Origin of the sequence: Streptomyces sp. NPDC013455 (assembly GCF_040632975.1) — a bacterium.
In the GTDB taxonomy this organism is placed as follows: Bacteria; Actinomycetota; Actinomycetes; order Streptomycetales; family Streptomycetaceae; genus Streptomyces.
This window is the reverse complement of sequence record NZ_JBEYCX010000023.1, coordinates 13,068-115,145: the sequence shown is the minus strand read 5'-3', so window position 1 is coordinate 115,145 and position 102,078 is coordinate 13,068. Positions and strand designations below refer to the sequence as shown.

At 73.3% G+C, this 102,078-nt stretch carries 84 protein-coding genes, 13 tRNA genes, 1 other RNA gene, 3 pseudogenes and 1 riboswitch; of the genes and pseudogenes, 52 read left to right on the top strand and 49 right to left on the bottom strand.

What is annotated here, in order from left to right; genetic code table 11:
* Positions 1 to 450 precede the first annotated feature (450 nt).
* Positions 451 to 1,044: a SigE family RNA polymerase sigma factor gene (locus tag ABZ576_RS29690; RefSeq protein ID WP_360747430.1), complete on the top strand. Its 594-nt coding sequence runs from the start codon at positions 451 to 453 to the stop codon at positions 1,042 to 1,044.
* A 172-nt stretch (positions 1,045 to 1,216) separates the two neighbouring features.
* On the top strand, positions 1,217 to 2,872 hold the full coding sequence (locus ABZ576_RS29685; RefSeq protein ID WP_360747427.1) for a long-chain fatty acid--CoA ligase: 1,656 nt from the start codon (positions 1,217 to 1,219) through the stop codon (positions 2,870 to 2,872).
* 227 nt (positions 2,873 to 3,099) lie between these two features.
* Here ABZ576_RS29685 and ABZ576_RS29680 read toward each other — a convergent pair whose 3' ends face one another.
* The gene (locus ABZ576_RS29680; protein ID WP_360747424.1) at positions 3,100 to 4,314 is read right to left on the bottom strand and encodes an MFS transporter; all 1,215 of its coding nucleotides are present in this window, start codon (positions 4,312 to 4,314) and stop codon (positions 3,100 to 3,102) included.
* Between the two features lie 133 nt (positions 4,315 to 4,447).
* Here ABZ576_RS29680 and ABZ576_RS29675 point away from each other — a divergent pair, with 133 nt between their 5' ends.
* Entirely contained in the window at positions 4,448 to 5,029 is a 582-nt protein-coding gene (locus ABZ576_RS29675) for a TetR family transcriptional regulator (protein WP_360747421.1), read from the top strand.
* Between the two features lie 104 nt (positions 5,030 to 5,133).
* On the opposite strand, the gene ABZ576_RS29670 is transcribed toward ABZ576_RS29675, so the two are convergent.
* Both ABZ576_RS29670 and ABZ576_RS29665 read right to left on the bottom strand, forming a co-directional pair.
* Positions 5,134 to 10,611: a PAS domain-containing protein gene (locus tag ABZ576_RS29670; protein ID WP_360747418.1), complete on the bottom strand. Its 5,478-nt coding sequence runs from the start codon at positions 10,609 to 10,611 to the stop codon at positions 5,134 to 5,136.
* Positions 10,612 to 10,849: 238 nt separating this feature from the next.
* The gene (locus tag ABZ576_RS29665) at positions 10,850 to 11,341 is read right to left on the bottom strand and encodes an SSI family serine proteinase inhibitor (RefSeq protein ID WP_360747415.1); all 492 of its coding nucleotides are present in this window, start codon (positions 11,339 to 11,341) and stop codon (positions 10,850 to 10,852) included.
* Positions 11,342 to 11,507: 166 nt separating this feature from the next.
* Between ABZ576_RS29665 and ABZ576_RS29660 the strand changes: the two genes are divergently transcribed.
* The 4 genes and pseudogenes from ABZ576_RS29660 to ABZ576_RS29645 form a co-directional block, all read left to right on the top strand.
* Positions 11,508 to 11,598: transfer RNA gene (locus tag ABZ576_RS29660), tRNA-Ser, on the top strand.
* 203 nt (positions 11,599 to 11,801) lie between these two features.
* Positions 11,802 to 11,874: transfer RNA gene (locus tag ABZ576_RS29655), tRNA-Arg, on the top strand.
* A 312-nt stretch (positions 11,875 to 12,186) separates the two neighbouring features.
* Positions 12,187 to 12,306: pseudogene (locus ABZ576_RS29650) on the top strand (XRE family transcriptional regulator); the annotation flags it as partial.
* 2 nt (positions 12,307 to 12,308) lie between these two features.
* Positions 12,309 to 12,515: pseudogene (locus tag ABZ576_RS29645) on the top strand (NUDIX domain-containing protein); the annotation flags it as partial.
* 403 nt (positions 12,516 to 12,918) lie between these two features.
* Here ABZ576_RS29645 and ABZ576_RS29640 read toward each other — a convergent pair.
* Positions 12,919 to 13,410, bottom strand: a complete 492-nt coding sequence (locus ABZ576_RS29640; protein WP_360747412.1) for a helix-turn-helix domain-containing protein — start codon at positions 13,408 to 13,410, stop codon at positions 12,919 to 12,921.
* 83 nt (positions 13,411 to 13,493) lie between these two features.
* Between ABZ576_RS29640 and ABZ576_RS29635 the strand changes: the two genes are divergently transcribed.
* The 9 genes from ABZ576_RS29635 to ABZ576_RS29595 all read left to right on the top strand — a co-directional run bounded on the left by ABZ576_RS29635 (position 13,494) and on the right by ABZ576_RS29595 (position 23,564).
* Entirely contained in the window at positions 13,494 to 13,865 is a 372-nt protein-coding gene (locus tag ABZ576_RS29635; protein WP_360747409.1) for an HGxxPAAW family protein, read from the top strand.
* 86 nt (positions 13,866 to 13,951) lie between these two features.
* A complete protein-coding gene (locus ABZ576_RS29630) occupies positions 13,952 to 14,824 on the top strand; it encodes a DUF2797 domain-containing protein (protein WP_360747406.1) in 873 nt (290 codons plus the stop codon).
* Between the two features lie 64 nt (positions 14,825 to 14,888).
* Entirely contained in the window at positions 14,889 to 15,116 is a 228-nt protein-coding gene (locus tag ABZ576_RS29625) for a hypothetical protein (RefSeq protein ID WP_360747403.1), read from the top strand.
* Between the two features lie 235 nt (positions 15,117 to 15,351).
* Positions 15,352 to 16,092 carry a response regulator transcription factor gene (locus ABZ576_RS29620; RefSeq protein WP_360747399.1) on the top strand — a complete coding sequence of 247 codons (741 nt, stop codon included), beginning with the start codon at positions 15,352 to 15,354 and terminating at the stop codon, positions 16,090 to 16,092.
* A complete protein-coding gene (locus ABZ576_RS29615; RefSeq protein WP_360747396.1) occupies positions 16,089 to 17,678 on the top strand; it encodes a HAMP domain-containing sensor histidine kinase in 1,590 nt (529 codons plus the stop codon). Before ABZ576_RS29620 ends, ABZ576_RS29615 begins: the two co-directional genes overlap by 4 nt.
* A gap of 14 nt (positions 17,679 to 17,692) precedes the next feature.
* Positions 17,693 to 19,174 carry a bifunctional glycosyltransferase family 2/GtrA family protein gene (locus tag ABZ576_RS29610; protein ID WP_360747393.1) on the top strand — a complete coding sequence of 494 codons (1,482 nt, stop codon included), beginning with the start codon at positions 17,693 to 17,695 and terminating at the stop codon, positions 19,172 to 19,174.
* On the top strand, positions 19,171 to 21,324 hold the full coding sequence (locus ABZ576_RS29605; RefSeq protein WP_360747390.1) for a glycosyltransferase family 39 protein: 2,154 nt from the start codon (positions 19,171 to 19,173) through the stop codon (positions 21,322 to 21,324). The genes ABZ576_RS29610 and ABZ576_RS29605 overlap by 4 nt, the downstream gene beginning before the upstream one ends.
* Positions 21,325 to 21,372: 48 nt before the next feature.
* A complete protein-coding gene (locus tag ABZ576_RS29600) occupies positions 21,373 to 22,809 on the top strand; it encodes an MFS transporter (protein ID WP_360747387.1) in 1,437 nt (478 codons plus the stop codon).
* Complete coding sequence (locus tag ABZ576_RS29595; protein ID WP_360747384.1) at positions 22,806 to 23,564, top strand: TetR/AcrR family transcriptional regulator; 759 nt, start codon at positions 22,806 to 22,808, stop codon at positions 23,562 to 23,564. Before ABZ576_RS29600 ends, ABZ576_RS29595 begins: the two co-directional genes overlap by 4 nt.
* Before the next feature lie 24 nt (positions 23,565 to 23,588).
* Here the strand turns inward: ABZ576_RS29595 and ABZ576_RS29590 are convergent, their stop codons facing one another.
* From ABZ576_RS29590 to ABZ576_RS29575, 4 genes are all read right to left on the bottom strand, one after another.
* Positions 23,589 to 24,059 (bottom strand): PPOX class F420-dependent oxidoreductase, encoded by a 471-nt coding sequence (locus ABZ576_RS29590; RefSeq protein WP_360747381.1) that lies wholly within the window; start codon positions 24,057 to 24,059, stop codon positions 23,589 to 23,591.
* A 49-nt stretch (positions 24,060 to 24,108) separates the two neighbouring features.
* Positions 24,109 to 24,930 carry a YceI family protein gene (locus tag ABZ576_RS29585; protein ID WP_360747378.1) on the bottom strand — a complete coding sequence of 274 codons (822 nt, stop codon included), beginning with the start codon at positions 24,928 to 24,930 and terminating at the stop codon, positions 24,109 to 24,111.
* Positions 24,931 to 25,035: 105 nt separating this feature from the next.
* Positions 25,036 to 27,564 carry an MFS transporter gene (locus ABZ576_RS29580; protein ID WP_360747375.1) on the bottom strand — a complete coding sequence of 843 codons (2,529 nt, stop codon included), beginning with the start codon at positions 27,562 to 27,564 and terminating at the stop codon, positions 25,036 to 25,038.
* Positions 27,565 to 27,577: 13 nt separating this feature from the next.
* The gene (locus tag ABZ576_RS29575; RefSeq protein WP_360747372.1) at positions 27,578 to 28,081 is read right to left on the bottom strand and encodes a MarR family transcriptional regulator; all 504 of its coding nucleotides are present in this window, start codon (positions 28,079 to 28,081) and stop codon (positions 27,578 to 27,580) included.
* Between the two features lie 205 nt (positions 28,082 to 28,286).
* Here ABZ576_RS29575 and ABZ576_RS29570 point away from each other — a divergent pair, with 205 nt between their 5' ends.
* Positions 28,287 to 28,481 carry a hypothetical protein gene (locus ABZ576_RS29570; RefSeq protein ID WP_360747369.1) on the top strand — a complete coding sequence of 65 codons (195 nt, stop codon included), beginning with the start codon at positions 28,287 to 28,289 and terminating at the stop codon, positions 28,479 to 28,481.
* A 171-nt stretch (positions 28,482 to 28,652) separates the two neighbouring features.
* Here the strand turns inward: ABZ576_RS29570 and ABZ576_RS29565 are convergent, their stop codons facing one another.
* From ABZ576_RS29565 to ABZ576_RS29530, 8 genes are all read right to left on the bottom strand, one after another.
* Entirely contained in the window at positions 28,653 to 29,594 is a 942-nt protein-coding gene (locus ABZ576_RS29565) for an RNA polymerase sigma factor SigF (RefSeq protein WP_360747366.1), read from the bottom strand.
* 345 nt (positions 29,595 to 29,939) lie between these two features.
* Entirely contained in the window at positions 29,940 to 30,776 is an 837-nt protein-coding gene (locus ABZ576_RS29560; protein ID WP_360747451.1) for an RNA polymerase sigma factor SigF, read from the bottom strand.
* 176 nt (positions 30,777 to 30,952) lie between these two features.
* Positions 30,953 to 31,246, bottom strand: a complete 294-nt coding sequence (locus tag ABZ576_RS29555; RefSeq protein ID WP_360747363.1) for a Dabb family protein — start codon at positions 31,244 to 31,246, stop codon at positions 30,953 to 30,955.
* A gap of 10 nt (positions 31,247 to 31,256) precedes the next feature.
* Entirely contained in the window at positions 31,257 to 31,436 is a 180-nt protein-coding gene (locus ABZ576_RS29550) for a hypothetical protein (protein ID WP_360747360.1), read from the bottom strand.
* A gap of 168 nt (positions 31,437 to 31,604) precedes the next feature.
* Positions 31,605 to 31,689: transfer RNA gene (locus tag ABZ576_RS29545), tRNA-Ser, on the bottom strand.
* 56 nt (positions 31,690 to 31,745) lie between these two features.
* Complete coding sequence (tadA, locus tag ABZ576_RS29540; protein WP_360747357.1) at positions 31,746 to 32,177, bottom strand: tRNA adenosine(34) deaminase TadA; 432 nt, start codon at positions 32,175 to 32,177, stop codon at positions 31,746 to 31,748.
* A 59-nt stretch (positions 32,178 to 32,236) separates the two neighbouring features.
* Positions 32,237 to 32,767 (bottom strand): hypothetical protein, encoded by a 531-nt coding sequence (locus ABZ576_RS29535; RefSeq protein ID WP_360747448.1) that lies wholly within the window; start codon positions 32,765 to 32,767, stop codon positions 32,237 to 32,239.
* A 301-nt stretch (positions 32,768 to 33,068) separates the two neighbouring features.
* Positions 33,069 to 33,314 (bottom strand): hypothetical protein, encoded by a 246-nt coding sequence (locus ABZ576_RS29530; protein ID WP_360747354.1) that lies wholly within the window; start codon positions 33,312 to 33,314, stop codon positions 33,069 to 33,071.
* A gap of 94 nt (positions 33,315 to 33,408) precedes the next feature.
* On the opposite strand from ABZ576_RS29530, the gene upp reads away from it, so the two are divergent.
* On the top strand, positions 33,409 to 34,044 hold the full coding sequence (upp, locus tag ABZ576_RS29525) for a uracil phosphoribosyltransferase (RefSeq protein WP_208033093.1): 636 nt from the start codon (positions 33,409 to 33,411) through the stop codon (positions 34,042 to 34,044).
* A 6-nt stretch (positions 34,045 to 34,050) separates the two neighbouring features.
* Here the strand turns inward: upp and ABZ576_RS29520 are convergent, their stop codons facing one another.
* From ABZ576_RS29520 to ABZ576_RS29490, 7 genes are all read right to left on the bottom strand, one after another.
* Positions 34,051 to 34,662 carry a LytR C-terminal domain-containing protein gene (locus ABZ576_RS29520; protein WP_360747445.1) on the bottom strand — a complete coding sequence of 204 codons (612 nt, stop codon included), beginning with the start codon at positions 34,660 to 34,662 and terminating at the stop codon, positions 34,051 to 34,053.
* Positions 34,663 to 34,784: 122 nt separating this feature from the next.
* On the bottom strand, positions 34,785 to 35,081 hold the full coding sequence (locus ABZ576_RS29515) for a type II toxin-antitoxin system VapB family antitoxin (RefSeq protein WP_004943146.1): 297 nt from the start codon (positions 35,079 to 35,081) through the stop codon (positions 34,785 to 34,787).
* A gap of 352 nt (positions 35,082 to 35,433) precedes the next feature.
* A complete protein-coding gene (locus tag ABZ576_RS29510; protein ID WP_360747351.1) occupies positions 35,434 to 35,559 on the bottom strand; it encodes a hypothetical protein in 126 nt (41 codons plus the stop codon).
* Between the two features lie 53 nt (positions 35,560 to 35,612).
* Positions 35,613 to 35,933: a hypothetical protein gene (locus ABZ576_RS29505; protein WP_360747348.1), complete on the bottom strand. Its 321-nt coding sequence runs from the start codon at positions 35,931 to 35,933 to the stop codon at positions 35,613 to 35,615.
* 95 nt (positions 35,934 to 36,028) lie between these two features.
* Positions 36,029 to 36,727, bottom strand: a complete 699-nt coding sequence (locus ABZ576_RS29500) for an HdeD family acid-resistance protein (RefSeq protein WP_360747345.1) — start codon at positions 36,725 to 36,727, stop codon at positions 36,029 to 36,031.
* A 146-nt stretch (positions 36,728 to 36,873) separates the two neighbouring features.
* Complete coding sequence (locus ABZ576_RS29495; RefSeq protein ID WP_360747342.1) at positions 36,874 to 37,467, bottom strand: HhH-GPD-type base excision DNA repair protein; 594 nt, start codon at positions 37,465 to 37,467, stop codon at positions 36,874 to 36,876.
* A 249-nt stretch (positions 37,468 to 37,716) separates the two neighbouring features.
* Complete coding sequence (locus tag ABZ576_RS29490; RefSeq protein WP_360747339.1) at positions 37,717 to 38,439, bottom strand: siderophore-interacting protein; 723 nt, start codon at positions 38,437 to 38,439, stop codon at positions 37,717 to 37,719.
* Between the two features lie 83 nt (positions 38,440 to 38,522).
* Between ABZ576_RS29490 and ABZ576_RS29485 the strand changes: the two genes are divergently transcribed.
* From ABZ576_RS29485 to ABZ576_RS29455, 7 genes and pseudogenes are all read left to right on the top strand, one after another.
* On the top strand, positions 38,523 to 40,847 hold the full coding sequence (locus ABZ576_RS29485; RefSeq protein ID WP_360747336.1) for a penicillin acylase family protein: 2,325 nt from the start codon (positions 38,523 to 38,525) through the stop codon (positions 40,845 to 40,847).
* Positions 40,840 to 41,427 carry a GNAT family N-acetyltransferase gene (locus tag ABZ576_RS29480; protein ID WP_360747333.1) on the top strand — a complete coding sequence of 196 codons (588 nt, stop codon included), beginning with the start codon at positions 40,840 to 40,842 and terminating at the stop codon, positions 41,425 to 41,427. The genes ABZ576_RS29485 and ABZ576_RS29480 overlap by 8 nt, the downstream gene beginning before the upstream one ends.
* Positions 41,424 to 41,900: a cupin domain-containing protein gene (locus ABZ576_RS29475; RefSeq protein WP_360747330.1), complete on the top strand. Its 477-nt coding sequence runs from the start codon at positions 41,424 to 41,426 to the stop codon at positions 41,898 to 41,900. The genes ABZ576_RS29480 and ABZ576_RS29475 overlap by 4 nt, the downstream gene beginning before the upstream one ends.
* On the top strand, positions 41,897 to 42,658 hold the full coding sequence (locus ABZ576_RS29470) for an SDR family oxidoreductase (protein ID WP_360747327.1): 762 nt from the start codon (positions 41,897 to 41,899) through the stop codon (positions 42,656 to 42,658). Before ABZ576_RS29475 ends, ABZ576_RS29470 begins: the two co-directional genes overlap by 4 nt.
* Positions 42,659 to 43,145: 487 nt before the next feature.
* Positions 43,146 to 45,038 carry a copper resistance protein CopC gene (locus ABZ576_RS29465; protein ID WP_360747442.1) on the top strand — a complete coding sequence of 631 codons (1,893 nt, stop codon included), beginning with the start codon at positions 43,146 to 43,148 and terminating at the stop codon, positions 45,036 to 45,038.
* Between the two features lie 301 nt (positions 45,039 to 45,339).
* Positions 45,340 to 46,008 carry a hypothetical protein gene (locus tag ABZ576_RS29460; RefSeq protein ID WP_360747325.1) on the top strand — a complete coding sequence of 223 codons (669 nt, stop codon included), beginning with the start codon at positions 45,340 to 45,342 and terminating at the stop codon, positions 46,006 to 46,008.
* Between the two features lie 59 nt (positions 46,009 to 46,067).
* Positions 46,068 to 46,379: pseudogene (locus ABZ576_RS29455) on the top strand (site-specific integrase); the annotation flags it as partial.
* Between the two features lie 67 nt (positions 46,380 to 46,446).
* Here the strand turns inward: ABZ576_RS29455 and ABZ576_RS29450 are convergent.
* Positions 46,447 to 46,534: transfer RNA gene (locus tag ABZ576_RS29450), tRNA-Ser, on the bottom strand.
* A 119-nt stretch (positions 46,535 to 46,653) separates the two neighbouring features.
* On the opposite strand from ABZ576_RS29450, the gene ffs reads away from it, so the two are divergent.
* The 6 genes from ffs to ABZ576_RS29420 all read left to right on the top strand — a co-directional run bounded on the left by ffs (position 46,654) and on the right by ABZ576_RS29420 (position 55,767).
* Positions 46,654 to 46,752: signal recognition particle sRNA small type (gene ffs / locus ABZ576_RS29445), an RNA gene on the top strand.
* Positions 46,753 to 46,806: 54 nt separating this feature from the next.
* Positions 46,807 to 49,254 (top strand): DNA polymerase III subunit gamma and tau, encoded by a 2,448-nt coding sequence (locus ABZ576_RS29440; RefSeq protein WP_360747322.1) that lies wholly within the window; start codon positions 46,807 to 46,809, stop codon positions 49,252 to 49,254.
* 110 nt (positions 49,255 to 49,364) lie between these two features.
* The gene (purD, locus tag ABZ576_RS29435) at positions 49,365 to 50,624 is read left to right on the top strand and encodes a phosphoribosylamine--glycine ligase (protein WP_360747319.1); all 1,260 of its coding nucleotides are present in this window, start codon (positions 49,365 to 49,367) and stop codon (positions 50,622 to 50,624) included.
* Positions 50,625 to 50,988: 364 nt separating this feature from the next.
* Positions 50,989 to 53,001 carry a hypothetical protein gene (locus tag ABZ576_RS29430; protein WP_360747316.1) on the top strand — a complete coding sequence of 671 codons (2,013 nt, stop codon included), beginning with the start codon at positions 50,989 to 50,991 and terminating at the stop codon, positions 52,999 to 53,001.
* A 294-nt stretch (positions 53,002 to 53,295) separates the two neighbouring features.
* Positions 53,296 to 54,795: a N,N-dimethylformamidase beta subunit family domain-containing protein gene (locus ABZ576_RS29425; RefSeq protein ID WP_360747313.1), complete on the top strand. Its 1,500-nt coding sequence runs from the start codon at positions 53,296 to 53,298 to the stop codon at positions 54,793 to 54,795.
* 72 nt (positions 54,796 to 54,867) lie between these two features.
* Positions 54,868 to 55,767: a phosphoribosylaminoimidazolesuccinocarboxamide synthase gene (locus tag ABZ576_RS29420; protein WP_360747310.1), complete on the top strand. Its 900-nt coding sequence runs from the start codon at positions 54,868 to 54,870 to the stop codon at positions 55,765 to 55,767.
* A 70-nt stretch (positions 55,768 to 55,837) separates the two neighbouring features.
* Here ABZ576_RS29420 and ABZ576_RS29415 read toward each other — a convergent pair.
* The 8 genes from ABZ576_RS29415 to ABZ576_RS29380 form a co-directional block, all read right to left on the bottom strand.
* Positions 55,838 to 55,913, bottom strand: a tRNA-Gly gene (locus tag ABZ576_RS29415).
* Positions 55,914 to 55,936: 23 nt separating this feature from the next.
* Entirely contained in the window at positions 55,937 to 56,551 is a 615-nt protein-coding gene (locus ABZ576_RS29410) for a response regulator transcription factor (protein WP_360747308.1), read from the bottom strand.
* A 183-nt stretch (positions 56,552 to 56,734) separates the two neighbouring features.
* On the bottom strand, positions 56,735 to 57,970 hold the full coding sequence (locus ABZ576_RS29405; protein ID WP_360747305.1) for a histidine kinase: 1,236 nt from the start codon (positions 57,968 to 57,970) through the stop codon (positions 56,735 to 56,737).
* 16 nt (positions 57,971 to 57,986) lie between these two features.
* The gene (locus ABZ576_RS29400) at positions 57,987 to 58,775 is read right to left on the bottom strand and encodes an ABC transporter permease (RefSeq protein ID WP_360747301.1); all 789 of its coding nucleotides are present in this window, start codon (positions 58,773 to 58,775) and stop codon (positions 57,987 to 57,989) included.
* The gene (locus ABZ576_RS29395) at positions 58,772 to 59,746 is read right to left on the bottom strand and encodes an ABC transporter ATP-binding protein (protein WP_360747298.1); all 975 of its coding nucleotides are present in this window, start codon (positions 59,744 to 59,746) and stop codon (positions 58,772 to 58,774) included. The genes ABZ576_RS29400 and ABZ576_RS29395 overlap by 4 nt, the downstream gene beginning before the upstream one ends.
* A 211-nt stretch (positions 59,747 to 59,957) precedes the next feature.
* Positions 59,958 to 60,030, bottom strand: a tRNA-Gly gene (locus ABZ576_RS29390).
* Positions 60,031 to 60,110: 80 nt separating this feature from the next.
* Positions 60,111 to 60,182: transfer RNA gene (locus ABZ576_RS29385), tRNA-Gly, on the bottom strand.
* A gap of 178 nt (positions 60,183 to 60,360) precedes the next feature.
* The gene (locus tag ABZ576_RS29380; RefSeq protein WP_351549740.1) at positions 60,361 to 60,678 is read right to left on the bottom strand and encodes an Lsr2 family protein; all 318 of its coding nucleotides are present in this window, start codon (positions 60,676 to 60,678) and stop codon (positions 60,361 to 60,363) included.
* 312 nt (positions 60,679 to 60,990) lie between these two features.
* On the opposite strand from ABZ576_RS29380, the gene purS reads away from it, so the two are divergent.
* The 7 genes from purS to purM all read left to right on the top strand — a co-directional run bounded on the left by purS (position 60,991) and on the right by purM (position 68,590).
* Complete coding sequence (gene purS, locus ABZ576_RS29375) at positions 60,991 to 61,254, top strand: phosphoribosylformylglycinamidine synthase subunit PurS (protein WP_014673609.1); 264 nt, start codon at positions 60,991 to 60,993, stop codon at positions 61,252 to 61,254.
* Entirely contained in the window at positions 61,251 to 61,931 is a 681-nt protein-coding gene (gene purQ / locus ABZ576_RS29370) for a phosphoribosylformylglycinamidine synthase subunit PurQ (RefSeq protein WP_360747295.1), read from the top strand. The genes purS and purQ overlap by 4 nt, the downstream gene beginning before the upstream one ends.
* Positions 61,928 to 64,186 (top strand): phosphoribosylformylglycinamidine synthase subunit PurL, encoded by a 2,259-nt coding sequence (purL, locus tag ABZ576_RS29365; RefSeq protein WP_360747292.1) that lies wholly within the window; start codon positions 61,928 to 61,930, stop codon positions 64,184 to 64,186. The genes purQ and purL overlap by 4 nt, the downstream gene beginning before the upstream one ends.
* A gap of 273 nt (positions 64,187 to 64,459) precedes the next feature.
* Entirely contained in the window at positions 64,460 to 65,257 is a 798-nt protein-coding gene (locus ABZ576_RS29360) for a sterol carrier family protein (protein ID WP_360747289.1), read from the top strand.
* 56 nt (positions 65,258 to 65,313) lie between these two features.
* Positions 65,314 to 65,748 carry an META domain-containing protein gene (locus tag ABZ576_RS29355; RefSeq protein ID WP_360747286.1) on the top strand — a complete coding sequence of 145 codons (435 nt, stop codon included), beginning with the start codon at positions 65,314 to 65,316 and terminating at the stop codon, positions 65,746 to 65,748.
* A gap of 201 nt (positions 65,749 to 65,949) precedes the next feature.
* On the top strand, positions 65,950 to 67,479 hold the full coding sequence (purF, locus tag ABZ576_RS29350; protein WP_360747283.1) for an amidophosphoribosyltransferase: 1,530 nt from the start codon (positions 65,950 to 65,952) through the stop codon (positions 67,477 to 67,479).
* 43 nt (positions 67,480 to 67,522) lie between these two features.
* Complete coding sequence (gene purM / locus ABZ576_RS29345; RefSeq protein WP_360747280.1) at positions 67,523 to 68,590, top strand: phosphoribosylformylglycinamidine cyclo-ligase; 1,068 nt, start codon at positions 67,523 to 67,525, stop codon at positions 68,588 to 68,590.
* A 75-nt stretch (positions 68,591 to 68,665) separates the two neighbouring features.
* On the opposite strand, the gene ABZ576_RS29340 is transcribed toward purM, so the two are convergent.
* Together ABZ576_RS29340 and ABZ576_RS29335 are read right to left on the bottom strand one after the other, a co-directional pair.
* The gene (locus ABZ576_RS29340) at positions 68,666 to 68,917 is read right to left on the bottom strand and encodes a DUF3073 domain-containing protein (RefSeq protein WP_360747277.1); all 252 of its coding nucleotides are present in this window, start codon (positions 68,915 to 68,917) and stop codon (positions 68,666 to 68,668) included.
* Between the two features lie 290 nt (positions 68,918 to 69,207).
* Positions 69,208 to 70,311: a Glu/Leu/Phe/Val dehydrogenase dimerization domain-containing protein gene (locus tag ABZ576_RS29335; protein WP_360747274.1), complete on the bottom strand. Its 1,104-nt coding sequence runs from the start codon at positions 70,309 to 70,311 to the stop codon at positions 69,208 to 69,210.
* A gap of 200 nt (positions 70,312 to 70,511) precedes the next feature.
* Here ABZ576_RS29335 and ABZ576_RS29330 point away from each other — a divergent pair, with 200 nt between their 5' ends.
* On the top strand, positions 70,512 to 71,354 hold the full coding sequence (locus ABZ576_RS29330; protein ID WP_360747271.1) for a hypothetical protein: 843 nt from the start codon (positions 70,512 to 70,514) through the stop codon (positions 71,352 to 71,354).
* A 539-nt stretch (positions 71,355 to 71,893) separates the two neighbouring features.
* A complete protein-coding gene (gene bldC, locus ABZ576_RS29325) occupies positions 71,894 to 72,100 on the top strand; it encodes a developmental transcriptional regulator BldC (protein ID WP_003949541.1) in 207 nt (68 codons plus the stop codon).
* Between the two features lie 529 nt (positions 72,101 to 72,629).
* Here the strand turns inward: bldC and ABZ576_RS29320 are convergent.
* The 3 genes from ABZ576_RS29320 to hrpA form a co-directional block, all read right to left on the bottom strand.
* Positions 72,630 to 72,821 carry a DUF6274 family protein gene (locus ABZ576_RS29320; protein ID WP_360747268.1) on the bottom strand — a complete coding sequence of 64 codons (192 nt, stop codon included), beginning with the start codon at positions 72,819 to 72,821 and terminating at the stop codon, positions 72,630 to 72,632.
* A gap of 442 nt (positions 72,822 to 73,263) precedes the next feature.
* Positions 73,264 to 73,338 (bottom strand) — tRNA-Asp (locus tag ABZ576_RS29315).
* A gap of 96 nt (positions 73,339 to 73,434) precedes the next feature.
* Positions 73,435 to 77,388 carry an ATP-dependent RNA helicase HrpA gene (hrpA, locus tag ABZ576_RS29310; protein WP_360747265.1) on the bottom strand — a complete coding sequence of 1,318 codons (3,954 nt, stop codon included), beginning with the start codon at positions 77,386 to 77,388 and terminating at the stop codon, positions 73,435 to 73,437.
* Positions 77,389 to 77,521: 133 nt separating this feature from the next.
* Between hrpA and ABZ576_RS29305 the strand changes: the two genes are divergently transcribed.
* Positions 77,522 to 78,556, top strand: a complete 1,035-nt coding sequence (locus ABZ576_RS29305) for an ABC transporter permease (protein WP_360747262.1) — start codon at positions 77,522 to 77,524, stop codon at positions 78,554 to 78,556.
* On the opposite strand, the gene ABZ576_RS29300 is transcribed toward ABZ576_RS29305, so the two are convergent.
* The 5 genes from ABZ576_RS29300 to ABZ576_RS29280 all read right to left on the bottom strand — a co-directional run bounded on the left by ABZ576_RS29300 (position 78,553) and on the right by ABZ576_RS29280 (position 80,966).
* On the bottom strand, positions 78,553 to 78,873 hold the full coding sequence (locus ABZ576_RS29300; RefSeq protein ID WP_360747260.1) for a hypothetical protein: 321 nt from the start codon (positions 78,871 to 78,873) through the stop codon (positions 78,553 to 78,555). The genes ABZ576_RS29305 and ABZ576_RS29300 overlap by 4 nt on opposite strands.
* A 219-nt stretch (positions 78,874 to 79,092) precedes the next feature.
* A tRNA-Phe gene (locus ABZ576_RS29295) sits at positions 79,093 to 79,166 on the bottom strand.
* 24 nt (positions 79,167 to 79,190) lie between these two features.
* Positions 79,191 to 79,265: transfer RNA gene (locus ABZ576_RS29290), tRNA-Asp, on the bottom strand.
* 36 nt (positions 79,266 to 79,301) lie between these two features.
* Positions 79,302 to 79,374, bottom strand: a tRNA-Glu gene (locus ABZ576_RS29285).
* Positions 79,375 to 79,454: 80 nt separating this feature from the next.
* Positions 79,455 to 80,966, bottom strand: coding sequence for a metallophosphoesterase (locus ABZ576_RS29280; protein WP_360747440.1), 1,512 nt, complete (start codon positions 80,964 to 80,966; stop codon positions 79,455 to 79,457).
* A gap of 157 nt (positions 80,967 to 81,123) precedes the next feature.
* Between ABZ576_RS29280 and ABZ576_RS29275 the strand changes: the two genes are divergently transcribed.
* The 5 genes from ABZ576_RS29275 (at position 81,124) to ABZ576_RS29255 (ending at position 86,474) form a co-directional block, all read left to right on the top strand.
* Positions 81,124 to 81,474: a metallopeptidase family protein gene (locus tag ABZ576_RS29275; RefSeq protein ID WP_189219145.1), complete on the top strand. Its 351-nt coding sequence runs from the start codon at positions 81,124 to 81,126 to the stop codon at positions 81,472 to 81,474.
* Between the two features lie 144 nt (positions 81,475 to 81,618).
* Positions 81,619 to 82,140: a hypothetical protein gene (locus ABZ576_RS29270; RefSeq protein ID WP_360747257.1), complete on the top strand. Its 522-nt coding sequence runs from the start codon at positions 81,619 to 81,621 to the stop codon at positions 82,138 to 82,140.
* Between the two features lie 305 nt (positions 82,141 to 82,445).
* Complete coding sequence (locus tag ABZ576_RS29265) at positions 82,446 to 84,626, top strand: DEAD/DEAH box helicase (RefSeq protein ID WP_360747254.1); 2,181 nt, start codon at positions 82,446 to 82,448, stop codon at positions 84,624 to 84,626.
* Between the two features lie 155 nt (positions 84,627 to 84,781).
* A complete protein-coding gene (locus ABZ576_RS29260; protein WP_360747251.1) occupies positions 84,782 to 86,302 on the top strand; it encodes an amino acid permease in 1,521 nt (506 codons plus the stop codon).
* A 99-nt stretch (positions 86,303 to 86,401) separates the two neighbouring features.
* Positions 86,402 to 86,474, top strand: a tRNA-Lys gene (locus tag ABZ576_RS29255).
* 205 nt (positions 86,475 to 86,679) lie between these two features.
* On the opposite strand, the gene ABZ576_RS29250 is transcribed toward ABZ576_RS29255, so the two are convergent.
* The gene (locus ABZ576_RS29250; RefSeq protein ID WP_360747248.1) at positions 86,680 to 87,363 is read right to left on the bottom strand and encodes a TetR/AcrR family transcriptional regulator C-terminal domain-containing protein; all 684 of its coding nucleotides are present in this window, start codon (positions 87,361 to 87,363) and stop codon (positions 86,680 to 86,682) included.
* A 161-nt stretch (positions 87,364 to 87,524) separates the two neighbouring features.
* Between ABZ576_RS29250 and ABZ576_RS29245 the strand changes: the two genes are divergently transcribed.
* Together ABZ576_RS29245 and ABZ576_RS29240 are read left to right on the top strand one after the other, a co-directional pair.
* Positions 87,525 to 88,142, top strand: coding sequence for an NAD(P)H-dependent oxidoreductase (locus ABZ576_RS29245; RefSeq protein ID WP_360747437.1), 618 nt, complete (start codon positions 87,525 to 87,527; stop codon positions 88,140 to 88,142).
* Positions 88,143 to 88,154: 12 nt separating this feature from the next.
* The gene (locus ABZ576_RS29240) at positions 88,155 to 89,606 is read left to right on the top strand and encodes a DHA2 family efflux MFS transporter permease subunit (protein WP_360747245.1); all 1,452 of its coding nucleotides are present in this window, start codon (positions 88,155 to 88,157) and stop codon (positions 89,604 to 89,606) included.
* Here the strand turns inward: ABZ576_RS29240 and ABZ576_RS29235 are convergent.
* Complete coding sequence (locus tag ABZ576_RS29235; protein ID WP_360747242.1) at positions 89,595 to 90,128, bottom strand: MarR family transcriptional regulator; 534 nt, start codon at positions 90,126 to 90,128, stop codon at positions 89,595 to 89,597. The genes ABZ576_RS29240 and ABZ576_RS29235 overlap by 12 nt on opposite strands.
* A 93-nt stretch (positions 90,129 to 90,221) precedes the next feature.
* Between ABZ576_RS29235 and ABZ576_RS29230 the strand changes: the two genes are divergently transcribed.
* Entirely contained in the window at positions 90,222 to 91,355 is a 1,134-nt protein-coding gene (locus ABZ576_RS29230) for a dihydrofolate reductase family protein (protein ID WP_360747239.1), read from the top strand.
* 48 nt (positions 91,356 to 91,403) lie between these two features.
* Here the strand turns inward: ABZ576_RS29230 and ABZ576_RS29225 are convergent.
* A tRNA-Met gene (locus ABZ576_RS29225) sits at positions 91,404 to 91,477 on the bottom strand.
* Between the two features lie 299 nt (positions 91,478 to 91,776).
* Positions 91,777 to 91,945, top strand: a riboswitch (cyclic di-AMP (ydaO/yuaA leader).
* Between the two features lie 7 nt (positions 91,946 to 91,952).
* Between ABZ576_RS29225 and ABZ576_RS29220 the strand changes: the two genes are divergently transcribed.
* Together ABZ576_RS29220 and ABZ576_RS29215 are read left to right on the top strand one after the other, a co-directional pair.
* Complete coding sequence (locus tag ABZ576_RS29220) at positions 91,953 to 93,023, top strand: M23 family metallopeptidase (protein WP_360747236.1); 1,071 nt, start codon at positions 91,953 to 91,955, stop codon at positions 93,021 to 93,023.
* Between the two features lie 66 nt (positions 93,024 to 93,089).
* Positions 93,090 to 94,034, top strand: a complete 945-nt coding sequence (locus ABZ576_RS29215) for an aldo/keto reductase (RefSeq protein WP_360747233.1) — start codon at positions 93,090 to 93,092, stop codon at positions 94,032 to 94,034.
* 49 nt (positions 94,035 to 94,083) lie between these two features.
* Here ABZ576_RS29215 and ABZ576_RS29210 read toward each other — a convergent pair whose 3' ends face one another.
* The 4 genes from ABZ576_RS29210 to ABZ576_RS29195 form a co-directional block, all read right to left on the bottom strand.
* Positions 94,084 to 95,400, bottom strand: a complete 1,317-nt coding sequence (locus ABZ576_RS29210; protein WP_360747230.1) for a PrsW family intramembrane metalloprotease — start codon at positions 95,398 to 95,400, stop codon at positions 94,084 to 94,086.
* Between the two features lie 42 nt (positions 95,401 to 95,442).
* Positions 95,443 to 96,279: a tRNA (guanosine(46)-N7)-methyltransferase TrmB gene (gene trmB, locus ABZ576_RS29205; protein ID WP_360747227.1), complete on the bottom strand. Its 837-nt coding sequence runs from the start codon at positions 96,277 to 96,279 to the stop codon at positions 95,443 to 95,445.
* A gap of 85 nt (positions 96,280 to 96,364) precedes the next feature.
* Complete coding sequence (gene lhgO / locus ABZ576_RS29200) at positions 96,365 to 97,582, bottom strand: L-2-hydroxyglutarate oxidase (protein ID WP_360747224.1); 1,218 nt, start codon at positions 97,580 to 97,582, stop codon at positions 96,365 to 96,367.
* Positions 97,583 to 97,664: 82 nt separating this feature from the next.
* The gene (locus tag ABZ576_RS29195) at positions 97,665 to 99,089 is read right to left on the bottom strand and encodes an MFS transporter (protein ID WP_360747221.1); all 1,425 of its coding nucleotides are present in this window, start codon (positions 99,087 to 99,089) and stop codon (positions 97,665 to 97,667) included.
* Positions 99,090 to 99,817: 728 nt separating this feature from the next.
* Between ABZ576_RS29195 and ABZ576_RS29190 the strand changes: the two genes are divergently transcribed.
* A complete protein-coding gene (locus tag ABZ576_RS29190) occupies positions 99,818 to 101,893 on the top strand; it encodes an asparagine synthase-related protein (protein WP_360747218.1) in 2,076 nt (691 codons plus the stop codon).
* The last annotated feature ends 185 nt before the right edge of the window (positions 101,894 to 102,078 follow it).

The window sequence follows — 102,078 nt, the reverse complement described above, 5'->3', positions numbered from 1 at the left end:
AAAAATTGGTAAACATATTTTTTGTAAATAGGTAGGTGATATAAAAATGTTTCGTTGGATACTTATTGTTGTATTATCCCTAGGAATTATTGGAAAGGTGCCGCCGCGCCGGCGTTCCGCCGCCAGGGGGCGGACGGGTCTGTGAGTAGGCCGGCCACGACGCCTCACCGCATCCCCTGGACACCGCGCCGCATCTGATTAACCGTCAGGCAACTTCGGCGGGCACCCGCGGGTCCTTGGAAGTGCGCTGCCGGGGCCGTACCCTCGGGGTCGCACGCGCGTCACGACCCGCTCGGACCCGCACCCGGACCAGGGTCGCCCCCCAGTCGGGACCGGGTCGCACTCCACCTTCAGGAGGTGGAGCCAGCCCCACCCCTACAACCTGAGGGGGACTCCGCTTCGGGACCTGCGGCCGATCCGCGCGGGGGGCCCCGCTCCTAGCGTGGAGCCATGACCACACCCGTCTGCACCAGCGCCTCGGCCTCCGCCGCACCCGGGCGGCAGACCCGCCCGCACCCCCGGCACCGCCCGAACGGGGCGACCCCCGCCTATCCGTCGTTCGCGTCCTACGTGCGGGCCCGCCAGCCGGTCCTGCTGCGCACCGCCCGCTCGCTGACCGCGAACCCGTGCGACGCCGAGGACCTGCTCCAGACCGCGCTCGCCAAGACCTACATGGCGTGGGAGCGGATCGAGGACCAGCGGGCGCTCGACGGTTATGTGCGCAGGGCGCTGCTGAACACGCGGACCTCGCAGTGGCGCAAGCGCAGAGTGGACGAGTTCGCCTGCGACGAGCTGCCCGAGCCGGAGCCCGTGCCGGGCGTCGACGACCCGGCCGAGCGGCAGGCGCTGCGTGACGCCATGTGGCGGGCCGTCCTGCGGCTGCCGGCGCGGCAGCGGGCGATGGTCGTCCTGCGCTACTACGAGGACCTCAGCGAGGCCCAGACCGCCGAGGTGCTCGGGGTTTCGGTGGGCACGGTGAAGTCGGCGGTGTCGCGGGCCCTCGGCAAGCTGCGCGAGGACCCCGAGCTCGAGCTGGCGCGCTAGGGGGTGTCTCACCGATCATCCGGGGCTCCCGGCGTCTGGCACCGCGCCGCGCCGCGTTGTCGGCACCCCCTGGGACACAATTTCTCTCCCCCTAGTGACATACCACGCGGTATGTGCGCAGAATCTGCGCAGCCCTTACTACCGCGTAGGCAATGTCGCCCGGGAGGACGCCGTGCTGAGCACGATGCAGGACGTACCGCTGCTGATCTCCAGGATCCTGACTCACGGGTCGACGGTCCACGGCTCGTCGCGGGTGACCACCTGGACAGGGGAGGCCGAGCCGCACCGGCGTACCTTCGCCGAGATCGGTACCCGCAGCGCCCAGCTGGCGCACGCGCTGCGGGACGAGCTGGGGGTGGCCGCCGACGACCGGGTGGCCACGCTGATGTGGAACAACGCCGAGCACGTCGAGGCGTACTTCGCGATCCCCTCCATGGGCGCGGTGCTGCACACGCTCAACCTGCGGCTGCCCGCCGAGCAGCTGGTGTGGATCGTCAACCACGCGGCCGACAAGGTCGTCCTCGTCAACGGCTCCCTCGTCCCCCTGCTCGCACCGCTGCTGCCCCAGCTGCCGACGGTGGAGCACGTCGTCGTCACCGGTCCCGGCGACCGCACGCCGCTCGCCGCCGCGGGCGTACGGGTGCACGAGTACGAGGAGCTGCTCGCGGGCCGCCCCACCGCCTACGACTGGCCCGAGCTGGACGAACGCCAGGCCGCCGCCATGTGCTACACCTCCGGCACCACCGGCGACCCCAAGGGCGTGGTCTACAGCCACCGCTCCATCTACCTGCACTCGATGCAGGTGAACATGACCCAGTCGATGGGTCTGACCGACGAGGACACCTCGCTGGTCGTGGTGCCGCAGTTCCACGTCAACGCCTGGGGCCTGCCGCACGCCACCTTCATGACCGGCGTCAACATGCTGATGCCGGACCGCTTCCTCCAGCCCGCGCCGCTCGCCGAGATGATCGAGCGCGAACGGCCCTCCCACGCGGCGGCCGTCCCCACCATCTGGCAGGGCCTGCTCGGCGAACTGACCGCCCGCCCCCGGGACGTGTCCTTCCTCGGCCAGGTCACGATCGGCGGCGCGGCCTGTCCGCCGTCGCTGATGGCGGCCTTCGACCGGCTCGGCATGCGCGTCAGGCACGCCTGGGGAATGACGGAGACGTCCCCGCTGGGCACGGTGTCCCGCCCGCCGGCCCATGCGATCGGCACCGACGAGGAGTTCGCCTACCGCATCACCCAGGGCCGCTTCCCGACGAGCGTCGAGGGCCGGCTGACCGGCCCGGGCGGGGAACGGCTGCCCTGGGACGGCGAATCGGCGGGTGAGCTGGAGGTGCGCGGCCCCTGGATCGCGGGCGCCTACTACAACGGCCCGAACGCCGAGCCGCTGCGCCCCGCCGACAAGTTCAGCGAGGACGGCTGGCTGAAGACGGGCGACGTCGGCACCATCTCCCCGGACGGCTTCCTCACCCTCACCGACCGCGCCAAGGACGTCATCAAGTCCGGCGGCGAGTGGATCTCCTCGGTGGAGCTGGAGAACGCGCTGATGGCCCACCCGGACGTCGCCGAGGCCGCCGTGGTCGCCGTCCCCGACGACAAGTGGGGCGAGCGCCCGCTGGCCACGGTCGTCCTCCGGCCGGGCGCGACCGCCGACTTCGAGACCCTGCGCACCTTCCTCGCCGAGGAGGGCAGCATCGCCAAGTGGCAGCTGCCCGAGCGCTGGACGGTGGTCGAGTCGGTGCCGAAGACCAGCGTGGGCAAGTTCGACAAGAAGGTACTGCGCCGGCAGTACGCCGACGGGGAACTGAAGGTCACCAGCCTCTGACCCGGACGGCCTGCCCGGCCGCCCCTGCGCACCGCCGTACGGGTCCCGGCCGGGCGGCCGTACTCACCGTTGGTCCGCCCCGGCCGGGCGGCCGTCCCCGCCGTCGAGCGGGGCCGGTCGTGCGGTCGTCTCACCGTCGGGCCTGGGCCGGCCGTGCCGTCATCGTCACCGTCGGTCCGAGGACCGGTCGGGTGGCCGTACTCGCCGTCGGCCGGGGCCGGCCGTACTCACCGCCGTCCGGCCCGCGCCGCCGTCGCGCCCCAGCCGAGTGCCAGCCACGCGCCCGCCACCGCGCACACCCCGCCCCAGCCCCAGTGGCCGAAGGCGGGGCCCGCGGCCAGCGAGGCGAGGGCACCGCCGGCGAAGCCGGAGACGACGTAGGCCGTGTTGGCGGTGGCCGGCGTGGAGGTCGTGGTCAGGGCCAGCGTCTGGTTGGCGACATGGGAGGCGACCAGGGCCGCGTGGATCGCGACGGCGGCGGCGAACAGGGCCGGCAGCCGCTGCCCGCCGAGCCAGAACAGCGGTACGGCGACGGCGGCCAGCACATAGGCGGTGCCGACGACCCGGGCGGCCCCGAACCGGTCCACCAGACCGCCGGCCAGCGGCGCCACCGCGCTGGCGGTCAGGCCGAAGAGACCGAAGAGCCCGGCGGTCGCGGTGGACAGGCCGTACGCGGGCCCGGTCAGCAGCAGCGCCAGCGAGGTCCACAGGGCACTCCAGGCGCCGAACATCCCCGCCTGCCGCAGGCACGCCCGCCGCAGCTCGGGCGAGCGGCGCAGTACCCCCGGCAGCTCGGCCAGGCCCGAGAACAGCCCGCCCTGCCGTACGCGCCGCTCGGCCGGCAGGGCCGCGGCGGTGGCCAGCCCCAGGGCGAGGGTCAGGACGGCGGAGCCGCCGAACACCCAGCGCCAGCCGAGGGCCTGCCCGGTCAGACCACCGAGGACGCGGGCCGCGACGATGCCGGTGAACAGCCCGGCGATGACGGCCGCGACGTGCCGCGCGCGCCGGTCGGCCGGAGCGCGCGCGGCCACCAGCGGCACGAGCAGCTGCGGTATGACGGTCGCCGCGGCGGCGACGAACACGGCGGCGGCCAGCGCCGCGGAGCCCGGGGCCACGGCCGCGACGAGCAGCGCGAGCGTGGTGGCCACGGAGAGGCCGGCGACGAGCCGGCGGCGGTCGACGCGGTCGCCGAGCGGCGCGAAGAAGAGCAGGCCGGCGGCGTAGCCGAGCTGGGCGACCGAGGCGATCCAGGCGACGGCCGACGGGACGGTGCCGAAGTCGTCGGCGATCAGCGGGAGCAGCGGGGCCGCGAGGTAGATGTTGGCCGCCGTGACGGCGGTGCAGACGGCGATGAGCAGCAGGAAGAGGGAGCCGGAGGCGGAGCGCTCGCGGGCGGGGAGCCGGGTCACGCGTGCCTGGCGGGTGGTGGTGGCTGACGGCATGAGCGGGAGTACTCCTTAGAGCCGACTCACACAACCAACTGGTTGGTTGGATTACTCCAACAGCGTGCCCGGCCCTCTCATTCCCGTCAACCAAACAGTTGGTTACCTGATGGTCGCGTCCTACCCTGTCCGCATGGCAGCAGTGAGGGACCCCGAGGCCACCAAGGCCCGCATCTTCGAGGCGGCGGTCGGCGAGTTCGCCCGGCACGGCATCGCCGGCGCCCGCATCGACCGCATCGCCTCCGACGCCAAGGCCAACAAGCAGCTGATCTACGCCTACTTCGGCAACAAGGCGGAGCTCTTCACCCAGGTCCTCGGCACCTGCATGGTCGACCTCGCGGCGGCGGTCCCCGTCGACCCCGACGACATCGACGGCTGGGTCGACCGCCTCCTCGACTACCACGCCACCCACCCCGAGCTGCTGCGCCTGCTCTTCTGGGAGGGCATCGAGTACGGCAGCGCCGAACTGCCCGACGAGGCGGCCCGCCAGGACCACTACGCCCGCAAGGTCACCGCGATCGAGGACGGCCAGGCCCGGGGCGTCATCACGGACGCCATCCCGGCCGGTGACCTGCTGATCCTGCTCACCGCACTGACCAACTGGATGACCGTGGTCCCGCAGATGCGGCGCATCCTCGCCGGCCCCGAGGACAGCGACCGCGACCGCCTGCGGGCCTCCATCAAGGAGGCGGCCCGCAGACTGTTCGCCCGCTGACCAGGGCCGGGCCTGGTTGCTGACCGGGGCCGGGCCCAGCTGCTGACCAGGGCCGGGCCCAGCTGCTGACCAGGGCCGGGCCCAGCTGCTGACCAGGGCCGGGCCTAGTTGGTCCCGATCCGGGCCAGCAGATCCACGATCCTGCTCTGCACCTCGGTGCTCGTCGACCGCTCGGCGAGGAACAGCACCGTCTCGCCCGAGGCCAGCCGGGGCAGGTCGGCCTGGTCGACGGCGGCGGTGTAGACGACCAGCGGGGTCCGGTTGAGCTGCCCGTTCGCGCGCAGCCAGTCCACGATCCCGGCCCGCCGGCGGTGCACCTGCATCAGGTCCATCACCACGAGGTTCGGCCGGAACTGTCCCGCCAGCGTCACCGCGTCGGTGTCGTTCGCGGCCCGCGCCACCTGCATCCCGCGCCGCTCCAGTGTCGCGGTCAGCGCCAGCGCTATCTCCGCGTGCTCCTCGATCAGCAGCACGCGCGGCGGATGCTGCTCGCTGTCCCGGGGGGCCAGCGCCTTCAGCAGGACGGCGGGGTCGGCGCCGTACGCCGCCTCCCGCGTCGCCTGCCCGAGCCCGGCCGTGACCAGCACCGGGACCTCGGCCGCGACCGCCGCCTGGCGCAGCGACTGGAGCGCCGTGCGGGTGATGGGCCCGGTCAGCGGGTCCACGAACAGCGCGGCGGGGAAGGCCGCGATCTGCGCGTCGACCTCCTCGCGCGAGTGCACGATGACCGGCCGGTAACCGCGGTCGCTGAGCGCCTGCTGCGTCGTCACGTCCGGCGCGGGCCACACCAGCAGCCGGCGCGGGTTGTCCAGCGGCTCCGGGGGCAGCTCGTCGTCCAGCGGCTGGGGACGCGGGGTGTCGGACACCTCCACGGCTCCGCCGGGACCGTCCAGCGGCTCCGGCCCCTCGGCGGCGTCGGGCTCCGGCGCGCCTATGGCGTACGACCGCCCGGCCCCCTCGGTGCCCGGGGCGAGCCGGGACTGCCCGGCGAGCGAGGGCTGCGGCACGGGTGCCGGTCCGCCCGGGGCGGACTGCGCCGCGGGCGGCTGCCCGGCGGGCGACGGCTGCGCGGGCGCCGCTTCGGCCGACGGGTGCGGCCGGGCCGCCTGATCCGGGCGCGCCGCCGGGTCGGGCGGCGTGCCGAGCTTGCGGCGCCTGCCCGAACCGCCCGGCGCGTGCGGCGGCGGAGTCGTCATCGGCTGCTGCACCTGGGCGGCCTGCCGGGCGAACGGCACACCCTGCCCGAGCGTGCGCACGCTGATCGCCCGCCCCTGAGTCGAGTCCGGGTCGACCGGCGCACCGCCCGCCGCCTCGGCGGGCAACGGCTGCGCGAGCCGCGCCGAACGCCCCGGCTGCCCCGGCTGCACCGGCTGCGTGCCGACGGGAGCGGCGGCGAGCGGGGTGCCGCCCGCCGGGGTGCCGGCGCCGCCCGCAGGGTTGCCGCCCGCAGGGTTGCCGGCCGCCGGAGCGGGCGTTCCCGTGCCCGTGGTGCCAGCGGCACCCGGCCATTGCTGGGGAACGCCGGCCGGGGGCGTCTGCCCGTTCTCCGCGGGCAACGGCAGCCCGCCCGGGGGCACCGGAGTGCCGGCGGGCGGAGTGCCCGGCTGGGCGCCCGGCACCGGTACGGCCTGTCCGGGGGTTCCGTGGGCGGGGGTGTGCTGTCCGGCGGCGCCCTGCGCGGGTACGGCCGGGGACTGCGGGACCTGTGCGCCCGGCACGGGCTGCGCCGGGGCCCCCGGGGCGGGAGCGGACGGGGCGGCGGGATCCGCCGGTACGGCAACCGGAGGCATGCCGGCCGACTGTCCCGCGGGCGGCACGGGACCGGCCTGTGCGGGGATCCCCTGCCCGTGGGTGCCGTGGGTGCCGTGGGTGCCGGGGGTGCCGGGGGTGCCGGGGGTGCCGGGGGTTCCGTGGGCGGGGGTGTGCTGCCCGGCGGTGCCCTGCGCCGGGATGCCGTGCGCCGGGGTTGTCTGGCCGGGAACCGGCGGTACGGCCGCGGTCTGCGGGTGTTGGCCCGGAGCGGCCGGCACCGTACCGGGCGGGGTCTGCCCGGGTACGGCCCCCGGCACCACGCCCGCCTGGGCGCCCTCGGCCGGCTGGGCCACGGCCCGGCGGCGCCGGCCGGTCGGGGCGCTGGTGGGGTGCGGCTGCGGCGGGGTGTGGTCCTCGGCCTGGTCGAGCGGTACGGCGTCGTGGCGGCCGTCGTCACCGGCGGGGCCGGCGACGCCGGGGCCGCCGACGACACCGGGGGCCACCGCGACGCCCGGGGTGTTCGCGACACCGGAGGCCGCCGCGGCCTGCGGGGTCCCCGCGACACCCGGGGTGCCCGCGGCCTGCGTGCCTACCGGGACCGCCGGGCCGATCGGGCCGCCCGGAACCGCCCCGACCCCTGGCACGGACATCGGCATCTGGGCGGGTACCTGCACCTGCCCGGGCAGCGGAAGGGCACCGGCCTGCGGACCACTCGGCTGCGGACCACTCGCCTGCGGACCACCGGCCTGCACACCGCCGCCGGCGTGCGGACCGCCCTCGGCGGGGCCGGCCGCGCTCGGAGCGGGCGGGGCAGAGGCGCCGGGAGCGACGGGGTGGGCGGGGGCGGGGGTGCCGCCCGGCGGGACGGGTGCGGCGGAGTTCGGGCCCACGGCATGCGGCGGCACCGCGACACCGGCGTCCGCACCCGTGGGCACACCCGTGCCCGGGGCCACGGGCATGCCGGTGCCGGTGCCGGTGCCGGGGGCTGCGGGCATCGCCGTACCCGGAGGGGAGACCGCGGGCACGGCCGTGCCGGCGCCCGGAACCCCGGGGACGGCGGTACCGGCGCCGGGAGGCACCGGCACCCCGGCGGCGGAGCCCGGAGACACGGGCGCTCCGGCCGTACCGGCGTTCGGCGGTGCGGGTACGGCGCTACCGGCGCCCGGAGTCACCGGGATGGCCCCACCGGCGCTCGGGTCCGTGGCCTGAGCCGGAGCGGCCCCACCGGTGCTCGGATCCGTGGGCTGGGCCGGGGTGCCGCCCAGCGGGACTCCGGCCGCCGGGTCGGCGGTCTGCGGGGACCGGTCGGCCTCGGCCGGCGGCAGGGCGAAGACCGTGCGGGCACCGCCCGCCTCCTGCGCCGCGGCCCGCTCCGCCGCGGCGGCCAGCGCCCGTCGGCGCCGCCCGGACGGCTGCGCGCCCTCGGCCGGGACCGCCTCGCCACCTTGGGCCGGCACCACCGGGGCTCCCGGAGCCCCTGGACCCGCCTGAGCGGCCTCGGCGCCCGGAAGCGGAACGGCCTGCGGGGCCGGCCCCGGCGTGCTGCCGGCCGCCGGAAGCGCCGGCGGCAGGGCGGCCTGAGGAGTGCCGGGGTCACGGCGGGCGCGCCGCCCCATGGGCGCGGGGACGCCCTGCGGCGGCACGGTGCCACCCAGCCCCGTACCCGAGGCGGCTGCCCCCGTGCCCTGCTCGGCCGCGGTCACCACGGCGCCCTCGGCCACGTCCTCGCCCGTGCCCGCACCGGAGCCCGTGCCCTGGGCGGCGCCGCTCTCGGCGGGGCGCCCGCGGCGCCTCCCGGTGCCGCCGGACGCGGACTCCGCGCCCTCGGCCGGAACCGCGGCAGGCTGCTCGGCGGGCGCTGCGGCCCGCCGCCGGCGCCGCCCGGTCGGCACGGGCGCCTCCGCCTCACCGGCGTCGGCCGCGCCGGCCACGTCACTGTCCAGGAAGGCGTCCGTGGAGGCCCGCCGGGCCCGCCGCCGACCGCCGGCACCCTGTTCGGCCGTACCGGTGTCGTCCACGGGGACCTCACCGGGGGCCGGGAGCCGACCGGCGAGCGGGGCGTCCGAACCCTCGCCGGCACCCACGGCACCCACCGCGCCCACGGCACCCACCGCGCCCGCGGCACCCGCGGCACCCACGGCACCCACGGCACCCGCGGTGACCGCTCCCGCACCGCCGCCGAGCGGTACCTCGAGGACGTACGCGCTGCCGCTCATGCCCGGCACCTCGTGCGTCTGGAGCACGCCTCCGTGGGCGCGCACGATGCCGCGCACGATCGGCTCGTGCACCGGGTCCCCGCCGGCGTACGGCCCGCGTACCTCGATCCGGGCGACCTCACCGCGCTGGGCGGCGGCGACCACGACGGTGTTGTCCAGGTAACCGCCCGCGGAGACGGGCGTGTTGCCGGTGGCGTCGACCCCGGCGACGTCCGCCACGAGGTGCGCGAGCGCGGTGGCGAGCCGCTGCGGGTCGACCTCGGCCTCGATGGGCGGCGCGTGGACGGCGAACTGCACCCGCCCCGGCCCGATCAGCTCGACGGCCCCGTCCACCCCGGCGGCGACGACGGCGTCGAGCATCACCTTCGTCCGGGTGATGTCGTCGGTGCCGGTGTCCAGCCGCTGGTAGCCGAGGACGTTGTCGATGAGGGTGGTGATCCGCGAGTACCCGGCGGACAGGTGGTGCAGAACCTGGTTGGCCTCGGGCCACAGCTGTCCGGCGTCGTCGGCGGCCAGCGTGGACAGCTCGCGCCGCAGCTCGTCCAGCGGACCGCGCAGCGACTGCCCGAGCAGGGTGAGCAGCTGCTCGTGCCGTCCGGCGAGGGCCTCGTACCGGTCCTTCTCCCGCTCGGCCAGCGCCGCGTACCGCTCCTCGCCGGCCGCCAGCTCCTCCGCCTGTTTCTCGCGCAGCTCCTCCAGCTCGGTGACGTGCTGCTGGCGCAGTGCGGTCAGATCGGAGGCGTGTTCCTCGGAGAGCCGCTCCAGCTCCTCGGCGTGCGCCTTCTCCAGCGCCTCCTTCTCCTCCACCAGGGCGTCGAACGGCCGGCGGTCGGTGAAGGTCATCACGGCGCCGACGAGCTGGTCCCCGTCCCGCACCGGAGCGGTGGTCAGATCGACCGGAACCTTCCGGTCGCCCTTGGACCACAGCACCTGCCCGCGCACCCGGTGCTTGCGCCCGGAGCGGAGGGTGTCGGCGAGCGGCGACTCCTCGTACGGGAACGGCGAACCGTCGGCTCGCGAGTGCAGCACCAGGGTGTGCAGCTCCTTGCCGCCCAGTTCACCGGCGCGGTAGCCCAGTATCTGGGCGGCGGCCGGGTTGACGAGCACGATCCGCCCGTCGGTGTCGGTGCCCACGACACCTTCCGCCGCGGCCCGCAGGATCATCTCGGTCTGCCGCTGCGACCGGGCCAGCTCCGCCTCGGTGTCGACGGTCCCGGACAGGTCCCGGACCACGATCATCAGCAGCTCGTCGCCGGTGTAGCCGTAACCGTCGTACGCCTGCTGCCCGTTCTCCAGGTTCGCGCTGGTGACCTCGACCGGGAACTCGCTGCCGTCGGTCCGCCGCGCGACCATCCGGGTCGGTTTGGTCCGCCCGGTGGGATCCATGTGATCGGGGCGCCGCATGGACCCGGGGATCAGCCGGGAGTCGAATTCGGGCAGCAGGTCGAGCAGGCCACGGCCCACGAGCGCGGTACCGGGCGCCTCGAAGGCCTCGAGCGCGATGGTGTTGGCGTTGACGACGGTTCCGTTGGCGTTGACCAGGACCAACGCGTCAGGCAGCGCGTCGAGTATGGCTGCGAGGCGAGCAGCGCCTCGGGATGGCCTGCTGCTCACGAGACGCCTTCCTCCCTGTTACCGCACCTTGCCGACCGCTCGGGCCATCTTGCCAACCGGCCCGCGACGTGTCACGCGAGGGAGTCTAAGGGCACGGCTCGCGCTCGCGGCGCCGGATGAGGGGGAGGTCCCACGAGGAAGTGACGGCGAGCGCATCACCATATGGTCCGGCTACCCGATACCTTCTCCGGACCTTTACGGAACCGCTGCTTCCGCCCAGCACCCCGATCACCCCGCCCTACGGGCCGGCCACCCCGTCCCGAGCGGACGCGCCCATGTCCGGCAGAAGGGGCACCATCCGGTCCCACCGCCCGGTCTCGCACCCGTCGCCGCGGCTGTACGAGGCGTCGACCGGGCGTCCGGCCCAGGTGCCGGTGACATGGGCGGTGGCCGGGCCGCCGTAGAGCATGGTGCAGGTGGTGCCGGATGCCACGGGCGCGAAGGGGTCACGCCCCCACCGCGTGCCGCGGTCCAGCACCCGGCAGGCCCCGGCGAGGTCCGGGTGACGGCCGGCGGCGGGGTGGCATGACACCTCGTACGTGCCGTCCCGCCCGGCTCCGGCGTGCCGGACCACGACGGTGAGGTGATCACCCCGGTCCTCGGGCCGGACGGGCGGCGGCATGGCGCCGGCCGCGGCGGCGGGTACGGCGGTGAGCGGGACGAGGGAAGCGGCGGTGGCGAGGGACGCCATGAGGAGGCGCCACCCGGTGACCGGCAGGAGAGAGTCCATGCCCTGTCCAACGCGGAAGCCCCCGAGACGTTGCGCGCCCCGCCGGGCGAAGCCCTTTGCTCTGCGGGGCGAGTGCCTAGTACCGTGGGGGGCGATTGGTGACGCGGGTCTCCACTGTGTCATCATCTGCACGCACCGATCGCGCGCTCGCGTGAGCGGTTGTGCTGGAGGCGTCGCCTAGTCCGGTCTATGGCGCCGCACTGCTAATGCGGTTTGGGCCTTAAAGCCCATCGAGGGTTCAAATCCCTCCGCCTCCGCCCGATCCCGAAGCCCCGGTTCCCAGGACCGGGGCTTCGGCGTTCCCCGGCTCATGGCGCCATCCCCCCGCCCCGCGACGTTTTCGCAGGTCACAAGGGGTGTGCGGATCGGATTTCACATGACGGCGGCAGTCATGTAATGTTCTTCCTGTCGCCGCGAGCGGGCCGAAAGGACCGGGAGCGGGGGCAAAACAAAAGAACAAGCACTCGTAGCTTAACGGATAGAGCATCTGACTACGGATCAGAAGGTTGCAGGTTCGAATCCTGCCGAGTGCACACAGACGAGAGGCCCCGGAGAGATCCGGGGCCTCTTGCGTTTCACGGGCGTACCGCAGCGAAGTACAGCAGCGGGAACGGGCCGAGCACCGCCGCGGTGAGGTGCGCGGGCGGACCGCCCCGCAGAGCCGGATCCGTTTTGGTCTCCGGGCGGAGGATCTGCCGGCCCGCACGCCGGACCCGGTGATCCACGTACAGCTCACCGCTCTCGGAGTCGTTCGGCCTCCAGGTCGGGCCCAGGACCTCACCGCGCCGCAGGCCGAGGCAGAGGACCGGCACCCAGACGAGGAAGAACGGATCTTCGCGAGCGAGGACGTCTACGGTGCTCCCGTGTGGCATCTCCGGCGCAGCGGCAAGGGCGGCATGTTCGACACCTACGCCGGCAGCTTCGACGCGGTCTGGGAAACCGCGACGCCGGTTCGAGAAGGGTGACCATGGCACGGACCGAGTACTACGACGACCCAGCGGCACCGGAGCCGAACAGCCTGGTGGTCGCCGCGTCCGCCGTGGTCACCGACGGCGAAGGGCGCGTACTCCTTCAGCGTCGACGGGACAACGATCTCTGGGCGCTACCCGGCGGCGGCATGGAGATGACCGACTCACTCCCGGGAACAGCCGTCCGCGAAGTAAAGGAAGAAACTGCTGCCGGTCCGCATCGACGTCGGCGGCGCCAAGGGAGCGACCGGCGGGATCGCTTGGCAGACTGACGCCCGGTGAGCTGAGCGAACGGCACCCGACCCGCAGCATCGGCTGGTGGCTGATCCGTACGGCAGCCAAGTACGGCAGCCGAGTGCGGCAGCCGAGTGCGGCAGCCGAGTGCGGCAGCCGAGTGCGGCAGCCATTACGGCGACCGCAGCGGCCGTCTCGTCAGCGTCCCCGCTTACAGGCCAGGACGATGCCGATCGCGGCCAGTACGGCGACTACGACCGCGAACCACGTGGGCATCAACTCGAGCCCCTTGTAGGCGAGGGGGATGGCGGTGGGCATCGGACCTCCTTCGTGGGAGCGTCCTCCGGATGCCCACCAGGGGGGGCGTGGATGCGTTCAGCATTCCTCCGCCGGGTCGTTCCGGTTCAGTTTCTCCAGGTATTCGTGGGCCAGGTCCGTGGCCCGGGTGAACCAGTCGGTGATGATCGCCAGTTCCTCCGGGGAGTAGTCGGAGAACAGGGCCGTCAGCCGCTTGTAGTGGCCCGCGTACACCGCCTCGACCTGGGCGACGGCGGCCGGTACGGCGGCCACGCGCACCCGGCGGCGGTCCGTGGGGTCCGGGCGGCGGGTGACGTAGCCGGCGCGTTCGAGGCGGTTGAGGATGCCGGTCACCGCGCCCGTCGTGACGTGGGCGCGGGCCGCGAGGTCGCCCGCCGTCAGCAGGTCGTCCCCCGCCTCCAGGACGAAGGCGAAGCAGGTCAGGTCGGTGACGTTCAGGCCCAGCCGCCGGGCCAGCTCCTGCTGTCCGATGAGGTGGGCGGCGATGAGGTGATCCATCGCCGACAACGCCTGGGCCGGAGTGGCGGGCGGGCGCGGCGTGCCGTGCATCTGTCGTAATCCCTTAGGTCGTGAGATATTCGGGTGGTAAATCTCTTAGCTCGTGAGAGAAACTGGTTCCCGGAGGGGGCTCCATGAGTCTGTACGACGAGGGTCACACGGTCGCCGGCTGGACCGGCGTCGGCATCGCGACGGTGGGCGGTTCGGTGGCGGGGCTGGGGGTGTGCACGGCCTCGCTCCCGGTCGTCGCCGCCGGTCTGGCCGTCGTGGCGGCGAGCGTCCTGGTGACCTGGGTTCTGCACCTCTCCGGCTGGGGCAAGCCTCCGGGTGTGCGGCCGCGCGACCAGTGGGGGATGCGGGTCCGGGACTCGGGGGCGCGGGAGGGCCACGACGGGTGCGTCGGCTGCCGGCTCGCCGGGCGGGGGCGGCGGACCGAGGGGCCCGGGCCCGCCTCGGTGCCGGATGCGGTCGCGGCCGAACCGGTACCGGTGGCACCTGCCGAGTGAGCGAGCGGCCCCGGAGCCGGTACCCCACCGCGGCCCTCCGCTCAGCCCGAGCCGGGTGTCGTACCCACCCCGTACCCTCGCGAGGGATGGCACACGTGTGGACGTGCTCGGGCCTGCGCTGGTCGGCGCATGGGCCGGCGCTGGAGTGGGACGGCGGGTCGCGCAGTGCGCTGCCCCGGGGGAAACGGGTCGCCTTCGCGGTGCCGGACGGGGGCCGGCGGACGTGCGTGGGCGCGCGGGGGCACGCCTGCCCGGTGCGGGCCGCCGTGCCGGGGCGGAGCACGGGGGCCCGGTGCGAGGAGTGCGCGCGGCTGGACCGGGCGCACTCCGTGGCCGCCGACGCCCTCGCGGACGACCCTCGGCCGTACCGGGTGTACCTGGCGTGGTTCGGGCCGGGGATGGTGAAGGTCGGCATCACCGCGCTGGAGCGCGGCCCGGCCCGCCTGCTGGAGCAGGGCGCCGTCTGCTTCAGCTGGCTCGGCACCGGCCCGCTGATGGCCGCGCGGCGCACCGAGGAACTGCTGCGGGCCGCACTGCGGGTGCCGGACCGGATCCCGTACGCGGAGAAGCGGGCGGTGCGGTCGGCGCTGCCGGGGACGGAGGCGGAGCGCGCCGCCGAGGTGCGGGATCTGCACGCGCGGGCCGTGGCCCTCGCCGGGTGGCCGGAGTCCCTGCGGCCGGAGCCCTGCCGGGTCGTCGACCAGCTGACGGCTTTCGGCCTCGACGGCGCGCCCGCGGCGCGCGGTGAGGTCGTGGAGCTGGTGCCGGGCGGGGCCGTGGGCGGGGAGCTGGTCGCGGCCGCCGGGCCCGATCTGCACCTGGCGGTCGGCGGACGCGGGGTGGTCGTGCTCGACACCCGGCTGATGGCCGGCTGGGAACTGCTGCCCGCCGGATCTGCGGCGCCCGGATGCTCTTTTCCCGTGCGGGAGTTCAGGCGGGAGCCGGACGGGCTGTTCTGAGGCCCGGGGAGGGCGGAAGGACGCCGGCGGATACCGGCGGGCCGCCGAGCACCTCTCCCGGTTCGTGCGGGACGTCCCCGGCTTCCTCGGTGAGGACTTCGCCCACACCCCGGGCGGACTCTCCATCAGCGTCGCCTACTTCAGGGACCTCGACGGGATCGAGCGGTGGCGGCGGCATCCCGAACACGTCGCGGCCAAGCGGCGCGGGCGGGAGCGGTGGTACGAGCGGTACGCGATCCACATCGCCCGCGTGGAGCACGCTCACTCCTTCCAGCGCCCCCGAAGGCCCTGAAGCGCCCCTGGCCCTCCGAGCCCGCCCGGCCCTCCGAGCCCCGCACAACCCTCCAAGCCCCGCCCAACTCCCCGAGTCCGTCCGGCCCTTCAAGCCTTGCGGTCTCCCGAACCCCCGACGCCCAGGCTTCCTGAAGCGCTTCCCAGGTGTTCCCTGAGAGCCGCCTGTGTGTTTCTCAGGAAAATCACAGATTCGTGAAAGCGTGTTCTCAGAGGACGCGGACAAGGTGTCCACCATGACCACGACCTCGCCCCAGGGGCGCACCGAACTGCTGAGGCCGGACGGGAGCCCCGTCCGAGTGCTTGTGGTGGACGACGAGCTGTCGATCACCGAACTGCTGAGCATGGCCCTCCGCTACGAGGGCTGGCAGATCAGGAGTGCGGGGGACGGGCAGGGGGCCATCCGGACGGCCCGTGAGTTCCGGCCCGACGCCGTCGTACTCGACATGATGCTGCCGGACATGGACGGGCTGACCGTCCTCGGGCGGCTGCGGCGCGAGCTGCCGGACGTGCCCGTCCTCTTCCTCACCGCCAAGGACGCGGTCGAGGACCGCATCGCCGGGCTCACCGCGGGCGGGGACGACTACGTCACCAAGCCGTTCAGCCTGGAGGAGGTGGTCGCGCGGCTGCGGGGACTCATCCGGCGCTCCGGCGCCGCCGACCGGCGGTCCGACTCCGTGCTCGTCGTCGGGGACCTGACCCTCGACGAGGACAGCCACGAGGTCGCGCGGGCCGGGGAGTCCATCCACCTCACCGCCACCGAGTTCGAGCTGCTGCGCTTCCTCATGCGCAACCCCCGGCGGGTGCTCAGCAAGGCGCAGATCCTGGACCGCGTGTGGTCGTACGACTTCGGCGGGCAGGCCAACGTGGTGGAGCTGTACATCTCCTACCTGCGGCGGAAGATAGACGCCGGACGCGAGCCGATGATCCACACCCGGCGTGGTGCCGGTTACCTGATCAAGCCCGCCGTGTCGTGAGCGGACGACGGCGGCCGCGCAGGCAGCGGCGGCGGGTGGGTCGGCCGCGCACCCTGCGGACGCGGCTCGTCGTCGCGTCCGTGGTGCTGATCGCGGTGGTGTGCGCGGTGATCGGCACGGTGACGACGCTGGCGCTGCGCTCGCACCTGTACGACCAGTTGGACGGGCAGGTCGAGGAGGCCGGCAAGCGTCTGTCGGGGCCCATGAAGCCCGGCGGCATGAACGACTCCGGGCTGACGGACAGGCTCACCGGCTTCGTCAAGGGGCCGACGCAGCCGAAGACCATCGCCGCCGAGGTCGGCACCGACGGCACGGTCACCCGCGCGGTCATCGCCCAGCACGCCTCCGCCGACAACGGGCCCTTCCAGCGCAACGACGCCGTCGCCCTCAGCGCCGAGCAGAAGGCCGCGCTGGCCAAGGCGGCGCCCGCCCCGGGCACGCACACCGTCGATGTCCCCGGCCTGGGCGAGTACCTCGTGCGGTACGTCGTCGGAGCCGAGGGCACCTACTACGTGGCCCTGCCCACCAAGGACGTCGACGACAACATCGACACCCTCATCGTCGTGGAGGTCTGTGTCACGGCGGCGGGACTGCTCGCCGCCTGTCTCGCCGGCTTCGTCATCGTCGGCGTCGCCACCCGCCCCCTGCGCAAGGTCGCCGCCACCGCCACCCGCGTCTCCGAACTCCCCCTGCACACCGGCGAGGTCGAGCTCAGCGAACGCGTCCCCGAGTCCGAGACCGACCCGCACACCGAGGTCGGCCAGGTCGGCGCCGCGCTGAACCGGATGCTGGACCACGTCCACGCCGCCCTGCACTCCCGCCAGCAGAGCGAGACGCGGGTACGGCAGTTCGTCGCGGACGCCAGCCATGAGCTGCGCACCCCCCTCGCCTCCATCCGGGGGTACGCCGAGCTGACCCGGCGCGGCAGGGAACAGGTCGGCCCGGACACCAGGCACGCCCTGGGGCGCATCGAGTCCGAGGCCGGGCGGATGACGCTGCTCGTGGAGGACCTGCTGCTGCTCGCGCGTCTGGACGCCGGCCGACCCCTCCGGTTCGAGCAGACCGATCTCGTACCCCTCGTCGTGGACACCGTCAGCGACGCCCGCGCGGCCGGCATGGACCACAACTGGCGCCTCGACCTGCCCGACGAGCCGGCGCTGGTGTCGGCGGACGCGGCACGCCTGCAGCAGGTGCTGGTCAACCTCCTCGCCAACGCCCGCAACCACACCCCACCCGGTACGACGGTCACCGCCCGGGTGCAGCGGCGCGGTCCGTGGCTGTGCGTGGACGTCGAGGACAACGGTCCCGGCATCCCGCCCGACCTGCTTCCGCACGTCTTCGAACGGTTCGCGCGCGGCGACTCGGCACGCTCCCGGGCGACCGGCTCGACGGGCCTGGGGCTCGCGATCGTGCAGGCCGTCGCCACCGCGCACGGCGGTGCCGTGACCGTCGACAGCGCGCCCGGGCGCACCCTCTTCACGGTGCACCTGCCCGCGCCCGCCCCGCCGCACGGCGGCGCGACGAACCGGCGACAGCACTCACAGGCACAGCACAGTGCCGCCACATGGGCGCGACAGGGCGGCTGACGAAAGTCAGTGCCATGCGAACCGACTCTTCTCCCGGCACCCTGCCGGCGCGGGAGCACCTCCCGGCCACAGACGCCGGAACGCCTGTCCTGGACGTAGTGATCCCCGTCTACAACGAGGAGAAGGACCTCCAGCCGTGCGTCCGCAGACTGCACGAGCACCTCACGCGAACCTTCCCGTACGCGTTCCGCATCACGATCGCGGACAACGCGTCCACGGACACCACCCCGCTGGTGGCGGCGCGGCTGGAGGCGGAGATCCCCGAGGTCGCCGGCGTCCGCCTGGAGCAGAAGGGGCGCGGCCGGGCGCTGCGGACCGTGTGGTCGGCGTCCGAGGCGCCGATCCTCGCCTACATGGACGTCGACCTGTCCACCGACCTCAACGCCCTGCTTCCGCTGGTGGCGCCGCTGATCTCCGGCCACTCCGACCTGGCGATCGGGTCCCGGCTCGCCCGCACCTCCCGGGTCGTGCGCGGCCCCAAGCGGGAGTTCGTCAGCCGGGCCTACAACCTGATCCTGCGCGGTTCGCTCCAGGCCCGCTTCTCCGACGCCCAGTGCGGCTTCAAGGCGATCCGGCGGGACGTGGCCCGGGTGCTGCTGCCGCTGGTGGAGGACACCGGCTGGTTCTTCGACACCGAGATGCTGGTGCTCGCCGAGCGGGCGGGCCTCAGGATCCACGAGGTGCCGGTCGACTGGGTCGACGACCCCGACTCCACCGTGCACATCGTGCGGACGGCCACCGACGACCTCAGGGGCGTGTGGCGGGTCGGCAGGGCGCTGGCCACCGGCTCGCTGCCGCTGGACCGGCTGGCCCGGCCCTTCGGTGACGATCCGCGCGACCGCGAGCTGACCGACGTGCCCGGGGGGCTGGCCCGCCAGCTGGTCGGGTTCTGCGTGGTCGGCGTGCTGTCCACCCTCTTCTACCTGCTGCTGTACAGCGCCTTCCGGCAGTTCACCGGCTCGCAGGTCGCCAACGGGCTCGCGCTGCTGGTCTCCGCCGTGGCCAACACGGCCGCCAACCGCCGGCTCACCTTCGGGGTGCGCGGGCGGGGCGGAGCGGTCCGGCACCAGGCCCAGGGCCTGGTCGTGTTCGGTATCGGCCTGGCCCTGACCAGCGGCTCGCTGGCCGCCCTGAACGCGGCCAGCGCCAGTCCGGCGCACTCCACCGAGCTGGCGGTGCTCGTCGCCGCCAACCTCGCGGCGACCGTGCTGCGGTTCCTGCTGTTCCGCGCCTGGGTCTTCCCGGACCACCGGGAGGCCGGTCCGGCCGCCTCCTTCCCGGCCGCCGCCGCGCCCGCCCCGTCCACGCCGGCGTACCGCGCGCCGGTCCCGCACGCACCGCTGCCGCAGCGCCCGGTGCCGGACCAGCGGGCGCACGAGCGGCAGGCGTACCAGCGGCCGCACGAGCAGACCCACGCCACCCACCTCACCGACGCCACCGTGCGGCTGCAGCCGGTGCGCCCTCGGCACACCACCGACCCGGAGGACGCCCGATGACCCCGATGACCGACACGACCGTCGGGGGACCGCCGCCCGCCGCACCCCCGCGGGCGCCCGGAGCCGGCGCCCCGAAGCAGCCGTTCGTCCGTGTGCTGTGGCGCGGCCGCCCCGAGGACCCGCGCTGGGTGCGCCCGGCCTTCCTCGGCCTGCTCACCGCCACCCTCCTGCTCTACCTCTGCAACCTCACCGCCTCCGGTTACGCCAACTCCTTCTACTCGGCGGCCGTCCAGGCGGGCAGCACCTCCTGGAAGGCGTTCTTCTTCGGTTCGCTGGACGCGGGCAACGCCATCACCGTCGACAAGCCGCCGGCCTCGCTGTGGCCGATGGAGCTGTCGGTGCGCCTCTTCGGCCTCCACTCCTGGGCGATCCTCGCCCCCGAGGTGCTGATGGGCGTGGCGAGCGTCGGTGTCGTGTACGCGGCCGTGCGCCGCCGGTTCAGCCCCGGGGCCGGCCTGATCGCGGGTGCGGTGCTCGCGCTCACGCCCGTGGCCGCGCTGATGTTCCGGTTCAACAACCCGGACGCCATGCTGGCCCTGCTGATGGCGGTGGCCTGCCACCTCGTCGTCCGGGCGCTGGAGGACGGGCGCACGAAGTGGCTGCTGTGGGCCGGGGCCGCGGTCGGTTTCGCGTTCCTCGCCAAGACCCTCCAGGCGTTCCTGATCCTGCCGCCGCTCGCGGTCGTGTACGCGGTGTGCGCGCCGGTGCCGGTGCGCAAGCGGTTCGCGCAGCTGGCCGCGGCGACGCTCGCGCTGGTCGTCTCCGGCGGCTGGTGGGTCGCGATCGTCGAGCTGTGGCCGGCCTCGTCCCGCCCGTACATCGGCGGCTCGCAGAGCAACAGCTTCCTGGAGCTGACCTTCGGCTACAACGGCCTCGGCCGGCTCAACGGCGACGAGACCGGCAGCGTCGGCGGTGGCGGTGGCGGTGGCGGTGGCGGCGGCCAGTGGGGCGAGACCGGCTGGGACCGGATGTTCAACTCCGAGGTGGGCGGCCAGATCTCCTGGCTGCTGCCGGCCGCGCTGATCCTGCTGGCCGCCGGGCTCGTGGCCACCCGGAAGCTGGAGCGGACGTCCGTCACCCGGGCCTCGTTCCTGGTCTGGGGCGGCTCACTGCTGACGACCATGGTGGTCTTCAGCTACATGGCGGGCATCTTCCACCAGTACTACACCGTGGCCCTCGCCCCCTATCTCGCCGCCGTGACCGGCATGGGCGCCGGGCTGCTGTGGGAGCGGCGGCGGGAGCCGTGGGCGGCGGTCACGCTCGCCGCGTCCGTGGTCGCGGCGGCGGCCTGGGGGTACGTCCTGCTCGACCGCACGCCCGACTATCTGCCGTGGCTGAGGTGGCTGGTCCTGGTCGGCGGGCTGGCGGCCGCGTTCGGCCTGGTCTTCGCGGGCCGGATCCCCCGGCGGCTCGCGCTCGGTGCGGCGGCGGCGGGCCTGGTGGCCGCGCTGGCCGGTCCGGCGGCGTACACCCTGAGCACCCTCCAGGAGGGCCACACCGGCTCGATCGTCACGGCCGGCCCGGCGGGTGCGAGCGTGATGGGCGGCCGGGGCGGCGGTCCCGGCCGCGCGCCGGACGGCTTCGGCGGCGCTGCACCCGGCCGGAACCAGCAGGGGCAGCAGGGGCAGCAGGGCAACGGCTTCCCGGGCGGTGGCGGCGCCGGCGGCGGACTGCCGGGCGGCGGCGGCACCGCTGCGGCGCCGCCGGGCGGCCGGCAGGGCAACGGCTTCCCCGGTGGCGGCCGGACGGGCGAGGGCGGCACGGGCGGCGGCGCCGGCGGCCTGCTCAACGGCGCGAGCGTCTCCGCCGAGGCGAGGAAGCTGCTGGAGGAGGACGCCTCCGACTACACCTGGGCCGCCGCCTCGATCGGTTCCCAGAACGCGGCCGGCTACCAGCTCGCCACGGGCAAGGCGGTGATGGCGATCGGCGGCTTCAACGGCACCGACCCGTCCCCGACCCTCGCCCAGTTCAAGAAGTACGTCGAGCAAGGGAGGATCCACTACTTCATCGCCGGTGGCGGCATGGGCGGTGGCATGGGCGGCGACAGCGGAACCGCCTCCCGGATCAGCTCGTGGGTGCAGAGCACCTTCAAGAAGGTGACGGCCGGCTCCGCCACGTTCTACGACCTCACGCAGAGGAAGGCCGGCTGACGGAAACCGCGTTGTACACCGTATAGCGATCGCTATACGGTGTATGGCATGTCCCCCACCCAAGGCCACCCCCAGCGCTGGTTGATCCTCGGCGTCATATGTCTCGCGCAGCTCACCGTGCTGCTCGACAACACCGTCCTGAACGTGGCCATCCCCTCGCTCACCCGCGAGCTGCACGCGGCCACCTCCGACATCCAGTGGATGATCAACGCCTACTCGCTGGTGCAGTCCGGCCTGCTGCTGACCGCCGGCAGCGCCGCCGACCGCTACGGCCGCAAGAAGATGCTGGTCACCGGCCTCGCCCTGTTCGGCGTCGGCTCGCTCACCGCCGGACTCGCCGGCACCACCGGCCAGCTGATCGCCGCGCGGGCCGGGATGGGTGTGGGCGGCGCACTGCTGCTCACCACCACGCTGGCCGTGGCGATGCAGATCTTCGCCCCCGAGGAACAGCCCCGGGCGATCGGCATCTGGAGCGCGGTCAACGCGCTCGGCTTCGCCGGCGGCCCGCTGATCGGCGGTTTCGTGCTCGACCACTTCTGGTGGGGCGCGATCTTCCTGATCAACCTGCCGGTCGTGGCGCTGGCGCTGCTCGCGGTCGTGGTCCTCGTGCCCGAGTCCCGCAACCCCCGCGGCGACCGCCCGGACCTGCTGGGCGCGGTGCTGTCCACGATCGGCATGGCCGCGCTCGTCTACGCCATCATCTCCGGGCCGGGACACGGCTGGACGTCGGCGCGCGTGCTCGGCACGGGGGCCGTGGCGGTGCTGGCCCTCGGGGCCTTCGCCCGGTGGGAGAGCAGGGTCGCCGAGCCGATGCTCGACATCCACTTCTTCCGGGACCGCCGGTTCACCGGGGCGGTCGCCGGGGCCGTGCTCATCGTCTTCGGCATGGGCGGCGCGCTCTTCCTGCTGACCCAGCACCTCCAGCTGGTGCTCGGGTACGAGCCGGTGGAGGCCGGACTGCGGACCGCTCCGCTGGCACTGACGGTGGTGGTGCTCAACTTCAGCGGGGTGTCGGCGAAGTGGTCCGCGCGGCTCGGCACGCCGGCGTCGATCGCGCTGGGCATGGTGTGCATGGCCGGGGGCTTGGTCTCCATCGCGGAACTGGACTCCGGCGGGTACGCGGGCACCCTGCTCGGGCTGCTGCTGATCGGTGCGGGGTGCGCGGTGGCGAATCCGGCGATGGCACACGCGATCATGAGCGCCATCCCCCTGGAGAAGGCCGGCGTGGGCGCCGGGATCAACGGCACCCTCGCCGAGTTCGGCAACGGCCTCGGTGTGGCCGTCCTGGGCGCCGTGCTCAGCTCTTCGGTCGCCTCCGGGCAATCGTTGGCCCAGGGCCTGGGTACCGGACAGCTGGTGGGTGCCGTCGCCGTGCTGGCCGGCGGGTTCGTCGCGGCGGGGCTCTTGCGGCGGGCGGAGCGGGCGCCCGCGGGCATCGCGCCCCGTAAGTTGGGACATCCGGAATCGAGAGAGGGCCGCCGGTGACGAAGCAGGCAGGTCGGTCGGCACGGGACAGCGTCTGGCGGGCGGACGGCGCCCGGCGGGGCGGGCGCGGCGGGCAGCCCTCCGGGCTCGACCGGGAGCGCATCACGAAGGCGTCCGTACGGCTGCTGGACGCCGAGGGACTCGCCAAGTTCTCCATGCGCCGGCTGGCCGCCGAGCTGAACGTCACCGCGATGTCCCTGTACTGGTACGTCGACACCAAGGACGACCTGCTCGAACTCGCCCTGGACGCCACCTACGCCGAGGTGCGGCTGCCCGACCCGGAGAACGCGGACGAGGACTGGCGCGAGCAACTGCGGGCGCTGGCCGGCGAGTACCGGGCGCTGCTGGTCCGCCACCCCTGGCTGTCCCCGCTGGCCGGCCGCTTCCTCAACATCGGCCCCCGGTCCCTCGCCTTCTCCCGGAGCGTGCAGCGGGTCGTCGGCCGCGCCGGGCTGCCGAGGAACCGGGTGACGAGCGCGATCGCGGCCGTCTTCCAGTTCGTGTACGGCTACGGCACGATCGAGGCCCACTTCCACGCCCGGATCGAGGACACCGGGCTGAGCGCGGACGAGTACTTGGAGCAGGCCATGAGCATGGTGGCCGAGGTGCCGGGGACCGCCGAGGTGATCACGGAGTCCAGGGACCTGATGGCGGCCCGCGGCGGCGACACGGTGGCCGAGATGCTGGACCGCGACTTCGCCTTCGCCCTGGACCTGCTGATCGCCGGTATCGAGGCGATGGTCGCCCGCGGCTGAGGCGCGGCCGCCCCCGGACGGGTGTCAGTCCTCGGCGACGAGCCGCGCCGGGAACCCGCCGGTCGCCACCGGGCCCCACCGCTCGGGGGTCACCCGGATGAGGGACTTCCCCTGCTTGACCATGGCCGCCCGGTACTCGTCCCAGTCGGGGTGCTCGCCCGCGATGTTGCGGTAGTACTCGACCAGGGGTTCCACCGAGTCCGGCGCGTCGACGACCTCGGCCGTGCCGTCGATCTGGACCCAGGGGCCGTTCCAGTCGTCGCTGAGGACGACCAGGGAGACCCGCGGGTCCCGCTTGGCGTTGCGGGTCTTGGCCCGCTCGGGGTAGGTGGAGACGACGATCCGGCCCGCGTCGTCGACCCCGCAGGTCAGCGGGGAGGCCTGCGGTCCGCCGTCGGCCCGGCGGGTGATCAGCAGGGCGCGGTGACGGGGGCGTACGAAGTCCAGCAGCTCGTCCAGCGATACACGGGTGTTGGTAGCGATGTTCGGTGCCATGGAGGCAGCCTAGGGGGAAGCGGTGCCCCCGTGGCTGATCCCGCTGTTCCTACGCCTGGGGGAGTGCCTCGCCCTGCACCGCCTGGATGTCCAGCTCCACCCTGAGCGTGGTGCCGATGGCCGCGATGCCCGCCTGGAGGACCTGGTTGTAGTTCATCGCGAAGTCCTCCCGGTGCAGTTCGGCGGTGGCCCGGAACGCGGCCCGCGTGCCGCCCCACGGGTCGGCGCCGGTGCCGAGGTAGGCCAGGTCGAGGTCCACCGGTCGTACGACCCCGTGCAGGGACAGCTCGCCGTGGACCGTCCAGCGGTCCGGGCCGGCCTGCGTCAGTCCCGTCGAGCGGTAGGTGATCTCGGGGTGGCGCTCGACGTCGAGGAAGTCCGCGGACCTCAGGTGGGTGTCGCGCATGCCGTTGCCGGTGTCGATGGAGGCCGCCCGGATCACCGCCTCCACCCGGGACTTGGCGATGTCGTCGGGCGCGATCTCGATCAGGCCGCCGAACTCCGTGAACCGGCCGTGCACGCTGGAGATCCCCAGGTGCTGGGCGACCGCGGCGACGGTGGAGTGCGCGGGGTCGACGGTCCACGGGCCGGGCGGCGGCAGCTCGGTGCCGCCCTGCCGGGCCAGCGTCACCGTGCCGACCTCGGCCCGGCCGCTCGCGGTGACGATCGCGCTGGACGCGGCGGGCGCGTACCCGACGGCCGTCACGATCACCGTGTACGCCCCCGGTGCCAGCTCGGTGGCGTCCCGTACGGTGCCCTCGGCGTCCGCCTCGGCCCGCAGCACCTGCGTACCGGTCGTGTCGGTCACCGTGACGACCGCGTGCGACACGGCCCACCCGTCCCGCGTGCGGATCTTCGCGGTCAGTCCCATCCCGTTTCTCCCTGGAAAAAGCTCAGAAAATGGTCGTATGAGACCGGCCCGTGGCGGGCGCGCCTGCCGCTCAAGGCGCGCGCCGCCACGGGCCGGGGTCGTGGACTACTCGCCGGGGTGGGCGAGCGTGATGTCGTGGCCGTCGACTCCGGGGCCGGCGACGGTCAGCGCGGTGGCCACCGGCGGGTAGCCGGTCGCGATCACGGTGTACTCGCCGCCGTCCAGGTCGGCGAAGGCGTAGGCCCCGTCCGTCCCGGTGGTGGCGGTGCCGACCACGTTCCCGGCCTGGTCGACCAGGGTGACCCGGGCGTCGGCCAGCGGACCGTGCGGGGCGCGGACCACGCCCTGGAGCCGGGCGCCGGCGTCCAGGTCGACCTCGATCCGGGTGACACCGGTGGCGCCGACATCGACCGGCAGGGCGCGCGGCCGGAACCCGGTCGCGTTGACCGCGACGGTCACCGTGCCCGGCACCAGGTCGGTGAGGGCGAAGTCGCCCTGCTCGCCGGTGGCGGCGGTGGCCAGCAGGTCACCGCGCACATCGGTGACGATCACCATGGCGTCCGCGACCGGCAGCGCGCTCCCGGCCGCCCGCACCACACCGGTCAGCCCGCTGGTGCCGCTGAGCAGGATGTCGTACGACAGCGGTTCCTCGCCCACCACGACGGTGGAGGCCTGCGGCTGGTAGCCGTCGGCGGAGGCGATCAGCACGTACGACCCGGTGCCGGGCGCGGCCAGCGCGTAGGAGCCGTCGGCCTGGGCGACCGAGCGGCCCAGCTGGCGGCCGGACAGCGAGATCAGCGTGACGGCGGCCTGCGGCACCGGGGCGCTCTCGGCGCCGCGGACGAAGCCGTGCACCGGGGTGCCCGCGCCGGTGCCGGGCTCGGCGACGGTGGCGACGGCGGTGGGCCGCGTGCCCGCGGTCGCCGCGGCGCCGTCCTCGCCGGCCACCGGGGCGGCCCAGCTCGGCATCTGCTCCCCGGCCGGCACGGGGGCCTCGGCGGCGGCCCGCACCTCGGCCGGGGCCTCGGCGGGGGTCTCCCCGTCGGCGGCCTGGGCCAGCGCGCCCCTGGTCTTCAGCGGGACCTCCTTGATGAACAGGGTGATCAGGAAGGCGACGGCGGCGAGGCAGCCGGCGATGAAGAAGACGTCGGCGATGCCGTGGCCGTAGGCGCTCTCCAGCAGCGTCCGGATGGGCGCCGGGAGCTTGTCCATGTCCGGGATGCTGTCGGTCGAGCCCGAGCTGCCGGCCAGGGCGGCCTGGTACTTGGGGCTCAGCGCGGAGACGCCGTCCTCGACGTAGTGCGTGATCCGGCGGGACATCACCGCGCCCAGCGCGGAGACGCCGACCGCACCGCCGAGGGAGCGGAAGAAGGTGACCGTGGAGCTGGCGGCGCCGAGGTCGGAGGGGGCCACCTGGTTCTGCGTGGCGAGCACCAGGTTCTGCATCATCATGCCGATGCCGAGACCCAGCAGCGCCATGAAGATCGCCATCTTCCAGTACTCGGTGTCGTACCGGATGCCGCCCAGCAGAACCAAACCGGCGGTGACCAGGACGCCGCCGCTGACCAGCCACGCCTTCCAGCGGCCGGTGCGGGTGATGAGCTGGCCGGAGACGGTCGAGGAGACGAACAGACCACCGATCATCGGGATGGTCATGACGCCCGACATGGTCGGGGACTTGTCACGGGCCAGCTGGAAGTACTGGCTGAAGAACACCGTGCCGGTGAACATCGCGACGCCGACGAAGAGCGAGGCCAGCGAGGCCAGCGTGATCGTGCGGTTGCGGAACAGGCGCAGCGGGATGATCGGCTCGCTCGCCTTCGACTCGATGAGCACGAAGAGCGCGCCGAGGACGACCGAACCGCCGACCATCGCACCGGTCTGCCAGGACAGCCAGTCGTACTTGTCACCGGCGAAGGTGACCCAGACCAGCAGCAGGGAGACGGCGGCGGAGATGAAGAACGCGCCGCTCCAGTCGACCTTGACCTCGCGCTTGACCACGGGCAGGTGCAGGGTCTTCTGCAGCACGATCAGCGCGATGACCGCGAACGGGACACCGACGTAGAAGCACCAGCGCCAGCCCAGCCAGGAGGTGTCGGTGATGACACCGCCGAGCAGCGGGCCGCCGACGGTGGCGACGGCGAAGGTGGCACCCAGGTAGCCGGAGTAACGGCCGCGCTCACGCGGGGAGATCATCGCCGCCATGACGATCTGCGCCAGCGCGGACAGACCGCCGACGCCGATGCCCTGGAACACCCGGAAGGTGATCAGCATGCCCGGGTTCTGCGACAGGCCGGCCGCCATCGAGGCGACCACGTAGATGACCAGGGCTATCTGGACGAGCGCCTTCTTGCTGTACAGGTCGGCGAGCTTGCCCCACAGGGGAGTGGCCGCGGTCATCGACAGCAGGGCCGCGGTGACGACCCAGGTGTAGGCGGACTGACCGCCACCGAGGTCACCGATGATCTCCGGCAGGGCGTTGGAGACGATCGTGGACGACAGGATCGCCACGAACATGCCGAGCAGCAGCCCGGACAGGGCCTCCATGATCTGCCGGTGCGTCATCGGGGCGTGGCCTGTGCCTCCCCCGTGCTTGGCGTGAGCCCGCACACCGGCTGGTGTGGTCGTTGCCATGGGCTTCCTTTTCTTACGTGCTTGCGGGTGTACGGGTGGTCTCTTCGCATACGGGTACGGCTGCCGAGGGGTGCCGGACCGGGGCGGACCGGCAGTCGCCGAAGGACGAGCGCAGGCGCGTCATCAGCCGGATCAGCTGGCCGACCTCGTCGTCGGTCCAGTCCGCGAGCCGCTCGGCGAGCAGGTGTGTGGTCCGCCGGGACAGCTCGTCCAGCTGCTCCAGGCCGGCGGGCGTCAGGTGCAGGATGCGCGAGCGCTTGTCCGCCGGGTCGGGGTGCCGCTCGATCCAGCCGCGGGCGGCGACGTGCGCGACGTGCCGGCTGGTGACCGACATGTCCACGGCGAGCAGCTCCGCGAGCTTGCTCATGCGCATGTCGCCGTGGCGGCCGAGCAGGGTCAGCACGGCGGCCGACCCGGTCGGGCAGTCGGGCGGCAGGATGCGCCCCATGTCCCGTTTGACGGCTCCGACGGCACTGAGCTGACGCGCCAGCTCCTCAAACTGGGCCCGCTCGGCCATCACACCTCCCGTATTCGTTGCTTGGGGCAACCATAGATCTGTTTGGTTGCTGAAGGCAAACAAATCCGGGTCGGGTGGCGCAAAAACTTGGCAAAGGCAAGTATTGCGAACGTAAATATGCAGGTGAGTGCGGGTGACGTGCCCCCGTCTGTCCCGGTGGCCCCGCACTTGGGCCGGTCGACGGGATTCGCTAGGGTCTCGGGGCATGGCTAACACCCAGGGCCCCCAGGGCAATTACGACCCCGCAGGCAGCACCCAGATGTTCCGCGCGTTCGTCGACGAGGCCCCTCGGGGGCGGCAGCCGCAGGCGGCCCCCTCCGGCCCCCGCGTCGGCCTGATCGTCGGTGTGGTCGTGGTGCTCGCCGTGCTCGCCGGCGTCGCCTGGCTGGCCCTGAGCTGACGCGCGGACGTCACCGGGCCGAACCCCCGCCCGCTCCCGGCGGGTTGCACAGACGACGGCCGCCGACGCTGCCGTTACGGCGCCTCGGCGGCCACGAGTCCGTGTCGCGCGTGTCGTTCCCGCGGCCTGCCCGGCACCTTCCGTGCGTGGCGGCGGTCCGCGTACGGCGTCTCAGTCGGAGATGAGCCCGTCGCGCAGCTGGGCCAGTGTCCGGGTCAGCAGCCGGGAGACGTGCATCTGGGAGATGCCGACCTCCTCGCCGATCTGCGACTGGGTCATGTTGGCGAAGAACCGCAGCATGATGATCCGCCGCTCCCGGGGCGGGAGCTTGGCCAGCAGCGGCTTGAGGGACTCCCGGTACTCCACGCCCTCCAGGGCCGTGTCCTCGTAGCCGAGCCGGTCGGCCAGCGAGCCCTCGCCCCCGTCGTCCTCGGGGGCCGGGGAGTCGAGGGAGGAGGCGGTGTAGGCGTTGCCCACCGCGAGGCCGTCGACCACGTCCTCCTCGGAGACGCCGAGCACCGCGGCCAGCTCCGTCACCGTGGGGGAGCGGTCCAGCTTCTGGGAGAGCTCGTCGCTGGCCTTGGTGAGGGCCAGGCGCAGCTCCTGCAGCCGGCGCGGGACGCGCACGGACCAGGAGGTGTCGCGGAAGAACCGCTTGATCTCGCCCACGACCGTGGGCATCGCGAACGTCGGGAACTCCACGCCCCGTTCGCAGTCGAACCGGTCGATCGCCTTGATCAGGCCGATGGTGCCGACCTGGACGATGTCCTCCATCGGCTCGTTGCGGGAGCGGAAACGGGCCGCCGCGTACCGCACGAGCGGGAGGTTCAGTTCGATCAGGGTGTCCCGCACGTAGGCCCGCTCGGGGCTGTGCTCGTCCAGCGCGGCCAGGCGCAGGAACAGCGACCGGGACAGGGTGCGGGTGTCGATGTTCGCCGTGGCCTGCTCGGCCGGGACCGCCTCGGCGGCCGGGCCGGCGGGCGGGGTCGGCACGGCTTCGAGGGCCGTGACGCCCTCGAAGGCGTCGAGGACGTCGAGAGCGTCGAGCTCCTTGGGCGCTGCCTCGCTGGTCGTGGGCGTCAGCACCTTCGAGCTGCCCTGGTCTGCGGACATGCCACCCCCTTTGGGTCGCGGGACGGTCGCGGCGGCGCCGCTTCCGCGCAACGCAGCCTTCACCTGAATACCGGAGCCGGAGCTCCGGCAAACGCGCTTCCCGCAGAATGTCACATGTCGGCAACGCGCTGTACCGACATGTCGACACGCCTGAGCCGAATCGCCCCTGGAAACACGGGGTCTGACGGCTGTTCGGGGCGTAACTGCCCGCATCCCCCCAGGTGAGCGAATCGCCCGTGCCGGTTACCTCTCGATCGAGTTTGCGATGCAGTGCCGTTCGGCCTGTGCTTCCGTGCGCCCGCTGTGCATCGGCCGAACGCCCCCCGTGCTGCGGCCCGGCTGCTGCTAGGCGTCGATCCGGTTCGCCGAGCGCAGCCGCTGGAAGCTGCGGGCGAGCAGGCGTGAGACGTGCATCTGGGAGACGCCGAGTTCCGCGCTGATCTGTGACTGGGTCAGGTTGCTGTAGTAGCGCAGGAGGAGGATGCGCTGCTCCCGTTCGGGGAGTTGGACCAGGAGGTGGCGGACCAGGTCGCGGTGTTCCACGCCGTCCAGGGCCGGGTCCTCGTAGCCGATGCGGTCCAGCAGCCCGGGCAGTCCGTCGCCCTCCTGGGCGGCCTCCAGCGAGGTGGCGTGGTACGAGCGTCCCGCCTCGATGCAGCTGAGCACCTCCTCCTCGCTGATCCGCAGCCGGTCGGCGATCTCCGCGGTGGTCGGCGAGCGGCCGTAGAGCGTGGTCAGGTCCTCGGTGGCGCTGTTGACCTGCACCCACAGCTCGTGCAGCCGGCGCGGGACGTGGACGGTGCGGACGTTGTCCCGGAAGTACCGCTTGATCTCGCCGACCACGGTGGGCATCGCGAAGGTCGGGAACTGTACGCCCCGGTCCGGGTCGAAGCGGTCGATGGCGTTGATCAGGCCGATGGTGCCGACCTGGATGACGTCCTCCATCGGCTCGTTGCGGGAGCGGAAGCGGGCGGCGGCGTAGCGTACGAGCGGGAGGTTCGCCTCGATCAGCGCCCCGCGCACCCGGTTGTGCTCCGGCGTACCCGGGGTGAGCTGCTTCAGCTCGGCGAACAGGACCTGGGTGAGGGCCCGGGTGTCCGCGCCGCGGCGCTTCTCGGGGGCCGGTGGATTCTCGGCGGGTGCCTCTTCCTGGGGCGGCGCAGTACTGGCCGACACGGTCAACGCCACCTCTTCATCGGTCAATCATCCGTCAAAAGCGGTCATAGCATCACAAGACATGTGCACTGTGTGCAAGCACCGCATAACGCCGTGTTGTCGTCAAACATCGACAAGTTGGGGTATGGGAACGCACGAAAGCCCCCCGCCCGAATGGCGGGGGGCTCCGGCGGGCGGAGGCCCTAGATCTCGTAGTCGGCGATCACCCAGGTGGCGAACTCGCGCCAGAGCGCGACACCCGCCTGGTGCGCGGGGTGCTCCAGGTAGCGCTTGAGGGCGTCGGTGTCCTCGACGGCCGAGTTGATCGCGAAGTCGTAGGCGATCGGGCGGTCGCTGACGTTCCAGCCGAACTCCCAGACGCGCAGTTCCTCGATCTGGCCGCCGAGGGCCCGGAAGGCCTCCACACCGGCCACGACCCGCGGATCGTCGCGCTCGACGCCCTCGTTGAGCTTGAAGAGGACCAGATGGCGGATCATGGGGTGTACCTCAGCTCTTTCCTCCGTTGGCGACCCAGGTCATGAAGTCGCCTATGGCCTTGGCCGCGTCCGATACGCCCTCGAACCCTATCTGGACGTAGTCGGCCGCCTTGGCCGGGTCCGTGATGATCACGTACAGCGCGAAGACCACGAGCACGTACACGGCGATCTTCTTGGCGTTCACCGCCACCGCGGCCTCCCCTGTACCAGTGCCCCGAGGGCCTCCCCTGCTGCCGGCCGCGAGTGTAACCTCCGGATCTTCCGGTCCGGTCAACAGCCCGCCGGCGCGGACCGGTTGTGCCGGGTCGCGCCCGGAGCACGCGAAAGGCCCCGCCGGTCGGCGGGGCCTTTCCACAAGCGGTAGCGGAGGGATTTGAACCCTCGGTGACTTGCGCCACACTCGCTTTCGAGGCGAGCTCCTTCGGCCGCTCGGACACGCTACCGAGGGAGACCTTACAGCACAGTGCGGCGTGGTTCGAAATCGATGGCAGGCAGCGGCTCAGCGATCCCGGAAGAAGTCGGTGAGGAGCCGGGCGCACTCCGCCGCGAGGACGCCCTCGATGACCTCCGGGCGGTGGTTGAGCCGCCGGTCGCGCACCACGTCCCAGAGGGAGCCGGCCGCGCCGGCCTTGTCGTCCCGGGCGCCGTAGACCACGCGGTCCACCCGGGACTGGACCAGCGCGCCCGCGCACATCGTGCACGGCTCCAGCGTGACCACCAGCGTGCAGCCGGCCAGCCGCCACTCACCGATCCGGGCCGCCGCCCGCCGCAGGGCGAGGACCTCCGCGTGGGCGGTGGGATCACCGGTGGCCTCGCGCTCGTTGTGCCCGGTTCCGAGCACCGTCGTACCGTCCGGCGACAGCACGACGGCGCCGACGGGTACGTCCCCGCCCCGGACGGCCAGCTCGGCCTCGGCCAGGGCGAGCCGCATCGCGGCCCGCCAGGGGTCGCGTACCGGGTCGGGCGTGCCGTGCGGGTCCCGTACCGCGGTCAGCGGACGGTCTCCAGCACCTCCGAGGCGCCCAGGGCCTCGGCGATCGTACTCAGGGCGTCGTCGGCGTCCAGCGCGCGCAGCTCCTTCTCGGTGATGCCGAGGTCGTCCAGGATCGCGCTGTCGCCCACCGGGCTGTGCGGCACCGCGTCGGCGGCACCGCCTTCCTCCTCGTCGTCCTCGGACTCACCGTCCTCCGTGCCGTCGAGGTCCAGGGAGTCCAGGTCCGGGCCGTCGTCCGAGCCCGGCTCCCGGCCGAGCAGCTCGTCGGTGAGCAGCAGCTCCCCGTACGCGCTGCGCCGGGCGGCGGCGGCGTCCGAGACGTAGATGCGAGGATCGTCCTCGCCGTCCACGCGGACGACGCCGAACCAGGCGTCCTCCTGCTCGATCAGGACGAGCACCGTGTCCTCGTCGGGAGAGGCTTCCCGGGCCAGGTCGGCCAGATCCGACAGGGTCTCCACATCGTCGAGCTCTGTGTCGCTCGCTTCCCACCCGTCTTCGGTGCGCGCGAGCAGTGCGGCGAAGTACACCGTGACTCTCCCACTGGTCATAGGCGTGCCGGTTGGGGGTCCCCCCGGCGGAGGTACTGGGCGGAGAGAGCTGGGCTCCGAGCCCCACCCACTCGGAATCGTGGCAGAAACAAGGCGTTCAGGGGACGTCTTCGGCTCCCTGTGTCTGGCTGTTTCGACCGTGGATCCCTGATCGGCTCACCAGCGCACTCATTGCCGCCACCTGCGGATCGTACGCGGCTTTTCCCCTCGCTCACGCACGCCCGCCTCCCCAACACCGGTGCGGAGGTGGATCTTCCACACCGGTGGTGGGTCCTGCGGGCTACCAGCGGAACGTCCGCATGCGCATCGCGTGGCGCAGCCGGGCCGCCTTGGCGCGCCGGGGCTGGACCCGGGCGCGCAGCTCCCGGGCCTCGGCGAGATCGCGCAGGAACTGCGCGCGCCGCCGCCGGCGCTCGGCCTCGCTCTCGGGCTTGTCGGGATCGGGCCTCGCGGACCCCGCTCCGGGACCGGCGGCGTCGCCGGTGCGCCGGGAGGTGTCCGCGGGCAGGTCAGGCAGGTCGGACACGTCACACCACCCCATCCGTCCCTCCCACTTTCCCCCGGACGGCCGGTTTGACGCCAGCGCGAGGGTGACGCGTGGCGCAGGTACCGTTAGGGGCATGCGTCTCCACGTCGTCGACCACCCCCTGGTCGCCCACAAGCTCACCACGCTGCGCGACCAGCGCACCGACTCCGCGACCTTCCGGCGGCTCGCCGACGAACTGGTCACCCTGCTCGCCTACGAGGCGACGCGGGACGTGCGCACGGAGGCCGTCGACATCCGGACACCGGTCGCGCAGACCACGGGCGTCAAGCTCGCCCGACCCCGTCCGCTGGTGGTGCCGATCCTGCGCGCCGGCCTCGGCATGCTGGACGGCATGGTCCGGCTGCTGCCGACCGCCGAGGTGGGCTTCCTGGGCATGATCCGCAACGAGGAGACGCTCCAGGCGTCGACGTACGCCTCGCGCATGCCGGAGGACCTCTCGGGCCGCCAGGTCTACGTCCTGGACCCGATGCTGGCCACGGGCGGCACGCTGGTCGCGGCGATCCAGGAGCTGATCAAGCGCGGTGCGGACGACGTGACCGCCGTGGTCCTGCTGGCGGCCCCCGAGGGCGTCGAGGTCATGGAGCGCGAGCTGGCGGGCACGCCGGTGACCGTCGTCACGGCGGCCGTGGACGACCACCTCAACGAGCTCGGCTACATCGTGCCGGGGCTCGGGGACGCCGGGGACCGCCTCTACGGGGCGGCCGAGTAGCGCTCGTCAGCAGCTCTTCTTCGGGGAAGCCGTCGGCTGCGGTGCGGTCAGGGCCGTCATCGCCCGGTCGGCGGCTTCCTGCTTGGCCAGCCCGGTGAACCGGTCGCCCAGGACGAGGTCGAGGTCGGCTCCCTTGCGGCCGTCGGTGCGCAGCTCGGCGCCGCCGAGCTGGGTGCCGAGCACGCGCAGCGAGGTGTTCCGCGCGGCGGCCGGGCCGAGGAGCATCCCGGTGCCCTTCACCTTCTTGTCGAACTCCGGGCTCGCGTTGCCCACGTCGCCGATCCTGAAGCCGCGCTTCTTCAGCTCGTCGGCGGTCGCCTTGGCGAGTCCGGTGCGCTTGGTGGCGTTGTAGACGTTCACGGTGATCCGGCCGGGCCCGGGCAGGGACTCCACCCGGGCGGCGGGCGCCGCCGCGGTCCTGGTCCGGCATTTTTTCCCGGATCCGGCGACCGTGGGCGTGTCGCCGCCGGTGAAGACGTCGATGAGCTGCACGGTGCCCCAGCCCACCAGGCCGAGCACGGCGGTGGACGCCGCGACGACGGCCACGGCTCTGCCGTGCCGCCGGGGCGGACGCATCCGAGGGTATTTGCCCCCCGTGATCCGGTACTGGCCGCCCATGCCGGGGGGTGTCAGCATGCTCATGGGCGCAGCGTAGTGCGCCCGAGCGGCGATGCCTATCAGATGATCAGTCTCTGCCGCTCAGCGGAACCCGAAAGGGCCAACGGCCGTGTCGCGCCGGGTCAGTCGAGTTCGAGCACGCGCGCGTGCAGCACCTGGCGCTGCTGGAGTGCGGCGCGGACCGCGCGGTGCAGGCCGTCCTCCAGGTACAGGTCGCCCTGCCACTTCACGACGTGCGCGAAGAGGTCGCCGTAGAACGTCGAGTCCTCCGCGAGCAGGGTCTCCAGGTCGAGCTGCTGCTTGGTGGTCACGAGCTGATCGAGGCGGACCGGGCGCGGCGCGACGTCCGCCCACTGCCGGGTGCTTTCCCGGCCGTGGTCGGGGTACGGCCGGCCGTTTCCGATGCGCTTGAAGATCACACGGAAAGCCTACCGGTCAAGACGTTCCGGGCGCAGCCATGGCGGCCGAGTGCCACGCCGGAAAAATGGATCAAAAGGCACATACGGGCTGCTACGGGAACACGAGCGGGCGCACTGCGGGACCGGGGGCCGCGGCGGGTGCGGCTGCGGTGCCGTGGCGGGCGCGGGCGCGGGAGCGCGGCCGTGGCGGGTACGGGAACGGGGGCGTGGCGGGTACGGGAACGGGGGCGTGGCGGGTACGGGAACGGGGGCGTGGCGGGTACGGGGGCGTGGCGGGTACGGGGCCTGGAGCCGGGGCGAGCGGGCCGGTGCCGCCCGGCGGAGGCGGTGGGCCGCCCCCGCCGGGGCACGCTCAGCGGTTCTGGTCCCGCGCTGACCGCCGGGGCTCGGGTGCCGGGCGGTCCGGCCTGGGGGCCGCGGCGCGCCGGGCCTCCGCGCGCAGCAGGGCGCGCAGGACGGCGTAGGGGTCTGTGGGCATGGCTGCACTGCTCCTTGCGTCGAGCCGACTGACCTTGCTCAGGCACGGGTCCGTCAGCAGCGCAGGACGACCGTGCGCAGCCGGGACACCGCGTACGGCGGCCGGGGCGCGGCGGGGAGCGGGCGGGCGGCCGGCCCGGCGGGTGCCGGGGCGGCCGGCGGTGCGGGGTGCTCGGGCACGTCGGCCCGGGGGACGGCGCGGGCGGGCGGCCGCAGCACCGTGTCGAGGCAGTCGTGCTCGGCGGTGTCCGCGGCCACGGCCACCGCCGGGGCCGCCTGGGCCTGCGCGTGGGCGCCGGGCACCCACAGGGCCAGGAGCAGCACGAGCATCCGCAGCCAGGTACGGCTGCGGGGCGTGCTCCTGCTGCTGCTCACGGCTCCTGTTTCCCCGGGGCGCGCGAGGAGGGCAGCACGCCGGGCGCGAGATCCGCCCGCTCGGCGTACTCGCGACACGCCGGGTTGACGGCGGGTCACAGCGTCCGCGGCACCAGACGCGCCCGGCTGCGGATGCGGAGCGCGGTGACGATCTCCACGATCCCGACCGCGACCAGCCAGATGCCGCTGACGAGGGTGAGCACGGCGAGCGACTCGAACGGCGAGGTGATGAGCACGATCCCGGCCACGAAGGTGAGCACGCCGAGGAAGACCTGCCAGCCCCGGGCGGGCATCCGGGGATCGGAGGCGGCCGCCAGGGTCTGGGTGATCCCGCGGAACAGCCAGCCGATGCCGATCCACAGCGCGATCAGCAGGATCGACTGCATGGGCCCGCGGAAGCAGAGCAGGCCGAGCAGGATCGACAGGGCGCCGCTGATGAAGGCCAGCACGCGCAGCGAGGTCGCCTGGTGCGTGCCGAAGGCGGACACCAGCTGGAAGACGCCGCTGATGACCAGGTACAGGCCGAACAGCACCCCGGCGACGCGCAGCGAGGGGCCCGGCCAGACGAGTATCAGGACGCCGAGTACCAGGGAGCCGATCCCGGTGGCCAGGACGATCTGCCAGGCGGCCCGGGACAGGGCGTGCAGGGGGCCCTCGAGCGGCGGCTCGGGTTCATGGCCCGCGCGGAGCGGCTCCGTCCGTGCCGCGTGGCCACCGGGGGGCGTCGTCCCGTGGACGCGCCGGTCGTCGTACGCGCGGTCCCGCTCCGGACCGCTGCTCGGTATGTCGCTCATGCCCCATGCTTGGGCCGCCCGGGCGGCGGGGGCCAGCGGTGTGGGCCGAGCGGGTGGCATCCGCCGGCGCGTCCCGGTGAACCGCCGTGCGGCGCCCCCGGCCGCGGCGCTCTCCGCTCACCTCCCCCTTGCTGCTCCCCCCGCTGCTACTTCTTCGCCGCTTTGGCCGCCTTGGCCGCCGCCTTCATCTCCTGCTTGTGGGCGCGCACCCTGGCCAGCGACTCGGGGCCGGTGATGTCCGCGACGGATCGGAAGGACTCCGGCTCCCCGTAGGCTCCGGCGGCCTCCCGCCACCCCTCGGGGGCGACCCCCAGCTGCTTGCCGAGCAGGGCCAGGAAGATCTGCGCCTTCTGCTTCCCGAAACCGGGCAGGTCCTCCAGCCGCCGCAGCAGCTCCGGCCCGCTGCGGACGCCCCGCCAGACCGCCTCGGCGTCCCCGTCGTAGTGCTCGACGAGGTACTGGCACAGCTGCTGGATCCGCTTGGCCATCGAGCCCGGGTAGCGGTGCACCGCGGGCTTGTCGGAGAGCAGGGCGGCGAACGCCTCCGGATCCATCGCCGCGATGTCGTGCGCGTCCAGATCCTCGGTGCCGAGCCGGTCGGCGATGGTCCGGGGCCCCTTGAACGCCCACTCCATCGGGATCTGCTGGTCCAGCAGCATCCCGGTCAGCGCGGCGAGCGGCGACCGCCCGAGCAAGGCGTCGGCCGCGGGGTCCTGGGCGAGGTGCAGGGTGACGTCCATGGGGCGATGATCCCGCGCGCCGGCCCGCTGCGCGCGCGCAGGGGCGGGGCGCCGCGTGTGGGGTGTCGCGGGTGGGGGCGGTCGTGTGTGTGGGGCGCCGTGGGTGGGGGCGGTCGTGTGTGTGGGGCGCCGTGGGTGGGGGCGGTCGTGTGTGTGGGGCGCCGTGGGTGGGGGCGGTCGTGTGTGTGGGCGCCGCGCGTGAGGGGGCCGCGTGTCAGCGAGCCGTGGGCCACGCCGCCCCCGGTCCGCTCAGTCCGCCCGCCAGTACCCCAGCGCGTGCACCCGGTGCTTGGGCACGGACAGTTCCTTGCGGGCGTAGGCCGCGAGGGTGCGGGTGGTCGCCGTGTCGCAGGCGATCCAGACGTACGGGTCCGGGGTGCCGGCCAGGACGGCGGGCAGCTCGGCGCGGACCCGTTCCACCAGGTGGGCGCCCGCGTCCCGGCGGGGCACCGGCCGTATCTCGTGCCGGCCCTCCTCGGCCCGGTGGGGCAGCCCCGCCGCGTCCCCCTCGAACCAGACGGTCGCGGGAACGGAACCCAGGGCGCCGAGCAGCGAGTTGATCGCGGGCAGCGAGGCCGGATCACCGATCACGGCGAGGTGCGAGGGCTCCGGGTCGGGGTGCCGGAAGCCGGTGCCCTGCACGGTGGCCTCGATGGTGTCGCCGGCCCGCGCGCCACGCGCCCAGTCGGAGGCCCGCCCCTCGTGCAGGGCGAACTCCAGGCCGAAGGTGCCGGCCGCCGGGTCGGGGTCGACAAGGGTGTAGGCGCGCTGGTGCGGCCGGCCGTCGTCGGAGAACCACAGCCGCACCCACATCGTGGGGTGGACGCCGGTCGCGGCGAGCAGTCCGCCGTCGCTCATCCGGAGCCGCCGGTAGTGCGGGGTCACGTCCTCCGCGTCCAGGACGGTCAGCATGAAGTCCTTGGCGCGCAGCAGTTTGAGGACCGCGCCTTCCCAACCCCGCCCCTGCCCCATGACCCCTCCATCGTTCGCGTACGATTCCGCCACAGAAACCAAAACTTAGGCAAGGCTAACCTAAAGCACGGAGGGGATTCCCGGTGACCACCGAGATCTACCGCGACACCTGGGGCATCCCCCACCTGCGCGCCGCCGGCGCCGGGGAACTCGCCCACGCCCAGGGCCGGGTCACCGCCCACGACCGGGCCTGGCAGCTGGAGGTCGAGCGCCACCGCGCCCAGGGCACCTCCGCCTCCTTCCTCGGCGCCGGGGCCCTCTCCTGGGACGTCTTCGCCCGCCGGGCCCGCCTGGCGGACACCGCCCGCCGCTGCTTCGCCGCGCTGGAGCGCCGGGACCCGGAGACGGCCGACTGGGTCCGCGCGTACGTCGACGGCGTCAACGAGGGCCTGCCCGCCGGCGCCCGCCGCGCCCCCGAGTTCGCCCGCACCGGCCTGACCCCCGGCCGCTGGGAGCCCTGGACCCCGCTCGGCGTCTGGCTCGCCACGCACATCCTCTTCGCCGGTTTTCCCGCCAAGCTCTGGCGCGAGCAGGCGATACGGCACCTCGGTCCGGACGCGGTCGGGCTGTTCGCCATGGACGGGCCCGGCACCGCCGGAAGCAACGGCTGGCTCGTCACCGGCGACCGCACCGCCACCGGGCAGGCGCTGATCGCCGGCGACCCGCACCGCTTCATCGAAGACCCCGGGGTGTACCAGCAGATCCGTCTCGCCTGCCCCGAGTTCGACGTCGTCGGCCTGGCCGTACCCGGCGTCCCCGGCATCGCCCACTTCGGCCACACCGGTACGGCCGCCTGGGCCATCACCAACGCCATGGCCGACTACCAGGACCTCTACCGGGAGCGCCTGCGCCGCACCGGCGCGGGCATCGAGGCCCTGTCCCCCGACGGCAGCTGGCGCCGAGCCGTCCGCCACACGGAAACCGTGGAGGTCGCGGGCGAGGCACCGCTCCAGATCGAGGTCGTCGAAACGGAACGGGGGCCGGTGATCGCCGGGGGACCGGAGGGCCTCGACGCCACGGCCGCCGCCCCCGAGCCCGCGGCCCCCGCCGGCCGCGGTGGCGGCCCGCGGGCGGAGGCGGGGGCCGGCGGCGCGGCCGAGGCGCTCACGCTCCGCTACCCGCCCCGGGTGACGGAGGACCTCGGCTTCAGCGCCCTCCTCCCCCTGCTCCGCTCCCGCACCGTCGGCGACATCGACAGGGCCCTGGACGCCTGGGCCGAGCCGGTCAACGTCGTACAGGCCGCCGACACCGCCGGAGGCACCCTGCACCGCGTCGCCGGCAAGGTCCCCGTCCGCGCCGAGGCCAACCGCCTCCACCCGGTGCCCGCCTGGGAGCCCGGCCACGACTGGCACGGCACGCACGAGACGCCGTACGCCGAACCGGCCGACGGCATCGCGGTGATGGCCAACGCCCGCGGCCTGGCCGGCCCGCTCGGCGTCGAGTTCGCCCCGCCGCACCGCGCCGACCGCATCCGCGCCCTGCTCGACGCCGGCCACGCCTGGACCGCCGACGGCATGCCCGCGATCCACACCGACACCCACCTCGCCTCGGCCGGCCCCCTCCTGGACCACCTCGCCGCCCTCACCGGCCTCACCCCCGCCGCGTCCGCCCTCCGCGACCGCCTCCTCGCCTGGGACCGCCGGATGGAGGCCGACAGCACCGACGCGGCGGCGTACGCGGCGGTGCGCGGCGCGGTCGTGCGCCGGCTCGCCGCGCACCCGGTCTTCGCCCCGCTCACCGCACCTCCGGCCTACCCGGAGGTGCTGCTGCCCTGGCTGGCACTGGTCCCCCGCGTCGGCTTCGCCCTCGAACACCTCCTGCGGGCCGAGGAGTTGTACGGCATCGACCGCGCGGCGGCCGTCCGTGCCGCCGTGGAGGAGGTGGCCGCCGCACCCCCCGCCGGCCCCTGGTCCGCCACCCACCGCCTGGCCCCCTGGAAGGCGCTGCCGGACGATTCGGGCGACCCGGACAGCCCGGGGGGCGTGGGCGACCGGGTGGCCGGGACCGCCGAACCGGGTCTCGCCGGCGACCACGACTGCGTGCTGTGCACCTCCGCCGTCCCCGGCCTCACCGACCGCGCCGCCCGCGGCCCGGCCGCCCGCTACGTCTGGGACCTGGCCGACCGCGACAACAGCCGCTGGATCGTCCCCTTCGGCGCCGACGGCGTACCCGGCGCCGGCCACCACCGCGACCAGCTCCCCCTGTGGCTCGCCGGCGAACTGGCCCCGGTCGTCACCGACTGGACCCTGCTCACCCCGGAGCACCCGGCCGAGCACGGGGCCGAGCACCCGGCCGAGCACGCGGCCGAGCACCCGGCCGAGCACGGGGCCGAGCACGGGGCCGAGCACCCGGCCGAGCACGCGGCCGAGCACCCCATCACCGCATCCACCGAGGAATCCGATGACTGACCTGCACGTCCAGCACATCGACGGTTACGGCACCGTCCGCATACGCCCTCTCGACCCGGAGGGCGACGCGGACGTGGTCCACTCCTGGGTGAGCGACGAACGCGCCTCCTTCTGGGGCATGAACGGCCTCACCCGGGACCAAGTCGCCGAGGTCTACGCCCACATGGCCACCCTCGACACCCATCACGCCCACCTGGTCACCCTGGACGACCGCCCGGTCGCCCTCTTCCAGACCTACGAGCCGTCCGCCGACCGGGTCGGCGAGTGCTACGACGTACGCCCCGGCGACCTCGGCTGCCACCTGCTGCTCGCCCCCGCCGGCCCCGGCGGCAGCCGGCCCGGCTGGACGTCCGCGCTGCTCACGGCGATGACGACGTACGCGCTGCTGGTGCTGGACCGGCAGCGGATCGTGGTCGACCCGGACGTCCGCAACACCAAGGCGATCACCCGCTTCGAACGCCAGGGCTTCAGCCGCGGCCCCGCCGTCGTCCTCCCCGAGGTCGACCTCCCCGACGTCTACCTGCCGGAGAAGCGGGCGCAACTCGCCTTCCTCGACCGGGCGGTAGCCTTCCCCGCGTGACGACGCCCGAAGAGCTGATCGCGCACTACGGCCTCGAACCCATCCCCCGCGAGGGCGGCCTGTTCCGGCGCACCTGGGCCGGGCCCGAGCGGCCCGACGGCCGCCCCGCGGGATCGGCCATCGTCGTGCTGCTCACCGCGGACGACTTCTCCGCCCTGCACCGCCTGCCCTTCGACGAGGTCTGGCACTTCCACCTCGGCGACCCGCTCCAGCTCCTGCTCCTCGCGCCCGACGGCACCACCCGCACCCCCGTCCTCGGCCCGGACCTCCGCTCCGGACAGCACCTCCAGCTGACCGTGCCGGCCCGCACCTGGATGGGCGCGCGGGTGGTCGCGGGCGGGTCGTGGACCTTCTTCGGCTGCACCATGGCGCCCGGGTTCACCTACGCGGACTACGAACACGGGAACGCGGCCGACCTCACGGCGCGTTACCCGGCCGAGGCCGCCCGGATCAGGGAACTCTGCCGCCCATGAGCCTGCTCGACGGACAGACCGCCCTGGTGACCGGCGCGGGCGGCGGCATCGGCCGCGCCATCGCGCTGCGCTTCGCACAGGAGGGTGCGGCGGTGGCCGTGCACTGCCGCACGGCCGTCGCCGCGGCCACCGAGGTCGCCGCCCGCATCCGGGAGGCGGGCGGCGAGGCGGTCGTACTCCAGGCGGACCTGGCGGACGAGGCGGCCTGCCACCGGCTGATCGAGGAGACGACCGCGTGGTCGGCCGGGCGCCTCACCGCGCTCGTGAACAACGCCGCCGTACAGCCGGTCCAGCCGCTCGCGGGCATGACGGCGGGGGACTGGCGCACGGTGGTCGACACCGACCTCACCAGCGTCTTCGCCTGCACCCAGGCGGCCGCCGCCCACATGCGCGCCCACGGTGGCGGCACCATCACCCACATCGCCTCCATCGAGGCCGGGCACCCCGCCCCCGGCCACGCCCACTACAGCGCGGCCAAGGCGGCGGTGGTCACGCACGCCCGCGCGGCCGCCGTGGAATACGGCTCCGCCGGCATCCGCGTCAACACGGTCTCGCCCGGCCTCGTCGACCGGCCCGGGCTCGCCGGGTCCTGGCCGGAGGGCGTGGACCGCTGGCTCGCCGCCGCCCCCACCGGGCGCCTCGGCCGCCCCGAGGACGTCGCCGACGCCTGCGTGTTCCTGGCCTCCCCGCTCGCCTCCTTCGTCAGCGGCCACGACCTGGTGGTGGACGGCGGCGTGTCGGCCCGGCCGACCTGGTGACGCACCTGCCGAACCGGTGAGCACGCGGGCCGTTCCGCCCGTACCCATACGGAGGCACGGGTGCGGGACGGGACGGAGGCCGAGGGTGCTGCGGAACGGACACCGGGGACGAGGACGAGTACGGCCCGACGCCCGGGACGTACTCGGGCACCTCCGACCCCGCCGGCTTCCCCACGGCCTCCTCCGCGCGCTCCCGCACCGCGGGACGCCCGGCTTCCCCCGTGAGCAGGGTCGCGCGCTCCCTCACCCCACGGCCCCCGGCCCCCTCGCCGCGATCGTGGATCCCCGGCTGCTCGGCCCTTCCCGCGGCCTCCTCCGCGCGCTCCCGCACCCCACGGCCCCCGGTCCCCTCCGCGCACTCGGGGATCCCCGGCTGCTCGGCCCTTCCCACGGCCTCCTCCGCGCGCTCCCGCACCGCGGGACGCCCGGCTTCCCCCATCCGCACGGCCGCGCGCTCCCGCACCCCCGGACGCTCGTCCTCCTCGCGCTGCTCCCCGCCCTCCTGCTCGGCCTGGTCCTCGGCGCGGCGGCCCCCGCCTCGGCCCACGCCGTGCTGCGCGCGACGGACCCCGGCGACGGAACCGTCCTGCGCACGGCCCCCCGCCAGATGACCCTCACCTTCACCGAGTCGGTCGGCCTGCTGACCGACTCCTTCCGGGTCTACGACCCCGCCAACCGGCGCGTCCGCACCGGCCCCGCCGACCACGCCCCCGGCCGCTCCGACACCGCCCGCGTCTCTCTGCCCGCCCGGCTCGCCACCGGCACCTACACGGTGGCCTGGCGGGTGGTGTCGGCCGACAGCCACCCGGTGTCCGGCGCCCTCACCTTCTCGGTGGGCGAGCGCACGGCGGCCCCGGCCGGCCCGCCCCCCGGGCGCACGGAGAACCCGGTCACCACGGCCCTGCACACCATCGCGCGCTACCTCGCCTACCTCTCCCTGGCACTGCTGCTCGGCACGGCCGCGTTCGTGGCGTACTGCCGCCCGCCGACCACGGCCCACCTGCGTGTCCCCGCCCGGGCCGCCGCGGCCGTACTGCTGGTGTCCACGGCCGCCCTGTACCTCCTGCGGGCCCCCTACGAGGAGGGCACCGCACCGGTCACCGCCCTCACGCCCTCCTCCCTCACCCACACCGCGACGACCCGCCCCGGGCTGCTCCTGCTGACCCGCCTGGCGCTGCTGCTGCTCGCCGCGGCCGGCGCGTTCCTGCTGAGCGCCCGCCGCATCCGGCTGCCGCGGCGCGCCACCCTCGCGGCGGGCGCGGCCCTCGCCCTCGCGCTCTCCCTGACCTGGTCGGCGTCCGATCACGCCTCGGCGGGCATCCAGGTGCCGGCGGCGATCGTCTCCGCCACCCTGCACCTGCTGGCGACGGCGGCCTGGCTGGGCGGCCTCGCCGCCCTCCTGTGGACCCTGCGCCGCGCCCCGGCGGCGGACGACCTGCCGGCCTCGGTACCGGCCCGCTTCTCCCGCCTGGCCTCCGCCTCGGTCACGGTCCTGGTGGTCACGGGCGTCTACCAGTCCTGGCGCGGCCTCGGCTCCTGGCAGGCGCTCACGGACACGACGTACGGCCGTACCCTGCTCGCCAAGCTGGCGGTCGTGGCCGCGCTCCTGCTGGCGGCGGCCTGCTCCCGCACCTGGACCGCCCGCCTGGCGCAAGCGGCCGACCCCACCGCCAGCCCGGCCCGAGCGGCCGACCCCGCCGCCCGCCCGGCCCGAGCGGCCGACCCCGCCTCCAGCCCGGCCCGAGCGGCCGACCCCGCCTCCCGCCCGGCCCGAGCGGCCGACCCCGTCGCCCTCCGCGTCCCCGGACCCGCCCTCGAACGCGTCCCGGAACCGGTGGCCGGCCCCCCGCTCCCCCCGGAACGTCCCCCCGCCCTCCCCGCCGCGGTCCCGCGCCGCCTGCTGCGCCGCTCGGTCCTGGCGGAGGCGACGGCGGCCGTGGTGGTGCTGGCCGTCACCACGCTCCTCACCAGTACGGTGCCGGGCCGCGCGGCCGGAGAGCCGGCCCGGCCCGCCGCCGGCGCGGCGGCGGGCATCCCCACGGCCTTCGTCACCACGGTCCCCTTCGACGTCGGCACCCCCGGCGGGCACGGCAGGGTCCAGATCACCCTGGACCCCGGCCGGGTCGGCACCAACTCGGTCCAGGCGGTGGTCTACGGCCCCGACGGCGGCCTCTCCACGGTTCCCGAACTCCGGATCACCCTCACCCTCCCCGCCAAGCGCCTGGGCCCGCTGGACACGAAGGTCACCGACCGCGGCGGCTACTGGTCCACCGACACCTTCACCCTGCCCGTCCCCGGCACCTGGACCCTGAAGGCGACCGTCCGCGTCTCGGAGGTGGACCAGGTGACGGTGTCCGCGCCGGTACGGGTGACGCGGTAGACCCCGGGCAACGACCCGCACGACGCCGGGCACGCCAAGTACCCCTCCCTCGACGAGGAGCAGCCGCCCCGCGCCGAGGAACTCGCCGCGCCGGGCGGTGACGCCGACGCGAACAACGCGTCGCGCCGAGCTGAAACGCCTGTGGGGGTCGCTGAGCCCACCACTATGATCTCGGCTCCTCGCAGCCCAACGGCTCTTCGCTGCCGGGCCCCGACGCAAGCAGGGACGGACGCACGGACCCGGGCCGGGAGCAACAGCAGGGCCGCGCGACGCACAGGTCACCCGGGAGAGCAGCCGTCCGATGAACGACGCCCACGACAACAACGACAACACAGGCGGCCACCGCCGGACGCGGGGCGCCGGGGCGGCCCTCGGCACGCTGGCCCTCCTGGGCGCCCTGACGGCGACAGGCTGCTCCGCACCCGACTCCGGTACCGGCCCGGCCGGTGACCGCGCCGCCGGGCAGTCCGCGGACGACAGGTGGGTCGAGGGCGTCACGCCGGGGTGGATGAGCGGGCACATGGGCGTCGACATCCCGGCGGGGGCCCAGGACGCGCGGGCCGGCTATCAGGTGACCTCCCGCTTCGACACCGGTGTGCTCACCTTCACACTGACCAGGTCCCAGACACGGGCCTTCCTGGCCGCCTATCCGCCGGCCGGCGAGCTGCTGGAGCCCACGGCCGCCGTGACCGACGTGCGGACCCACGACTTCGGACGCCTGGGCGTGCCGGAACCGGAGTCGTTGCAGAAGGGCATGCGCTACGGCTCCGTCTGCCCCGGCGCCGACCCCGAGCGCACGGTGAGCCCGGACCCGCTCGCCGACCCGTACGGCACCTCGGACACCGGCTGCGTCAGCCTCTACGCCCACGACTACGCCCCGGACCGCACCCGCATCTACCTCCGCGACCACTACGAGCCGGGCATCAGCCCCCTCCCGACAACCCCGCCCACTTCCTCCCCGACCCGCTGACCGGCCCACACAGGCCCGCTGACCGCTCCCCACCGGTCGCGGGGGGGGAGAGAGAGAGCCACGTCTTCGCCTCGCCGACCGGTGGGCCCCTCAGCCCCGACACCGACTACCACGTCTGGAAGCGGCTCCTACGGGACGCCGCCGTACGGGACGGGCGTCTCCACGATGCTCGCCACACCGCCGCGACCGTTCTCCTGATTCCCGGCATCCCGGACGTGGTGATCGACGCGATCACGGGTCGGGAGCCCGGGGGAGCGGCACGGATGCGCGCCCGGTACATGCATGTGACGGGAGTCATGCCCCGGAAAGTCGCTCAGCAGGGCGGGGCCGCGCTCTGGGCGCCGCCCGACGCCCCGAAAAAAGCCGACTGAGATGGACAACGTCGAAGGGCCCCACCGCGAACGGTGGGGCCCTTCGACAACGTGCCCGGTGAGGCACTGGCGGAGGATACGAGATTCGAACTCGTGAGGGGTTGCCCCCAACACGCTTTCCAAGCGTGCGCCCTAGGCCTCTAGGCGAATCCTCCGCCGGAAACATTACATGACCGAGGGGAGTGCTCGCGAACTCGTTCCCGCAGGCCCGCACCGGGTGCCGATCTCCGCCCGCACCGGGTACTGACCGGGGCCGCCATCGGGTACTGTGGGGCACAGCCCCTCACGCGGCGCTATCTGACTGAACTCCCCCAGGGCCGGAAGGCAGCAAGGGTAGGTCGGCTCTGGCGGGTGCGTGGGGGGCGCTTGCGTTCCCGGGGTCCGCGGGCGGAGTCCGTTGTCGGTGGGCGCCATTAACCTCGTATGCGTGTCGTCTCTCGCGCTGTACCGCCGCTATCGCCCGGAGACCTTTGCCGAGGTCATCGGGCAGGAGCATGTCACCGACCCGCTGCAGCAGGCCCTGCGGAACAACCGGGTCAATCACGCGTACCTGTTCAGCGGGCCGCGCGGATGTGGCAAGACGACCAGCGCGCGCATCCTGGCCCGCTGCCTGAACTGCGAGCAGGGTCCCACCCCGACCCCCTGCGGGGTATGCCAGTCCTGCCGTGACCTGGCGCGGAACGGACCGGGGTCGATCGACGTCATCGAGATCGACGCGGCCTCCCACGGTGGTGTGGACGACGCCCGTGAGCTGCGCGAGAAGGCGTTCTTCGGCCCCGCGAGCAGCCGGTACAAGATCTACATCATCGACGAGGCCCACATGGTCACGTCGGCCGGCTTCAACGCGCTGCTCAAGGTCGTCGAGGAGCCGCCCGAGCACCTCAAGTTCATCTTCGCGACCACCGAGCCGGAGAAGGTCATCGGGACGATCCGGTCGCGGACCCACCACTACCCCTTCCGGCTGGTGCCCCCGGGGACCCTGCGGGACTACCTCGGCGAGGTGTGCCGGCAGGAGGACATCCCGGTCGAGGACGGCGTGCTCCCGCTCGTCGTGCGCGCCGGCGCCGGCTCCGTGCGCGACTCCATGTCCGTCATGGACCAGCTCCTCGCCGGCGCGCGGGAGGAGGGTGTGACGTATGCCATGGCGACCTCCCTCCTCGGGTACACCGACGGCTCCCTGCTCGACTCCGTCGTGGAGGCCTTCGCCACCGGTGACGGAGGCGCCGCCTTCGAGGTGGTCGACCGCGTCATCGAGGGCGGGAACGACCCGCGCCGCTTCGTCGCCGACCTGCTGGAGCGGCTGCGGGACCTGGTGATCCTCGCCGCCGTGCCGGACGCCGTGGAGAAGGGGCTCATCGACGCCCCCGCCGACGTCCTGGAGCGGATGCAGGCCCAGGCCACGATCTTCGGCGCCGCCGAGCTGAGCCGCGCCGCGGACCTGGTCAACCAGGGCCTGACCGAGATGCGCGGCGCCACCTCGCCCCGTCTCCAGCTGGAGCTGATCTGCGCCCGCGTCCTGCTCCCCGCTGCCTACGGCGACGAGCGGGCCGTGATGGCCCGACTCGACCGGCTGGAGCGCGGCGTCACCTTCTCGGCCGGTGCCGGCGCGCCCGCCATGGGGTACGTGCCCGGGCCCGGGGCCCACGGCGGCGCCCCGGCGGCCGGTGCGGTCGCCGTCCCGCCCGGCGGGGGCCCAGCGGCGGCCCGCGCGGCCGTACGAGCCACGGGCGCCCCCGGACCCACCGGTGCGCCCGCGCCCACCGGTGCCCCCGCCGCCACGGGTGCCGCGGCTTCCGCCGGCGTACCCGGTCCCGCCGGTGACCCCGGGCACCCCGGTACCCCGGGTCCCGCCGGCGATCCGGGCGGCGCGGCTCCGGCCGCTCCGGCGCCCACGGCTCCCGCCGCGGGTCCGGCCCCGGCCACGGCCGCGACTCCCGCCTTCGCTCCCACACCCGCTCCGGCCGCCGCGGCGGCACCGGCGGCCCCCGCCCCTGCCGCTCCCGCCCCCGCCGCCGCCCAGGCTCCGGCGCCGCCCCCCGCCGCACCGGCCGCGCCCGGCGCCTGGCCCACCGCCGCCCCGGCCGGCGGCGGCCGGCGCCCCGGTGGCTGGCCCACGGCCGCCGCTCCGGCGGGCGGCCGCCCGGGCCAGAGCCCCGGCGGGGCGTCCGCCGGCCGGCCGCCGCAGCAGCCCCAGCCGCAGCACCAGCAGCACCCTCAGACGCAGTCGGCGCACCCGCAGGGACAGCCCGCCGCTGCGGCGCCCGCTCCGGCCGCCGGCGGCCTCGACCCCCGTGCCCTCTGGCCGAACATCCTGGAGGCCGTCAAGAACCGCCGCCGCTTCACCTGGATCCTGCTCAGCCAGAACGCCCAGGTGACCGGCTTCGACGGCACCACCCTCCAGCTCGGCTTCGTCAACGCGGGCGCCCGCGACAACTTCGCCGGCAGCGGCAGCGAGGACGTGCTGCGGCAGGCGCTGGCCGAGCAGTTCAGCGTGCAGTGGAAGATCGAGGCGGTCGTCGACCCGTCCGGCGGCGGCCCGGCACCCGCGGGCGGCTCCGGCCACGGCGGTGGCGGCGGTTACGGCGGCTCCTCCGCCGGCGGTCACGGCGGCACGCCCGGCGGTGGCTACGGCGCCCCGGCCGCTCCCCGCGCCCCGGCTCCCCAGCCGGCCCCGCCGGCGGCCGCGGGCGGTGCCCCGGCCGCGCCCGCCCCGGCGCCCCGGCCGGCCGCCGCTCCCGAGCCGCCGCCCGTCGCCCCCGAGGACGACTTCCCCGAGGACGACGACCCGGACCTGGACGAATCCGCCCTGTCCGGGCACGAGCTGATCGTGCGCGAACTGGGGGCGACCGTGGTGGAGGAGTTCTCCAACGAGTAGCCGACGGCGGCCGGACAGCCGGCGGTCCCGCCGGTACCGGCCACGCTTGGTAGGAACGCACAACTTCCCCGGGCCCCGGCTTTCGGCGACCTTGCCATTAGGCTGACCCCGTGAAGGTCCTCGTCATCGGCAGCGGCGCCCGCGAACACGCCCTGTGCCGCTCCCTGTCCCTCGACCCCGACGTCACCGCGCTGCACTGCGCCCCCGGCAACGCCGGCATCTCGGAGGTCGCCGAGCTGCACCAGGTCGACGCGCTCGACGGTGCCGCGGTGGCCGGCCTGGCCACCCGCCTCGGTGCCGAACTGGTCGTCGTCGGCCCGGAGGCCCCGCTGGTCGCCGGCGTGGCCGACGCCGTCCGCGCGGCGGGCATCCCGGTCTTCGGCCCCTCCGCGGAGGCCGCGCGGCTCGAGGGCTCCAAGGCGTTCGCCAAGGACGTCATGGCGGCGGCCGCCGTGCCGACCGCCCGCTCCTACGTCTGCACCACCGAGGCGGAGGTCGCCGAGGCCCTCGACGCCTTCGGGGCCCCCTACGTCGTCAAGGACGACGGTCTCGCGGCCGGCAAGGGTGTCGTCGTCACCTCCGACGTCGAGGCCGCCAAGGCACACGCCGCCGGGTGCGAGCGGGTGGTGATCGAGGAGTTCCTCGACGGTCCCGAGGTGTCCCTGTTCGCCGTGACCGACGGCGAGACCGTCGTCCCGCTCCAGCCCGCCCAGGACTTCAAGCGCGCCCTGGACGGCGACGAGGGCCCCAACACCGGAGGCATGGGCGCGTACTCGCCGCTGCCGTGGGCCGACCCCAAGCTGGTGGACGAGGTGCTGGAGACCGTGCTCCAGCCCACGGTGGACGAGATGCGGCGCCGGGGCACGCCCTTCTCCGGGCTGCTCTACGCCGGCCTCGCGATCACCTCGCGCGGCGTCCGGGTGATCGAGTTCAACGCCCGCTTCGGCGACCCGGAGACGCAGGTCGTGCTGGCCCGGCTGCAGACCCCGCTGGCCGGCCTCCTGATGGCCGCCGCCACCGGCAACCTCGCCGATCTGGCGCCGCTGCGCTGGAGCGAGGACGCGGCCGTCACCGTCGTCGTCGCCTCGCACAACTACCCGGACACCCCCCGTACCGGCGATCCGATCACCGGTCTGGACGAGGTGGCCGCCGAGGACGCCCCGCAGGCGTACGTGCTGCACGCCGGGACCCGGCGGGACGGCGACGCGGTCGTCAGCGCCGGCGGTCGGGTGCTGTCCGTCACGGCCACCGGCAAGGACCTGACCGAGGCGCGCGAGCGGGCCTACCGGGCGGTGGGCCGGATCCGGCTCGACGGCTCGCAGCACCGCACCGACATCGCGGCGAAGGCGGCGGAGTCCGCGGGCGCCTGACCCGCCCGGCCCGCGCACACCCCCGTCGGGCCGCCCGCGTCCGGCCGGCACGCACCTCCGTCCCACGCACCTCCGTGCCGGGCCGCCCGCGCCCGGCCCGCCCGACCTGCACGCACGCTCCCCAGGCCCCGGATCACGATCCGGGGCCTGATCTTTGCTTTCTGTCACCCACCTCTGACCAAAGCCATTCCATCGAGTGAGCAATGGCCCATCCGGCTGACGGGGGCCGGGGCCCCAACTAGGGTGCCGCGCAAGCGTTCCGGCACTTGGCTCACCGGCATTGCGATGTCAGTGGCGGGTGCCACAGTGGGGGAGTGAGCAAGACCAGGACTGCACGCGATCGGGGAGGGGGCGAGGTCGGCACGTGAGCGGAATCGGTGTGGAGGTGGGCGCGCAGGCCGCGCGCTCCCGGGCCCTCGCCGTGCTGCGGGTCCGGGGCCGGGCGCTGGCCGTGGCCCTGCTGCCGGCGGGCGCCGCGGTGATCCTGCTGGCCGGCGTGTCCTCGGGACACCTGGTCGGCTCCGGCTGGGACGCCGCCCGCTGGACCGTGGGCGCGCTGGCCGTGCTGGTGCTGCTGGCCGCCGCCGGCATCGCCCTGGTCGTCGCCCGGGCCCGCCCCGCCACGAGCCCCACGGTGCCGATCCCGGAGGAGTCCGCCCCGGACCTCTACCGGATGGTGCGCGACCTCGCCGACCGGCTCGACGTGCCGGCACCCTCGGCCATAGCGCTCACCCCAGACTGCGACAGCTGGCTGGAGGACCGCACCCACTCGGCGCACGGTCCGCCCCCGCGCCCGACGTCCGACGAGGTGGCGGACCCGGTCCGGCGCCGCACCCCGGTCGCGCCGGTCCTCGTCATCGGCTCCCCGTTCCTGTGGTGGATGCGCGTCGGCGAGCTGCGCGCGGTCCTCGCCCCGGTCATCGCGGGTACGGGCCCCGCGGCGCACCCCGACATAGCCGCCGCCCGCCGCTTCGTGCGGGGGCTGGACGCGGCCGTGGCGGTCGCCGCGACACCGGGCCGCTGCGGGCCGGTCCGCGCGGTCTGCGCCGCCCTCGGCTGGGTGGCCCGGCTGCTGCTGCGGGGCTGCCGGGAGCACGCGGCGCAGATGGAGCGCGGGGTAGCGGCGGCCGCGGCCGAGCGCGCGCAGGCGGTGGACTACGGCCTGCGGATCGTGGCCCAGGAGCAGGTCGGACTCGCCTATGCCGGCTGGGACCGGCTGCTGACCCGGGTCGCGCTGCCCGCCTGGCGCATGGGCCGGTGGCCGTCCCGGCTGGACGCGGGCGTGGTGGCGGCGCTCACCGAGCTGTCCCGCCGGGACCGCCTCGCCGAGGGCTTCGCCTCCCGGCTCGGCGAGCGGCCCGCGTGCGACCTGCTGGAGGAGCCGGGGGTGGTGGACGAGGCCGCCTCGCTGCTCGCCGCCCGCCTCTTCCACGGCGGGCCCGCCGAGTCCGGCCCCGACTGGGCCCCGGTGGACTGGCAGGCGTATCCGGAGGAGGTCGTGGACCGCACCTGGCGCGCCGACGCGGCCCGCCTGCACCGCGTGCTGGACGCGCTGGGCGTCCGCCCCTCCCTCGACCCCGCCGCGCCCGACCCCGGCGGCCCCACCCTGGCCCGCGTCCTGGACCACCTCGCGGAGCCGGCCACCGCCATCCGCGAGCACGGCCCCGGCCTCCCGCCGGCCGGCGCCCCCGTGCAGCCCCCCGGGGCGGCCCCGGAGCCGGTCCCGGGGGCCACCCCTCCCCTCACCACCGAGCCGCCCGCCGGCCCACCCCAGGCCGCCCTCGGGGACGTCCCTGGAACCGCCCGGGGAGCCGCCCCGGGAGCCGCCTCCGGCAGGACCCCCACAGCCCCGCCGGACCCCGCCGGCCACACGCCCCACGCCGGCACCCCTGACACCGCGCACGTCCCCGAGCCCACCGTCCCCACCGCTGGCACCCCGCCCGCCGCCTACGACGACGAGGAAGACCCCGATCCCGCCACCGAGCGCAGTGCCGCCCTGGCCGCCGGGCTGAGCGCGGCGCTGGCCCGGGAGGAGGCCGCCGTGCCGGGCGGTGACGGCGGGGCCCGGCCGACTCCGGAGAGCGCGCTGTGGGACGACTGCGGGCTGCCGCTGTTCCCGCTCCAGCCGGCGCGGACGGCCCGCGAGCTGCTCACCGACCACGTCACGGCGATGGTGTGCTGCGCGGCCGTCGACACCGCCGGCGCGGTCCCCGCCCTGGACTGGCTGGACGGCCCCTCCCTGCTGCTGGGCGGCGAGCGGGCGGCCGACCTGGCGCCCCGGGTCCTCACCCTGATCGAGGAGGGAGACCCAGGCCCGCTGCGCGAGTGGCTGGCCGCGTCGGGGATACGCCCCGAGAAGCCCGTGCGGCTCGTCTGACCCCTTCTCGCCCGATCGTCACCGCCGTAACGGAAACGCGACTTCCACTTCAGGTCAATTCGCAACGACTAGTGACCGGGCCCGTGCGTTATGTGATGTGCTGGGACCGACCACGCCCTTGGCAAAGGCAGGCGACATACGACAGCGCGGCCGTGCGCCCCGAGCACAGCGCGCGCACGCCGCGCACGCCGAGCACGCCGCGCACGCCGAGCACAGTGAGCACGCCCCACGCAGACCGCCAGGCAAGGCCCGAGCACACCGAGACAGACGGGGGCACGAGGGAGGGGAGCGACCATGGCCTCGGACCACATCCGCCGCTGGGAGTCCGGAGCACTCGCGCACGCCGTCACGGACCCCTTCGGTCAGGGCCCGGTGCCCTGGCTGCGCGGCAGCGAGACGTACTTCGGCGACACCGGTCAGGTCGTGCCCTGGTACGTCGACCCCGGCCCGCGGCAGCTCACCGGCGGTGCCGGCACGCGAGTCCCGGCCCCCCGCGCGGCCGCCGCCGGCCCCCGCGCCGCCGACGACGTGCACCGCCAGATCAAGGGCTTCACCTCCACCGGCGCGGTCGCGCCCGGCGAGGCGATCGACTTCCGGATCACGGTCGACCCGCCGCAGGAGTTCAGCGTCGACATCTACCGCATCGGCCACTACGGCGGCGACGGCGCCGCCAAGATCACCACGAGCCCCCGGCTCTCCGGCATCGTCCAGCCCCCGCCGCTGACCGCCGACCGCACGGTCTCCTGCCACCACTGGTGGCTGTCCTGGCGCCTCCAGGTGCCCTCCTACTGGAGCATCGGCGCCTACGTGGCCGTCCTCACCACCGCCGACGGCTACCGCTCCCACGTACCGTTCACGGTCCGCGACGACCACCCCGCCGACCTGCTCCTGCTGCTGCCCGACATCACCTGGCAGGCCTACAACCTGTACCCGGAGGACGGCCGCACGGGCGCCAGCCTCTACCACGCCTGGGACGACGAGGGCCGGCTGCTCGGCGAGGCCGACGCGGCCACCACGGTCTCCTTCGACCGGCCGTACGCGGGCGCGGGCCTGCCCCTGCACGTGGGGCACGCCTACGACTTCATCCGCTGGGCCGAGCGGTACGGCTACGACCTCGCCTACGCCGACGCCCGCGATCTGCACGCCGGCCGCGTGGACCCCACCCGCTACCGGGGCCTGGTCTTCCCCGGGCACGACGAGTACTGGTCCGTGCCGATGCGCCGGGCCGTCGAGGACGCCCGCGACCGGGGCACCTCCCTGGTCTTCCTCTCCGCGAACACCATGTACTGGCAGGTCGACCTCGGGCCGGCCCCCTCCGGTGTCCCGGACCGGCTGCTGACCTGCCGCAAGCGCAAGGGGCCGGGCCGGCCGGTGCTCTGGCGGGAGATCGACCGGCCCGAGCAGCAGCTGGTCGGCATCCAGTACGCGGGCCGGGTGCCCGAGCCGCACCCGCTGATCGTCCGCAACGGCGGCCACTGGCTGTGGGAGGCGACCGGCGCGCACGAGGGCGAGGAGATCGAGGGACTGGTCGCCGGCGAGGCGGACCGGTACTTCCCGCGCACCGCGCTGCCCGAGCACGACGAGCGCGTCCTGCTCGCCCACTCGCCCTACACCGACAACGACGGCGCCCTGCGCCACCAGGAGACCTCCCTCTACCGTGCGCCCTCCGGTGCCTGGGTGTTCGCCTCCGGTACCTTCGCGTGGTCCCCGGCCCTGGACCGGCCCGAGCACGTCGACCCCCGCATCCAGCGGGCCACCGCGAACCTGCTGGACCGCATCTGCAAACGGGACTGACCCCCTGGCCGCACCCCGATCACCCGCATACGGGAGAATCGAGGCACTTGGACAGAACCACGGGGAGGAACCGTGTCCGGATTCGTAGAAAAGCCCGAGCCGATCGAGGTTCCGGGCCTGGTGCACCTGCACACCGGAAAGGTGCGCGAGCTGTACCGGAACGAGGCGGGCGACCTCGTGATGGTCGCCAGCGACCGCATCTCCGCCTACGACTGGGTGCTGCCCACCGAGATCCCCGACAAGGGCCGCATCCTGACGCAGCTCTCCCTGTGGTGGTTCGACCAGCTCCGCGACTTGGCCCCCAACCACGTGCTGAGTACCGAACTCCCCGAGGGCGCGCCGGCCGACTGGGCGGGCCGCACGCTGGTGTGCCGGTCGCTGGACATGGTCCCGGTGGAGTGCGTGGCCCGGGGCTACCTCACCGGCTCCGGTCTCGCCGAGTACCGGGAGTCCCGTACGGTCTGCGGCCTCGCCCTCCCCGAAGGCCTCGTCGACGGCTCCGAGCTCCCCGCCCCGATCTTCACCCCGGCCACCAAGGCCGAGGTCGGCGAGCACGACGAGAACGTCTCCTACGAGGAGGTGGCCCGCCAGGTCGGCGCGGAGACCGCCGCCCAGCTGCGCCAGGCCACGCTCGCCGTGTACGGGCGCGCCCGGGACATCGCCCGCGACCGGGGGATCGTCCTGGCCGACACCAAGTTCGAGTTCGGCTTCGACGGCGACACGCTCGTCCTCGCCGACGAGGTCCTCACCCCGGACTCCTCCCGCTTCTGGCCGGCCGACCGGTGGCAGCCGGGCCGGGCCCAGCCGTCGTACGACAAGCAGTTCGTGCGGGACTGGCTGACCTCGGCCGAGTCGGGCTGGGACCGCACAAGCGAGCAGCCCCCGCCGCCGCTTCCGGAGCAGGTCGTCCAGGCGACCCGGCAGAAGTACGTGGAGGCGTACGAGCGGCTGACGGGCACCGGCTGGTCGTAGCGGAACGGGCCCCCGGCGGGAACCGGGGGCAACGCGAGAAGCCCCCGGCGGGAACCGGGGGCTTCTGTCATGGAGCGGACGACGAGGCTCGAACTCGCGACCTCAACCTTGGCAAGGTTGCGCTCTACCAACTGAGCTACGTCCGCGTTGCGCCGTGGCGCGAGAGCAACTATACCCAACCTCGCCCGCGTGCGAGACGCACTGCCGCATGACGGTTCTCGGCGCCGAGCTTGGTGACGGCCGAGGAGAGGTAGTTCCGGACGGTCCCCGGCGACAGCGCGGCCCGCTCGGCGATCTCCGCGACCGGCGCCCCGTCGGCGGCCAGCTCCAGCACCTCGGCCTCCCGCGCGGTCAGCGGCGAGTCGCCGGCGGAGATCGCGTCGGCGGCCAACTCCGGATCGACGTAGCGGTTTCCGGCGTGCACGGTCCGGATGATCTCGGCGAGCCGCTGGGCACTGACGGTCTTCGGGACGAACCCGCGCACACCGGCCGCGAGCGCCCTCTTCAGGTGCCCGGGCCGCCCGTGCCCGGTGACGATCAGCACCTGGCAGCCGGGCAGTTCGGTACGCAGGGATGTGGCGACCTTCACACCGTCGGCGCCGGGCATCTGCAGATCCAGGACGGCCACGTCGGGTTCGTGCGCCCGGGCCATCGCCAGTGCCTCGGGTCCGCTCGCCGCCTCCGCGACGACCAGCAGGTCGTCCTCCAGGGACAGCAGGGCGGCCAGCGCCCCCCGGATCAGATGTTCGTCGTCGGCGAGCAACAGCCGTACCGGAGCGCTCACGAGGTGTCTCCTCTCACAGACCCAGGCTTCACAGCCGGTCGGATTTCACGGTCGTCAGGCTTCACAGCCGTCAGGCTTCACAGCCGTCAGGCTTCACAGTCGTCAGGCTTCACGGCGTCAGGCTCCACAGCCGTCGGGCTTCACCGTCGTCGGACGTCCATCGCCGTCGGGAGGCCGTCGCCGTCAGGAGTGCGCCGGTGCCAGGGGTACCTGCGCCACCAGCCGGAACCGGTCCCGGCCCGCCTCGACCAGTCCCGCCTCCAACGTCCCGCCCACCGCGGCGAGCCGCTCCCGCAGCCCGGCGAGTCCCGAGCCGCCGCTCGCGTCACCCGTCGCCCGGGCACCGTCGTTCTCCACCGTCAGCACCGCCAGCCCCTCCCGTACCGAAAGCCCCACCCGGCACCGGCCCGTGTCCCCGTGCCGCAGCACGTTGGTGGTCGCCTCGCGCACCACCCAGCCGAGCGCGGACTGCACGTCGGCGGGCAGTCCGCCGGTCTCCGCGCGGACCTCGCAGTCGATCCCGGCGGCCGCCAGCACGCCCTGGGCGCCCGCGAGTTCGGCACCGAGGTCGGCCTCACGGTAGCCGCGTACGACGGCCCGCACCTCGCGCTGGGACTCCTGCGCGATGCGCTGCACCTCGATCATCTGCTCCACGGCCTCCGGCCGTCCGCGCCGGGCCAGCCGGACGGCCAGTTCGCTCTTGAGGGAGATCACCGACAGGTTCCGGCCCAGCACGTCGTGCAGGTCCCGGCCGAACCGAAGTCGTTCCTCCGCGACGGCGAGCCGGGCCTCCACCTCGCGGGCGCGTTCGGCCTCCCACAGCACCGCCAGGGTCCAGGCGCCGCAGCGGCAGGCGAGCAGCGGGAACACCGTCTGGAAGGCGACCATCGCGCCGGTCGCCAGGAGGCCGGCACCGTCCCGGTCGGCGAGCCCGACGGCGGCCGTGAGCAGCAGCCCGAGGACCCCCGCCCCGCGCAGGAACACCCCTACCGGGACGGTGAGTACGTGTGGCAGCGCGAACGGCAGCAGCGAGGCGCCGAGCACCAGCCGGACCGTCACCGGGTCGGCCGCGTCCAGCGCGGCGAGGGCCACGCTCAGCACCAGCGCCAGCCCCAGCAGGACCGCCGGGAGCCGGCGGGCGCCGGCCGGCAGCCGGGCGCGCCCCAGGTAGTGGTCGAGGGCGGGGCGGGTCAGCCGGTTCGCGGCGGCGCACTGCAGGGCCGCCACCAGGACCAGCGCGGTCCCGAGGAACAGTGCCACGGGCCGGTGGTCGAGCCCTCCGACCAGGGGCAGCAGCAGCCAGCCGAGCGAGAAGAACCAGTACGTGACGTGCCAGGTGCCGACCGTGTACAGCTCGACCCGGTCCGCCTTGCCGCGCTCGCGCCAGTGCCGCTGCCACCGCCGTATCCGCCCCACCATGGGCGCCCCCCGTTCCTCAGCGCCGGGGCTCCCACCGGAACCACCGCCGTACAGCAAACACCGCCACCAGGGTCCAGGCCAGTGCGGTCGCGAGCGTGCCGAGTGCCTCGTACACGCTCAACCGGCCGGTCCAGCCCGCGCGGACGAGCCGGAGCGCGGGGGACAGCGGGAGCAGCTCGCAGACGGAGCGGAGCTTCTCCGGCATGACCTCGGTGGGGAACATGATCCCCGAGCCGATCATCGACGCGAACACCAGTGGGAGCGCGGTGACCTGGCCGCTTTCCACGGTCCGGGTGAAGGAGGCGGTGAGCGCGGCGAGCGCGGCGCTCAGCACCAGCCCGGCCGCGAGCCCCAGCAGGGTCAGGTACGGCGCCTTCGGTGCCCCGGCGTCCAGCAGGACCGCGCACCCGGCGCCCAGCAGCAGCGCCTGCCCCAGGCCCAGGGTCATGGCGGGCAGGGCGGTGCCGGTGAGGATCTCGGCGTCGGTGAGTTCGCCGGTGCGCAGTCGCTTGAGGACGAGCTCCTCGCGGCGGGCCACGTAGGCGTTGACGAGCGAGGTGTAGACGGCGAAGAGGAGGGAGAAGCCGATCGCGGCCGTGAGCATGGCCGCGCCGACACTGATGCCCTGCTTCTCCAGGTCCAGTCGGTCGAGGGCCGGCCGCACGCTGAAGGGCAGCGCGAGCGGCACGACGAGCGCGGTGAACACGACCCCGCGGTTGCGGCCGAGGAGGGTCAGCTCGGCCCGCGCCAGCGCGCGCAGCCGTCGTACGGAGGGGGCGGGGGCGCCCGTGGCCGGGCTGCTCATGCCGCCGCCTCCGTCCCCCGCTCCCGGCTTCGCCCGAGCGGGGGGACCCCCGTCCGCGCGATGCCGAGGAAGGCGTCCTCCAGCGAGGCGGAGCGCACGTCCAGGCCGCGCAGTGCGACACCGGCCCGCTCGGCCCAGACGAGGACCGCGGTGGCGGTCCGCTGCGGATCGCGGGTGCGCAGCCGCACGGCCCTGCCGTCGGTCTCGTGTCCGCAGACGCCGAGGTCGGCGAGGGGCGGCAGATCGCCGAGGAAGTAGCCCTCGGGCAGTTCGAAGGACATCCGGGAGGGCTGGCCCGCGGTGACCTCCGCCGGTGTGCCACAGGCGGCGATCCGGCCCTCGTGCAGGATGGCGAGCCGGTCGGCGAGGTCCTCGGCCTCCTCCAGGTAGTGCGTGGTGAGCAGCACGGTGGTGCCTGCCGCGCACAGCCGGCGCACCAGCTCCCAGGTGTCCCGGCGGCCCTCCGCGTCGAGCCCGGTCGTCGGCTCGTCGAGGAAGAGCACCTCGGGGTCGCCGAGCAGGGCGAGCGCCAGGTCCAGGCGTCTGCGCTCGCCGCCGGACAGCTGCTTGACCCGCACGCCCCGCTTGCCCGTGAGTCCCACCAGCTCCAGGACCTCCGCCTCCGGCCGGGGTCCGCTGGTGCAGCCGGCCCACATCCGGGCGGTCTCGGCGACGGTCAGCTCGGCGGGGAAGCCGCCTTCCTGGAGCATCACCCCGGTGCGCGGCCGTACGGCGGCCCGCTCGCGGTGGGGGTCGTGGCCGAGGACCCGGACCCGGCCGCCGGCCGGTGCGGCGAGCCCCTCCAGCAGTTCGACCGTCGATGTCTTCCCGGCGCCGTTGGTGCCCAGCAGGGCGAAGATCTCCCCCCGCGCCACGGAGAAGGTGATTCCGCGTACGGCCTCGAACCCGCCCCCGTAGACACGTCTGAGGTCGGTGACCTCGATCACGTTGTCGTGTCCGTCGATGTCCATGGCACCAGCGTTCCGGCGGCGCGCCCCGGCCGGCAGTGCGCGGTGTCACCTCTCGGCATGACAAATGTCAGAGCCGGGACCGAGCGGCGGACAACGCGGTAGGCGCGGAAGGCGCGGAAGGCGCGGAAGGCGCGGAAGGCGCGGAAGAGAACGAGAAGACGCGGAAGACAACGAGAAGACCCCGGTCCGATGGACCGGGGTCTTCATCCCGAGCGGACGACGAGGCTCGAACTCGCGACCTCAACCTTGGCAAGGTTGCGCTCTACCAACTGAGCTACGTCCGCACTGCTCCCGATCGGCTCCCACCGACCGGTGCGAGCACCAGCCTACCCGATCCACGGCAGTGGTCGTGACGGCGGTGCAGAGCGGGTGACAGGAATTGCACACTGCGCCTTCCCCCTGGAAGGGGGATGTTCTACTACTGAACTACACCCGCATGTCCTCGGGATCCGGCCTGTCGGCCTCGCCCCTCGGCGTGTCCCAGACATTAGCTGATCAGCAGGGGGGTTGCGCAAGTCGGCTCCCCTCCGCGGGTCCGGCGCGGGTCCGGCCACCCCAAGTGCACGGCCCTCAGGGCCCGCTGACAGACCCTGAGGACTCGCCCCTTCGCGGGCTCACTGGGCGGCGCTGAACGCCTCGTAGACCTTCTTCGGGATGCGTCCGCGGGCGGGGACGTCCATCTTGTTGGCCTGGGCCCAGGCGCGGACGGCCGCCGGGTCGGGGGCGACCTCCGTCTGCTTGTACGCCCTGCCGGACCGCGACCGCTTGCGGCCGGCTTCGACGTACGGCGCGAGCGCCTTGCGCAGTTTCTTGGCGTTGGTTTCGTTCAGGTCGATCTCGTACGACTTGCCGTCGAGTCCGAAGGCGATCGTCTCCGCCGCTTCCGAGCCGTCGATGTCGTCAAAGAGAGTGACCACGACCTTTTGCGCCACGAATATCGGTCCCTTCGTGCAGCACGTCGTTACAGCTCAACGCCGACGACGTGCCGAGTATCGGCTATTGCCAATTCATTTGTACAGTGCCCGGCAATGCAAAGTGAAGCCCGACTAAAACCGCCCGCGTGTCCGGGTCGCAATAGAAGTCACGGGCGGACTGGACGAACTTTCCCAGAACTTTTCGCGGGCGTGTCGCTTCGACACCCGATCGTGATGCGCCTCACGTAGTTTCCTCCAACTCTACCCGCGTAGAAATTTTGTGCGGGTAGTCTGAAGGGACCTGCTCAGCACCACACACCGGGAGTGCCAGTGGCACGCGTCGTAGTCGACGTCATGCTCAAGCCGGAGATCCTCGACCCCCAGGGCCAGGCGGTCCAGCGTGCGCTGCCGCGCCTGGGATTCGAAGGGATCTCGGACGTACGTCAGGGAAAGCGTTTCGAACTGGAAGTTGACGGGCCGGTCGACGAGGCCGCGCTCGCCCGGATCCGCGATCTTGCGGAATCCTTCCTCGCCAACACCGTGATCGAGGACTTCACCGTCCGGGTCGATGAAGTCGCGGAGGCGGCCAAGTGACCGCTCGTATTGGCGTCGTCACTTTCCCGGGCAGCCTGGACGACCGGGACACGCAGCGCGCGATCCGCCTCGCGGGCGCCGAGCCGGTCGCCCTCTGGCACAAGGACAAGGACCTCAAGCAGGTCGACGCCGTGGTCCTGTGCGGTGGTTTCTCCTACGGCGACTATCTGCGCGCCGGTGCCATCGCCCGCTTCTCGCCGGTGATGGAGCCCCTCATCGAGCAGGCGAAGGCCGGGCTGCCGGTCCTCGGCATCTGCAACGGCTTCCAGATCCTCACCGAGGCCCACCTCCTCCCGGGCGCGATGCTCGGCAACGACCACCTCCACTTCATCTGCCGCGACCAGAAGCTGCGGGTGGAGAACGCGGAGACCTCCTGGACCGCCGACTACCGCGCCGGCCAGGAGATCCACATTCCGCTGAAGAACATGGACGGCCGGTACGTCGCCGACGAGTACACCCTCGACAAGCTGGAGGCCGAGGGGCGGGTCGCCTTCCGCTACCTCGACTTCAACCCCAACGGTTCGCTGCGGGACATCGCCGGCATCACCAACGAGGCCGGGAACGTCGTCGGCCTCATGCCGCACCCCGAGCACGCCGTCGAGCCGCTGATCGGTACGGGCCGTACCGACGGGCTCCCGTTCTTCACCTCGATCCTCAAGAAGCTGGTCAACGCATGAGCCGGACGCCTCTGGACACGGTCGAGCACGCGGCCGCGACCCCCGACGTCGAGCTGCCCTGGGCCGAACTCGGCCTGAAGAAGGACGAGTACGAGCGGGTGGTGGAGATCCTCGGCCGCCGCCCGACCGGCGCCGAGCTCGCCATGTACTCGGTCATGTGGTCCGAGCACTGCTCGTACAAGTCCTCCAAGGTCCACCTGCGCCAGTTCGGCGAGAAGGCCCCCGAGTCCGACGCGATGCTCGTCGGCATCGGCGAGAACGCCGGTGTGGTGGACGTCGGCCAGGGCTACGCGGTCACCTTCAAGGTCGAGTCGCACAACCACCCGTCGTACGTCGAGCCCTACCAGGGCGCGGCCACGGGTGTCGGCGGCATCGTCCGCGACATCATCGCCATGGGCGCCCGCCCGGTCGCGGTGGTCGACCCGCTGCGCTTCGGCGCCGCCGACCACCCCGACACCAAGCGCGTCCTGCCGGGCGTGGTCGCCGGCATCGGCGGCTACGGCAACTGCCTGGGCCTGCCCAACATCGGCGGCGAGGTCGTCTTCGACGCCTGCTACCAGGGCAACCCGCTGGTCAACGCCGGTGCCATCGGTGTGATGCGGCACGAGGACATCCACCTCGCCAAGGCGTCCGGCACGGGCAACAAGGTCATCCTGTACGGAGCCCGGACCGGCGGTGACGGCATCGGCGGCGCCTCGATCCTGGCCTCGGAGACCTTCGACGACGCCAAGCCGTCGAAGCGCCCGGCCGTCCAGGTCGGCGACCCCTTCCAGGAGAAGCTCCTCATCGAGTGCACCCTGGAGGCGTTCAAGGAGAAGCTGGTCGTCGGCATCCAGGACCTCGGCGCGGCCGGGCTGTCCTGCGCCACCTCCGAGCTGGCCTCCAACGGCTCGGGCGGCATGCGCGTCACGCTGGACGACGTCCCGCTGCGCGACTCCACGCTCTCGCCGGAGGAGATCCTCATGAGCGAGTCGCAGGAACGCATGTGCGCGGTCGTGGAGCCGGAGAAGGTCGACCGCTTCCTGGAGATCTGCGAGAAGTGGGACGTCATCGCCACCGTCATCGGTGAGGTGACCGACGGCGACCGCCTGGAGATCTACTGGCACGGCGAGAAGATCGTCGACGTCGACCCGCGCACGGTGGCGCACGAGGGCCCGGTCTACGAGCGCCCGTACGCCCGCCCCGACTGGCAGGACGCCCTCCAGGCGGACGACGCGAACAAGCTGCCCCGCCCGGAGACGAGCGAGGAGCTGAAGAGCCAGGTCCTGAAGCTGGTGGCCTCGCCGAACCAGGCGTCGAAGAAGTGGATCACGTCCCAGTACGACCACTTCGTGCAGGGCAACACCGTCCTCGCCCAGCCGGAGGACTCCGGCATGATCCGCGTGGACGAGGAGTCCGGTCTCGGTGTCGCGATCGCGACCGACGGCAACGGCCGCTACGCGAAGCTCGACCCGTACACGGGCGCCCAGCTGGCCCTGGCCGAGGCGTACCGGAACGTCGCCACGACCGGCGCCAAGCCGCTGGCCGTCTCCGACTGCCTGAACTTCGGCTCGCCGGAGGACCCGGCGGTGATGTGGCAGTTCGCCGAGGCCGTGCGCGGTCTCGCGGATGCCTGCCAGCAGCTGGGCACCCCGGTGACCGGCGGCAACGTCTCGCTCTACAACCAGACCGGCGAGGTCGCCATCCACCCGACCCCGGTGGTGGCCGTGCTCGGCGTGATCGACGACGTCGCCCGCCGCACCCCGGTCGCCTTCCAGGAGGAGGGCCAGCTGCTCTACCTCCTCGGCGACACCCGGGAGGAGTTCGGCGGCTCGGCCTGGTCCCAGGTGGTCCACGACCACCTGGGCGGCCTGCCCCCGCGGGTCGACCTGGAGCGGGAGCGGCTGCTGGCCGAGATCCTGATCTCCGCCTCCCGCGACGGCATGATCGACTCCGCGCACGACCTGTCCGACGGCGGTCTGATCCAGGCCGTGGTCGAGTCCGCGCTGCTCGGCGGCAAGGGTGCCCGCCTGGTCGTCCCGGACGGTCTGGACGCCTTCACCTTCCTGCTGTCCGAGTCGGCCGGCCGCGCGATCGTCGCGGTGCCGCGTTCGGAGGAGATCCGCTTCAACGACATGTGCGGTGCGCGCGGCCTGCCGGCCACCCGCATCGGTGTCGTGGACGGTGACGCGGTGGAGGTCCAGGGCGAGTTCACCCTCTCCCTCGCCGAGCTGCGCGAGGCCCACGAGGGCACGATCCCGGCGCTGCTGGCGTAAGCGGCCGCGCAGGTACGCACCGCGGAGGCCCGCCCGTCGGCACGGGCGGGCCTTTCCGCGTACCGGCCGGGGCGGGTCTTCCGGGCGCCGGCCCCGGTGGGCTTTCCGTGCGCCGGCCCCGGTGGGCCTTCCGCGTGCCGACGCCGGGCCGGCCGTGCGCGGGCCCGGTGAACGCGTGCGGCGCGCGCCGGACTTGGCCGGTGGCGGGCTCGGCCGCAGGGCCGGCGGGAAACCGGCTGAAGCGCCGTGCCCGGCGGGCATAGGGTCGCTCCCATGCCACCGGTCAAGAAGCGTGCCCGCAGCTACGACCCCGCCAGGACCCGAGCCGCCGTCCTCGCCCAGTTCGGCAACGTCCGGGAGGCCGTCCGCGGCCTCACGCCCGAGCAGCTCGCCCGGCCGACCCGGCTCGGCGACTGGACGGTACGGGACCTGATCGCGCACATCGGCATGGCCCTCACCGCCGTGCACCGCGCCCTGGACCGGCCGGCTCCGCCGAAGCAGGACCTCCCCGTGGCCGAGTGGCCGTTCGCCACCGCCGCGAGCTCCGCCGCCATCGCCGACTTCACCCGGAGCCTCGCCGCCGACCACCCGGACCTCGACGCCTACCTCGCCGGCATCGAGGAGAGCCTGCGCGCCCGCCTCGCCGAGCACCCCGGCGGCCGGCTCCTGGCGACCAACGCGGGCGCCCTGCCGCTGGACGACTACCTCGTCACCCGCACCATCGAACTCGTCGTCCACACCGACGACCTCAACGCCGCCGTCCCGGGCCTCCAGGTGCCCTACGACCGGCAGGCCCTGGCGGCCGCCACCCGGCTGCTCGCCGACGCCCTCGCCGTGAAGGCGCCCGGCGGCTCCACCGAGGTGCGCGTGCCGCCGTACGCCGTCGTGCAGTGCGTCGAGGGGCCCCGGCACACCCGCGGCACCCCGCCGAACGTCGTGGAGACCGACCCGCTGACCTGGGTGCGGCTCGCCACCGGCCGGCTGGGCTGGGCGGACGCCCTCGCCGAGGCCAAGGTCAGCGCGAGCGGGGAGCGGGCGGACATCTCAGGGCTGCTGCCGCTGATGTCGTAGCGGAACCCCTCACGCCGCCGGCCCGTCGAACCGGTATGAACCGGCACAACAAGCACGTGACTCCCCTGCTGGCCGCCGTGCTCCTCCTGCTCACGCTGGCCTGCGGCGGCCGGCAGGAGGACAGTGGTCCGGTGAGCGTCCGGCAGTCGGTGACCGGGGTCGACTGGCGCGTCGACAGCATCACCGTCGGCGGCGCGAGCCAGCACGCGCCCGCGGCCGCCCGGCTCCGCATCGACGAGGACGGCAAGGCGGCCGGCAACCTGGGCTGCAACCGGTTCAGCGCCCGCGCCACCGTCCGCGGCGACCGGATCACCATCGGCGACCTCCGCACCACCCGCATGGCCTGCGGCCAGGCCCGGATGGATTTCGAGCGGGCCCTCGCCCGCACCCTCACCACCGGCACGCTGGTCGCCCGGCTCGACGCCGGGAAACTGACCCTCACCGACGGCGACGGCAACCGCGTCCACCTCAGCCGCGACGGCACCGAATGATGTGCGACACCTCACTCACGGAGACGGCAAAGTCCGCCGGGACCGGCTCGCGCCCCGCACCCGGAAGCGCTGCCGACGTCTGACGCACCGCGTTGACCAGGGGAAACGTAGAAAACACCAAGGTGATCGAAACCGACCGTCCGGTCCGTGGCCCGTATCCCCAATTCGGACCAGTGGTCGACCTCGCCTACACTCGGTGGTGTGCCACGTGGTGACGGTCGACTCAATCACGATCTGCTTCCCGGCGAAAAGGGCCCCCAGGACGCTTGCGGCGTCTTCGGTGTCTGGGCTCCGGGTGAAGAGGTCGCAAAGCTCACGTACTTCGGGCTCTACGCCCTCCAGCACCGGGGTCAGGAATCCGCGGGAATCGCGGTAAGCAATGGCTCCCAGATCCTCGTCTTCAAGGACATGGGCCTGGTTTCCCAGGTCTTCGACGAGACCTCGCTCGGTTCGCTCCAGGGTCATATCGCGGTCGGACACGCCCGCTACTCGACCACCGGCGCCTCCGTGTGGGAGAACGCCCAGCCGACGTTCCGCGCCACCGCGCACGGCTCGATCGCGCTCGGCCACAACGGCAACCTGGTCAACACGGCGCAGCTCGCCGAGATGGTCGCCGAACTGCCGAACGAGAACAACAGCCGCTCCACCCGGGTCGCGGCGACCAACGACACCGACCTGCTCACCGCGCTCCTGGCGGCCCAGGTCGACGAGGACGGCAAGCCGCTGACCATCGAGGAGGCCGCCCATCAGGTCCTCCCGAAGGTGCAGGGCGCCTTCTCGCTCGTCTTCATGGACGAGCACACCCTCTACACCGCCCGTGACCCGCAGGGCATCCGCCCGCTGGTCCTCGGCCGCCTGGAGCGCGGCTGGGTGGTCGCCTCCGAGACCGCCGCCCTCGACATCTGCGGTGCGAGCTTCGTGCGGGAGATCGAACCGGGCGAGTTCATCGCCATCGACGAGAACGGTCTGCGCAGCTCCCGCTTCGCGGAAGCGAAGCCCAAGGGCTGTGTCTTCGAGTACGTGTACCTGGCCCGCCCGGACACCGACATCGCCGGCCGGAACGTGTACCTCTCCCGGGTGGAGATGGGCCGCCGGCTCGCCAAGGAAGCCCCGGTCGAGGCCGACCTGGTCATAGCGACCCCGGAGTCCGGCACGCCGGCCGCCGTGGGCTACGCGGAGGCGTCGGGCATCCCCTTCGGCAGCGGTCTGGTCAAGAACGCCTACGTCGGCCGGACCTTCATCCAGCCCTCGCAGACCATCCGCCAGCTCGGCATCCGCCTGAAGCTGAACCCGCTCAAGGAAGTCATCAAGGGCAAGCGCCTGGTCGTCGTCGACGACTCGATCGTGCGCGGCAACACCCAGCGGGCCCTGGTCCGCATGCTCCGCGAGGCGGGCGCCGCCGAGGTCCACATCCGGATCTCCTCCCCGCCCGTGAAGTGGCCCTGCTTCTTCGGCATCGACTTCGCCACGCGCGCGGAGCTCATCGCCAACGGCATGACCATCGAGGAGATCGGCACCAGCCTCGGCGCCGACTCGCTCGCCTACATCTCCATCGACGGCATGATCGAGGCGACCACCATCGCCAAGCCGAACCTGTGCCGCGCCTGCTTCGACGGCGAGTACCCGATGGAGCTGCCGGACCCCGAGCTGCTCGGCAAGCAGCTGCTGGAGACCGAGCTGGCCGCCGGGCCCGCCGCCACGGCCGCGTCCGACGCGATCCGCCGCCCGTAATTCCCCGCTGTTTACGCAGTACGACACGAAAGTTCTCACAGTCATGTCTGAGACCACTGGTGCCAGCTACGCAGCGGCAGGCGTCGACATCGAGGCGGGCGACCGCGCCGTCGAGCTGATGAAGGAGTGGGTGAAGAAGACGCAGCGCCCCGAGGTCCTGGGCGGCCTCGGCGGCTTCGCCGGGCTCTTCGACGCCTCCGCCCTCAAGCGCTACGAGCGCCCGCTGCTCGCCTCCGCCACGGACGGCGTCGGCACCAAGGTCGACATCGCGCGCCGCATGGGCGTCTACGACACCATCGGCCACGACCTGGTCGCCATGGTCATGGACGACATCGTGGTGTGCGGTGCCGAGCCGCTGTTCATGACCGACTACATCTGCGTCGGCAAGGTCCACCCCGAGCGGGTCGCGGCCATCGTGAAGGGCATCGCGGAGGGCTGCGTGCTGGCCGGCTGCGCCCTGGTGGGCGGTGAGACGGCCGAACACCCCGGTCTGCTGGGTGCGGACGACTTCGACGTCGCCGGCGCCGGTACGGGCGTCGTGGAGGCCGACCGGCTGCTCGGCGCGGATCGTATCCGCACGGGTGACACCGTGATCGCCATGGCGTCCTCCGGGCTTCACTCCAACGGGTACTCCCTGGTCCGCCACGTCCTGCTGGACCGCGCCGGGATGGCCCTGGAGACGGAGGTCGCCGAGCTGGGCCGCGCCCTCGGCGAGGAGCTGCTGGAGCCCACCAGGATCTACTCGCTGGACTGCCTGGCGCTGACCCGCACCGCCGACGTGCACGCGTTCAGCCACATCACCGGCGGTGGCCTCGCGGCCAACCTGGCCCGGGTGATCCCGGACGGCCTGCACGCCGTGGTCGACCGCTCCACCTGGACCCCGGGCGCGATCTTCGACCTGGTCGGGAAGACCGGCGACGTCGAGCGCCTGGAGCTGGAGAAGACGCTCAACATGGGCGTCGGCATGATGGCGATCGTCCCGCAGGAGTCGACCGAGGTGGCGCTCGCGACCCTGGCCGACCGCGGGGTCGACGCCTGGGTCGCCGGTGAGATCACCGAGCGTGGCGAGAAGACGACCGGCGCCGAGCTGGTGGGCGACTACGCGAGCTGATCCCGCGCGGAACGTGCGGACAGCACAGAAGCCGGTCGGTGGCTGTGCCACCGACCGGAACTGGTCAATGCAAGGTCAAGCGCCGCGACGGTGCTGCTGAGGACCGTCGTCCTCGTCCTCGTCGTCGTCCTCATAGAGGTCGGCGTAGCGAGAGTACAGATCGTCGTCGTCCTGCTCATCGTCCTCGAAACGGTCGCCGTTCGGCGACTGGTTCGACGTCGATGCGCCCAGCTCCTCGGCCAGGCGTGAGAGGTCCGTCCCACCGCTGTTGTACTTCAGCTGGCGGGCGACCTTCGTCTGCTTGGCCTTGGCCCGGCCGCGCCCCATGGCTCGACCCCCTCAACGACGGGGCTCGACGGCCCCAGAGTCTGACACGCGTTCATGATCTGGAACGGACTCTCCGTAGAGAGGCCGGTCCGTAGGGCTTCCACGGTACCTGAGCCCGCGCCCATACGGTACGTCGCCCGCAGCACGCGCGTGTGCCCAGGACCTTCGAGGCGCCCCGTCCTCGCTGGTCAGTGGCGATTTTAACCACTTATCGGGGAACGACCCGCCGGTGGAAGTGAGAGTTCTCTCTAAGTTCCCGCCGACGGGTACCGCTCACGTGTGCGACCGGGTCAGCCCGCGGCGCGGCTCGCGCGGGCCTCGGCCATCCGCTGCTCGGCGATCCGGTCGGCCGCGGCGGCCGGCGGAATGCCGTCTTCCTTCGCACGTGCGAATATGGCCAGCGTGGTGTCGAAGATCCTGGACGCCTTCGCCTTGCAGCGCTCGAAGTCGAAGCCGTGCAGTTCGTCGGCCACCTGGATGACCCCGCCGGCGTTCACCACGTAGTCCGGCGCGTAGAGGATCCCGCGGTCCGCGAGGTCCTTCTCCACACCCGGGTGTGCCAGCTGGTTGTTGGCCGCGCCGCACACCACCGTGGCGGTGAGCGCGGACACGGAGAGGTCGTTCAGGGCGCCGCCGAGGGCGCACGGGGCGTAGATGTCGAGCCCCTCGGTCCGGACCAGCGCGTCGGTGTCGGCCACCGCCGTGACACCGGGGTGCTGGTCGAGGATCCGCTGGACGGCCTCCGCGCGCACGTCGGTGACGACGACCTCGGCGCCCTCGTCGAGCAGGTGCCGCACCAGGTGGTGACCGACCTTGCCGACGCCGGCGACGCCGACCTTGCGGCCGCGCAGCGACGGGTCGCCCCACAGGTGCTGGGCGGAGGCGCGCATGCCCTGGTAGACGCCGTAGGCGGTGAGCACGGAGGAGTCGCCGGCGCCGCCGTTCTCCGGTGACCGGCCGGTGGTCCAGCGGCACTCGCGGGCCACGACGTCCATGTCGGCGACGTACGTGCCGACGTCGCAGGCGGTGACGTAGCGCCCGCCGAGCGAGGCGACCATGCGGCCGTAGGCGAGGAGCAGCTCCTCGCTCTTGTCGCGGTCCGGGTCGCCGATGATCACGGCCTTGCCGCCGCCGTGGTCGAGCCCGGCCATGGCGTTCTTGTACGACATCCCGCGCGCCAGGTTGAGGGCGTCGGCGACGGCCTCGGCCTCGGTGGCGTAGGGGTAGAAGCGCGTGCCGCCGAGGGCCGGGCCCAGAGCGGTGGAGTGGATGGCGATCACGGCCTTCAGACCGGTGGCGCGATCCTGGCAGAGCACGACCTGCTCATGGCCGCCCTGGTCCGAATGGAACAGGGTGTGCAGGACATCGGCAGGCGCGCCGGTTACGTCGGTCACTGTGGTGACTCCTGTGTACTAGCGGCGAGTGGGGTGCGGTCCCCGTACGGGTGGCGGGGAGCCGTGGCATGAGCGTAGAGCCTCGGTCCCCTCACCATCCGCGCAGTGTTCAGGATCACTCTCCCGGGCTCCGCGCGCACGCATGCGCGTGGCACGATTCGCAGTGGTTTCGAGCCGGGTCCGGTGGGGAGGGAGCAGGCGTGCCCAAGGTGTCCTCCGTGGTCGTCCCCTACGCCGCGTACATGCGCGTGTACGAGCCGCTGGGCGCCTTCCCGGAGCCGGAGCGCAGCCACTGGGCGCGCTACGCCCGCCGCCCCGAGCGCCCCTCCTACCAGGACGAACTGCGCCGCTCCCTGGCCGACTTGCTGCCCACCCCGCCGATCGCGGTGCCGGTGCACGAGAGCGGCGACGCCTTCGTGCTGGAGATCGACGGTGTGACCTGCGTGTGCCCCTGGCGGACCCGGCTGCGCGGCTGGCAGGCCCTGGACGAGCTGGCGGAGGAGCTGCCCCCGCCGGTGCTGGACGCGGTGCTGCCGCCGGTGGTGCGCCGCCAGGCCGCCCAGGACTACGAGCGCTGGCTCGCCCGCAACCCCGACGCCCGCCCGTGGATCCGTACGGCGACGTGGCAGGTCCCGCTGAACTGGTTCGTGCTGGTCTCCGACGAGGAGCGGCGGTACGACAAGGGGACCGCCGACGTGCCCCCGGTGCTGCGCTACCGCACCCCGATGGTGCAGGCCCGGCGCCGGGTGGCGCGGGCGCTGCGCACGCTGCGGGACACCGTGGAGGAGGGCCCGCTGATCGACGGCCTGGTGGACGTCGGCCGCTGGCTGGAGGAGTTCCACCCGCGCTCGCTGGTGGAGCTGGACTACGGCGGCCTGGTGCACGTGCTCCCGGCGGGGGAGCTGGAAGGCGATCACTCGGCGGCGGACGTGGCCGCCGGCATCGAGGCGCTGCGCCGGGGTGACGCCGCGGCCGCCGGGGAGGCGTACGGACGGCTGGTGGAGCGGTGGCGGGCGGTGCGGGACCGGCGCTCGGCGAACTGAGGCCATCGCTCGCACCGAGAGTGACGTACGTCACGGCCCGAAACGCGGCGAACGACGTACGGTCTAGGGCACTTGACTCATCTGACGGGACGTTGGTCCCGATCTGGACTTTTGCCCTAAGGGTGATGGACGGCACTTACCCGGCCCTTGCGCCTCTTGCCACCCCTCATGCCAAAATAGGACAAGGAGTCCGGGGAGGGCTCCCTCCGTCCAACTATGCTCCATTGCGGGCGGATTCTCTGCATTGCACGCTTTGGGGGGTCTGGTGACTCCTGATCGTCCTGTGACTGATCGTCACAGTGGCGTGACTGTCCGCTATGGCATGGTCCATCGGCTTCCGTCGCTGATGAACACCTGGGAGGGCAATTCCATCGGTTTGGCCGACGCGGCTGGACAGATGGTGTAGTTGTAGTGCCGAGGACAAGCCGTTCGTCCTATAACCGACTCGACTCGCGTCCGCCATTTCGGGCAACGCGGGTCAAGGTGCAGAATTTAGAGGAAAGAACCGAGAAGGTTCGGTTCTCCCGAGGAGGCCGCTCATGACCGCTCGCACCCCTGATGCCGAGCCGCTGCTGACCCCGGCTGAGGTCGCCACCATGTTCCGTGTCGACCCCAAGACGGTCACGCGGTGGGCGAAGGCCGGCAAGCTCACGTCCATCCGCACGCTCGGCGGGCACCGCCGCTACCGCGAGGCCGAGGTACGCGCTCTGCTCGCGGGCATCCCGCAGCAGCGCAGCGAGGCCTGAACAACTGCATAACCGGGCAAGACGGTCGGTCCCCCAACCTGCCGAGGCGCCCGGAACCCTAGCTCCAAGCGACGCGGGACCTGCCCCAACAGGCCCCTCGCCCAGGCCGAAGAGAACGTTGCAGGCAAGCCGTACAGGGTGCGTCGTAGATCGCGCTGGACTCCGCCGGGTCCAGCGCGATCTTTTTTGTGCGCAGGTCCGGGGCGGGTGCGGGACCTGTGAGCGTCCTTGTCGGAGTCTGGGGAGGCGTGTCGGAACGGCTGTGCGTGGCCTTCGGGAGCGGTGCAATTGCACATATTCTATTGACCTGTTGTATGACGCGGTTAAGTACCGCTCTCTCAAAAACTCATGCGGTGACACCCGTCACACGGCGCGCCGCTTGTTGCCCGTGGCCCGTGTGCGCTAATGGAACAGCCCGCTCCAGGGTCCCACGTCCACAAGGGCGTTGAGACCGGCGGAGGTCACGCGTCCGCTGGGGATTGGGTCGGTGGGGGGCACGCGTCCGCTGGGGATTGGGGACTGGTGGGAGTCACGCGTCCCTCGGGCTTTCGTTCTCGGCGCTCTCCTGCCCGGTCTCCTGGCCCAGGGGGCCGGCGTCCATGGCCAGCCGCAGCAGGCGGTGGCAGATGGGGCAGTGGCGGGTGAGGTGCCGATAGGACGTGGCGGCCGACAGGTGCGCCCTCAGGAGCGCCCGCGTCTCGTGCCTGACCGACGCCGCCATACGCCACCCCCAGGAGCCGTACAGGAGGAACGAGCCCTGTTCCCTGGGTACCGGTGGAATGTGACCCCGTCAAGGGAACCGGCACCCGACCGCCCATCACCGGACACGCAGGCCGACCGCACCGATCACCTCCCGACTCCGGGCGCGGAGCCCCTCCCCGGGGCGCCGGGATACGGGTGCGGCTTCAGGTGCCTTGTGGGGGTGGGGCTTTGCTGTGTCCGATGGCGGCTTCGCCGCGGGCGCGGCCTCCGCTTGGCGGGGGGTGGTCGGATACGTCTGAGGCCCCGCTTCCCTTGTCGGGGCGGGGCCTCAATTCAGTGCGGTCCTGACGGGCTTTGCTGTGTCCGATGGCGGCTTCGCCGCGGGCGCGGCCTCCGCTTGGCGGGGGGCGGATACGTCTGAGGCCCCGCTTCCCTTGTCGGGGCGGGGCCTCAATTCAGTGCGGTCCTGACGGGATTTGAACCCGCGGCCTCCACCTTGACAGGGTGGCGAGCACTCCAAACTGCTCCACAGGACCTTGCTTCGCGGCGCTTGCTTTCTGCGGTGCGCTGCGAGATGAGACTGTACAGGAGGGTGAGGGCCCTGGTCGAACTCACTCCCCGTACGGGCTCCGTCACGGTGCCGCCGCGTCGATCGCCTTCACGATCCGCTTGTCGGAGATCGGGTACGCCGTGCCCAGCGCGTGGGCGAAATAGCTGACCCGGAGCTCCTCCAGCATCCAGCGGATGTCCAGGACCGGGGCCGGCACCGGGCGGCCCTGGGGGAGCTGCTCCAGGAGCCAGGCGTACTCGTCCTGCATCTCGCGGACCTTCTCCATGCGCGTGGTGTCCCGCTGGACGTTCGTCGGCATCTGCTGGAGGCGCCGGTCGACGGCCACGAGGTAGCGCATGAGGTCGGGGAGCCGGCGTATGCCCGCCCACGTCACGAAGCCGGGCTTCACGAGGGCGTCCAGCTGCTTGCGGACGTCGGTGAGGTTCGCGAGCAGGGCGGGGCTGCCGACGGCCTTCAGGCGGCGCTCACAGGCCTGCCAGGCGGCGAGGACCTGCTGCACCTGGGCGACCGTACGGACCGTGGTGTCCACGATCTCCGCCCGCACCTTGTCGTACAGCTTCCGGTAGGACTCCTCGTCCCACGCCGGTCCGCCGAAGTCGCCGATGAGCTTGTCCGCCGCGGCCATCGCGCAGTCGTCGAAGAGGGCCTGGATCGAGCCGTGGGGATTGGCGGACAGGGCCAGCTTCTGGGCGTTCGTCAGCTTCTCGGACGCGAACTTCGCGGGATTGACCGGAATGTTGCGCACGATGAGCCGGCGGGTGCCCTTCCACATCGCCTCGGCCTGCTCCTCCTCGGTGTCGAAGAGGCGGACGGAGACCGTGTCGCCGTCGTCCACCAGCGCCGGGTACGCCTTGACCGGCTGACCGGCCCGGCGCGTCTCGAAGACCCGGGTGAGCGTTCCGATCGTCCAGTCCGTCAGGCCCTTGCGCTCCAGGGACTCGCCGCCCTCCCGGGACGCGGTCGCGGCCGCGGCCTGGGACAGGGCCTTGCGCGCCTTCGGCTTCAGGCGGAGCTTCAGCGCCTCCAGGTCCTTGTCCTCGGCCAGCTTCCGGCGCCGCTCGTCGACGATCCGGAAAGTGATCTTCAGGTGGTCGGGGACCTTCGCCCAGTCGAAGTCGTCCGCCTCGAAGGGGACGCCGACCATCCGCTTGAGCTCACGGGCCATCGTGACGGTCAGCGGCTCCTGGAGGGGAACCGCCTTCGCCAGGAACGCCTTCGCGTAGTTCGGCGCCGGTACGTAGTGGCGGCGGATCGGCTTCGGCAGGGAGCGGATCAGCTCCGTCACCACCTCCTCGCGCAGGCCGGGGATCTGCCAGTCGAAGCCCTCGTCCGTCACCTGGTTGAGGACCTGGAGCGGAACGTGGACCGTCACGCCGTCGGCGTCCGCGCCCGGCTCGAACTGGTACGTCACCCGGAACTTGAGCTGCCCCTGCCGCCAGGTGTCCGGGTAGTCGGCCTTGGTGACCGCCTCCGCCGACTCCCGGATGAGCATCTCCCGCTCGAAGTCCAGGAAGTCCGGCTGCTCGTGCCGCTTGTGCTTCCACCAGGAGTCGAAGTGGGCCCCCGAGACCACGTGTTCGGGCACCCGCTGGTCGTAGAAGTCGAAGAGCGTGTCGTCGTCGACCACGATGTCCCGGCGCCGGGCGCGGTGCTCCAGCTCCTCGACCTCGCTGAGCAGCTTGCGGTTGTCCGCGAAGAACTTGTGGTGCGTGCGCCAGTCGCCCTCCACGAGCGCGTTGCGGATGAAGAGCTCGCGGGAGATCTCGGGGTCGATCCGGCCGTAGTTCACCTTCCGCTGGGCGACGATCGGGACGCCGTACAGCGTGACCTTCTCGTACGCCATCACGGCCGCCTGGTCCTTCTCCCAGTGCGGTTCGCTGTACGTCCGCTTCAGCAGGTGCCCGGCGAGCGGCTCGACCCACTCCGGCTCGATCCTGGCGTTGACCCGCGCCCAGAGGCGGCTCGTCTCCACCAGCTCGGCCGACATCACGAACTTCGGCTGCTTCCTGAACAGCGACGAGCCCGGGAAGATGGCGAACTTGGCGTTGCGGGCGCCCAGGTACTCGTTCTTGTTGCCGTCCTTGACGTCCTTCATCCCGATGTGGGAGAGCAGGCCGGCGAGGAGGGACACGTGGACGCGGTCGGCGGGGGCGTCGTCCTCGTTGAGGTGGATGCCCATCTGCTTGGCGACCGTGCGCAGCTGGGTGTAGATGTCCTGCCACTCACGAATGCGCAGGAAGTTGAGGTACTCCTGCTTGCACATCCGGCGGAAGGAGCTGGAGCCCCGCTCCTTCTGCTGCTCGCGGACGTACCGCCACAGGTTCAGGTAGGCGAGGAAGTCGCTGGTCTCGTCCTTGAACCGGGCGTGCTGCTGGTCGGCCTGGGCCTGCTTGTCGGCGGGGCGCTCGCGCGGGTCCTGGATGGACAGCGCGGCGGCGATGACCATGACCTCGCGGACACAGCCGTTGCGGTCCGCTTCCAGGACCATGCGGGCCAGGCGCGGGTCGACGGGCAGCTGGGCCAGCTTGCGGCCGGTGTCGGTCAGCCGCTTGCGGACGTCCTTCTGCGCCGGGTCCAGCGCGCCCAGTTCCTGGAGCAGCTGCACGCCGTCGCGGATGTTGCGGTGGTCCGGCGGGTCGATGAACGGGAACTTCTCGATGTCCCCGAGGCCGGCCGCGGTCATCTGCAGGATGACGCTCGCCAGGTTCGTACGGAGGATCTCCGCGTCCGTGAACTCCGGGCGGGAGAGGAAGTCGTCCTCGGAGTACAGGCGGATGCAGATGCCGTCGGAGGTACGGCCGCAGCGGCCCTTGCGCTGGTTGGCGCTGGCCTGCGAGATCGGCTCGATGGGCAGCCGCTGGACCTTGGTGCGGTGGCTGTAGCGGCTGATCCGGGCGAAGCCGGGGTCGATGACGTACTTGATCCCGGGCACGGTGAGGGACGTCTCGGCGACGTTGGTCGCCAGAACGATCCTGCGTCCGGTGTGCGGCTGGAAGACGCGGTGCTGCTCGGCGTGCGAGAGCCGGGCGTAGAGGGGGAGCACCTCGGTGAATTTGTACTTCTTCTTCTCCAGGGCGTCCGCCGTGTCGCGGATCTCCCGCTCGCCGGAGAGGAAGACGAGGATGTCGCCCCGGCCCTCCGCCATCAGCTCCTCGACGGCGTCGGTGATGGCGGTGATCTGGTCCCGGTCGGCGTCCGCCGCGTCCTCGGCGTACTCCTCCAGGAGGGGCCGGTAGCGCACCTCCACCGGGTACGTCCGGCCGCTGACCTCGATGATCGGGGCGTCGCCGAAGTGCCGGGAGAAGCGCTCGGGGTCGATGGTCGCCGAGGTGATGACGACCTTCAGGTCCGGACGCTGGGGCAGCAGCTGGGCGAGGTAGCCCAGCAGGAAGTCGATGTTGAGGGACCGCTCGTGGGCCTCGTCGATGATGATCGTGTCGTAGGCGCGCAGCTCGCGGTCGGTCTGGATCTCGGCGAGCAGGATGCCGTCCGTCATCAGCTTGACGAAGGTGGCGTCCGGGTTCACCTGGTCGGTGAACCGGACCTTCCAGCCGACGGCCTCGCCGAGCGGGGTCTTCAGCTCGTCCGCCACGCGCTCGGCGACGGTCCGGGCGGCGATCCGGCGGGGCTGGGTGTGCCCGATCATGCCGCGCACGCCCCGGCCCAGCTCCATACAGATCTTCGGGATCTGCGTGGTCTTGCCGGAGCCGGTCTCACCGGCCACGATCACGACCTGGTGCGCGCGGATGGCGTCCGCGATCTCGTCCTTCTTCTGGCTGACCGGCAGCTGCTCGGGGTAGGTGACGGCCGGCACGCGGGAGCGCCGCGCGGCCATCCGGTCCTCGGCGCGGGCGATCTCGGTCTCGATCTCGGCGAGGACGGCGGCGCGCGCCTCCGGCTTGCGGATCTTGCGCGCGCCCTCCAGCCGCCTGCCGAGCCGGTGCGCGTCGCGCAGCGACAGCTCGGTCAGGCGGGGGGCGAGGGTGCCGAGGGCGGGGGCGGGATGCGTAGACATACGCGGTCCAGGATCTCACCTCCCCCGAAAGAGAGGCGAACGATTTCAACGGCGGCGGGGCCGGTACCCCTGAAGGGGCGCGCGACTGTGTCGGTGTGCGGCCGAGCGGCGCCGGCGGGACAGAGTGGGTCCCGTGTCCGATTCGCCGGCATCGCCCTTCGTGCCCGCCACCGTCCTGCTCGTGATCCTCGCCGCCGCGGCCGGCCTCTTCGCCGGTTCGTACACCTACGCCATGGCCGATCCGACCCCGCACCGCATCCCCGCGGCGGTGACCGGCGCCCACGAGGAGCCGGGCGCCCGGCGGTTCATCGACGGGATGGAGGAGTCCCTGGGCGCCTCCGTGGAGCTGCACGCGTACGGCAGCCGGCGGGAGGCGGTGCGGGCGGTGGACGAGCAGAAGGTCTTCGCCGTGGTGGAGGCACCTCCCGGCGGCCGGGCGGTCACCCTGGACGTGTCGGCCGCGTCCGGGGCGTCGGTCGCCCAGCTGCTCACGGAGGCCGCGGTGAAGGTGGGCGAGGCCACCGGCACCGGGGTGTCGGTGCGCGACCTGAAGCCGCTGCAGAAGGGGGACCCGCGCGGACTGGCGATCTTCTACATCACCCTCGCCGCCGTGATCATCGGGTTTGTCGGAGCCATCCAGCTCAGCGTGCACGCCAAGGAGCTGAACCCGCTGGAGCGCATCGCCTTCACCATCGCCTACGCCCTGCTCGGCGGGTTCACGATCGCCGCGGTGGTCGACTGGTGGCTGGGGGCGCTGACGCTGCCGTTCCTCGCCTCCTGGTCCATCCTCGCGCTGACGATGTTCACCTCCGGCATGGTCTTCACGATGTTCAACACCCTGGTGGGGCGCTGGGCCATGCTGCCGACCTGGGGGCTGATGGTGCTGCTCGGCAACCCGTCGTCCGGCGGCGCCGTCTCCTGGCCCCTGCTGCCGTCCCCGCTCGGCGCGATCGGCCGCTGGCTGCCGCCCGGCGCCTCGGTGAACGCCCAGCACACCGCGGTGTACTTCCGGGGCCACCAGCACGTCTTCCCGTATCTGGTGCTGGCCGGCTGGGCGGTGGTCTCCTGCGCGGTCTTCCTGATCTGGCGGCACCGGCACCCGGGCGGCAGACCACCCCGGCCGGCCGACGGGCCCCAGGGGGTGTCACGAGACACCGACACCCCCTAGTCGGCTCGCTGGGCCGGAGGGGCCGGCAGGGTCGCTTCGGTGTGTCTGCGGGACGGGCCGTCTCCGAGCGCGATGGATCTCGCGGTGTTGGAGACCGCCTTGATGCCGAGGTAGGCGGTGGTCACGCTGCTGACCGCGGTGAAGGCGGCGGTGAGGATGCCGACCATCACCGCCTCGTCCCCGTCGAGCCGCCACACGCCGAAGACCGCGACCGCGGCGATCGCGAGATTGCTGGTCACGACGGCGAGCAGCCCGTACCGCGCCCGGTCCTTCTCCAGGTCGGTGTCCCGAGCGGCTCCGGCCTCGGCCCGGCTCATGTCTCCCCCCGTCCCCGCGCACCCCGCGCGGCCCGCGCCGAACGTAGCGCTGCCCGCTCACGGTGCCAAGGCGCCACCGCACGTCGACGCAGCGGACCGCCGCCGCCCGGCCGCACGCCGCCGCCCGGCCGCACGCCACCGGCCGGACGGCCGCGCATACGGCATCGGCCCCACCGAATAATCTTCGGTGGGGCCGATATGCCCTGGTGAGGGCGGCTGTGGCTGGGGCCGGGGTCGAACCGGCGACCTTCCGCTTTTCAGGCGGACGCTCGTACCAACTGAGCTACCCAGCCACGGTGTTTCACGTGAAACACCAGCGGTCCTGACGGGATTTGAACCCGCGGCCTCCACCTTGACAGGGTGGCGAGCACTCCAAACTGCTCCACAGGACCAAGCGTGTGTGCAACAGTGTCGCACACGGTATTGCGTGCCCCCAACGGGATTCGAACCCGTGCTACCGCCTTGAAAGGGCGGCGTCCTAGGCCGCTAGACGATGAGGGCTATCGGCCCGCCTGGGCGCTTCTCAGCGCGTCGGGGACGTGAGAAGCATATGGGATGCCGGGGTGTATCGCCAAAACGCTTTACGGCGAGGTGGTGGAGGGGGAGGGCGAGGTGCCGTCGGCGCCGGGCTGGTTCTCGTCCGCCAGGTGGCGGCTGACCTCGGCGGTCGTCAGGCCGAGACCCCCCAGCTCGATGGCGTCCCAGGCCCGCAGCCGACGGCTGTCGCGGTCGAAGTAGAGGATCGAGGCCTGGATCGGCGCGGGGTACTCGCGCTCCACGGCCCGCAGCCCGCTGCCGCCGGTCGAGCCCTCCCTGCGCAGCCGGGTGCCCAACGGCAGCATCTCGGTCCCCTCGTGGTGCAGGTGGCCGCAGAGCACCAGCGGCACCACGCCGTCCGTCTCGCGGGCCGCGGACGGTTCGTGGGCGACCGCCACGTCCACCGGTGTGCCGGCCGCCCGCTGGTCGCGCAGCGCGCTGGCCAGGCGGTCGCCGGCCAGCACCTCGGCCGCTTCCCCGCCCGGCACCGCCGAGCGGTCGGGGGTGAACTGCGGGTCACCGATGCCCGCGAACCGCAGGCCCGCCACCGTCTCGGCCCGGCCGTCGTCCAGGACGTGCACGTTCCTCATCCGCTCCAGGTAGCGCTGCGTGACCCGGGAGTCGTGGTTGCCGCGCACCCAGACGTACGGCACGCCAAGGTCCCGGACCGGGTCCAGGAAGCCGTTCTCCGCCGCCGTGCCGTGGTCCATGGTGTCGCCGGAGTCGACGATCACGTCCACCCCGTACTGCTCCACCAGCGAGCCGATGATCTTCCAGCTCGCCGGGTTGAGATGGATGTCCGACACGTGCAGGACCCGGATGGTGGACGGGTCCGGCTGGTAGACCGGGAGCGTGGACGTGGCGTCGTAGAGCTTCGTTACGTTCGTCACCAGGCGCGCGAGCTCCTTCTGGTAGACGTCGAACTCCGTGACGATGCTGCGGGCGTTGCCGACCACCGACGGCGCCGAGCTGAGCAGTCCCGAGAATCTCGGCTCGAGGACCGACTTCGGGTTCCAGGTGGCGTACGCCGCCACACCCGAGGCGGTCAGCAGGGCCAGTGCCAGTCCGCCGGCGGCCAGGGCCCGGCGCGGGCGGCGGTAGACGGCGAGGCCGAGGGCCGTGGCCCCCGAGACCACGGCGACGCCGGAGCGTACGGCCAGGTCCAGCGTGCCGTGCTCGACGTCCCGGGCGACCTCGTCCTGGAGCCCGGAGAGCCGCTCCGGGTGGTTCACCAGCGCCTGGGAGCGCAGCGGGTCCAGCTGGTCCACGTTCACGTCCAGGCGCACCGGCGCGACATGGCTGTCCAGGGTGAGCGCGCCCAGCGGGGAGACGTTGATCTTCGTGCCGCCGGTGAGGGAGGGGCGCAGCGCCATCGTCGTGTCCATCGGGCCGACCGGGGCCCGCACGTCTCCGACGACCAGAAGGCCCAGCCAGGCGCCGACGAGGACGACCACGGTCAGACCGAGGGCGCGCGGCCAGGGGCGGGGGCGGGCGGCGAGTTCCAGTGCGGGAAGCGGACGGGCGGGGCGGCGGCGGTCACGGGTCCGGTTCGGCATGGTGCTCGCGGGGCGGCGGCGGTGCGGGGTCCGGTTCGGCATGATGCTCAGGGCTGCGAGGGGGAGCGGGCCATTGGTCCCGTATGCCCATGTCCCCCCGCGGATATGCGGCGCATCCGCACCCCCGTACGGCGCGTCCGTACCGGACAATGACCATGTGCTGGAGATGACGCGCGAGGAGTTCGAGGAACTGGTCGCCGAGGCGCTGGACCGGATCCCGCCGGAGCTGACGCGGCTCATGGACAACGTGGCGGTGTTCGTCGAGGACGAACCGCCCGCCGACGACCCGGAGCTGCTCGGGCTCTACGAGGGCACTCCGCTCACCGACCGGGGCGAGTGGTACGCGGGTGTCCTGCCGGACCGGATCACCGTCTACCGCGGGCCCACGCTCAGGATGTGCGAGACCCGCGAGGACGTCGTCGCGGAGACCGAGGTGACCGTGGTGCACGAGATCGCCCACCACTTCGGCATCGACGACGCCCGGCTGCACGCCCTCGGCTACGGCTGAGCGAGGCCTCGGCTACCGCTGGGCGACGCCCGGTCGCGCGCCCTCGGTCACGGCTGGGCGCCGATGCGCGCCGGGCGCGTGTCCTCCCGCGCGTGGGGGGAGTTGGGGAGGTTGACTCCTTTCCTTGCCTCGGAGGTGGCCGCCGTGCGCCCCTTGTACGTACCCGTCCGTCTCGCCGTCACGGTCCTGGCCGCCACCGCCGTCGCGGGCTGCGTGAACGTGGGCGACGACGCGGGCCGGGCCCGGCCTTCCCACTCGGCGGGGCAGCGGGGCGGCGAGGTGCCCGACGGCGGCCCGGTGGCCGGCGCCGACGGTGTCGTCCGCGAGGCGGGCTCCGGTGACGGCAAGCACGGGCACGGCGGCAAGGCGGGGCCGGGGAAGGCGGCATCCGCTCCGGCCACGCCGGCGGGCGCGGGCAGCGCTTCGGCGGCACCGCCGAAGCCGGGCAAGCCAGGGAAGACCGCCAAGCCGGGGGAGCCGGTCCCGACCAAGGAGCCGCCGGTGCCCCCGGCCAGCTCCGCCCCGCCCGAGCCGCCGGCCTCCACCCCGCCGCCACCGCCCGTCTCGGAGCCGCCGTCGGCCGAGCCGTCGTCCTCGGCGCACGAGGAGCCCCAGCCGCAGCTGGCGCAGCGTGAGCCGGCCCCCGCCGCGGGCATGGCGGCGTGACGGCTCCCGGAGGAGCGGGGGTGCCCTGGGGGTGGTGCCGGGGGGAGCCGGCGGTGCGGTGGGGCGCCGTCGTGGTGGGGCCGTCGTACCCGGCCGACCAGCGGCGATGAGGCTCGGTTTGCCTTCGGGGGTGGTAGGTGCGTATGGTGGTAGATCGTTTGATCCCATTTGCCCGGCGCCACCACAGAGCGCGCCGTGTGGCGCGTACTCTCCTTTGCCGTGGCGGACCGCATTGAGGCGGTCGTGAGCGAATCACGGAGTTGACGGGCGCGTGCCGAAGAGACTCCGGAAGGTTTCGCATTCGCATGTCCGTGTCCAGTACTGACCAGATCGTCGTGTCCGAGAACGAGATCGACAACGAACTCGACGTGACGACCGAGGTCACCGAGGCCCCCGAGGCCGCTGACACCACCCCCCAGTCCCCCCAGATCACCTTCGCCGACCTCGGCCTCCCCGAGGGCATCGTGCGCAAGCTCGCGCAGAACGGCGTGACGACCCCCTTCCCGATCCAGGCCGCGACCATCCCGGACGCCCTGACCGGCAAGGACATCCTCGGCCGTGGCCGCACCGGCTCCGGCAAGACCCTCTCCTTCGGCCTGCCGACCCTGGCCACGCTGGCCGGCGGCCGCACCGAGAAGAAGCGGCCCCGCGCCGTCATCCTCACCCCCACCCGCGAGCTGGCCATGCAGGTCGCCGACGCCCTCCAGCCCTACGGCGACGTCCTCGGCCTGAAGATGAAGGTCGTCTGCGGCGGCACGTCCATGGGCAACCAGATCTACGCCCTGGAGCGCGGCGTCGACATCCTCGTCGCCACCCCGGGCCGCCTGCGCGACATCATCAACCGCGGCGCCTGCTCCCTGGAGGACGTGCAGATCGCCGTCCTGGACGAGGCCGACCAGATGTCCGACCTGGGCTTCCTGCCCGAGGTCACCGAGCTGCTCGACCAGGTTCCGGCCGGCGGCCAGCGCATGCTCTTCTCCGCCACGATGGAGAACGAGATCAAGACCCTGGTCGACCGCTACCTGAACGAGCCCGTCCTGCACGAGGTGGACGCGGCCCAGGGCGCGGTGACGACCATGTCGCACCACATCCTCATCGTGAAGCCCAAGGACAAGGCGCCGGTCACGGCCGCGATCGCCTCCCGCAAGGGCCGCACGATCATCTTCGTCCGCACCCAGCTGGGCGCCGACCGCGTCGCCGAGCAGCTGCGCGAGGCCGGTGTGAAGGCCGACGCGCTGCACGGCGGCATGACCCAGGGCGCCCGCACCCGGACCCTGGCCGACTTCAAGGACGGCTACGTCAACGTCCTGGTCGCCACCGACGTCGCCGCCCGCGGCATCCACGTCGACGGCATCGACCTGGTGCTGAACGTGGACCCGGCCGGCGACCACAAGGACTACCTGCACCGCGCGGGCCGTACCGCGCGCGCCGGCCGCACCGGCACGGTGGTCTCCCTGTCCCTGCCGCACCAGCGGCGCCAGATCTTCCGCCTGATGGAGGACGCCGGCGTCGACGCGGCCCGGCACATCATCCAGGGCGGTGCCGCCTTCGACCCGGAGGTCGCCGAGATCACCGGCGCCCGCTCGATGACCGAGGTGCAGGCCGAGTCCGCCGCCAACGCCGCCCAGCAGGCCGAGCGCGAGGTCGCCCAGCTCACCAAGCAGCTGGAGCGCGCCCAGCGCCGCGCGACCGAGCTGCGCGAGGAGGCCGACCGGCTGGTCGCCCGGGTCGCCCGCGAGCGCGGCGAGGACCCGGAGACCGCGGTGGCCGAGGCGCAGGCGACGGCCGCGGAGGAGCTCGCCGTGGCCGAGGAGCCGGCGCAGCGCGAGACCGAGCGCGAGGAGCGTCCGGCGGCTTCGGCGCCGTACGAGCGCCGGGAGCGGCGCTCCTTCGACCGGGACCGTGGTTTCGAGCGCCGTGACGACCGCCGTGACGACCGTGGTGGCCGTGGCTTCGAGCGTCGCGACGACCGCGGCGAGCGGGGTGAGCGGGGTGACCGCCGTCCGTTCGACCGGGACCGTGGTTTCGAGCGTCGTGACGACCGTGGCGGCCGTGGCTTCGAGCGCCGTGACGACCGCGGCGAGCGGGGCGACCGCCGTCCGTTCGACCGTGACCGCGACCGGGACCGTGGTTTCGAGCGCCGTGACGACCGCCGTGACGACCGTGGCGGCCGTGGCTTCGAGCGCCGTGACGACCGTGGCGGCCGTACCTTCGAGCGCCGTGACGACCGGGGCGAGCGGCGTCCGTTCGACCGCGACCGCGGTGGCCGTTCCTTCGAGCGCCGTGACGACCGCGGCGGCTTCCGCCGGGACGAGCGCGGCGGGCACCGCGGCAGCGACCGGCCGTTCAACCGCGACCGCCGCGACGACCGCCCGGGCTTCCGCACCGGCGGCCACGACCGCCCCTACGGCCGTCGTGACGACCACCGCGGCACCGGCTCCTTCGGCCGCCGCGAGGACAAGCCGCGCTGGAAGCGCAACGGCTGACGCCGAGTGAACCGAGGAAGGGCCCGTACGACTCCGGTCGTACGGGCCCTTCCGGCGTTGTCCGCCGTCGACCGGTGCGGTGCGGCGGCGGGACGGGGCGTCGACCTGTTCCGAGTGACGCATGTCACGCCTGGGGTGAGGGAAGTGCTGGGGACATGACAGACGATGCGAGAGTGGGCGCGCGGGGAGCGGCCGGCGCGTCGGACGAGGAACGGCTGGCCCAGCTCGGCTACACGCAGGTCCTCGCCCGCCGGATGTCGGCCTTCTCCAACTACGCCGTCTCCTTCACGATCATCTCCGTCCTCTCCGGCTGCCTGACCCTCTACCTCTTCGGCATGACCACCGGCGGCCCGGCGGTGATCACCTGGGGCTGGGTGGCGGTGGGCCTGATGACCCTGTTCGTCGGCCTGGCGATGGCCGAGATCTGCTCGGCCTACCCGACCTCGGCCGGCCTCTACTTCTGGGCCCACCGGCTGGCGCCCCCGCGGTCCGCCGCGGCCTGGGCGTGGTTCACGGGCTGGTTCAACGTGCTCGGCCAGGTGGCGGTGACCGCGGGCATCGACTTCGGCGCGGCCTCCTTCCTGGGCGCCTACCTGAACCTCCAGTCCGGCTTCCGGGTGACCCCGGCCCGCACGGTGCTGCTGTTCGCGGCGATCCTGCTGCTGCACGGCCTGCTGAACACCTTCGGCGTCCGGATCGTCGCGTTCCTCAACAGCGTGAGCGTGTGGTGGCACGTCCTGGGGGTCGCGCTGATCGCCGGCGCGCTGGCGCTGGTGCCCGACCGCCACCAGTCGGCGACGTTCGTCTTCACCGAGTTCGTGAACCGGACGGGCTGGGGCAGCACGCCGTACGTCGTGGTCCTCGGCCTCCTGATGGCCCAGTACACCTTCACCGGCTACGACGCCTCGGCGCACATGACCGAAGAGACCCACGACGCCGCCACGGCCGGCCCGAAGGGCATCGTCCGCTCCATCTGGACGTCCTGGATCGCCGGCTTCGTCCTCCTGCTCGGCTTCACCTTCGCCATCCAGTCGTACGACGAGGAGCTGGCCTCCCCCACCGGAGTCCCGCCCGCCCAGATCCTCCTGGACGCCCTGGGCGCCACGGCCGGCAAGCTCATGCTGCTGGTGGTGATCGGCGCGCAGCTCTTCTGCGGCATGGCCTCCGTCACCGCCAACAGCCGTATGATCTACGCCTTTTCGCGGGACGGCGCGCTGCCCTTCTCGCGCGTCTGGCGCACGGTCGGCCCGCGCAGCCGCACACCCGTGGCCGCGGTCTGGCTCGCCGTGCTCGCGGCCCTCGCCCTGGGCCTGCCCTACCTCGTCAACTCGACGGCCTACGCGGCGGTGACGTCGATCGCGGTGATCGGCCTCTACATCGCCTACGTCATCCCGACCCTGCTCCGGGTCCGCAAGGGCGCCGCCTTCGAGCGCGGCCCCTGGCACCTGGGCCGCTGGTCGGGCGTGATCGGGGTCGTGTCGGTGGTGTGGGTGGCGGCGATCACGGTCCTCTTCATGCTTCCGCAGGTCTCCCCGGTCACCTGGAAGACCTTCAACTACGCCCCGGTGGCCGTCCTGGTCGTCCTCGGCTCCGCGGCGACCTGGTGGCTGGCCTCGGCCCGTCACTGGTTCCTCGGCGGTGCCCCGGACGCCACCCCGGTACCGGCCGAAAAGTAACCTTCCACCCACTCGGACCACCGCCGACGCGGCCGTGTCCCCGATACCCGATCGGAGACACGGCCTCGTCCGGCTATGCTCGGACACGCAACATCGCCCGGGCCCTTAGCTCAATTGGCAGAGCAGTGGACTTTTAATCCATTGGTTGTGGGTTCGAGTCCCACAGGGCCTACGGACGACGGTCGGAAGGCACCCCCTCCGACCCACCGGGCAGCGCCCGAGCCGGCTCCGGCCGGCTCGGGCGCTGTCTCGTTCCCGGGGCGCGGAGCCGCTCAACGGTCCGTGCGGGCGGACTTCTTGCCGACGGCCGGTTCCGGCCCCCTCTGTTCTCCCGCCTCCTCCGCCGGTGCCCGCCCCCGGACGCGCGCCCGCCCGGGCTACCTGCCGTACGCCCGGAGGAACGCGGCCACGCCCGCCCTGAGCAGTCGGTCGGTTTCCGCGGGGGGCAGGGGCAGGACGCCGTAGTGGGTCGTCTGGATGATGCGGTGGGAGATCAGGGCCGTGAAGTGGCCGGCCGCCACCGCCGGGTCGCCGTGGAGGTCCAGCAGGCCCGCGTCCTCCAGGCGGGCCATCGCCTCGGTGAGCGCCCGGCCGACCGGTTCCGGGCCGGCCTCGTGCCAGGCCCGGAGGACTTCGGGCGGTACGTGGTCGGCCTCCGCGTGGATGTGGCGGACCAGTGCGAAGTGGTTCGCGTAATCGGTCATGAGCCCGTTGAAGGCGCGGGCCAGGGAGACCAGGTCGCGTTCCAGTTCGCCGGGGCCGGGCGGGTGCTCGGGGTCCAGGACCGCGCGCAGGCGGGCGAGTTGGGCGTCGCGGACCTCGCTCGACGTCCAGGTCACCACGGTCTGGAAGAGCTGCGCCTTGCCGCCGGGGAAGTGGTTGTACAGCGTGCGCGTGGAGACGTCGGCCGCGGCGGCGAGCGCGTCGACGGAAGCGCGCGCGTACCCCTCGCGGCCGAAGACCGTGCAGGCCGCGCTCGCGATCGCCATCTGCTTCTGCAGCTTGCGCGGTGAGACCTCGCGCCGTGCCTGCTCCAGCCGGGACTCGTTCGTTTCGCCCACGCCTGCCTCCTTCGTGACCAGTCAACCCTATCCGATCTACAACGCTCGTTGTACTTTTTACAACGAGCGTTGTAACTTGCTTGCCGGAGGCGGTCCCCGATCGGGCCGCCCGTCACCGCACGCCCAGAGGGGGAAAAGCCGTGTCCACCACCGACGCCGTCATCGATTCCGTTCCCGGTGCCCGTGCCGCCCGGGAGCCCGCGTTCCGCGTCGCCGTCATCGTCGGCAGCGTGCGCGAGGGACGCCTGGGCCGGGCCGTCACCGACTGGTTCCTGGCCACCGCCGCCGACCCGGGGCTGGAGTTCGACGTGGTCGACCTCGCCGACGTGGACCTGCCGCTGGTGATGCCCGGCTGGGGTGGCGCGCCGAGCCCGCAGGCCGCCGCCGCGCTGCGGGACGTGTCGCCGCGCCTCGCCGCCGCCGACGCGTTCGTGATCGTCACGCCGGAGTACAACCACAGCTTCCCGGCGGTCCTGAAGAACCTCCTCGACTGGCACCTGCGGGAATGGCAGGCCAAGCCGGTCGGCTTCGTGTCGTACGGCGGTCTCGGCGGCGGGCTGCGCGCGGTCGAGCAGCTCCGGCTGGTCTTCGCCGAACTCCACGCGGTGACCATGCGGGACTCGGTCAGCCTGCACGGCCCGTGGTCCGGGCTCGGGGAGGACGGCGTCCCGCGGGACGCCGAGGTGTGCGCGGGCGCCGCCAAGGGCATGCTCGGCCAGCTCACCTGGTGGGGACGGGCCCTGCGCGCCGCCCGCGCCGAGCGCCCCTACGGCGCCTGAGGGGCGGCGGGGATGAACGCCTCGCGTCCCACGCGGTCCGCGCCGGCCCCGTCCGTCCCGGACGCGCACCGCACCGCTCTCCACCGCGTCGTCACCGTCGTCGTCCTCGGCACCGTCATGGCCGTGCTCGACATGACGATCGTCAACGTGGCGATGCGCCGCCTGTCGGAGTCCTTCGGCGCGCCGCTGGAGACCATCCAGTGGACCGCCACCGCGTACACGCTCGCCCTCGCCGCTGTCATCCCGGCCGCGGCCTGGGCGATGGACCGGATCGGCGCCAAGCGGACGTACGTGCTGGCACTGGTCCTGTTCACGCTGGGCTCGGTGCTCGCCGCCTGCGCCTGGGACGCGGGCAGCCTGATCGCGTTCCGCGCGGTGCAGGGGCTGGGCGGCGGGCTGCTCCAGCCGGTCGGCATGGCCATGGGCGTGCGCGCCGCCGACCGGGCCCGGCTCGGCCGGACGATGGCGCTGCTCGGGCTGCCCATCCTGGTCGGCCCGGTGGCCGGCCCGGTGCTCGGCGGCTGGCTGGTCGACGCCGCCTCCTGGCGGTGGATCTTCCTGATCAACGTGCCCGTCGGCGCCCTGGCCCTGCTCCTGGCGGCCCGTCTGCTGCCGACGGACGCCCCCGTCCGCGGCGGGGACCTGCCGCGCCTGGACGTCCCGGGCCTGCTGATGCTCTCGCCCGGTCTGGCGCTGCTGCTGTACGGCTTCTCACGCGGCGGCGAGCGCGGTGACTTCACGGCCCCCGGCGCCCTGGTGCCGGTGCTCGGCGGTGCCGTGCTCGCGGCGGCCTTCGTCCGGCGGGCGCTCGCCGTCCGCGCGCCCCTGCTCGATCTGCGGCTGCTGCGGGACCGGACCTTCGCCGCCGGCATCGGCACCCTCGCCCCGTTCGCCTGCGGCTACTTCGGGTCCATGCTGCTCGGGCCGCTGTACTGGCAGCAGGGGCGGGGGACGAGCGCGACGGCGGCCGGGCTGCTCGGGGCGCCGGTCGGGCTGGTGGTCGGTGCGGCGATGCAGATCGCGGCCCGCCGCGTCGACCGGGCGGCACCGCGCCGGCTGGTCGCCGCGGGCTGCGCGGTCGCCTCCCTCGGTATGGGCCTGCTGGCCTGGCAGACCGGGGTGCCGGGGGTGCCGGCCTGGCGGATCGTCGTCGCGGGCATGGTCATGGGGGCCGGCGCCGGGATGACGCTGATGCCCACGATGACCACCGCGACCCGCGCCCTGCCCCCGGACCGGCTGGCCGGGGCGAGCACCGCGCTCGGCATCAACTCCCAGCTGGCCGCCTCCGTCGGTACGGCCCTGCTGTCGGTGGTGCTGGGTGCGACGGGCCCGGACCCGGCCGGCTTCCGGCTCGCCTACGCCGTGGCGGCCGCACTGCTCGCCCTCGCCCTCCTGCCGGCCCTCCGTCTCCCGGCTCAACGCCAGGGCCGAGCCTCCGCCGGTGCGCATGCTTCACCCGGGTGAGCCGCCGGAGCAGGGGGACGAGCGCCTGCGCCACGGAACGTCCTCCGCCGCGCCCCCCGCCCCGCCGTCCTCGCCCTGGAGCCCGCGCGCGATCCGCGTGCAGATCTCCCCCAGCTGCTCCACCTGCTCCGGGGTGAGCCGGTCGAAGAGGGCGGCGCGCACCGTCTCGACGTGCCCGGGTGCCGTACGCTCCAGTACGGCCGTCCCCTCCTCCGTCAGCACCGCGAACGAGCCGCGCTTGTCCTGGCGGCAGTTCTCCCGGCGCACCAGGCCGTCCCGCTCCAGCCGGGTCACCGCGTACGTCAGCCGGCTGCGGGTGATCTTCAGCGTCTCGGCGAGGCCGGTCATGCGCAGCCGCCGGCCGGGGGCCTCGGAGAGGTTGGCCAGCACCGAGTAGAACAGGTGCGGCATGCCGCCCTCCTGCTGGAGCTGCCGGTCGATCGCGTCCTCCAGGAGGCGGGAGGCGGCGATGTAGGCGCGCCAGGCGCGCTGCTCCTCGGAGGTGAGCCAGCGGGTCGTCATGCCGCCAGTGTAAGTTTGCTTCAAAATTGAACCAAGCCGTCCGCCTGCCGACGGTCCACTCAGCGACCGTCCGCCTCCCCAGAGAGGGCGCCGATGCCCCTGCCGTACGTGCTGCTGTCCGCCGCCGTCTCCCTCGACGGCTATCTGGACGACACCGGCCCCGAGCGGCTGCTGCTCTCCAGCCCGGCCGACTTCGACCGGGTCGACGAGGTCCGGGCCTCCGCCGACGCCGTCCTCGTCGGCGCCGGCACCCTCCGCGCCGACAACCCGAGGCTGCTGGTCTACTCAGCCGACCGGCGCGCGGCACGCGTCGCGGCGGGCCGGCCGGAGTACCCGCTCAAGGTCACCGTCACCGCCTCCGGCGACCTCGACCCGGGCGCCCACTTCTGGCATACCGGCGGCGAGAAGCTCGTCTACACCACCGACCGGGGCGCCGAACGGGCCGCGCGGCTGCTCGGGCGCACCGCCGACGTCGTCCCGCTCGGCCCGGCCCTCGACTGGCGGGCCCTGCTGGAGCACCTGCACGACGTGCGCGGGGTCGGCCGCCTGATGGTCGAGGGCGGCGGCACGGTCCACACCCAGCTGCTCCACCAGGGCCTCGCCGACGAACTCCAGCTGGTGCTCGCCCCGCTCTTCGTGGGCGACCCCGCGGCCCCGCGCCTGTTCGGGCCCGGCCCCTACCAGGGCGGTCGCCTGCGGCTGCTCGACACCCGGCGGATCGAGGACGTCGTCCTCATGCGGTACGCGCCCACGGCCCCCGGCACCGGCCCGGCCGCCACCGCCGCCGACCGCCACTGGCTGCGCACCGCGTGCGAGCTCGCCGCGCTGTGCCCGCCCTCGGAGACGGCGTTCAGCGTCGGCGCGGTCGTGGTCGCCGCCGACGGTACGGAGCTGGCCCGCGGCCACTCCCGGGAGGGCGCCGACCCCGTGGTCCACGCGGAGGAGGCGGCGCTGGCGAAGATCGGCCGCGATGACCCGCGACTGCCGGGCGCGACCGTCTACAGCAGCCTGGAGCCCTGTGCCCGCCGTTCCTCGCGGCCCGCGCCCTGCGCCGAGCTGATCCTCGCCGCGGGCGTGCGCCGCGTGGTCACCGCCTGGCGGGAGCCGGACACCTTCGTGACGGCGGCCGACGGGGCGGGGCTGCTGCGCACCGGGGGTGCGCGGGTCGTCGTCCTGCCGGAGCTTGAGGCCCTCGCCAAGGAGCCGAACGCCCATCTGCTCGCCTGAAAAGCACTCAGGGCCGGAATCCACTGGATTCCGGCCCTGAGTCTTCAGTAGCGGGGACAGGATTTGAACCTGCGACCTCTGGGTTATGAGCCCAGCGAGCTACCGAGCTGCTCCACCCCGCGTCGTTGTGTGACCAGCATACGCCATGCGAGGGGTCCGATGCACATCGCTTCCCGCGCCCGCGCCGATCATCACGCACAGTGATCGAAGGGGTGCCGTGCGCTTCAGGTCCGGGTCACCATCAAAACCGTCGATGACTGCTGGCCTGGGGTCAACTCGCCCGTTTTGCAGGGGTCCTGGCCGGTAAGTCCGGGGTTTAAAAAGCTTAACGATCAAGTCGAACGGCTTGGAAAGTGACTGGCAGGTCTATTAACGTTCGATAACGCAGCGCGGTCGTCCCAGCCGTCACAAGAGGCGGCTCCGTGCGCACGCGCCGAATCCCGCAAGGGAGCCGGGGAACCACCACCCTGGGGTGAATCACGCGGATGCGGTCGTGAACTCACGGAGTCCACGACCGGTATACGCGCGTAGGAGACCTTCCTGCTCCGAACCCGTCAGCTAACCCGGTAGGCGGAGGAAGGAAAGGAGCACGCCTGCGTGGCGTCCAACCGGCCTGCCCCAGAAGCCCCGTTCATACCGGCCCAAGCGCCGGCCGAGACCTTCGGCTACGGCGCCTACCGCGCGGAAGAGGGTCCCTGGGAGGAGTGGAACCCCACCGAGGAGACCGTCGCCCCGGTCCGCGGCCGGCACCGCGTCGCCAAGCAGCGCGGCGGCTTCGCGCGCAGCTCCACCGTCCTCGGCGTCGGCGTGATCGCCGCGGTCGGCGCGGGCGGCATGGCCAGCGCCCAGACCGGCAAGCCGCCGGTCTCCATCTCGATGCCCGACCTGCCCTCCGTCGGCTCCCTCTTCGACGACGGCTCCGCCGACGCCCAGGCGGCCGAAACCACCACCACCGCGCTCAGCAGCCTCGGCGGGACCTCGGCCGACACCGAGCACGGCACCGACGCGGGCGAGGCGCTGCGCAACCGGATCATGGCCCAGGCCGAGCAGCAGCAGGGCCAGGCCGAGAGCAGGGCCACCGCCACCGCGCTCGCCGCCGCGGAGAAGCAGAGCGCCGCGGCCGCGGCCGCCGCCGAGAAGGAGGCCGCCGCCAAGGCCGCGGCGGCCAAGGAGAAGGCCGAGGCCGAGGCGGAGGCCGAGGCCGCGAAGGCGGAGGCCGCCGCACAGAAGGCGGCCGAGGAGAAGCGGCTGGCCGAGCTGGCCAAGCAGTACGCCCTGCCGACCTCCTCGTACACGATCACCTCGACGTTCGGTCAGGCCGGCTCCATGTGGTCCTCCGGCTACCACACCGGCCTGGACTTCGCCGCCCCCACCGGCACCCTCGTCAAGGCCGTGCACGGCGGCACGATCACCCAGGCGGGCTGGGCCGGCGCCTACGGCTACCGCACGGTCCTCACCCTCGAGGACGGCACCGAGGTGTGGTACTGCCACCAGTCCTCGATCAGTGTCTCGGTCGGCCAGAAGGTCGGTACCGGCGACGTCATCGGCCGCGTCGGCGCCACCGGCAACGTCACCGGCCCGCACCTGCACCTGGAGATCCACCCGGGCGGCCAGGCCACCGGCATCGACCCGACGGCCTGGCTGCGCGACAAGGGTCTCAACCCCTGAGCCGTCCTGCCGAAAAGGGCGCCGGTGGCGGGATGCGACGACCCGCCGCCGGCGTTGTCATGACGTATGACGTCACTTCGTAAACTCGGCTCTTCCGATCTCGAGGTCTTCCCGCTCTGCCTCGGTGGCAACGTCTTCGGCTGGACCGCCGACGAGGACACCTCCTTCGCCGTCCTGGACGCCTACGCGGCGGCCGGCGGCAACTTCATCGACACCGCCGACTCCTACTCGGCCTGGGTCGAGGGCAATGCCGGCGGCGAGTCCGAGACGATCATCGGCAAGTGGCTGGCGGCGCGCGGCAACCGCGACGACGTCGTCATCGCCACGAAGGTCAGCCAGCACCCCGACTTCCAGGGACTGTCCGCCGCGACCATCAAGGCCGCCGCCGACGCCTCCCTGCGCCGCCTGGGCACCGACCACATCGACCTCTACTACACCCACTTCGACAAGCCCGAGGTGCCGGTCGAGGAGATCATCGGCGCGCTGGACGAGCTGGTGAGGGCCGGCAAGGTCCGGCACATCGCCGCCTCCAACATCACCCCCGAGCGGCTGGCGGCGTCCCTGGACTTCTCCGACCGCGAGGGCCTCGCCCGCTACGTCGCCCTCCAGCCGCACTACAACCTGGTCTCCCGGGACACCTACGAGGGCCCGCTCCAGGACCTCGTCGCCCGCGAGGGCCTGTCCGCCGTCCCGTACTTCTCCCTGGCCTCGGGCTTCCTGACCGGCAAGTACCGCCCTGGTGCGAGCGTCGACAGCGCCCGGGCCGGCAGTGCCGCGCAGCACGCCGAGTCCCCGCGCGGCCGGAAGGTCCTGGCGGCCCTGGACGAGATCGCCGCCGCCCACGGGGCGCCGGTCGCCTCGGTCGCCCTGGCCTGGCTGGCCGCCCAGCCGACGATCGCCGCTCCGATCGCCTCGGCGCGCACGGTGGACCAGCTCCCGGCCCTGCTGGAAGTGGCGCGGCTGCGGCTGACGGAGGAGGACCTCGGCCGGCTGACCGAAGCCTCGGCCTGACCCCGGGCCGCCCTCCGGGCTCACCGTGGCCCCGGAGGGCGGCCGTCCCCTACGACCGGTACGGGTTGTACCCGGGATACGGCACCGCCGGGCCGCCGTACGCCGGCCAGTACGCCATCGGTACCGGCCCCGCGTACACCGGCCGGGGCGGTGCCGCCGTGCGCGCCGCGTACTCCAGCGCCGGCCGTGCCACCTGCCGCCGCTTCCACAGCTCGTCCAGCAGCTCCCGCTCCCGGACGACGAAGCCGGCACCGGCCTTGCCCGCGCGCCCCCGGTGCCGCAGGAACGCGAGCGAGGTGGCGTACGCCTCGTACTGGGCCACGGCCCGCGCGGCCGCGCGCCCGTGGTGGTGCCGGGCGTAGTCGCGGGCCATCCGCCGGGCCCGCATCGAGCCGAGCGCGAACGGCTCGGCCGGACCCAGCCAGCCGGCCAGCACATACGCCGGCAGCTCCGCCCGCACGGTCCCCAGCTCCCGCTGCCGGGTCCAGATGGCGAGCCAGGTCAGTACCCCGAAGGCGGGCAGCATGAAGGCGCCGTAGACGGCGAAGAAGCCGTACTCGCCGAGGGTGGAGGAGCCGTTCCAGAAGGCGTGCATGCCCATCGCGAGCAGCAGTCCGCCGAGCGGGAGCAGGATGCGCCGCGCGTGCTGCCGCTCGGCGGACAGCGCGGCGATCCCGAAGCCGATGCCGGTGAGGACGGTGAAGAGGGGGTGCGCGAACGGGGACATCACGATGCGCACGAAGAAGGTGGCGGCGGTGACGGAGGCGATGCCGCGGTCGCCGGTGAGCTGGTCGGTCCCGAAGGCCGTGCCGAGGTAGAGGATGTTCTCGGTGAAGGCGAACCCGGTGGCGGTGACCCCGGCTATCACCACCCCGTCCACGATCCCGGTGAAGTCGCGCCGGCGGAAGAGGAAGACCAGCAGTACCGCGGCGGCCTTGGCGGATTCCTCCACGATCGGCGCTATCACGGTCGCACCGAGCGTGTCGGCGCTGACCGGGTCCGCGACCGAGGTGGCTATCCACCGGGTCGCGAAGCTGTTGGCCACGATGGCTATCAGGGCCGCCGCGCAGGCTCCCCAGGCGAAGGAGAAGACCAGGTTCCGCCAGGGGCCCGGCTCCACCCGGTCCAGCCACCGGAAGGCGGCTATCAGCCAGGGCACGGGCAGCACGGCCAGCCCGAGGCCGACGAGGAACCCCTCCGTGCCGGTCTGCCGCCGTACCAGCGCGAGGATGACCAGGCCCGACAGCGCCAGCAGCGTGCTCAGTGCCGCGTACCGCACCCACCTGCGCTGCCACCAGTGCGGGTGGCGGAGCGCACCACCGCCCGGGTTCGGGGGACAGGGCGGGAACGGGGGACTGGTGGCCACGGCATCGACCCTAACGGCGGCGGGAGGAGGTGCTGGAGCGGTTTACCGGTCCTGCTCGGCGGTGCGGTGCGGGACGCGCCGGAACAGCAGGTCGCGCACCACATGTCCCTTGTCCAGTCCCTGCCCCTCGAAACGGGTCAGCGGCCGGAACTCCGGCCGTGCCGCGAAGCCGCCCGCCGCCTGGGTGTTCTCGAAGTCGGGGTGCGCGGTGAGCACGTCCAGCATCTGCTCGGCGTACGGCTCCCAGTCGGTCGCGCAGTGCACGAGCGCGCCGGGCTTCAGCCGGGTGGCGGCGAGGGAGAGGAACTCGGGCTGGATCAGCCGCCGCTTGTGGTGCCGCTTCTTGGGCCAGGGGTCGGGGAAGTAGACGCGCAGCCCGTCCAGGGAGTCCGGGCGGAGCATCTCCCGCAGCAGGATGATCGCGTCGCCGTTGCCGACGCGGATGTTGGACAGGCCGCCCCGGTCCGCCAGGTTGAGCAGGTTGCCCTGGCCGGGGGTGTGCACGTCCACGGCGAGGATGTTGGTGTCCGGGTCGCCCGCGGCCATCTGCGCGGTGGCCTCGCCCATCCCGAACCCGATCTCCAGGACGACGGGACGGTCGTTGCCGAACAGCTCGACGGGATCGATCACCCGCCGCCCGTCGATGTCCAGCCCCCACTTGGGCCACAGCCGCTGGAGCGCGTCGGCCTGCCCGGCCGTCACCCGGCTGCGCCGCGGCTGGAAGCTCCGGATCCGCCGCTCGAAGTGCGACCCGGCCGGATCGGCCCTGGGACCGTCCGGGAAACGCGGCTCTCCCTTGGCCCGGCTCTGCCGGACGGGGGCGCCGGGGGTGTGGGGGGCCGCGGGGGCGGCTTCGGGGGCATTGAGGAAATCAGACACAGTAAGACAGATTTTACGGCGCCCGCCGACGAGCGGACCGGGCACCGGCCGCCGGGAACACCCGCCGATCATGACGGGCTCCCGGCTAGAGCGAACCGAGCAGGGACAGCACCCGCCGTCCGACCTCCCGGCCGATCGGCAGGGATGCGGTCGCCGCGGGGGACGGCGCGTTCAGCACATGGACCGCCCGGGCCCCCTCCCGGATCAGGAAGTCGTCCACCAGCGTCCCGTCCCGCAGCACCGCCTGCGCCCGCACCCCGGCGGGGGCCCGCACCAGATCACCGGCTTCCACACCGGGCAGCAGTCTGCGCACGGCCTCCAGGAACGCCCCCTTGGACACCGAGCGGTGCAGCTCACCCGCCCCGTACCGCCAGTGCCGCCGGGCGATCGCCCAGGATCCCGGCCAGGCCAGTGTCCCGGCCAGCTCCCGGGGCCGTACGACCCCCCAGCCGTACCCCTCCCGGGCCAGCGCCGGTACCGCGTTGGGACCGATGTGGACGCCTCCGTCGATGCCCCGGGTCAGGTGCACCCCGAGGAAGGGGAACGCCGGGTCCGGCACCGGGTAGACGAGCCCGCGCACCAGCTCCGGCCGCGCCAGCTCGTAGTACTCCCCGCGGAACGGCACGATCCGCACCCCGGGCTCGTCGCCGGTCAGCCGGGCCACCTCGTCGCAGTACAGCCCCGCGCAGTTGACCAGCACCCGGCCGCGCACCACGTCCCCGGCCGCGGTGAGCACCGCCACGCCCCGGTCCGCGCGCCGGTCCACCCGGACGACCCGGGCGCCGTAGCGGATCTCCGCGCCGGAGGCCCGCGCCAGCTCCCGGGCGACGCCCACGAAGTCGCACACCCCCGTCGTGGCGACGTGTATGGCGGCCAGGCCGCGCACCTCCGGTTCGTACCCCGCGATCTGGGCGGGGCCCAGCTCCCGCACCGGGATGCCGTTCTCCCGGCCGCGCTGCACGAGCGCGTGCAGCCGGGGCAGCTCCTCGCGCTCGGTGGCGACGATCAGCTTGCCGGTGACGGCGTGCGCGATGCCGTACTCGGCGCAGAACTTCACCATCTCGGCGGCGCCCCGCACCGCGTACCGCGCCTTCAGCGAGCCCGGGCGGTAGTAGATCCCGCTGTGGATGACCCCGCTGTTGCGTCCCGTCTGGTGCCGGGCCGGCCCGGGCTCCTTCTCCAGCACGGTCACGCGCGTGCCCGGCGCCGCCCGCGTGATCGCGTACGCCGTCGACAGCCCGACGATCCCCCCACCGACCACGAGCACATCGCAGTCGTACGACCCGGCCCGCACCTGCACCACCTCCGCCTCCGATAGTGCACTGCGCCACTGACAGCGCCTTCAAACACCGGGACGGCGGTCCGGGACGCGGGTGCGCGCGGCCCTACGCCGGAGCCATCAGGAGCGGCCGGGCCCGCTCGCGCAGTTCCACCACCCGCGGCTCGTCCCCGTACGGCTCCAGCCGGTGCAGCAGGTCCTTGACGTATTCGGTGGTCCGGGCGGACGAGATCCGGCCGGCCACCTCCACGGCCCGCACCCCCTGCTCGCAGGCGGCGTCCAGGTTCCCGGACTCCAGCTCGGCGACGGCCGAGACCACCAGCCGCAGCCCGTGCGACCGCACGAACTCCTCCGTCGGCTTCGACAGGGCCTGCTCGGTGAACCGTCTGACCTGCCGTGGCGCCTTCAGGTCCCGGTAGCACTCGGCCGCGTCGGCCGCGAAGCGGTCGTACGAGTAGAAACCCAGCCAAGAGGGGTCGTTGTCCCCCTCGCGCGAGCGCTCCAGCCAGCCCTCGGCCGCCTTCAGCGCCGTGCCGGCCGCCTGGGCGTCGCCCGCGCGCGCGTGCGCCCGCGCCTCGACCAGCCGGAAGAAACTCATCGTCCGGGCGGTCGCCAGTCCCCGGTTCCGCTCCAGCGCGGCCTGTGCCAGGTCGACGCCCTCGTCGCCGAAGCCCCGGTACGTCGCCTGGAGCGACATGGAGGCGAGGACGTAACCCCCCAGGGGGACGTCCGCCGCCGCGCGGGCGAGCCGCAGCGCCTGGATGTAGTAGCGCTGCGCGGCCTCCTGCTGGCCGGTGTCGAAGGCCATCCACCCGGCGAGCCGGGTCAGTTCCGCGGAGGCCCCGAACAGGGCGCGGCCGACCTCGTCGGAGTAGGAGCCGAGCAGCAGCGGTGCCGCCTCCACCCGCAGGCACTCCGGAACCATCGAGGAACGCCAGTCCCCGCCGCCGTACTTGGAGTCCCACCGCCTGGCGTCCTCGGCGGCCTCCCGCAGCTTCTGCACATCGCTGTGGCCGACTTTGATCGGTGCGCCCGACCCCTCGGCGGAGCCCGCCTCCCGCGCGACCGAGCTGTCGGCGGGGGTTATCAGCCAGCGTGATGCGGGCGTTGCGTATGCGCTCACTGCGAACGACCCGGCCAGGGACTGCCAGATGCCGCCGGTCCCGGCCCGGCGGCCGGCGAGGTCGAGGCGGTACAGCTCCGTCGCCGACTTCACCGCCTGCCCGACGTCCCTGGGGAAGGCGAGGCCCACCTCGGGCGCGGGGTCGGCGTCCGCGAGGCCGATCTCGTGCAGCGGCACCGGACGGCCCAGCTTCTGGCCGATGGCGGCGGCGATGAGGTGCGGTGCCGCACCCTGCGGCACCATGCCCTTCGACACCCAGCGCGCCACGGACGTCTTGTCGTAGCGAAGCGTCAACCCGCGCTGGGCGCCCAGGTCGTTGACGCGGCGGGCGAGTCCCGCGTTGCTGATTCCCGCGAGGGCGAGGACGGCGCCGAGCTTTTCGTTCGGCCCGCGTTGCTCCCTGGACATGAGCCACCCCTCGACACAGACGGCTGTCGCGCTGGCATAACCACGCGGCATTCGTAAACCCAGCGTAGTTCGCCGCATCCCAAGCGTTAAGGGGCATTGTTCCGGTTGGCGGGATTGTGGTCCGTGCGGGAGCGCGGCCCTGTACGCACCGTGCACGGTCTGTCGCGGCGTGCCCCCGCCCGTGTGGCCGTGCGCCCGTCCGTGCGCTCTTCTCCGGCCACCGGGGGGAGCGGTTCCATGGCTCGTGCGTGGGTCGGCCCGCTGTACTGGATCCAGTGGGCTGGGGGACACCGCCGCCTTCATCCCCGCGGGTGGCGGACCGGTCCGGGAGGCGGATGCCCGCCTCCCGGACTGTGCGTGTGAGCGCGCAGCTCCGCGCCCCGCCGCCCTGTACGGAGCGTGCTCATGTCCGGCGCCTCCCGGCTTAATTGGCCGAAAATCGACCCCGCTCCACTGCGGTGATTTGCCGCTCCGACCATGCAACTTGAGGGCGCGAACGGCGTCTTGGGGGAGCGCATTGGGGGCGCATTCGCGCCGTACCCCTAGGCTGCCGCACGTGCGCGGCAGCACCGGCCGCGCACCGGCCGTCCGCCCGTTCCCCCGCCGTACCCCGTCGACTTCACTCGATCCGAGGCGGTGCCACCGGCCCTCTCCGGCCGGTTCTTCATGGCAGCATGGGGGACCGGTTCCTACGGTGCACTGTTTGTCCACAGCCTGTGGAGGCGTCGATGCGGTGGTTGGTGGGTTGGAGCAGCGCCGCCGCGGGCCCCGCCGCGATCGGCTCCGCGGGCGCCGTCGGCTACGACGGCGAGACGCTGCAGCCGGTCGGCTCCCAACTCCTGTGGGGCGACCCCGATCCGCTGTGGGCCGTCGGCGACTGGCGCCCGGACGAGGTGCGCGTGGTGCGCGCCGACGCCCAGCACGGCATCGCCGTCCTCGGCATCTGCGGCGCCAGCGACGAGGAACTGCGGCGCGGCCTGGTCACCGCGCGCGGGGGCGCACTGCGCCACCTGACGACATGGCCCGGCAGTTACACGGCCGTCGTACAGGCCGGCCGCCGCATCACCGTCTGCGGTGACCTCGCCGGCGCCCGGCCGGTGTTCCACACCCCCTGGGCCGGCGGCACGGCCTACGCCACCGCGGCACTGCCCCTCGCCGACCTGATCGAGGCCAACCTCGACTTCACCCACCTCGCCGCGCTGCTCGCCGCCCCGGACGTACCGGCCGCGCTGCGCGACACCACCCCGTACGACGGGGTACGGCGCATTCCGCCGGGGCACGCCCTGGTGCTGCGCGCCGGAGCGCGCGAGGTCGTCGGCTACGAGCCGGTCGCCTCCCTCGCCGTGGCCGCGACCCCGGCCGACCCCGAGCGCGCGGTGGACGCCGTACGCGACGCCCTCGTGGAAGCGGTCCGCACCCGGCTGGCGGCGCCCCGGCACGTGCCCGACCTGGACCCCGGTCCGGTGCCCGGCATGGGCCCGGCCGAGCGGCGGGCCGCGCGCGGCATGCCGGTCCCCGGCATCGGCGCCGACCTGTCCGGCGGCCCCGCCTCCGGCACCCTCGCGCTGCTGGCCGCCGGACTGCCCGGCAGACCCGGCACCCTCCTCGGCCACGGCACCGGCGCGGGCGAACGCCTCCTCGCCGTCACCTTCAACGACCTCGCCGTGGGCGGCCGCGAGGCCGAGCTGGAACGGGCCGGCGCCCTGGCCGCCGGCCCCCGGCTGCACCACGTGGTGGTCGCCGGCGGCGAGGAGACCCTTCCGTACGCCGACCTCGACGGCCCGCTGACCGATGAGCCGGGGCCCTCCCTGGTCCTGGCGGCGCGGCACCGCGCGCGGCTCGCCGCCGGCAGCGCCGACCACTTCACCGGCCACGGCGCCCGCCAGGTCCTGGACGCCCACCCCGCCCGCCTCGCCGACCTGCTGATGGACCGCCGGCGGCGCCACCTGGTCCGGCCGGTCGCCGCACTCGCCCGCGCCGACGGCTCGGTGCTGGTGCCCGCGCGCGTGTACGGCGCGGCCCGGCGCCTGGCCCGCACGCCCTACCGGGCGGGCCTGGAGACGCTGGCCGAGCGGCTGATGCGGCGCCGCTTCGACGAGCCCAAGGGGGCGGTCGGCGCGTCCCTGGCCGCGCTGACCTGGGCCAGACCGGGACCGGCCGCCCGGTGGCTGACGGGTGAGGCACTGGCTGAAGTATCGGTTCTGCTCCAGGCGGAGGCGGACCGCTCCGGCACCGGCGCACAGCGCCCCGGCGACTACCGCGCGCGTGCGGCACTCGCCCGGCACGCGGCCGACCTCCGGGTCCTGGAACAGGCCGCGGAGATCCGCTCCCAGCGGCTGCACGCCCCCTTCCTCGACAACCAGGTCGTCCGCGCCTGCCGTGACCTCCCCGAGGCCCTGCGCGTCCAGCCCGGAGCCCGGGCCGCCACCCTCCGTACGGTCCTGGAGGGCGCCGGCGTCACCGACCTCCCGCCCGGCTGGGGCGCGCCCTCCCACGCCTCGTCGGCGGCGGCCGCGCGCGCGGGCCTGCGGGTGGCGGCCGATCCGCTGCTGGACCTCTTCTCCACCCCGCTGCTGGCCGACGCCGGCCTGGTCGAGGCCCGCGTCGTCCGCAAGGCCGTCCGGGCGGCCGCCGCCGGCGAGCCCCTCCCCCTGGACGGTCTGGCCGACCTCGTCTCCCTGGAACTGTGGCTCCGCCGCCTCCTCGCCCGCCGGGGAACCTGCTGGACGGGCACCCCGACCCGCTCGCGGGCGGTACCGTCCGGGATCCAGCCGAGAAGAAGCGCGCTGACCCCGGGGGCGTGAGCCTTCGGGGCTGGGCGGCCGGGGTGCGGTGTGAGAGCTCGGCGGTCGGGTGGTCGGGGTGCGGTGTGAGTGTTCGGCGGTCGGGTGGTCGGGGTGCGGTGTGAGTGTTCGGCGGTCGGGTGGTCGGGGTGCGGTGTGAGTGTTCGGCGGTCGGGTGGTCGGGGTGCGGTGTGAGTGTTCGGCGG

Excerpts from the sequence above, each read along its gene's own strand:
- ABZ576_RS29190 (WP_360747218.1), top strand. The coding sequence starts at position 99,818 with ATGCGGTGGTTGGTGGGTTGGAGCAGCGCCGCCGCGGGCCCCGCCGCG.
- ABZ576_RS29320 (WP_360747268.1), bottom strand. The coding sequence starts at position 72,821 with ATGGCGGCGTCGGTCAGGCACGAGACGCGGGCGCTCCTGAGGGCGCAC.
- ABZ576_RS29340 (WP_360747277.1), bottom strand. The coding sequence starts at position 68,917 with ATGGGGCGCGGCCGGGCCAAGGCCAAGCAGACGAAGGTCGCCCGCCAG.
- hrpA (WP_360747265.1), bottom strand. The coding sequence starts at position 77,388 with ATGTCTACGCATCCCGCCCCCGCCCTCGGCACCCTCGCCCCCCGCCTG.
- ABZ576_RS29605 (WP_360747390.1), top strand. The coding sequence starts at position 19,171 with ATGACCCCGATGACCGACACGACCGTCGGGGGACCGCCGCCCGCCGCA.
- ABZ576_RS29555 (WP_360747363.1), bottom strand. The coding sequence starts at position 31,246 with ATGATCCGCCATCTGGTCCTCTTCAAGCTCAACGAGGGCGTCGAGCGC.
- ABZ576_RS29640 (WP_360747412.1), bottom strand. The coding sequence starts at position 13,410 with ATGCACGGCACGCCGCGCCCGCCCGCCACTCCGGCCCAGGCGTTGTCG.
- ABZ576_RS29470 (WP_360747327.1), top strand. The coding sequence starts at position 41,897 with ATGAGCCTGCTCGACGGACAGACCGCCCTGGTGACCGGCGCGGGCGGC.
- ABZ576_RS29280 (WP_360747440.1), bottom strand. The coding sequence starts at position 80,966 with ATGCCGAACCGGACCCGTGACCGCCGCCGCCCCGCCCGTCCGCTTCCC.
- ABZ576_RS29395 (WP_360747298.1), bottom strand. The coding sequence starts at position 59,746 with ATGGACATCGACGGACACGACAACGTGATCGAGGTCACCGACCTCAGA.
- tadA (WP_360747357.1), bottom strand. The coding sequence starts at position 32,177 with ATGCGGCTCGCCCTGGCCGAGGCCGAGCTGGCCGTCCGGGGCGGGGAC.
- ABZ576_RS29460 (WP_360747325.1), top strand. The coding sequence starts at position 45,340 with ATGAACGACGCCCACGACAACAACGACAACACAGGCGGCCACCGCCGG.
- ABZ576_RS29235 (WP_360747242.1), bottom strand. The coding sequence starts at position 90,128 with ATGACGACCCGCTGGCTCACCTCCGAGGAGCAGCGCGCCTGGCGCGCC.
- ABZ576_RS29480 (WP_360747333.1), top strand. The coding sequence starts at position 40,840 with ATGACTGACCTGCACGTCCAGCACATCGACGGTTACGGCACCGTCCGC.
- ABZ576_RS29575 (WP_360747372.1), bottom strand. The coding sequence starts at position 28,081 with ATGGCCGAGCGGGCCCAGTTTGAGGAGCTGGCGCGTCAGCTCAGTGCC.
- ABZ576_RS29570 (WP_360747369.1), top strand. The coding sequence starts at position 28,287 with ATGGCTAACACCCAGGGCCCCCAGGGCAATTACGACCCCGCAGGCAGC.
- ABZ576_RS29590 (WP_360747381.1), bottom strand. The coding sequence starts at position 24,059 with ATGGCACCGAACATCGCTACCAACACCCGTGTATCGCTGGACGAGCTG.
- ABZ576_RS29360 (WP_360747289.1), top strand. The coding sequence starts at position 64,460 with ATGCCACCGGTCAAGAAGCGTGCCCGCAGCTACGACCCCGCCAGGACC.
- upp (WP_208033093.1), top strand. The coding sequence starts at position 33,409 with ATGCGTCTCCACGTCGTCGACCACCCCCTGGTCGCCCACAAGCTCACC.
- ABZ576_RS29510 (WP_360747351.1), bottom strand. The coding sequence starts at position 35,559 with ATGCCCACAGACCCCTACGCCGTCCTGCGCGCCCTGCTGCGCGCGGAG.
- ABZ576_RS29240 (WP_360747245.1), top strand. The coding sequence starts at position 88,155 with ATGAACGCCTCGCGTCCCACGCGGTCCGCGCCGGCCCCGTCCGTCCCG.
- ABZ576_RS29665 (WP_360747415.1), bottom strand. The coding sequence starts at position 11,341 with ATGGACTCTCTCCTGCCGGTCACCGGGTGGCGCCTCCTCATGGCGTCC.
- ABZ576_RS29690 (WP_360747430.1), top strand. The coding sequence starts at position 451 with ATGACCACACCCGTCTGCACCAGCGCCTCGGCCTCCGCCGCACCCGGG.
- ABZ576_RS29195 (WP_360747221.1), bottom strand. The coding sequence starts at position 99,089 with ATGTCCAGGGAGCAACGCGGGCCGAACGAAAAGCTCGGCGCCGTCCTC.
- ABZ576_RS29635 (WP_360747409.1), top strand. The coding sequence starts at position 13,494 with ATGAGTCTGTACGACGAGGGTCACACGGTCGCCGGCTGGACCGGCGTC.
- ABZ576_RS29230 (WP_360747239.1), top strand. The coding sequence starts at position 90,222 with ATGCCCCTGCCGTACGTGCTGCTGTCCGCCGCCGTCTCCCTCGACGGC.
- ABZ576_RS29600 (WP_360747387.1), top strand. The coding sequence starts at position 21,373 with ATGTCCCCCACCCAAGGCCACCCCCAGCGCTGGTTGATCCTCGGCGTC.
- ABZ576_RS29500 (WP_360747345.1), bottom strand. The coding sequence starts at position 36,727 with ATGAGCGACATACCGAGCAGCGGTCCGGAGCGGGACCGCGCGTACGAC.
- ABZ576_RS29520 (WP_360747445.1), bottom strand. The coding sequence starts at position 34,662 with ATGGGCGGCCAGTACCGGATCACGGGGGGCAAATACCCTCGGATGCGT.
- ABZ576_RS29565 (WP_360747366.1), bottom strand. The coding sequence starts at position 29,594 with ATGTCCGCAGACCAGGGCAGCTCGAAGGTGCTGACGCCCACGACCAGC.
- ABZ576_RS29675 (WP_360747421.1), top strand. The coding sequence starts at position 4,448 with ATGGCAGCAGTGAGGGACCCCGAGGCCACCAAGGCCCGCATCTTCGAG.
- ABZ576_RS29215 (WP_360747233.1), top strand. The coding sequence starts at position 93,090 with ATGACGTCACTTCGTAAACTCGGCTCTTCCGATCTCGAGGTCTTCCCG.
- ABZ576_RS29425 (WP_360747313.1), top strand. The coding sequence starts at position 53,296 with ATGGCCTCGGACCACATCCGCCGCTGGGAGTCCGGAGCACTCGCGCAC.
- ABZ576_RS29260 (WP_360747251.1), top strand. The coding sequence starts at position 84,782 with ATGACAGACGATGCGAGAGTGGGCGCGCGGGGAGCGGCCGGCGCGTCG.
- ABZ576_RS29490 (WP_360747339.1), bottom strand. The coding sequence starts at position 38,439 with ATGGGGCAGGGGCGGGGTTGGGAAGGCGCGGTCCTCAAACTGCTGCGC.
- ABZ576_RS29300 (WP_360747260.1), bottom strand. The coding sequence starts at position 78,873 with ATGAGCCGGGCCGAGGCCGGAGCCGCTCGGGACACCGACCTGGAGAAG.
- purM (WP_360747280.1), top strand. The coding sequence starts at position 67,523 with ATGTCTGAGACCACTGGTGCCAGCTACGCAGCGGCAGGCGTCGACATC.
- ABZ576_RS29610 (WP_360747393.1), top strand. The coding sequence starts at position 17,693 with ATGCGAACCGACTCTTCTCCCGGCACCCTGCCGGCGCGGGAGCACCTC.
- ABZ576_RS29495 (WP_360747342.1), bottom strand. The coding sequence starts at position 37,467 with ATGGACGTCACCCTGCACCTCGCCCAGGACCCCGCGGCCGACGCCTTG.
- ABZ576_RS29630 (WP_360747406.1), top strand. The coding sequence starts at position 13,952 with ATGGCACACGTGTGGACGTGCTCGGGCCTGCGCTGGTCGGCGCATGGG.
- ABZ576_RS29265 (WP_360747254.1), top strand. The coding sequence starts at position 82,446 with ATGTCCGTGTCCAGTACTGACCAGATCGTCGTGTCCGAGAACGAGATC.
- ABZ576_RS29405 (WP_360747305.1), bottom strand. The coding sequence starts at position 57,970 with ATGGTGGGGCGGATACGGCGGTGGCAGCGGCACTGGCGCGAGCGCGGC.
- ABZ576_RS29585 (WP_360747378.1), bottom strand. The coding sequence starts at position 24,930 with ATGGGACTGACCGCGAAGATCCGCACGCGGGACGGGTGGGCCGTGTCG.
- ABZ576_RS29620 (WP_360747399.1), top strand. The coding sequence starts at position 15,352 with ATGACCACGACCTCGCCCCAGGGGCGCACCGAACTGCTGAGGCCGGAC.
- bldC (WP_003949541.1), top strand. The coding sequence starts at position 71,894 with ATGACCGCTCGCACCCCTGATGCCGAGCCGCTGCTGACCCCGGCTGAG.
- ABZ576_RS29680 (WP_360747424.1), bottom strand. The coding sequence starts at position 4,314 with ATGCCGTCAGCCACCACCACCCGCCAGGCACGCGTGACCCGGCTCCCC.
- ABZ576_RS29580 (WP_360747375.1), bottom strand. The coding sequence starts at position 27,564 with ATGGCAACGACCACACCAGCCGGTGTGCGGGCTCACGCCAAGCACGGG.
- ABZ576_RS29400 (WP_360747301.1), bottom strand. The coding sequence starts at position 58,775 with ATGAGCAGCCCGGCCACGGGCGCCCCCGCCCCCTCCGTACGACGGCTG.
- purL (WP_360747292.1), top strand. The coding sequence starts at position 61,928 with ATGAGCCGGACGCCTCTGGACACGGTCGAGCACGCGGCCGCGACCCCC.